At 67.9% G+C, this 81,292-nt stretch carries 63 protein-coding genes and 1 riboswitch; of the genes, 15 read left to right on the top strand and 48 right to left on the bottom strand.

Annotation, left to right across the window (positions count from 1 at the left end; all coding sequences use genetic code 11):
* Window positions 1–330: 330 nt before the first annotated feature.
* Window positions 331–747: a hypothetical protein gene (locus BN1263_RS08035; protein ID WP_058980439.1), complete on the top strand. Its 417-nt coding sequence runs from the start codon at window positions 331–333 to the stop codon at window positions 745–747.
* A gap of 163 nt (window positions 748–910) precedes the next feature.
* On the opposite strand, the gene thiL is transcribed toward BN1263_RS08035, so the two are convergent.
* From thiL to BN1263_RS08060, 5 genes are all read right to left on the bottom strand, one after another.
* Entirely contained in the window at window positions 911–1,873 is a 963-nt protein-coding gene (thiL, locus tag BN1263_RS08040; protein WP_058980440.1) for a thiamine-phosphate kinase, read from the bottom strand.
* A gap of 59 nt (window positions 1,874–1,932) precedes the next feature.
* A complete protein-coding gene (nusB, locus tag BN1263_RS08045) occupies window positions 1,933–2,412 on the bottom strand; it encodes a transcription antitermination factor NusB (RefSeq protein ID WP_005408062.1) in 480 nt (159 codons plus the stop codon).
* Entirely contained in the window at window positions 2,409–2,876 is a 468-nt protein-coding gene (gene ribH / locus BN1263_RS08050) for a 6,7-dimethyl-8-ribityllumazine synthase (RefSeq protein ID WP_058980441.1), read from the bottom strand. Before ribH ends, nusB begins: the two co-directional genes overlap by 4 nt.
* Before the next feature lie 196 nt (window positions 2,877–3,072).
* On the bottom strand, window positions 3,073–4,173 hold the full coding sequence (gene ribB, locus BN1263_RS08055) for a 3,4-dihydroxy-2-butanone-4-phosphate synthase (RefSeq protein ID WP_058980442.1): 1,101 nt from the start codon (window positions 4,171–4,173) through the stop codon (window positions 3,073–3,075).
* Window positions 4,170–4,796: a riboflavin synthase gene (locus BN1263_RS08060; RefSeq protein ID WP_021204341.1), complete on the bottom strand. Its 627-nt coding sequence runs from the start codon at window positions 4,794–4,796 to the stop codon at window positions 4,170–4,172. The genes ribB and BN1263_RS08060 overlap by 4 nt, the downstream gene beginning before the upstream one ends.
* 77 nt (window positions 4,797–4,873) lie before the next feature.
* A riboswitch (FMN riboswitch) is annotated at window positions 4,874–5,019 on the bottom strand.
* A gap of 187 nt (window positions 5,020–5,206) precedes the next feature.
* Here BN1263_RS08060 and BN1263_RS08065 point away from each other — a divergent pair.
* The 3 genes from BN1263_RS08065 (at window position 5,207) to BN1263_RS08075 (ending at window position 7,391) form a co-directional block, all read left to right on the top strand.
* Window positions 5,207–5,830 carry a hypothetical protein gene (locus tag BN1263_RS08065; protein WP_058980443.1) on the top strand — a complete coding sequence of 208 codons (624 nt, stop codon included), beginning with the start codon at window positions 5,207–5,209 and terminating at the stop codon, window positions 5,828–5,830.
* Window positions 5,831–5,981: 151 nt separating this feature from the next.
* The gene (locus tag BN1263_RS08070; RefSeq protein WP_058980444.1) at window positions 5,982–6,866 is read left to right on the top strand and encodes a hypothetical protein; all 885 of its coding nucleotides are present in this window, start codon (window positions 5,982–5,984) and stop codon (window positions 6,864–6,866) included.
* A gap of 147 nt (window positions 6,867–7,013) precedes the next feature.
* On the top strand, window positions 7,014–7,391 hold the full coding sequence (locus tag BN1263_RS08075; protein ID WP_080398788.1) for a hypothetical protein: 378 nt from the start codon (window positions 7,014–7,016) through the stop codon (window positions 7,389–7,391).
* A 68-nt stretch (window positions 7,392–7,459) separates the two neighbouring features.
* On the opposite strand, the gene ribD is transcribed toward BN1263_RS08075, so the two are convergent.
* From ribD to BN1263_RS08105, 6 genes are all read right to left on the bottom strand, one after another.
* Complete coding sequence (gene ribD, locus BN1263_RS08080; RefSeq protein ID WP_058980445.1) at window positions 7,460–8,545, bottom strand: bifunctional diaminohydroxyphosphoribosylaminopyrimidine deaminase/5-amino-6-(5-phosphoribosylamino)uracil reductase RibD; 1,086 nt, start codon at window positions 8,543–8,545, stop codon at window positions 7,460–7,462.
* A 136-nt stretch (window positions 8,546–8,681) separates the two neighbouring features.
* Window positions 8,682–9,203, bottom strand: a complete 522-nt coding sequence (gene nrdR, locus BN1263_RS08085) for a transcriptional regulator NrdR (protein WP_019661036.1) — start codon at window positions 9,201–9,203, stop codon at window positions 8,682–8,684.
* Window positions 9,204–9,385: 182 nt separating this feature from the next.
* Window positions 9,386–9,835: a hypothetical protein gene (locus BN1263_RS08090; RefSeq protein WP_021204335.1), complete on the bottom strand. Its 450-nt coding sequence runs from the start codon at window positions 9,833–9,835 to the stop codon at window positions 9,386–9,388.
* A 27-nt stretch (window positions 9,836–9,862) separates the two neighbouring features.
* On the bottom strand, window positions 9,863–10,282 hold the full coding sequence (locus tag BN1263_RS08095; RefSeq protein ID WP_058980446.1) for a hypothetical protein: 420 nt from the start codon (window positions 10,280–10,282) through the stop codon (window positions 9,863–9,865).
* Window positions 10,283–10,347: 65 nt separating this feature from the next.
* On the bottom strand, window positions 10,348–11,601 hold the full coding sequence (gene glyA / locus BN1263_RS08100; protein ID WP_019661033.1) for a serine hydroxymethyltransferase: 1,254 nt from the start codon (window positions 11,599–11,601) through the stop codon (window positions 10,348–10,350).
* 159 nt (window positions 11,602–11,760) lie between these two features.
* On the bottom strand, window positions 11,761–12,237 hold the full coding sequence (locus BN1263_RS08105) for an RcnB family protein (protein WP_019661032.1): 477 nt from the start codon (window positions 12,235–12,237) through the stop codon (window positions 11,761–11,763).
* 255 nt (window positions 12,238–12,492) lie between these two features.
* Between BN1263_RS08105 and ettA the strand changes: the two genes are divergently transcribed.
* The 3 genes from ettA (at window position 12,493) to BN1263_RS08120 (ending at window position 16,462) form a co-directional block, all read left to right on the top strand.
* Window positions 12,493–14,157 carry an energy-dependent translational throttle protein EttA gene (ettA, locus tag BN1263_RS08110; protein WP_005415249.1) on the top strand — a complete coding sequence of 555 codons (1,665 nt, stop codon included), beginning with the start codon at window positions 12,493–12,495 and terminating at the stop codon, window positions 14,155–14,157.
* Between the two features lie 234 nt (window positions 14,158–14,391).
* Window positions 14,392–15,081: an outer membrane protein gene (locus BN1263_RS08115; RefSeq protein WP_058980447.1), complete on the top strand. Its 690-nt coding sequence runs from the start codon at window positions 14,392–14,394 to the stop codon at window positions 15,079–15,081.
* A 64-nt stretch (window positions 15,082–15,145) separates the two neighbouring features.
* Window positions 15,146–16,462, top strand: coding sequence for an NCS2 family permease (locus BN1263_RS08120; protein ID WP_058980448.1), 1,317 nt, complete (start codon window positions 15,146–15,148; stop codon window positions 16,460–16,462).
* Between the two features lie 61 nt (window positions 16,463–16,523).
* Here BN1263_RS08120 and bcsZ read toward each other — a convergent pair whose 3' ends face one another.
* From bcsZ to BN1263_RS08185, 13 genes are all read right to left on the bottom strand, one after another.
* Window positions 16,524–17,657, bottom strand: coding sequence for a cellulose synthase complex periplasmic endoglucanase BcsZ (gene bcsZ, locus BN1263_RS08125; protein ID WP_058980449.1), 1,134 nt, complete (start codon window positions 17,655–17,657; stop codon window positions 16,524–16,526).
* On the bottom strand, window positions 17,641–21,222 hold the full coding sequence (bcsC, locus tag BN1263_RS08130) for a cellulose synthase complex outer membrane protein BcsC (protein ID WP_058980450.1): 3,582 nt from the start codon (window positions 21,220–21,222) through the stop codon (window positions 17,641–17,643). Before bcsC ends, bcsZ begins: the two co-directional genes overlap by 17 nt.
* Window positions 21,222–23,585: a cellulose biosynthesis cyclic di-GMP-binding regulatory protein BcsB gene (gene bcsB / locus BN1263_RS08135; protein WP_219634192.1), complete on the bottom strand. Its 2,364-nt coding sequence runs from the start codon at window positions 23,583–23,585 to the stop codon at window positions 21,222–21,224. Before bcsB ends, bcsC begins: the two co-directional genes overlap by 1 nt.
* On the bottom strand, window positions 23,582–26,206 hold the full coding sequence (gene bcsA / locus BN1263_RS08140; protein WP_058980452.1) for a UDP-forming cellulose synthase catalytic subunit: 2,625 nt from the start codon (window positions 26,204–26,206) through the stop codon (window positions 23,582–23,584). Before bcsA ends, bcsB begins: the two co-directional genes overlap by 4 nt.
* Window positions 26,206–26,961, bottom strand: a complete 756-nt coding sequence (bcsQ, locus tag BN1263_RS08145) for a cellulose biosynthesis protein BcsQ (protein WP_058980453.1) — start codon at window positions 26,959–26,961, stop codon at window positions 26,206–26,208. The genes bcsA and bcsQ overlap by 1 nt, the downstream gene beginning before the upstream one ends.
* Complete coding sequence (bcsR, locus tag BN1263_RS08150; RefSeq protein WP_021204328.1) at window positions 26,958–27,137, bottom strand: cellulose biosynthesis protein BcsR; 180 nt, start codon at window positions 27,135–27,137, stop codon at window positions 26,958–26,960. The genes bcsQ and bcsR overlap by 4 nt, the downstream gene beginning before the upstream one ends.
* Window positions 27,137–28,768, bottom strand: a complete 1,632-nt coding sequence (gene bcsG / locus BN1263_RS08155) for a cellulose biosynthesis protein BcsG (protein ID WP_058980454.1) — start codon at window positions 28,766–28,768, stop codon at window positions 27,137–27,139. The genes bcsR and bcsG overlap by 1 nt, the downstream gene beginning before the upstream one ends.
* Complete coding sequence (gene bcsF, locus BN1263_RS08160; RefSeq protein WP_058980455.1) at window positions 28,765–28,944, bottom strand: cellulose biosynthesis protein BcsF; 180 nt, start codon at window positions 28,942–28,944, stop codon at window positions 28,765–28,767. Before bcsF ends, bcsG begins: the two co-directional genes overlap by 4 nt.
* Complete coding sequence (locus tag BN1263_RS08165; protein ID WP_058980456.1) at window positions 28,941–30,479, bottom strand: BcsE family c-di-GMP-binding protein; 1,539 nt, start codon at window positions 30,477–30,479, stop codon at window positions 28,941–28,943. The genes bcsF and BN1263_RS08165 overlap by 4 nt, the downstream gene beginning before the upstream one ends.
* Before the next feature lie 212 nt (window positions 30,480–30,691).
* The gene (locus BN1263_RS08170) at window positions 30,692–31,726 is read right to left on the bottom strand and encodes a fimbrial protein (RefSeq protein WP_021203174.1); all 1,035 of its coding nucleotides are present in this window, start codon (window positions 31,724–31,726) and stop codon (window positions 30,692–30,694) included.
* A complete protein-coding gene (locus BN1263_RS08175) occupies window positions 31,717–34,281 on the bottom strand; it encodes a fimbria/pilus outer membrane usher protein (protein WP_058980457.1) in 2,565 nt (854 codons plus the stop codon). Before BN1263_RS08175 ends, BN1263_RS08170 begins: the two co-directional genes overlap by 10 nt.
* A 93-nt stretch (window positions 34,282–34,374) precedes the next feature.
* Window positions 34,375–35,103: a fimbrial biogenesis chaperone gene (locus BN1263_RS08180; protein WP_058980458.1), complete on the bottom strand. Its 729-nt coding sequence runs from the start codon at window positions 35,101–35,103 to the stop codon at window positions 34,375–34,377.
* A gap of 85 nt (window positions 35,104–35,188) precedes the next feature.
* Complete coding sequence (locus BN1263_RS08185; protein ID WP_019661017.1) at window positions 35,189–35,728, bottom strand: fimbrial protein; 540 nt, start codon at window positions 35,726–35,728, stop codon at window positions 35,189–35,191.
* A gap of 459 nt (window positions 35,729–36,187) precedes the next feature.
* Here BN1263_RS08185 and BN1263_RS08190 point away from each other — a divergent pair, with 459 nt between their 5' ends.
* Window positions 36,188–36,553 (top strand): fimbrial protein, encoded by a 366-nt coding sequence (locus BN1263_RS08190; RefSeq protein WP_058980459.1) that lies wholly within the window; start codon window positions 36,188–36,190, stop codon window positions 36,551–36,553.
* Between the two features lie 10 nt (window positions 36,554–36,563).
* Here BN1263_RS08190 and pncB read toward each other — a convergent pair whose 3' ends face one another.
* From pncB to purL, 17 genes are all read right to left on the bottom strand, one after another.
* Window positions 36,564–37,742, bottom strand: a complete 1,179-nt coding sequence (gene pncB / locus BN1263_RS08195) for a nicotinate phosphoribosyltransferase (RefSeq protein WP_021203170.1) — start codon at window positions 37,740–37,742, stop codon at window positions 36,564–36,566.
* A gap of 101 nt (window positions 37,743–37,843) precedes the next feature.
* A complete protein-coding gene (locus BN1263_RS08200; RefSeq protein WP_058980460.1) occupies window positions 37,844–38,683 on the bottom strand; it encodes a glycosyltransferase family 2 protein in 840 nt (279 codons plus the stop codon).
* Window positions 38,680–39,531: a glycosyltransferase family 2 protein gene (locus BN1263_RS08205; protein WP_058980461.1), complete on the bottom strand. Its 852-nt coding sequence runs from the start codon at window positions 39,529–39,531 to the stop codon at window positions 38,680–38,682. Before BN1263_RS08205 ends, BN1263_RS08200 begins: the two co-directional genes overlap by 4 nt.
* A 691-nt stretch (window positions 39,532–40,222) precedes the next feature.
* Complete coding sequence (gspD, locus tag BN1263_RS08210; protein ID WP_058980462.1) at window positions 40,223–42,430, bottom strand: type II secretion system secretin GspD; 2,208 nt, start codon at window positions 42,428–42,430, stop codon at window positions 40,223–40,225.
* 9 nt (window positions 42,431–42,439) lie between these two features.
* On the bottom strand, window positions 42,440–43,225 hold the full coding sequence (locus tag BN1263_RS08215; protein ID WP_058980463.1) for a type II secretion system protein, XpsN-like: 786 nt from the start codon (window positions 43,223–43,225) through the stop codon (window positions 42,440–42,442).
* The gene (gene gspM / locus BN1263_RS08220) at window positions 43,215–43,922 is read right to left on the bottom strand and encodes a type II secretion system protein GspM (protein ID WP_241745020.1); all 708 of its coding nucleotides are present in this window, start codon (window positions 43,920–43,922) and stop codon (window positions 43,215–43,217) included. The genes BN1263_RS08215 and gspM overlap by 11 nt, the downstream gene beginning before the upstream one ends.
* Window positions 43,903–45,048 (bottom strand): PilN domain-containing protein, encoded by a 1,146-nt coding sequence (locus tag BN1263_RS08225; protein WP_021203165.1) that lies wholly within the window; start codon window positions 45,046–45,048, stop codon window positions 43,903–43,905. Before BN1263_RS08225 ends, gspM begins: the two co-directional genes overlap by 20 nt.
* On the bottom strand, window positions 45,045–45,908 hold the full coding sequence (locus tag BN1263_RS08230; RefSeq protein ID WP_058980464.1) for a type II secretion system minor pseudopilin: 864 nt from the start codon (window positions 45,906–45,908) through the stop codon (window positions 45,045–45,047). The genes BN1263_RS08225 and BN1263_RS08230 overlap by 4 nt, the downstream gene beginning before the upstream one ends.
* Window positions 45,905–46,537: a type II secretion system protein J gene (locus BN1263_RS08235; RefSeq protein ID WP_058980465.1), complete on the bottom strand. Its 633-nt coding sequence runs from the start codon at window positions 46,535–46,537 to the stop codon at window positions 45,905–45,907. The genes BN1263_RS08230 and BN1263_RS08235 overlap by 4 nt, the downstream gene beginning before the upstream one ends.
* Window positions 46,534–46,953, bottom strand: coding sequence for a type II secretion system protein XpsI (gene xpsI, locus BN1263_RS08240; protein WP_058980466.1), 420 nt, complete (start codon window positions 46,951–46,953; stop codon window positions 46,534–46,536). The genes BN1263_RS08235 and xpsI overlap by 4 nt, the downstream gene beginning before the upstream one ends.
* Window positions 46,950–47,444, bottom strand: coding sequence for a type II secretion system protein XpsH (xpsH, locus tag BN1263_RS08245; protein WP_058980467.1), 495 nt, complete (start codon window positions 47,442–47,444; stop codon window positions 46,950–46,952). The genes xpsI and xpsH overlap by 4 nt, the downstream gene beginning before the upstream one ends.
* 6 nt (window positions 47,445–47,450) lie before the next feature.
* A complete protein-coding gene (gspG, locus tag BN1263_RS08250) occupies window positions 47,451–47,894 on the bottom strand; it encodes a type II secretion system major pseudopilin GspG (protein WP_021203164.1) in 444 nt (147 codons plus the stop codon).
* Window positions 47,895–47,943: 49 nt separating this feature from the next.
* Entirely contained in the window at window positions 47,944–49,164 is a 1,221-nt protein-coding gene (gene xpsF / locus BN1263_RS08255) for a type II secretion system protein XpsF (RefSeq protein ID WP_058980468.1), read from the bottom strand.
* A gap of 24 nt (window positions 49,165–49,188) precedes the next feature.
* Window positions 49,189–50,910, bottom strand: coding sequence for a type II secretion system ATPase GspE (gspE, locus tag BN1263_RS08260; protein ID WP_058980469.1), 1,722 nt, complete (start codon window positions 50,908–50,910; stop codon window positions 49,189–49,191).
* 136 nt (window positions 50,911–51,046) lie between these two features.
* Window positions 51,047–52,900, bottom strand: a complete 1,854-nt coding sequence (locus BN1263_RS08265; RefSeq protein ID WP_021203162.1) for a S8 family peptidase — start codon at window positions 52,898–52,900, stop codon at window positions 51,047–51,049.
* Window positions 52,901–53,057: 157 nt separating this feature from the next.
* Window positions 53,058–60,581: an ESPR-type extended signal peptide-containing protein gene (locus BN1263_RS08270; protein WP_058980470.1), complete on the bottom strand. Its 7,524-nt coding sequence runs from the start codon at window positions 60,579–60,581 to the stop codon at window positions 53,058–53,060.
* Window positions 60,582–61,018: 437 nt separating this feature from the next.
* The gene (gene purL / locus BN1263_RS08275) at window positions 61,019–64,903 is read right to left on the bottom strand and encodes a phosphoribosylformylglycinamidine synthase (RefSeq protein WP_144435331.1); all 3,885 of its coding nucleotides are present in this window, start codon (window positions 64,901–64,903) and stop codon (window positions 61,019–61,021) included.
* An 843-nt stretch (window positions 64,904–65,746) separates the two neighbouring features.
* On the opposite strand from purL, the gene BN1263_RS08280 reads away from it, so the two are divergent.
* Window positions 65,747–67,846, top strand: a complete 2,100-nt coding sequence (locus BN1263_RS08280; protein ID WP_021203462.1) for a glycosyl hydrolase family 18 protein — start codon at window positions 65,747–65,749, stop codon at window positions 67,844–67,846.
* Window positions 67,847–67,967: 121 nt separating this feature from the next.
* Here BN1263_RS08280 and BN1263_RS08285 read toward each other — a convergent pair whose 3' ends face one another.
* Together BN1263_RS08285 and xerD are read right to left on the bottom strand one after the other, a co-directional pair.
* Window positions 67,968–68,756, bottom strand: coding sequence for a DsbC family protein (locus BN1263_RS08285; protein WP_058980472.1), 789 nt, complete (start codon window positions 68,754–68,756; stop codon window positions 67,968–67,970).
* Between the two features lie 100 nt (window positions 68,757–68,856).
* Entirely contained in the window at window positions 68,857–69,834 is a 978-nt protein-coding gene (gene xerD, locus BN1263_RS08290) for a site-specific tyrosine recombinase XerD (RefSeq protein ID WP_021203464.1), read from the bottom strand.
* A gap of 56 nt (window positions 69,835–69,890) precedes the next feature.
* On the opposite strand from xerD, the gene BN1263_RS08295 reads away from it, so the two are divergent.
* On the top strand, window positions 69,891–70,382 hold the full coding sequence (locus BN1263_RS08295) for an RDD family protein (protein ID WP_021203465.1): 492 nt from the start codon (window positions 69,891–69,893) through the stop codon (window positions 70,380–70,382).
* A gap of 179 nt (window positions 70,383–70,561) precedes the next feature.
* Here the strand turns inward: BN1263_RS08295 and lptG are convergent, their stop codons facing one another.
* On the bottom strand, window positions 70,562–71,668 hold the full coding sequence (lptG, locus tag BN1263_RS08300) for an LPS export ABC transporter permease LptG (protein WP_019660994.1): 1,107 nt from the start codon (window positions 71,666–71,668) through the stop codon (window positions 70,562–70,564).
* A complete protein-coding gene (gene lptF, locus BN1263_RS08305; RefSeq protein ID WP_019660993.1) occupies window positions 71,665–72,747 on the bottom strand; it encodes an LPS export ABC transporter permease LptF in 1,083 nt (360 codons plus the stop codon). The genes lptG and lptF overlap by 4 nt, the downstream gene beginning before the upstream one ends.
* Window positions 72,748–72,851: 104 nt before the next feature.
* Between lptF and BN1263_RS08310 the strand changes: the two genes are divergently transcribed.
* From BN1263_RS08310 to BN1263_RS08325, 4 genes are all read left to right on the top strand, one after another.
* Window positions 72,852–74,330 (top strand): leucyl aminopeptidase, encoded by a 1,479-nt coding sequence (locus BN1263_RS08310; protein WP_058980473.1) that lies wholly within the window; start codon window positions 72,852–72,854, stop codon window positions 74,328–74,330.
* 82 nt (window positions 74,331–74,412) lie between these two features.
* A complete protein-coding gene (locus BN1263_RS08315; protein ID WP_019660991.1) occupies window positions 74,413–74,838 on the top strand; it encodes a DNA polymerase III subunit chi in 426 nt (141 codons plus the stop codon).
* Between the two features lie 71 nt (window positions 74,839–74,909).
* Window positions 74,910–77,738, top strand: coding sequence for a valine--tRNA ligase (locus BN1263_RS08320; protein WP_058980474.1), 2,829 nt, complete (start codon window positions 74,910–74,912; stop codon window positions 77,736–77,738).
* 79 nt (window positions 77,739–77,817) lie between these two features.
* Entirely contained in the window at window positions 77,818–78,639 is an 822-nt protein-coding gene (locus BN1263_RS08325; protein ID WP_058980475.1) for an EamA family transporter, read from the top strand.
* A 66-nt stretch (window positions 78,640–78,705) separates the two neighbouring features.
* Here BN1263_RS08325 and rimI read toward each other — a convergent pair whose 3' ends face one another.
* From rimI to pssA, 3 genes are read right to left on the bottom strand one after another with little or no spacing between them, the layout of a single operon-like run.
* Window positions 78,706–79,203 (bottom strand): ribosomal protein S18-alanine N-acetyltransferase, encoded by a 498-nt coding sequence (gene rimI, locus BN1263_RS08330; protein ID WP_058980476.1) that lies wholly within the window; start codon window positions 79,201–79,203, stop codon window positions 78,706–78,708.
* Window positions 79,200–79,709 (bottom strand): hypothetical protein, encoded by a 510-nt coding sequence (locus BN1263_RS08335; RefSeq protein WP_058980477.1) that lies wholly within the window; start codon window positions 79,707–79,709, stop codon window positions 79,200–79,202. Before BN1263_RS08335 ends, rimI begins: the two co-directional genes overlap by 4 nt.
* Window positions 79,706–80,482, bottom strand: a complete 777-nt coding sequence (pssA, locus tag BN1263_RS08340) for a CDP-diacylglycerol--serine O-phosphatidyltransferase (protein ID WP_019660986.1) — start codon at window positions 80,480–80,482, stop codon at window positions 79,706–79,708. The genes BN1263_RS08335 and pssA overlap by 4 nt, the downstream gene beginning before the upstream one ends.
* Before the next feature lie 80 nt (window positions 80,483–80,562).
* Here pssA and BN1263_RS08345 point away from each other — a divergent pair, with 80 nt between their 5' ends.
* Window positions 80,563–80,937 (top strand): DUF4124 domain-containing protein, encoded by a 375-nt coding sequence (locus BN1263_RS08345; protein ID WP_058980486.1) that lies wholly within the window; start codon window positions 80,563–80,565, stop codon window positions 80,935–80,937.
* Window positions 80,938–81,292 lie beyond the last annotated feature (355 nt).

Here is an 81,292-nt window from a genome sequence, read left to right on the forward strand (position 1 = left end):
CCATCTGCAACGCTTTCGAACTTTCCAACAATTCTCATTGGCAGCGCAGGCGCTTCATGCAAATCATGTGGCGCCACCGACAACGGGTGGCACGGGCTTGCAATCCCGTTTGATCGATGTTGTTTACGCTTGCCTGCCGGCGTCGCCTCCTTCCCCTGTGCCTGGGCGGCGTCGGCAGGCATTCCGTCTATGCCTACATGGCGGACGGTGCGCGGGGGCCTCGTGCCCGCCGGCGTTTCTACATCGGTCACCGGTATTGCAACCACGCACCGTCCGCCACCCTCGCTGTTAAGCAGGGTGGCCCCTTGCCGCTTGCACAAGGACGCCGCCATGACCGCTTCCCCCTACCCGCACTTGTTCGCCACCCTGGGCGAGGCCGCCACGCGCCTGCCCGATGACCTGGCCCGCACGCTGGAAGACACCTTCGTTGCGCTGCAGACCGGTAACAGCCCTGGCGCCATCACCCTGCAGGCCTGCCTGCAGTACATCCGCCAAGGCGATGCCGCCGATGGCCAGCCGTGGCCCGACAGCAACCGCACACCCGGGCAGCGCCTGGCCTTGGCGCGCATCGACCGCGCCAATGCGGGGCTGAGTTTCCTGCTGGAACTGCTGCACGCCACCGAACGCGTGCGCGTGGACGGGGATATCGACCAGCACATGGATGACGGCGCGCGCGAAGGGCTGTTGCTGGCCTGCCGTGGGCTGGCCGAGTATGTGGATGTGCAGTTGCACGCGACGAAGCACTGAGCGATGCCGATACACTCGACCTCGGTAGGTGTCGACCTTGGTCGACACGGCATTGGCATGGGCGCCCGACACATTCGTGCCAACCAAGGTTGGCACCTACCAGAGCAACATCAATCTGACCCCACCCCGAAGGTTGGCACCCAGCAGTGCAGTACCGCTGCGGCTACGCGAAGTGCTGGTAGCCGCCGTCAGCGGCTTCGCCATCCACGTGCACGCCCTGGCCTTCGGCAATGCGGCCGACGCGGGTGAGCGGCACGCCCAGCGATTCGGCCAGGTAGTGCAGCGCGTCGCGCTGGTCGGCGGCGGCGGTGAAGCACAGCTCGTAGTCGTCGCCACCGCGCAGTGCGCAGTCGCGCGCATCGTCGCGGCCGAGCAGTTCACGCAGCGCGTGCGAGATCGGCAGCGAATCGGCATCCACATGCGCGGCCACGTTGCTGCGCGTGGCGATATGGCCCAGATCGGCCAGCAGGCCATCGGACACATCCACCGCCGCATGCGCGAAGGCACGCAGGCGCAGGCCAAGCGTCACGCGTGGCGTCGGCCGCAGCAGGCGCAGGCGCAGGCTTTCGTAGTCGGCCAGCAAGGTGGCCGTGGCCACGTTCAGTGCACCCTGCTGCCACAGGCGCAGCGCGCCGGCGGCATCACCCAGCGTGCCGCTCACCCATATGTCATCGCCCACCTGTGCGCGGTCGCGGCGCAGCGCCTGGCCACGCCCGACCTGGCCCATCGCGGTCACCGACAGCGACAGCGGACCGCGCGTGGTGTCGCCACCGATCAGCGCGATGTCGTGCTGGTCGGCCAGGGTGAAGAAGCCATCGGCGAAGGCCTCGATCCAGTCTTCGGTGGCTTCCGGCAGCGACAACGCCAACGTGCACCACGCTGGGCGCGCGCCCATCGCGGCCAGGTCCGACAGGTTGACCGCCAGGGTCTTCCAGCCGATGTCGAAGGCGGGGGTTTCCACCGGGAAGTGCACGCCGCTGTTGAGCGTGTCGGCGGTAACCACCAGTTGTTCATTGGCACGCGGCTGCAGCAGCGCGGCGTCATCGCCGATGCCGAGCAGGATGTCGTCGCGCTCGAGGGTACGGGCGCGGATGCGGTCGATGAGGGCGAATTCGGCCAGGGACATGGGGCGTTCCCGCTGTTGTACGTGCCGCGCAGGGCGCGGTGGGCACTACCACAGGTGGGTCAGTGACCCGATTCGACCTTGCGCCATTCCACGGCGGCACGATCCAGCACGCCGTTGACGTAGGTGTGACCGTGTTCGGAACCGAAGCGCTTTGCCGATTCGATGGCTTCGTTGATCACCACGCGATACGGCACGTCCAGGCGGTAGCGCAGTTCGTAGGCGGCCAGGCGCAGCACGGCGCGTTCGATCGCGTCCACTTCTTCGATGCCACGGTCCAGGTACGGGCCGAGGGCTTCGTCGATGTCGCGGCGGTTGTCGAGCACACCGTGCAGCAGCGCCTCGAAATACGCCAGATCGGCGATTTCGCGGGCCTGCTCGTGGGCGAACTGGGCGATCAGCGACTGTGCATTGCCGCCGGAGATCTGCCAGGCGTAGATGGCCTGCACGGCACGACGGCGGGCGCGCGAGCGCAGCACCGGATCGACGCCATCGCGGCGGACGGGTTTACCGGAGGGCTTGCCCTGGGTGTTCTTGTTCATGGCAGCTGCTCCAGAAGATTGACCATTTCCAATGCGGCGAGTGCGACTTCCTCGCCCTTGTTGCCGTGACTGCCGCCTGCGCGGGCCTCGGCGTCTTCCACGCGTTCCACCGCCAGCACGCCGTTCAGCACCGGCACGCCGAAGTCCAGCTGCACGCGCATCAAGCCCTCGGCGCAGCGGTCGGCCACGTGTTCGTAATGACGGGTATCGCCACGGATCACGCAACCCAGGGTGAGGATGGCGGCGTGTTCATGGGCGGCGGCCAGGCGCGCGGCCACCAGCGGCAGTTCCCAGGCTCCCGGCACGCGGATCACGTCGATGTTGGCTTCGGTGATGCCGTTGCCGGCCAGGCTCTGGCGGGCGCCAGCGACCAGCGCGTCGGTGATGCGGGCATTCCAGCGGCTGGCCAGGATGGCGAAGCGCGCCGATTCGGGAGTGCGAAGATCGCCTTCGAAGTGGCTCATATGCGGCTTGGGGGACTCGATAAGGGGGTAATTCTAGCGTGGATGGGCCCCTGCCGGCTGGCGGGGGCCCAGGGCTGTGCCGACCAACGGTCGGCACCCACCCGAGGTAGGGCATGGTCGGCACCCGCCGGTAGTGCCGGCCGCTGGCCGGCAATCCCAGGGAATGCGGTTGCCGGCCAGCGACCGGCACTACCCATTACAGAGTGACCGTCTCCACCACTTCCAGGCCGTAACCGGCCAGGCCAACCTGGCGGCGCGGGGTGCCCAGCACCCGCAGCTTGCCCAGGCCCAGGTCGGACAGGATCTGCGCGCCGGCACCATTGCGGCGCCACTGGCCCACGTCCTTGTCCTTGCCCGGCACCACCGGTGCGGGCTGCTGGCGCAGGCGGGCCAGCAGGGCTTCACCATCGCGCGGGGCCGACAGCACCACCATCACGCCGGCGCCTTCGGCATCGATCGCGCGCAGGGCATCGGTGGCGGCCACGCCGAAGTCATCGCGGCGCCAGTGCAGCAGGTCGGCCAGTGGGTTTTCCACTTGCACGCGCACCAGGGTCGGGGTGTCCGCATCCGGGGTGCCGCGGACCAGGGCGAAATGCAGGTCGTGGGCGATGCGGTCACGGTAGGTCACCAGCTTGAACGGGCCGAACTCGGTCTCGATCTCGCGCTCATCCACGCGTTCCACGGTCTTTTCGGTGGCCAGGCGGTAGGCGATCAGATCGGCGATGGAGCCCATCTTCAGGCCGTGCTTGCGGGCGAACACTTCCAGTTCCGGGCGGCGCGCCATGCTGCCATCCGGGTTCAGGATCTCCACCAGCACGCCGGCCGGTTCCAGCCCGGCCAGCATGGCCAGGTCCACGCCGGCTTCGGTATGGCCGGCGCGGGTCAGCACGCCGCCCGGCTGGGCGATCAGCGGGAAGATGTGGCCCGGCTGGTGCAGGTCCGACGGCTTGGCATTGGGCTTCACTGCGGTGCGGATGGTATGCGCGCGGTCATGCGCCGAAATCCCGGTGGTGACGCCCTCGGCAGCCTCGATGCTGACCGTGAAGTTGGTCTGGAACTGGGCGGTATTGGCCTGCACCATCGGCGCCAGGCCGAGGTCGGCGGCGCGGGTGCGGGTCAGCGGCAGGCACACCAGGCCACGGCCGTGGGTGACCATGAAGTTGATGTCCGACGGCTTGACCAGCTCGGCGGCCATGATCAGGTCGCCTTCGTTCTCGCGGTCTTCGTCATCGACGATGACCACCATGCGGCCCTGGCGGATGTCTTCCAGGATTTCCGGGATCGGGGCGAAATTCATGCGACGTCTCCCTGGGGGTGCTGACCGTTGGTCGGCACGCTGATCAGCCGCTCCACGTAACGGGCGACCAGATCGATTTCCAGATTGACCGCGTTGCCCACGCCGGTGGCGGAGAAGGCGGTGTTGGCTACCGTGTGGGGGATCAGGGCGACTTCAAAACCCTCATCGTCCACTTCGTTGACGGTGAGGCTGACGCCGTCCACGCAGATCGAGCCCTTCCTGGCGATGTAGCGGCGCAGCGAGGCCGGCGCGGCGAATCGCCAACGCTGGGCACGCGCGTCTTCGTGGATGGACAGGACCTGGCCAAGGCCGTCGACGTGGCCGCTGACCAGATGGCCGCCGAGGCGGTCGGTCGGCCGCATGGCGCGCTCCAGGTTGATGACCGCCCCTTCGCCCAGCTGGCCCAGCGTGGTCAGGCCCAGGGTTTCGGTGGAGGCATCGGCCTGGAAGCTGCTGGCGTCGAATGCGATGACGGTGAGGCAGACGCCGTTGATGGCAATGCTCTCGCCCATCTGCACGTTGTCGAACGGCAGGTTTCCGACATTGAAGGTGAAGCGGACATCGCCGCCGATGGATTCGCGTGCGGCCAGACGGCCGACGCCTTCGATGATTCCAGTAAACAAGAAACGTTCTCCGCGAAAAGTGAGCGAAAAACGCCGCAAGGCAAACAGGCGGGCGCAGGGCCGCGAAGGCCCTGTGGCACCGTCTTCTTTCATCCGGACTATGACCGTCGGCTCCGGCATTGGACCGGATCTGCTGACCCCCGGCCGTGGGCCGGAGCGCTCGCGGGCTCGTGCTTGCGCACCTACCGCCGGTGGGGAGTTGCACCCCGCCCTGAAGACGTTTGTGTACCGGCGAACCGGCGTGGCCAGTGTACCAGCCCGGGCTGAACGGGGCTGGATGCCACAGCTGTGACGGCCGTCGCTCGCAATTTGTAAAACTTTCATTAAAATTCGCAGCGGACGACATGAGGTCGCCCACGGGTAGCCGAGAGGGCTGGCCCGCCAATGGACTGAAATTCACAGGAATTCCCATGCGCAAGATGCTGATCGTGGCCGCCCTGCTGGCCGCTGCCCCGTTCTCGGCCTCGGCCGACGCCCTCAGCTACACCTACGTCGAAGGCGGTTGGACGCAGGTCAAGGTTGACGACAACGCACTGGACGACCCGAAGGTCGACGGCGGCTACCTGCGTGGTTCCGTGGCGATCGCCGAACAGGTCCATGTGTTCGGTGGTTGGACCTACGCCAGCAAGTCGTACAACTACGACTACGGCTCCTACAAGCTGAAGCTGAACCAGCCGGAGCTGGGCATCGGCTACCACATGCCGTGGACCGACCGCGTCGACTTTACCGCTGACGCCGCCTGGGTCCGTCAGCAGGCCGAAATCACCGTCAACTCCGATTTCTACGGTCGCCTGCGCAACAAGGACCACACCAACCTGGGCCGCGTCACCATGGGCATCCGTGGCAAGCCGTCGCGCATGACCGAAGGTTGGGTCAAGGCCGGTTACATGGACGGCGGCAACAACTTCAAGGGCACCTGGGTCGGCACCGTCGGCGGCCAGATCAACTTCACCAAGACCTGGGGTCTGGTGGGCGAGATCTCCGGCTACCGCGACGTCACCCAGTACTCGGCCGGCGTCCGCGCCAGCTTCTGATCCAACGATCGCTCCTCGTCGTGCGATCGAACGGGCCCCGCAAGGGGCCCGTTTTTTGTCCGCTGCACACCGTCACCTGGCTGCATCGCGCCGTCGAAAGTGTGGGTAGATGCGCTAGGCTTGCGCGCCTCTGGAACAGTAAAACACCGTCATGAAGACCCCCACCCGTACCCTTCTGGCCAGCGTGCTGCTGTGCGCCCCGCTGATTGCCAGCGCTGCACCGGCCCAACTGGCACCCGAGCAGGCCTTCGACCTGTATGCGCGCGTGCTGCTGGAGGACGATGCCACCGCCACGCGCACGCTCAACGACGCACTGAAGCCGGCGTTCGAGGGCCAGGACGCGGTGACCCCCAACCCGGGTGCGCTGGCCAAGGCATTGGCCGAACCGTGGCAGGTCGTGCTTGCCAGCACCGGCGCCAAGGCCGACGCGGCCGCCACCGAAGCGCTGTATGCCAAGGCCCTGCGTGATTCGAAGTGCCGCGCGACCAAGAGCGTGATCGAAGACAACGAATACGTTGAAGACCAGAAGCTGGCGCGGATCACCTACAGCTGCCAGCTGCCCGACCTGGGCAAGGTCCGCCCGCTGTTCGCCGCCAGCCTGGCCGACGATGCCAGCCCGGCCTCGCGCAAGCAGTTCACCGATGCCTATGCCCAGGCACTGCAGAGTGGCGCACGCGTGCCGGTCAGCGGCACCTTCACCCTGTACCCGGCCAAGGACAACGGCTACTGGTACAGCGGCAACTTCGATGACCTGGTGGGCACCGTAGCCGGTGCGCTGGCACCGTTCGAGGACTGGATACAGGACGCGCAGGCGGCCAACGCGCCAAAAGTGACCGGCGTACCCGGCTGCGACCTGCTGCTGCAGCAGCACCGCGCCTGCGTGGCGAAGATCGCGCCCGACCAGATCAGCGGCGTGGACGCGATGGCCGAGGAACTGAAGGCCAAGGCGCAGGTGAAGTCAGCCGATGAGATGACGCAGGAGTGCAAGGCGCTGCGCCCGATCGCCGAGATGATGTGGACCGACGAATGCGCATAAGCGCGAGCTAGAGCCGGGTCCACGCCAGGCTGCTCGTTACCTGCGGCAACGGCGAGCGCACTTTCAGAACCGTTGCATGGCCCTGAGCGACCTGCATGGTCAATGCTGTTGCCCTCTTCCACCCGGGGCAACCGCATGAAACACCGCATGACGTCGACCGCGATCATGGTGCTGGCGCTGATGGCGTCCTGGCAGGCCGAGGCGTCCAGGTTCAAAGCCACGAAGATCATCGTCGTCCAACCCTCGGTCGCCTTCGAGTCAACGCAGCTGAGCGACAGGCACCTGGATGCGTGGATGAGCGAGGATGATCACTGCCGCGACTTCCTGATGTACCACGATCAATGTGCCGTGCTGGTACTACCGGATGAGTACGACGACGGTTTTACGCGTCGCCGGTTGCGGTTCAAGGCGAGGCAACTGCCGGGCGAGGCGCTCGGCGCGTACTGCCGCGACCTGCATGTGCTGTGGAAGCAGCAGTGGAAGGGCCAATGCCCCGTTGGCGAAGAAGACGACGAAGCGGCCTGACGCCATGGGCGTAGCCCCTGCTCTGCGTCATTCCTTCATGGGCGTAGCCCCTGCTCTGCGTCATTCCTTCATGGGCGCAGCAGCAGCCTGTTGTCCTCGCCGACCTGGCGCTGGTCAACCACGCGCAGGCGACGCTGCTGGTCCATGGCATCAATGCCGAGGCCAGCCAGCAGCGGGCGTCCGTTGTCGCCCAGCAGCGTGGGGGCCTGATAAAGCAGAAGCTCATCGACCCAGCCGCCGCGCAGCAGCGCACCGGCCAGCGTGGCGCCGGCTTCGGTGTGCACTTCGTTGATGCCGCGCTCGGCCAACAACGCCAGCACCGCGCCCAGATCCAACCGCCCCTCTGCGCTGGGCACGCTGGCGAATTCGGCGTCGGCCGCATCCGGCGCGCTCACCGCCGCATCGTGCAGGTACAGCGTCGGGGCCCCGCCTTCGCGCACGCGGCTGCATTCGAGCGAACGCAGGCGCGAATCGAGCACCACGCGCAGCGGTGGCATCACCTCGGTATCGGCCAGGCGCACGGTCAGCATCGGGTCGTCGGCAATCACGGTGTCGGCGCCGGTCAGGATTGCACCCGCACGTGCGCGCCAGCGCTGCACGTCTTCGCGCGCGGCCGGCCCGGTAATCCACTTGGAGCTGCCATCGGCCATCGCGGTGCGGCCATCGAGGCTGGCGGCCAGCTTCACCCGCAGCCATGGGCGGTTGCGCTCCACGCGCGACAGGTAACCCTTGTTGAGCTCGCGCGCCTGTGCCGCCATCAGCCCTTCGGCGACGTCGATGCCGGCATTGCGCAGCAGATCGAAGCCACCGCCATCGACCTTGGGGAACGGATCGCGCATCGCCGCGACCACGCGCGACACGCCCGCTTCGATCAGTGCCAGCGCACACGGCGGCGTGCGCCCGTAGTGGGCGCAGGGCTCCAGGGTGACGTAGGCGGTGGCACCGCGGGCCTCGCTGCCGGCCTCGCGCAGCGCGAACACTTCCGCATGCGGGCCACCGGCGCGCTGGTGCCAGCCCTGCCCGACCACGCGTTCGCCATGGGCGATGACGCAGCCGACCATCGGGTTGGGACGGGTGGTGTAGGCAGCGCGCACGGCCAGGCGCAGCGCGTTGGCCATGTGCAGGTGATCGAGGATGGAGAAAAGGGTGGTCATGCGGCCATGGTAACGCCGCCGGTGTGGATGCACGCCATCGGTAGATCCACGCCATGCGTGGATGGACACCTGCGTGCCAACCAAGATTGGCGCCTACCAGATCATGGGCGCCTCCGTGCCACCACAGCGGTGTCGGTCAGCCTTTCTTTTTCTTGGTCAGGGCAATCACATCGCCCAGCAGCTGCAGCTGTTCGGTACTGGCCGGCAGCTCGCGCTCGAGCTTCTCGATCTCCTCGCGGAAATCGGCCACGTCCTCGAAGCTGCGGTACACCGAAGCGAAGCGCACGTAGCCCACGTGGTCGAGCTTGCGCAGTTCGTTCATGACGAACTCGCCAACCTTGATCGAGGGCACTTCGCGCTCGCCGCTGATACGCAGCTGGTGCACCACCGCACGTACCGCTGCTTCGATCTTTTCTTCGGGCACCGCGCGCTTCTGCAGCGCGCGATCGAACCCCGCGCGGACCTTGCGCTGGTCGAACGCTTCACGGGTGCCATCGCTCTTGACGATGGCCGGCAGCTTCAGCTCGACCGTTTCCAGGGTGCTGAAGCGCTCGCCGCAGGCTTCGCATTCCCGCCGACGGCGAATCGTCGCGCCGTCTTCAGAGACGCGCGAGTCGATGACCCGGGTATCGGCATGTTGGCAGAAGGGGCAATGCATGGAACGCCTGGCTCAGGGAGCAATTGCCACGGTCATGGCAGCGTCGCAAAGGTACCTGAGAAAGGGCGCCGCAGCAAATGCTGCCTGCGCGGAAGCGCCTGCATTCTGGCTACCCAGCGTGTCAGGCGAGTTCGAGCGTGTCAGGCGAGTTCGAGCGTGTCAGGCGAGTTCGGATGCCCGGCTCAACCGGGTGCGGGTGGCGGCGATGCCATGCGTGCCCAGCGCAGCCACGCCAAGTGCCCGGACATCACCAGTAGCGGCGGGCCAAACCCGAGGAAGCCCAATGTCGAGATCTCGCCATTGCTGATCGTGGAGTACAGCGTGGCGACGACCACGCCCGACGCGGCCAAGCCACCCAACGCCAGGCCGACCCAGGCCATAACCGGTGATTGGCGAAGGCCGGCAACACCGCGCCACAGGAACAGCCCGCTCAGCCACAGCCACGACAGCAGGCCGATGATGCCGGCCGACGACCACAGCAGCAACAGCGTGTACTCGTCGCCCGTCAGGTACTTGCCGTCCCATACGGCCATCAGCCCCAGCACGGCACCCGTGCCGCCTGCCGCCACGGTGGGCAGGCCCACCAGCAGGCCGGCGATCGCCATCCAGCGCTTGTGCAGGCGCTCATCCATGCGTTCGATGTCCTTCCATGGGCCACGTCATGCCCGGCGCTTGATCCACACCAGCATCGCAGCCGGCACCAGCATCGACGGGCCCAACAGCAGCAGGGCGATGCCTTCGGCGTGGACGGTGCTGCTCCACCACAGCGCCAGCCCCAGCGGGGGCACGGCGGCAAGACCGCCGGCCAGCAGCATCCACCACCAGAGGCGATGCACGTGCAGCCCGGCACGCCCCTGCAGCAGATACCCGGCGCTGAGCCACAACCAAGCCAGGCAGCCGGCAATGCCGGCCAGGCCCCACAGCGGCATCACGGTCACCGCAGCCAGCGTGCCATGGCCGAACTGGCCCAGCCCCGTCAGCAGCAGCATCAGTGCGGCAACGCCGCCGGCCACCAGGCTGGGCAGGCCGAACAGCACGGCCAGGGTGGCGTACAGGTACTTGAGGCGGCGCTCATCCATGCGCGATCGCTGCAATGCCGGGGTCAGAGCCCTTCCCTGCGGGAAGGGGTCCGACCCCAACCCGATCAGCCGTAGACCGGGTACTTGCGGCACTGCGCGCTGACGGCGTCGCGCACGCGGGCGATGACGGCGTCGTCGTTCGGTGCATCGAGCACGTCGGCAATCCAGTTGGCCAGGTCCACGCAGTCCTGTTCGACGTAACCACGGGTGGTCACCGCCGGGGTACCCAGGCGCAGGCCCGAGGTCACGAACGGCGAACGCGGGTCGTTCGGCACCGAGTTCTTGTTGACGGTGATGTGGGCCTTGCCCAGCGCGGCTTCCGCGTCCTTGCCGGACACGTCCTTGCCGATCATGTCCACCAGCATGAGGTGGTTCTGGGTGCCGCCGGAGACGATCTTGTAGCCGCGCGCGATGAGCGTGTTGGCCATCGCCTGGGCGTTCTTCACCACCTGCTGCTGGTAGGTCCTGAAGGCCGGTTCCAGCGCTTCCTTGAAGGCCACAGCCTTGCCGGCGATGACGTGCATGAGCGGACCGCCCTGGATGCCCGGGAACACGATCGACTGCAGCTTCTTGACCAGGTCTTCGTCGGCGCCCTTGGCGATGATGATGCCGCCACGCGGGCCGCGCAGGGTCTTGTGGGTGGTGGAGGTCACCACGTGGGCGTGCTCGAGCGGGCTCGGGTAGACGCCAGCGGCGACCAGGCCGGCCACGTGGGCCATGTCCACGAACAGGTAGGCACCGACCTTGTCGGCGATGGCGCGGAAGCGCGCCCAATCGATCACCTGCGAATAGGCCGAGAAGCCGGCAACGACCATCTTCGGCTTGTGCTCCAGGGCCAGGCGCTCGACTTCGTCGTAATCGATCAGGCCTTGGTCGTTCACGCCGTACTGCACGGCGTTGAACAGCTTGCCCGAGGCATTCACCTTGGCACCGTGGGTGAGGTGGCCGCCGTGGGCCAGGCTCATGCCGAGGATGGTGTCACCCGGCTGCAGCAGGGCGAAGTACACGGCCTGGTTGGCCTGCGAGCCGCTGTGCGGCTGCACGTTGGCGTAGTCGGCACCAAACAGCTGCTTGAGGCGGTCGATCGCCAGCTGCTCGGCAATGTCCACGTATTCGCAGCCGCCGTAGTAGCGCTTGCCCGGGTAGCCTTCGGCGTACTTGTTGGTCAGCTGGCTGCCCTGGGCTTCCATCACCGCCGGGCTGGTGTAGTTCTCGCTGGCGATCAGCTCGACGTGGTCTTCCTGGCGCTGGGTTTCAGCGGCAATGGCCTTGGCCAGTTCGGGATCGTAGGATTCGATGCGGACGTCACGCGGGAACATCGGGTACTCCAGCAGGCAGGGAAAGGGGTACGGCTCAGCCCCTGATTGTAGCCCCGCACCGGCCCGCCGGGGCCGAAAAGGACGGGGCCGGCACTCCCGAAAGAATCCGGCCCCGTGCATGCCAGTGGATCCACGCCATGCGTGGACGTGGCCGCCGGCTCAGCGGCTGTTGATGATGTAGTCGGCGATGATGCCGGTTGCCACCGCCACCAGCAGCATGTTGCCGCGGTCGTCGCGGATCCAGTGGTGCCCATGCGGCGGGCGGCGCAGGTGGTAGCGCGGGTAGTCGTTCACCACGTAGATCGGGCCACGGTAGTAGTCGCGGTAGCGGTGGCCGACCTTCCAGCCGTAGCCCGGGCCATAGGCCGGTCGATAGACCACGCGCGGCGGCGGTGCCGGGCGGTAGTAGCGGTCATGGTCGCGGTGCCAGTCGCGGCGGTCGCGTTCCCAGTCGCGCCGGGCCTCGCGGCGGTCGCGTTCCCAGTCACGGCGGTCCTGTCGCCACTCGCGGCGGTCCTCGCGCCACTCGCGGCGGTCGTGGCCACGGCGGTGGTCGTTGTCGGCGAAGGCGGGAGCCACGGCACCGAGCGCCAGCACAGAGGCCACGGCGCTGGCCATTACTCGATTGATGCGCATGTCAGACCTCTGTTTGGGTGGTGGTGGTGAGCCCATATTGCGCAACCGATCTGAACCGTTTCCGGCTGGAAACGCTTCCCGCTGCAGGACTGTGACGGAGTATTCAGGCCACGGCCAGCCGGCGCCCCTGCGCCGGGCGCGGCCCGGAACCGGTTCCGGCTATAATTGGCGGTATTCCATTCCAGTCTGTGCCCGCTGCCGCAACGGGATGTTCCCGTGACGGGTCGGGTGCAGGGCCGCGCCTACGGAGACCTCATGTCGTCGCAATACATCTACACCATGAACCGCGTGTCCAAGGTGGTCCCGCCCAAGCGGCAGATCATCAAGGACATCTCGCTGTCCTTCTTCCCGGGTGCCAAGATCGGCCTGCTGGGCCTGAACGGCGCCGGCAAGTCCACCGTGCTGAAGATCATGGCCGGCGTGGACACCGATTTCGAGGGCGAGGCCCGCCCGCAGCCGGGCATCAAGGTCGGCTACCTGGCGCAGGAACCGGAACTGGACCCGAACAAGACCGTGCGCGAGTCGGTCGAGGAAGGCGTGGGCGAAGTGCTGCAGGCGCAGGCTGCGCTGGAAGCGGTGTATGCCGCCTACGCCGAGGAAGGTGCCGACTTCGACGCGCTGGCCAAGGAGCAGGAGCGCCTGGAGGCGATCCTGGCCGCCGGTGATGCGCATACCCTGGAAAACCAGCTGGACGTGGCCGCCGATGCGCTCCGCCTGCCGCCGTGGGATGCCAAGATCGCCAACCTGTCCGGTGGTGAAAAGCGCCGCGTGGCGCTGTGCCGCCTGCTGCTGCAGAAGCCGGACATGCTGCTGCTGGACGAACCGACCAACCACCTCGACGCCGAGTCGGTGGAATGGCTGGAACAGTTCCTGGCGCGCTACACCGGCACCGTGGTGGCCGTTACCCACGATCGCTACTTCCTGGACAACGCCGCCGAGTGGATCCTGGAACTGGACCGCGGCCGCGGCATTCCGTGGAAGGGCAACTACACCGAATGGCTGGTGCAGAAGGATGAGCGCCTGAAGCAGGAAGAAAACCAGGAAAAGGCCCGCCAGAAGGCGATCCAGAAGGAACTGGAGTGGTCGCGCCAGAACGCCAAGGGCGGCCGTTCCAAGGGCAAGGCCCGTCTGGCCCGCCTGGAAGAGCTGCAGTCGCAGGATTACCAGAAGCGCAACGAGACCAACGAAATCTTCATTCCGCCGGGCGAGCGCCTGGGCAACATGGTGATGGAGTTCAAGAACGTCTCCAAGAAGTTCGGCGACCGCCTGCTGATCGACAACCTCTCGATGCTGATTCCGCCGGGCGCGATCGTCGGCATCATCGGCCCGAACGGCGCCGGCAAGTCGACCCTGTTCAAGATGATCACCGGCCAGGAAAAGCCGGATTCGGGCGAGATCGTGATCGGCCCGACCGTGCAGCTGTCCTACGTGGACCAGAGCCGCGACAAGCTGGAAGGCAACCACAACGTCTTCCAGGAAATCGCCGGCGGCCTGGACATCCTCAACATCAACGGCATCGAGATCCAGTCGCGCGCCTACATCGGCCGCTTCAACTTCAAGGGCCAGGACCAGCAGAAGATGGTCGGTTCGCTGTCCGGTGGTGAGCGTGGCCGCCTGCACATGGCCAAGACCCTGCTGCAGGGTGGCAATGTGCTGCTGCTGGACGAACCGTCCAACGACCTGGACATCGAAACGCTGCGTGCGCTGGAAGATGCGCTGCTGGAGTTCCCGGGCAACACCTTCGTGATTTCGCACGACCGCTGGTTCCTGGACCGCATCGCCACGCACATCATCGCTTTCGAAGGCGACTCGCACGTGGAGTTCTTCCAGGGCAACTACCGCGAGTATGAGGAAGACAAGAAGCGCCGCATGGGCGACGACGCTGCGCCGAAGCGCCTGCGCTTCAAGGCGCTGAAGTAAGCCCTGCCGCAGAAAACGAAAGGCCGCGCTCGCGCGGCCTTTCGTCTTTCAGGCGTTCCTGACGCCCGCTTTCCGGGCGTTTTCGCTGGCCGCGATTCAACCGTTGATGAACGCGGGCGCCTCAAGCGGGCTTGAATCCCTGTCGTAATCGGACTTTGCAATTCGTTGTATGTTTCCGCGCGCCCACATCGGTTTTCCTACGCCCCGATTCATCCCCCAACGTAGGAAATTCCAATGAAAGCACTGATCATCACCACGGCAGCCGTGATGCTGTCGGGCACCGCCACGGCCGCGACCACCGACTGGGACGGCTTCTACCTGGGTGCCCAGGCCTCGCATGGCGAGGGGCACAGCAAGGACCGCAGCAACGCCAACGCCTCGGAAAAGAGCGTGCGCGGCTTCACCGGCGGCGTGCAGGGCGGCCGTCGCTGGCAGTTCGACAACAGCATCGTGGTCGGCGTTGAAGGCACGCTGTCGTTCGGCAACGTCACCCGTGACTGGAAGGATCGCGAACAGCACCAGTACAGCCCGTACTACGGCGAAGACGCGCTGACCCGTTCGGGCACCCTCGATGTAACGCTGGGCCGTGCGATGGGCCGCTGGCTGCCTTATGTGGGCGCGGGCGTGACCGTGGCCCAGCAGGAATTCACGCTGGGCTGCGACAAGTCGCTGGTGGAGGCCACCAACGGCTGCCGCGTGGCCGAGTTCGAGACCCGCGCCTCGCACCTTTCCACCGGCGCCCACGCCACCGCAGGCGTGCTGTACCGCTTCAACGAGCGCCTCTCGGCCGGTGCCGAATACCGCTACACCCACCTGGGTTCCAGCCCGGTGACCTTGGAAGACCCCAACTACCCCGCTGCGGCGCGTCGCAGCTTCCATACCGACTACAGCAGCGTTACGCTGAAGTTGAACTACCACTTCTAACCGCCTGGCGACGTACCCGCAGGTCCCCCGGGGCGGCAGGGCGCGCAGGCATGAGAGATCTGCGATGTCCCTGTTCGAGCGCCTGTTCCAGCTGCAGCAGCACGGCACCACCGTGCGCACCGAGCTGCTGGCCGGTGTCACCACCTTCCTGACGATGTCCTACATCGTCTTCGTGAACCCCGAGATCCTCGGCACCACCGGCATGGACGCCGGCGCGGTGTTCGTGGCCACCTGCCTGGCTGCTGCACTGGGTTCGGCGGTGATGGCGCTGGCCGCCAACTTCCCGGTCGGCATGGCACCAGGCATGGGCCTGAACGCGTTCTTCGCCTTCACCGTGGTTGGTGCTGCCGGCCTGCCGTGGCAGCAGGCGCTGGCGGCGGTGTTCATCTCCGGCCTGGTGTTCCTGGTGCTGTCACTGACCGGCGTTCGGGCATGGCTGGTATCGGGCATTCCTTCGTCGCTGCGCTCGGCCATCGTGGCCGGCATCGGCCTGTTCCTGGCGATCATCGCGCTGCAGAAATCCGGCGTGATTGTCGGCAATGAAGATACGCTGGTGGCACTGGGACCGTTGAACACGGCGCCGCCGCTGCTGGCACTGGCCGGCTTCCTGCTGATCGCGGTGCTGGAAGCGCGCCGCGTGCGTGGTGCGATCCTGATCGGCATCCTGGCCGTGACCGGCGCGGGCTGGGCGTTGGGCGACGTGCAGTACCAGGGCCTGGTTTCGCTGCCACCGAGTCTGGCACCGACCTTCCTGCAGCTGGACCTGCCGGGCCTGCTGCACCATGACGGCGGCGCACCGATCGCCGTGCTGCTGCAGGTGGTGCTGGTGTTCGTGCTGGTGGAAGTGTTCGATGCCACCGGCACGCTGTACGGCGTGGTCGGCCGCGCCGGCCTGCTGAAGCTGCCCGGCGCGCAGAAGCGTTTCGGCCGCGCGCTGCTGGCCGACAGCACCGCGATTGTTGCAGGCTCGATGCTCGGCACCAGCAGCACCACTGCCTTCGCTGAAAGCGCCTCGGGCGTACAGGTGGGCGGCCGCACCGGCCTGACCGCATTGGTGGTGTCGGCACTGTTCCTGGCCGCGCTGCTGTTCTCGCCGCTGGCGTCGATGGTGCCCAGCTATGCCACCGCACCGGCGCTGCTGTTCGTGGCCGGCCTGATGCTGCGCGAACTGGTGGAAGTGGACTGGAGCGACCTGACCGAATCGGTGCCGGCGGCCCTGTGTGCGCTGGCGATGCCGTTCACTTATTCGATTGCCAACGGTCTGGCGTTCGGCTTCATCGCCTATGCCGCGCTGAAGGCCGGCACCGGGCGCTGGCGCGAAGTGCATCCGGCAGTCTGGCTGGTGGCGGTGCTGTTCACCCTGCGCTACGCGCTGGAATGATGCCTGGCTGAGGGTCGGAGCCCATTGCCGTGCAATGGGATCCGACCCCGCAGGACTGCTGCTACCAGCGCGGCTGCAGGCGGCCGTCGGCGCCGAAACGCCAGCGTCCTTCGGCCCAACCCACGCCGAACAGGGCCAGCATCTGCGAGTAATAGGCCGGTGCATCGGCGCGTTGCTGCTCGGCGCTGGGCAAGCTGGCCCGCAGCGACTGCGCGCGCTCCGCTTCGCCCTGCGCGATCAGATAGGGCAGCAGGGCCGCGCGGAATCCGTAGTTGCCTTCGCCCTGCCCCTGGCCACTGCGGGTGTCGATCTTTTCCCACATCGGTGCACCACTGCGCAGGCGCTGCAGCGGTCCGGACAGCGCCGCCAGCTGCGCGCGGAACAACGGATCGCGCGATGCGGTCATGCCTGCCCAGGTGTAGCAGCGGATGGCGTCGTAGCCGCCGACCGCACCGCGCACCGGATCGACGACGAAGCGATCGCCTTTCCACGCCGCCCAGTCCGGTGCGAACCCGTGCGGGCTGCTCTGCTGCAGCAACTGCACGCTGTTGCGCGCCAGCGCCTGCCACGGCCCGCTGCGATCCTCCGCCGCAAAGCGGCGCAGCAGCGGCAGTGGCAGATAGCTGGGGTTGACCCGCGTGGCGTCCCCTTCAATGAACCCCTGTGGGCCTGGCAACAGCATTGGGCCGAGCCCGGGCAGATCCACGATCTCGCGCGCCCGCACCTGCACCAGCATGCCCTCCGCGATGGCCTTCAGCGCCGGACGGCGCCACAGCCGCGCGCCTTCCAGCAGCGCGTAGGCCAGCCAGAGATCGGAGTCCGAGGCCGGGTTGTCGTCCAGCACCCGCCAGGCGCCGGCGTCATCGCGTCCCCACCGCCAAGCCGGCAGGCGCTTGCCCATGTCGCCACCGGCAAGGTTGTCCTGGGTCCAGCCCAGGATGCGGTCGAACAGCGCCTGGTCGTTGTCGACCAGGGCGAAGAACAAGGCATAGGACTGGCCTTCGGAGGTGCTGCGCTGATCGTCCTGGCTGCGATCGATCATGCGCCCGTCGCGGCTCAGGCTGCTGTCGAGCAGTACCTGCCACGCCGGCCAGCGCGGGGCGGGCGCGGCCTGCACACGGCACACGCCGAGCAGCGGCAGCGTGGCGACCGCCTGCAGCAGGCGCCGTCGCCGCAGGTCAGCGGAATTCGCCATACGGCACCAGTGGTGATACGGGCAGCGGCAGGTTTCCCTGCCAGGGCTTGAAGGTGTAGCGCAGGTAGAGCTGGAACGAATTCGGCGAGAAATCGCGGCTGCGCTGGAGGGTGCCGGCAGCGCCCAGCACGAAGTGGTCGCCGAGGCGGCGTTCCACCGCGCCGTACAGGCGGTACCCGGTGCCCGTGCTGCTGCTGTCACCGGTGTACAGGCCGGCCTCGTCCAGCCGCAGCGGGCCGTACTGCGGCTCAAGCTGTGCAATCACGCGCTCGATCAAGGCCTGGTCGGGGAAACGGCTGATCGACGAGGTACGCGCACTGGACACACTGACCGAGCCATCCAGGCGCACCGACCACACGTCGTTGCGCCAGGCAAAGCTGACCGGCAGGCTCAGCGATGCATAGCGCTGCGGGCTGTAGTAGCCGCCCTGGCCCAGCGAGTAGCCGCCCAGGTCCTTCTGGTAGCGCCAGTACATCGCGGTGGTACCCACATCCAGCCGCATGTCGGGGCGCTGGATCAGCTTGTGGTACCAGCCCACCATCGCGCGTGCGCGGGTGTTGTCGACCACGTTGTGCCCGGTCAGCCGATGCCAGCTCCAGTTCGACCACACGCCATCGCGGCCGCCCTGGTCGTAGCCGAGGCTGAAGGTCACGCCGTTGGCGGTGACGCCGCCCCAGCTGATGCCGCTGCGCGGATCAACCGCACCGGCCTGCGACAGCAGCGAATTGGTCATCGGCCGCCGCGACAGCGTGGCGCCCCAGCCGAAGCGCCCGAGGTCGCCATTGAGGGTGACACCGCCAAGCCAGTTGCCGACCACGTAGTTGGACGGGGTGTGGCCGATATCGACGTTCCAGCGGTCATCCAGGGTGCGCCAGCCGACGGCGAAGCCGGCACCGGAGGTGCGCCGCTGGTGCACGAAGCGGGTGCAGCCCGGTGCGCGCAGGCGGCTGTCGTCGGCCTGCAGCAGATCCAGGTCACAGCTGCCGAAATCCTCGTCGTAGGCGCCGCTCTCATCGGTCTGGAAGCGGCCCGCATCGAAGCTGACCTGCTCGATGCGCGCCCAGCCCAGGCCACCGGCGAATGGCGCGTCCAGATGCGCGATGCGGGTATCGCGCGACAGCCGCGAAATGCCCGGCGTGCCATCGCTGCGGCGACCGGTGTCCTGCATCACCGTCAGGGTGGGATTCTCCTGCTGGTACAGGGTTTCCACATCGCTGCGCAGGCTGCGCCGCAACCAGTCATCGCCGGCTGTCTCGCGGCTGGCCAGGGTCAACGCGCGGTTGTCGCGCGGCGTGACCTGGCCGGGAGCCAACACGCCGTTGTCGGCCATCGCCTGCGCGTACATGTCCAGCGCCTGCTGCGGATCATCGCGGCGCACCAGCCGTGCCGCATCACGCCAGGACTGTGCGTCGGGCCCGGTCTTGCGCGCAAGCAACGCGCGCAGGATCGCCAGGGCCTTCGTGTCCTCGCGCAGGTTGGTCCAGATGGTGGCGAGCTGACGCTGCTGGCCGATCTCGTCATCGTCTACTGCCGGCGGTGCGTCGTGCATCTGGCGGCGTGCGCTGGCCAGATCGCCGGTGCCAATCCAGGCCTGGACCTGGCCCAGCTGCGCATCCACATTGTCCGGCTGTGCGGCAAGCACGCGCTGGTAGTAGTGCAGCGCCTGCGCGTGATCGCCGCGCAGGCGCGCCCACTCGGCCATCAGCAGATCATTGTCGGTGCTGGGCGGTTGCTGCTGCAGCAGCGCGATGGCTTCGGCCTCCCTGCCCTGCGCACGCAGATCCCACAGATGATCGACCAGCTGCTGCCGCTGCAGGCGCGCCGACAGCGCGCGGATGTCGTCGTTCCACTTCGCCTGCGGCAGCGCGTCGAGTACCGCCAGCGCCTGCGGCAGCCGATCGGATCCCGACAGGTAGAGCGCCTGCGCGTAGCGCGCTTCGGCGCTGTCGTTATGCGTGGCCATGTCGGCCACCGCCGCGTCGGCCTCGTCCTGCCGGCCAGCGGCGCGCAGCTCGTTGGCCAGCGCATAGGCCAGCCATGCATCGCCCGGCAGTTCGCCGCGCAGCTTCTGTCCCAGCATGATCGCGGTGGTCGCATCACCGGCAGCCAGCGCCTGCTCGCGACGCTCACGCAGGCGGCTGATCTGGAGCTGGCGCAGGTCTTCGGCATACAACCTGCGTTGCGCAGCGGGCAATGCGTTGATGAAGGCTTCCAGCCGCTGCGGGTCGGTGCGGCCGTACAGCTGCACCAGCTTGCGGATCACGTTGGCATCGTTGGGCGCCATCCGCCGCGCAACCTGCAGCTGGCGTTCGGCTGCGGCGTCGTCACCGCGGGCCACGGCCACGTCGACCAGGCCCAGTGCAGCATTGACGTCGCGGGGCTGCTGGCGATGCGCCTGCGCATAGAGGCGCTCGGCCTCGTCCAGCCGGCCGGCCGCCAGCGCCGCATCGGCCTGGTCCAGCTGCAGCCAGTAGCGGGTGCTGGCGATCAGGTCGCGCCACTTGTCGTTGCTGTCGCCGGCCGGGGTGGCCTGCACCGCACGCTGGAAATAGCTGATGGCCTGCTCGCGGCGGCCCTGGCGCATCAGCGCCATGCCCAGCCCCCCCAACAGGTCGGGCTCGCGCGGATAGCCGCGCAACGCCTGCAGCAAAGCGCGCTCGGCCTCTGCATTGCGGCCTGCGTCGAGCAGCTGCTGGCCGCGCAGGCCGGCGCGCCACGCCGGGTCGCTGACCCGCTTGTGCTGGTCGATGTAGCGCTCGCGCACCAACGCGATGTCGGCAAACGCTGGGTTGCGGGTGATGAAGTCCTGCAGCCGGCGCACGCTGCGGTCGTCGGCCGGCTGATCCTTCAGGTAGGCCCATTCGGCGTCCGCCGCCATGCCGCGGGCCTCCGGATTACGCCCCATGCGCTGCAGCGCGGCGAGCGCCTCTGCATCGCGGCCGGCAGCGAACAGCATCTGCGACAGCGCCTGCAGCAATGGCACATTGCCCGGATAACTGCGGTCCAGTTCGCCCAGCGCACGGATCGCCTGTGCACGCCCATCCGCCTGGCCGCCGCGCAGGCGCCAGTACTCCAGGCCCAGCTGCAGGCCGGGTGGATCATCGTTGAACAGGCGGCGGTAGATCGCCAGCGCTTCGGCGCTGCGGCCACCGGCAGCGAACAGGCGCGCCTGCTGCAGATCCTGCTGCAGATCACCGCGGTAGGCCCTCCAGAGGCGTTCGCCGGCGGCCAGTTCACGGGTACCTGTACCGATCTCGCGCAGGCGCTTCAGGGTCGCCTCGGCATCCTGCAGCTTCTGTTGCGAGAGCTGCACTTCCAGGATCGCCACCAAGGTGCCGCGATCATCCGGTGCCAGCATGCGCAGCCGCGCCAGGGCGTCTTCGATCAGGCTCTGGCGACCGGTGGCCTCACCGATGCGCACCTGCTGCAACAGCCACTGGCGCTGCTCGGCGACGGTTCCGCCCGGCGTATCGGGCAAGGCCTGCGCCGCGCAGGGCCCGGCACCGGCCAGTCCCAACAGGACGAGGCCGGACGCGGTGACCAGCGGATGCCGCGTACGTGCCATCAGTGCCCCGGGTCCAGGCGCTTGGCCGCGACCCAGCGCAGCGCGCGCCACAGCAGGAAGGCGACCATCAGCACCACCAGCGTGGCCAGCACCGCCAGCAGCGCCGGGTGGTCGGCCAGGTGGTACCACAGCAGCAGCCACCACGGCAGCGCGCCAACGTAGTAGTGATCACCGACGAACTGGCTGTGAATGCCCGAGGTACGCAGGATCGCCACCGATCCGGCGATGGCTTCGCGCTTGCCGGTATCGCTGAGTGCATCGTGGAGCAGGCCGTAGTCGGCGGCATTGCTGGCGGCCAGCGAAACGATGCTGCGCTGCGCATGCGTCGGTGACTGCATGCCGATGATCGCGGCAAACGGTGCCTGCGCGCTCACTGCCACTTCGGTCACCGCTGGATCGCCATCGCGGCTGCCACGGCGGGCCTGTTCCATCGCCTGCTGCGGCGATGGCGACTGGCCATTGAGCAGGCGCGTGCGCTGGTCGTCGATCAGCAGCGACAGCTGCTGGCTACCGCGCAGTTCGGCCGGCAGGGCGCCCAGCATCAGCAGGTCCGCATCCAGCGCGCTGGCCTGCTTCCAGTCATCGGACAGGCGCAGCCCATAGGCCGGATAGCCGCTCTGCACGCCCAGCCCACCGATCAGGTTCAGCAGCAGGCTGACCTGTGCCTCGTTGGCTTGGGGCGGCACCAGCACGACAGTCTCCGACAGATCGGCCATGCGGGTGAAGGGGAATCCACTGAGCGCGAACGCGGACAGGTCCGGCAGGCCCATGTAGTGATGGAATCCGGAGAAGTCGATGGTCGAGTCGTCTTCGATCGCTGCCTGCAGGTTGGGCGGCAGCACGGTCTGGCAATGATCGCGCTGCGCACTGCCCATCACGCTGGCAAAGTTGAAATCGAAACGCAGCTGGTTGCGGTCGCCCAGTTTGAGCGCCGGAATCAGCAGGCGACCGTCATCGGCACCGGCATCGCCGGCCAGCACCGGCAAGCGGATTTCCTCCAGGCCCTGCTTGCCGTTGCGGCGCACCAGCGGGAAGCTGGAGATGAACTGGTCGTTGATCGCCACGCCCAGCCGCGACTCATCGCTGCCAAACGGCGGCGTGTAGCGGTAGCGCAGGTTCAGCGGAATACCCTGGTTGCGCCAGATGAACAGATCCGGCGGCAGGTTGAGGTTGACCGTGATCGGCTGCGGCGACACGCCGTTGGCGTGCAGTTGTTGCGGATAGTCGAGCAGTTCAGCCAAGCGGACGGCGCGGTCGGTGCGCACCCAGTTCGGTGCGTCGTACGGCTTGCGCGGGGCCAGCGGCTTGACCTCATCGACACTGACCTGGCGGCCGCGGAACAGCACGTTGCCGGCCGCCATCGCAGCCACGGCCTTCTGCAGGTCGTCATCGTTGCGGCCCAGCACCAGCAGCAGCTTTCGCTGCGGATCCTCCGGCAGCGACATCAGTTCGATCATCGGGCCGTTCACCGGAGCATGGTTGGCGATCACGGGCGGGAACCTGCCGTTGACCGCCAGCACCACCGCGTGGCCCTTGTCCGGCAGCGTGCCGAAGCTGACCGGGAAACGTGCCTGGCGCCACCAGCCGGAAAGGCTGCCGAAGTACGAGGACATCACCGCCGCCGCCCGCTGCTGTGCCAGGCTCGGCGCAGCGGCGAACACCACTGGCAGTTCCAGCCGTGCTGTATCACGCGGATCGAAGAACGGCAGCGGGAAGTTGGCCAGGTCGTCCTGCATCGCCAGCGGCTGGCCGCCCAGGCGCAGCGTGCTGTTGCTCGAGAGATTGACCCACAGCGAGCTGTGCGTCGGCTCTTCGCAGATGTCGGTGTAGTGGCCGACGAACTCCAGGCGGACCTGGTTGAAATCAGCAATCAGGCGCGCGTCCAGCGGTAGCTTGGCCTGCACCGGGCGGCCCAGCTGCTCGTTGCTGATCGGCACCACGCCCATCATCGCGTCGTTGAGATAGACCCGCAGGTGCGACAGGGTCGGCAGCAGCGACGGTGAAGGCGTGAAGCTCAGATCCAGCTCGGCATCGCGGACCAGGCGGTCACGGCGGACCTGGAACTCGAAGGTGGTGGCATTGCGCACGCCCGACAGCAGCGTGTCCTGGCGGCGCCCCAGCTGCGCGAAGGTGTTCTGCCGCTGCCAGGGCCAGGCGCTGCCCGCCCAGGTCTGCGCCAGCGCGGGCTCGGTACCGGTGGCAGGCGTGGTGGCTGGCGCGGCCGGCACCCCCGGCGCCGGCGGCGCGGCAGGCGCGGTAGTGGGAGGGACAACCGGCGCCGGGGCAGGCGCGCTGTTGCCTGACGCCACGGGCAGGGCCAGCAGGGGCAGCAGCAGCCAACGCAGAGAGGACGGACGGGTCATGGACGAAGCCCTGGATCAGCGGCTGGGTCAGCCGGGTGGGAAGGAAGCGGACGTTGCGGAGCAAAACTGGCCAGCCATCGCAGCAGGCGACGGTTCCAATGTGCGGGGCGGTCGAGGTCGAACGGTGCGAAATCACCCATCCGCCGGTAGCCGCGCCAGCCCAGGACCAGCACGCTCCACAGGCTGCGCGGCAGGCTCTTGGGCTGGTAACCGGCGTGCCAGTCAAGCCAGGCATCGGCGCGGGCGAAGGTGCATTGGGCGAACTCGACGCGCTGGCGCTCGTCCTCGAACAGCAGCAGCAGGCCCAGTCGCTGGCCGACCGTGCGTTGCACGCGCGCCGGGAATGCGAACTCGCGGCGACCCCGCCCCAGCAGCACCTGCACGCGCTGGCCTTCAACCAGCTGTGCGTCTTCGCCGAGTTCGACGCCCACGCCATCGTTGGAGTAATCCTGCAGCACGCCGCGCAGGCGGCGGCCATCGGGCACCTGCAGCGCCATCGGCAGACGGGTGGTGACGCGATGCGTGCGTCGCACCTGCTGCACTTCGGCCGCCACCGCCAGCGCACCGCCGATGATCAGCAGGTTGTACAGCACCCACAGCGAACTCACGATCACCGTGCCACGTTCGTCAAGTGGGCCGTGCACGAAGCGCCACACGGCAAAGCACAGGCCCAGCACGTTCAGCAGCGCCAGCACCAGGTAGGGCTGCGCCACGCGCCAGTCGAAACGATCGCCGGCCTGGGTGCCGCCCTTGTCGGTGACGTTGAACTTGCCGCGGCCCGGACTGAACAGCGCCACGGTGGTGGGCCGTGCGATGTACCAGGCCAGCACCGTCTCGTACACCTCACCCCAGAACGGACGCCGGTACTTGCCCTGGATGCGTGCGTTGGTCAGGCTGGCGTGGGCCATGTGCGGTACCACGAACAACAGGATGGCCAGCGCCGGTGCGTAGATGATGTACACATGCAGCAGCAGGAACGCCAGCGGCGCAGTGAGGAACACCAGGCGCGGAATGCCAGCCAGGAAATGCAGCATCGCGTTGGCGTAGCAGAAGCGCTGGAACAGGCTCAGGCCCTTGCCCAGCAACGGGTTGTCGATGCGGAAGATCTGCACCATGCCACGCGCCCAGCGGATGCGCTGGTTGACGTGCGCGCCGAGGCTGTCGGTGGCCAGGCCGGCCGCCTGCGGAATGCGCAGGTAGGCCGAGTTCCAGCCCTTGCGGTGCAGCCGCAGCGCGGTGTGCGCATCCTCGGTGACGGTCTCGGTGGCAAACCCGCCGATGGCATCGATGGCTTCGCGCCGCAGCACCGCGCAGGAGCCGCAGAAGAACGCCGCGTTCCACAGGTCGTTGCCGTCCTGCACCAGGCCGTAGAACAGCTCGCCTTCGTTGGGATCGCTGCGGAACACCTGCAGGTTGCGTTCGAATGGATCGGCCGAGAAGAAGTGGTGCGGGGTCTGCACCAGCGCCAGTTTGGGATCACGCAGGAACCAGCCGCAGGTGATCTGCAGGAACGACCGCACCGGCAGGTGGTCGCTGTCGAAGATGGCCACCAGCTCGCCATCGATCAGGGTCAACGCATGGTTGAGGTTGCCGGCCTTGGCATGGCGGTTGTCGGCACGGGTGATGTAGTTGACCCCGGTGCGCTCGGCGAATGCGCGAAATTCTTCGCGCTTGCCATCATCAAGGATGTGGATGCGCAGCTTGTCGGCCGGCCAGTCCAGGCCCATCGCCGCGTACACGGTGTGCCGCACCAGCGCCAGGTCTTCGTTGTAGGTGGGGATCAGCACATCCACCGTCGGCCACTGGCGGATATCGGCCGGCAACGGCGCCGGGCGGCGCCGCAGCGGCCAGGCCACCTGCACGTAACCGAGCATCAGCACGAGCCACGAATAGGTTTCCGCCGCCAGCAGCACCACGCCACAGACCAGGTCGAAGGTGCTGTTCCAGTTCAACGTGGCCGTATAGCGCCACCACAGGTACCGGCAGGACACGGTGATCGACAGCACGACCAGCACCAGCGTCGCATAGCGCCCCTGCATGCGCCGCACCAGCAGCGCGATGGCCCACAGCAGCACCACGAACACGAACTGCGCCAGATAGGTGAACGGCTGGGTGATGCACAGCGCCGCCAGCCCCAGCGTGGCCAACCCGACCAGCAGGGTCAGCAGGTGCCGCGAACGCGGCGACAGGCTGCCCATCTTCCGGCCGAACCATGCCGCCACGCGGCTGTTCCAGAATTCACTGGGTGCATCGCGCATGGCGCGCAGGTAGCGCAGGCGGCCGCGACCGGCCGCACCGCGCAGTTCGGCAATGCGTTCGCGACGGGCCCGGGCCAACCGTTGCCGCCTCAGCGAGGGCTGCGGTACCAACCGCACCACCGACAGCCACATGGCCTGGATCAACAACCGCAGTGGATCGCCCGGGCGCCAGCGGCGGTCGCCCTGGATCTGCGGGAAGGCGTTGCGCAGGCGCGGGGCCTGTGCCTGCCATGCCGGCCCTTCCAGGCGCAGCAACGCCCAGCCCACGCACTGCAGCAGCCACAGCAGCGAGCGGGTTGGCCAAGGCGCATGCACGCGTTCGCGCAGGCGCCCCCAGTCCAGGTAGTAGACGCGGGCGCCCATCAGCGTGTCCCCGCAACGGGCTGGCGCCGTGCGGCCTCGGCCAGGCACCACAGCACCAGGCCATCGACATCGGCGGCGGCCAGCGAATCGGTCGCATAGCGCCCCAGTGGCTGCTTGCTGGCCAGCGCGGAGGGCACCCGCGCATCCTCGTGCAGCGGCTGCGGCACCAGCCGCGGGCCGTGCGCGTGAAGCCACAGCTGCATCAGATCGCGCTGCACCGGGACGACCGGGTCATAGCGGTTGGCCAGCAACAGGCGTGTGTCCTCCGGCTGCCGCTGCAGGAACACGTGGCTGACCGGATCGACACAGGCCAGGCGCAGCGGCAGCGTGCAGCGCACGTGCTGGTTGATGGCCGCTGCATGCGCCGGCAGGCGCTGCGGCAGGTCGAACAGGATCCAGTCGAACTGGGTCTCCAGCAGCGGAATGCGTTCGGCCCAGGTGCCCGGTGCCTGTTGCAGCTGCTGTTCGATGCGCATTGCGGCCTCGCTATCGACGCGACCATAGGGCAGCACCGCAAGTCCTGCTGCAACGGCGTAGGCGGCATCACGCCAGTCCGTGCCGTCCAGCTGCGCGCGCCCCCAACCGTTGTCCACGTCGGCAGGCAGCCCCAGGTGCAGGCCGAGCATCTGGTCCGGACTGCATTCGACCAGCAGGACGCGCTGGCCCTGCGCGTGCAAGCCCTGGCCGAGTGCGGCCAGCACCGTGGTGACACCGGTTCCGCCATGGATGCCCTGCAGCGACAGCACGGTGCTCATCGGCGCGGCTCCAGTTCGGCCAGCAACGGCCAGCGCGCCAGCGCCTGGGCACGCTCATGCTGGGCAGAGAAGTCCACGTAGGGCAGCCCCGGCATGCCCAGGCTGCGGCGCAGCAGGTCGATATCGTCCTCTTCCACGGACAGCGTCACCGGTACGGCAAGGATGTCGGCAGGCATCAGCGTGCCTCCTCGGGGTAGGGACTCCAGGCCTGGCTGCCCTGCAGCTGCAGCCAGGGCTTGCCGGCGTACTCGATGACCTTGGCGCCTTCGTTTTCCGACACCGACGGTGTCTGCGGCAGCCCCTTCAGCAGGCTGTCCCAGTTGCGCTCGCTCGGCGGCGACTGGGCATTGAGCGCGTACACGCGCGAAACCAACTCGGACACGGCAAGGTAGCTGCTCGGTTCGGGGACATGACGCGGGCCGCCGGCCGCCGGCGCGCCCATGCCGATCAGCTTCACGCCCACCGGCACGTGGGTGATCGACGGGCTGGGAATCTCGCGCATGCCCGGAATCTGCATGCGGTCGCCATGCAGGGCCGCGCCATGCTCGGGTACCACCACGATCATCGCGCGGCGGCCACTCTTCTCCACCGCATCGACGAAACCGGCCATGTCGCCCAACACCATTTCCGCACGTGCCTTGTAGTCGGCGGCATTCGAACGGCCATCGGCGCCGACGATGCGGTTGCCATCGTGCAGCGAAATCGTGTTGTAGAACAGCGCCACCTGCTGGCTGGACCCGGCCAGCCGCTGTTTCCACCACGCCATCAGCACATCGCCATCGCGGCGCAGCGGCGACTTGTCGAACGCCACCAGCGCTTTAGGAAACGCGCTGATATCCATCGGCTGTGCCTGCAGCCCGCCGTACTGGTGCAGTTCACCGATGAAGTCGTCGAAGTGACCGTCGTGGTTCATCGCCAGCTGGCTCTGGAAGCCCAGACGCTGCAGGTTCGAGAACAGCTGGCACTCGGCCGGCACCGGATCGAACAGCCCGGTATGCGAGGTCTGGCCACAGCTGGCGCGCAGCAGGCGGATCGCCGCCGGGCCGCTGTAGGCGGTTGCCGAGTTGAAGTCGTCGAACACCACGTCCATGTGGTCGAGCAGATTGTTCTGGCGCAGCCCCACTTCATCCAGATCGCTCCATGCCAGCGAGCAGATGTTGAGGATGATGACGTCGAACGGCGCGCCGCTGCCCGGTGCCGGGAAGCTGGTCTTGAGGCTGGCCTGCTGCTGGTAGAAGCCGGCCAGCCATGCGTTGAGCGTATCGTTGTTGGCCGGCGGCAGGCCGCCACCTGAAGTGCCTGCGACGCTGGTGGTGGCCGCGGTGGCGGTACCCTGCCCCCAGTTCCAACCCGCCGGCATCGGTATCGCCATCACAGCCAGGCCAAGCATGCCCAGCACGCTCAGAGTGGTGATGCGCAGCCACGGCTTGAGCAGTACGTAGGCCAGCACCAGCATCGCCAGTACCGCCACCATCTGCCAGTTGATGAAGCGCTGGGCCAGCTCGAGCCAGTAATCCGCCGAGAAGTCCAGCACGCCAGGTTGCACCAACAGGCGCCGGAACGGCGGCCACCAGGTGTCCTGGTAGTACAGCGCCACGCCCACCGGTACCGCAGCGACAGTACGCGCGATGCGTGCCCAGCGCCAGCGCAGTGGAACCAGCAGCGCGCCCAGGAACAGCAGGTTGGGCAGGATCTTCAGATCCAGCGCGCCCATCCAGGCCAGTACCACCTTGGACAGGAAATACAGGTTCCAGCCGCGCAGGTCGGCCCAGGCGAAGGGCGATGCGGGAGCCACCTGCGGACTCATGCAGCCCCCCGCGGCGCACGCAGGCGTACACCGGCGCGGCGCAGGTGGCGAGGGGGCAGCCAGCGCGCGGCACGGCGGCGCAGCGCACGCCACAGCGTACCGAGCATTGCACCGAAGGGAACCATCACGAGCGCACAGGCGACGATCAGGGTCCAGAGTTGCTGGTCGGTGGTCATGCGCGATCTCCCAGTCGCAGCGGCTTCGGGACAGTGAAAACAGGCGCCTCCAGCGCCGGGGCCACCGGTGGCAGGGCGGCGGGCGCTTCGGGCAGGACCTCGGCCTCCGGATCGCTGCTGCCGGCGTTCATCGCTGCAATGTCGTATTCGGCCAGACGCTGGTAGCCATCGAACAGCTCCCGCCAGGGTAGGCGGAACAGATTGCCCAGGGCCTGTTCGACCGCATCACGCCGGCACCCGAACAGGAACAGGCGCACCTGCCCGCGGTAGACACAGGCCAGATCGCCTTGGCGGCGGATGCGCAGCTGCTGCAACGTCTGCTCGGCGCGCAGGCCGGCCACCGGCTGCAACGCCAGCACGGCGCTTTCCACTGCGCTGCCGTCCTGGTCGATGCGTTCGCCGGCGATCTGGCGGAAGCGTGCGGCGTTGACCAGGCCGCTTACCGGTGGCGGCCGATGCGCACGGATCAGTGGCTCCGGATCGTCAGCCAGCTGGCCCTGCCAACGCTGACGCTGCACGGTTTCCAGCAGGGTCAGCAGGCGCGGCAACGGCGTGGCTGACGGCACTACCAGGCTGCAGCCGCACTGCATCAGCAGCCGCTCATCAGCGTAGCGCAGGCAGGGCTGCAGCTCGCGCACCACCAGTTTCAGTGCATTGCCACGTTCCCGGCGCAAGCGGTGCAGCAGTCGGGCCAGTGCATCCACCTTGGCGTTCTCGTCGATGGCCAGCACTACGGTGGCCTCGCGCGCCTGCAGCGCGGCCGGCAACAATCCAGCCCAGCCGTCATACAGGTGCCAGGCTGCCGACAGTGGCGGCGCACCGTCCAGTACTTCGGTCTGGGCCAGGAAGACATCGCGATCACTGCCACTGGTGGCATCGACCCCAGTCCCGGCGGCATCGGCCTCGGCCAGATGGCGCAGCCCGCGGCTTTCCTGCTCGACGCCGAACGATCGCTGGGCCACCACGCCATGGCTGTTGGACCAGTAGTGCAGCAGCAGCTGCAGGGCACCACGATGCGGATGCAACTGGGCCACACCGGCGCAGCTCCGGTTCAATGACAACAGGCGCGGGGCCAGGGTCGCCACTTCGCCATGGCACAGCAACAGCAGCACCTGCTGCGCCTGCCCGGCCCAGTCCTGCAGCTGCTGGCACCAGCGCGCCAGCCGGGCATCATCCCAGCCGTCCAGCGCCGCCACCGGGAACTGCACCACGCTGAGCCGGGTGCGCACCGAGGCGGTGCGCGGCAGATCGCCGGTCAGCCCGCGCAGCGCCTGCTGCATGCCGTGATGCGACCGCTGGAACAGCCGCAGGCGGGCCGGCCCCTGATCGGCCGGCAGCAGCGTCAGCATCGATTCGGCCCCCCGCCCCAGCGTGACCAGCACGGCCTCATCCAGTGCGTCGGCCGTGGCCAGCACACCGGCACCGAGCAGATCCGTCGGCGCGCTGCCCGCGGCAACGACCCAATACAGGCCCCCGCTGCGCATCTCCACCAGTTCGGTGGGCAGTCCGGCAATGGCAAGGTGTGGTGCTGGCACGCCGAATCCTTTCATTGCCCCTCACCCAGGCCGACGGCCCGGCAGCGGGGGCGCTGCAGTGGAGAAGGGATCATTTCCATGACGCACATCACATTCATGTGTCTGTACGGCAATGATAGCCCTGATCTTCACGTCTGCGGGATCAAGACGCAGTCAACGCCCCCCGCGGAGCGGGGGGGTGAGGCTCCAAACTCAGCAATGGGAGACCTGCGTTACTCGTACTGGATGGTGAACGTCGCCTGCCCGTTGGCGGTGCCGGCACCGACGGTACCTGCCTGGGTCTGCACATAGCGCGCGCGCAACGGCAGCGCCATGACGCTGGTACCCGGCGCCGTAGTGCCGACGTTGATGGTCTGGCCGAAGCGCACTTCTCGCTCGGTGCTGCCGTCGCGCTGGACCATCTGGATGCCGATGCGCGTGGCGCTGTTGCTGGCCGCGCTGAGCTTGAGCACGCCCGGCATGTTCGAGCTGTCCTGGTCGGCGTCGAGGCGGATGCCGATCTTGCTCTGGTAGGCGGCCACGTTGCTGCCCTGGCAGTTCAGGCGGATCTCGAAATCGCGATCAGCGGCCTTGGAGCCGACACCGGTGAAGGTGGTGTTGGGCACGCTGCCGAAATCGACGGCGATGTTGCGGCTGCCGGCCTGCACTTCGCAGGTGGGGCTGACCACGGTGGTACCCGAGCCCTTGAACGTCGAGGTCAGCTCCGGACGGCCAGGACCGTCGCCGTCGAGATAGTAGGTGGTGAAGCGGCCGTTGGGCGCGATGATGCCCGAGCCCGTCTGCGCGGCGGTCTTGATCAGCTCCACGCGGAAGCGGCCACCATTGAGGGTCAACGTCCGGTTGCCCCCCAATTGCAGCGTGTGCGGGTAGTAGGTCTGGATGGTGCCCGAATCACGATAGACACGGATACCCACCCCCGCTACATCGGTCGCATAGACGTTGCTGAAACCCGGGACTGCGTTTTGCTGTGCGGCGTTGACGAAACGCCCGTTGGCACTACCGCCCCAGCGATCGCAGTAACCGATGCTGTCGCGCTGGTTGATCGGCACGATCAACTCCTTGATCACACCACCGACGGGCAGGCTGGGCAGGATCACGATCTGCCCCATGTCCATCTGCACGTCCTGCGCGACAAAGCCCTGCTGGGTGATATAGCAGGTCGCCAACGCCGGGCTGGCCACGGCGATACCCCCCATCACGGCCATGGCGGCAAGCAGCGTGCGGCTGCGGGAAGAAATCATCGGCATGCTGCCTCCAGCGGGATGAAGCCGGTCTTGGACGCATCGGCGCCCGCCGGAACCTGGTAATCGATGGTGCAGCGCTGGTCTGCACCGGCGCCCCACTCCACCAGCAGGCGGCCCTGGCTCTTTTCACTGCGCACGTACAGGCGGCCGCCCTGGCTGACCATGCCCACCGGCTGGCCCTGCTCATCCTTGACCTGCGCACCGAACGGCATGCTGCGGCCATCGGCATTGCGTACCTGGATCAGCAGCGCATTGCCCTTGCGGGTATCGAAGCGCAGGTAGCTGATGGCACCGGCGAACGGCGCGATCGACTGGCTGGTGCTTTCCAGCTCGACGTCATGGGCCATGCCCTGCGGGTCGAGGGTGACGGTGTTGAGGCGGTACGGCGACACGTACGGGACCACCGCGTAGCCGCGGCCATCGACGCGGAGGCCCGGGGCGTTGCTGACGATCGCATCGCGCGCGCCCGGCGCTTCCACCAGCACCATGGTGTCGCCCCGCTGCGGAGTGAAGGTGAAGCCGCCCGGATGCACGACCACGCTGCCGTTGGCACCGACCGAAGCCTGGCGGAAATCGCGCGAGTGGCTGTAGGTCGCGTTCAACGCGGAGTAGCGGCTGCGGTACTCGGCGTTGCCGACCGCCGTGGTGCCCCCCTCGCGGGAATCGGACAGGGCCACGCCGTAGCTGAAGTTGTTGTCGACGCCGGCCGAACCGGTGATGCCGACGCGGCTGTTGTCGTAGCCACCACGATCGCGCATGCCCAGATCGGCGCTGAACGACACCGGGTGGGTACCCCGGCCCAGCGGCACGCTCATCGACAGCAGGTACTGGGTATCGGAACGGCCGAGCACGCCCTCTTCGGTGCGCAGCGCCGAGAAGCCGTAGTTCACCGAGCGCCAAGCGTTGTTGTAGCCCACCTGGTACTGCTTGGAGGTGCCCGAACGATCATAGAAGTCGCGCACCGAGCCGGTCACGTACAGCGCGCCGCCGCGACGTCCCAGCGGCTGGTTCAGCGTTATCTGGAACTGGCTGCGCTGACGGCCACGGGTGGTCGGATCGATGCCGCGCGTGTCCGAATCACGGCCATACAGCGCATCCTGCAGGCTGTAGAAGCCTTCGGTCGAATAGCGGTAGGCGGCCAGGGTCAGATTGGTGCCGGTCTCGCCGATCATGTTGCTGTAGCTCAAGCGCACGCTGGCACCGGTGTGGTTGCCGTAGTGATCGAACGAGGTACGCGCATGGGTGACGTCGGCAGCGAATGCGCCGACCGGCGTGGACAGGCCGACGCCGTACAGCAGCGACAGGTAGCCATCGCTCAGTGCACTGCCACCGTACAGGGTCAGCTGGTTGCCGATACCGCGCTGGTAGGTGCCCTGCACCAGCCACGGCTCATCGGCCAGCAGCTTGTTGCGCACCTGGCCGGCCGTCAGCGAGTAACGCGACACGCCTTCGCGCAGCATCTGCGGCACCGAACCGAACGGCACCTTGAATTCGCGGCGGCGGCCATCGGCCTCGATCACGCTCACTTCCAGGTCGCCGCCGTAACCGGTCGGGTACAGGTCGTCGATGACGAAGCTGCCCGGCGAGACGGTGGAGGAGTAGATCAGCTGCTCGTTCTGGCGCACTTCGATGCGCGCGTTGGTCTCGGCGATACCGCGCACGACCGGCGCGTAACCGCGCAGCGAATCGGGCAGCATGCGGTCGTCGCTGGCCAGGCTGGCACCGCGGTAGCCGATCGAATCGAACAGTTCACCGGTGGTGTAGGCCTCACCGATAGTGAGCATGCCGCGCACCTGCGGGATGCCGCGTTGTGCGTAGGTGGCGATGCTCTGCCAATGGCGGCCGTCACCCTCGGACCAGGTCAGGTTGGAATCATGGCGGAACTGCCAGCCGCCCAGGTTCAGGCCGGCGTTGAGGCCGAGGTAGGCGCTGCGGTTGCGCTGGCCACCTTCCACACGGCTGTTGCTGTCGATGGCGTTGAAGCTGTAGCCGACGAAGCCGGCATTGATGCCACGGTCCCACAGCGCCGGGTTGACGTAGCCGCGCGCCTCACGGCGCAGGAACACCTGCGGGATGCTGAGGTCGTAGCGCAGGTTGCCGCTGTCATAAACACCATAGGCATTGGCCATGCGCTGCTGGACCGGCACGCAGCTGGTCTTGTCGGTGGGCACGGACGGATCCTGCTGCAGCAGCACGGCCTCGCTGTCCACGCCCATTTCTTCCAGCATCGGCAGCGGCAGGCAGGCGTCGACACGGCCCTGCGCATCGGCCTTGAACTGCAGATCGCGACGGCCCTGCCAGGCACCGTTGACGTAGACGTCGACACGATAGTTGCCGGCCACCATCGGGTTGCCGTTGCTGAAGGCCGCCAGGTCCACCTGCTTGGCCTGGCCAGACAGGAAGCTGGAGTTGAACTGGGCCGATTCCGGTGCACGCGCATTGGCCGCACCACTCTGCGCCATCAGCGCCTGTTCGCCGAGATTGGCCGGGGCAGCCAGCGCCCATCCTGGGCAGGCCACACCAGCAACCAACAGGCAAAGCGCCTGATGGATCGACAATGTCAATCTGTTTCCGATCACACTGACATTCCTTCAATTCGCCGCACAGCGGCGGTGGCGGGATGCGCAAGGCCAGGGGCCGGCGCGGCGCGTTCAGCCCCCGGTGCTGCCGAGGCGGATGGTGTGTTCCACCCGGCCGCCGTAGTCGTTGATGGTGATGAAGCGGACCTGGCCGGTGCCCGCCGGTGCGGCGAACTCCAGGCTCTGCTTCGGCGCGACCATCGCGCCCTTGTCCTCGACGGCCTTTTCACTGCTGCCGGTCACGGCATGTACTTCGGCCAGAGTGACGTGGAAGGGGCTCGGGTTTTCCACCCGCAGGCGGTCGCCATTGCGGGTCCAGCGCAGCGCTGCCGGCGCGTCGTTGGCGACGCCCTTCAGGCCCTGCGGCCGGTAGAAAAGCTTCAGGCGCGAACGGAACGCCACCTGCAGGTAATTCTGTTCGCCGCTTTCGGCGTTGTCCGGGGACGGCGGCACATCCAGCACGTTGAGCCAGAACACCGACTCACGGTCGGTCGGCAGCTGCGCGCCGGAGAAGATCAGTCGCAGCGCCTGGCTGCGGCCCGGTTCGACGCGCGCGATCGGCGGCGTCAGCACGAACGGAGCGTCGCTGGTATCGGCGGTCTGGTTGGCATCGCCACTGTCGATCCAGGCCTGCACCAGCGCCGGCGAATCGCCCACGTTGTCGACCTGCACGGTGACTTCGCGCGCCTGCGCCGGATAGATCACTCGCGTGCCATTGACCACCACGCCGGCCAGTGCGTTCTGGCAGAAGGGCAGCGTGAACGCTGCCAGCAGCAGCGCCCGGGGAAAGATTGCTTTCATCGGAAGTACTACGCTCGAGGGGTGTGGCCAGCGGCCGCGGAACACCGGCCGGCGCGAACGCCGGCCAGTGGGGGCATGACTGCGATCAGTTGTAGATGATCGTGTACTTGACGCTGCTGGTGACGTCGCCCGGAGTGGCGGCGGCAGTGGCGTAGTACTCAGCGTAGTAGTTCAGGTCGGCCGAGCCGTCGGTGCCGACGGTGACCCACTGCGAGTTGGTCTGGGCCAGGCCAGCACCAGCCGCCTTGATCGGCAGGAACTGGTTGTTCGAGCCCAGCAGCTGCAGCTGCACGTTGGTGGCAGCGTTGGCCGAGGCCTGGTTGACCAGGCGGCCACTGTTGAAGTCGACGGTCGAACCCGGCTCGAAGTAGGTGGCGACGTTGCCGGCGCTGCACTTGGTCAGGTTGATGGCGAACGGGGTACGGCCCGCAACGGCGCCGGCGGTGGCCAGGGTGTTCTTGGACACGGTCGGCAGCGTCACGGCGAAGTCCTTGCCGCCCGGGGTCGAGATGGTGCAGGTCTTGTCGGTCACCTTGCCATTGAAGGTGATGGTGCCGTCGGCGGCGTTGGCGGCCAGCGGAGCGGCGGCCAGCATCAGAGCGGCGATGATATTGATCTTGTGCATTCGCTTTTACCTAACCCTACTGAAGAGATGAGAAGTAGAGGAGGAAGCAAGGAGCACTGCCGGGCTAACAAGACCCATCCTTGCGTCTCACCTGTGGCCGGACTCGGACGTAGCTTTCCCTGAATCCGTGACGCAAGTATAGGTGCAAGTGTGATGAAAGTCTCATTATTTTTCTGAACGTCAATTCATTGACGCTGGAAATGTGACGTGATAGCCGAAATCAGGACCCACGGGGGTTCGGGAACCCGACGGTCGCCGGATCAGGTCAGAAGCGACCCTGGATGACGCTTCGGGTGGCGCGTTCGGCATGCACGGAAACAAACCTTTTCCCGGCGGAAATCGTCTTCTTTGATGCGCATCACTCTTTCTTGGTGATGGCCCTAGCAGATTCGGAATCGTCCTATTAAAGGCTGATCGAAGCTGTCGCTAACTAGGACACACCGAACCAGAGAACGTGTCATGAGGAATTCCATTCTGCTGTGCGTGGCCCTGATTTCCGTCAGTGCGCTGGCCCAGGCCAGCAGCGGCAGCATCCGTTTCAGTGGCCGCATCGCCGAGCCGGGCTGCACGGCGAATCTGTCCCAGGGCGAGCTGAGCCTGGCCGCCTGCCCGCCGTCGGCCAAGGGCTCGACGGTGGAAGTGACGGCGCTGGCCAACGGCCAGGCCGCGACGCTGCGCGACGGCAAGCGCCACGGCCAGAAGCTGTCGGTGTCGGCCAGCGCGCTGCGCGCCGGCGATATCGCCTTCTCCGAGCGTTACAGCGTGCAGGCGTCGACGCAGCAGCCGCTGCAGGGCGCCTACCTGGTGGTGGTCGACTACCTGTAAGCCGGCACGCTTACGCCGGCGGCAGCTCGAACACCTGGCGCAGGTAGGCCAGGTAGCCCGGGTCGTCGCACATGCTCTTGCCTGGCGAATCGCTGAGCTTGGCCACCGGCTGGCCGTTGCAGCGGACCATCTTGATGACGATGTTGAGCGGCGTTGGCCCCAGATCATTGGTCAGGTGGGTGCCAACGCCGAAGGCGACCTGGCAGCGACCACGGAAGTAGTCGTACAGGCGCATCACCTTGGCGATGTCGAGCCCATCGCTGAACACCAGCACCTTGGTGCGCGGATCCACCCGGCGCTGCTGGAAATGCGCCAGCATGCGGTCGCCCCAGTCGAACGGATCGCCCGAGTCGTGGCGGACACCGTCGAACAGCTTGCAGAAATACATGTCGAAATCGCGCAGGAACGCATCCAGGCCGACCACGTCGGACAGCGCGATGCCGAGGTCGCCGCGGTACTCGCGTGCCCACGATTCCAGTGCCGCTACCTGCGAATCACGCAGGCGCGGGCCAAGTGCCTGGAATGCCTGCAGGTACTCATGGGCCATGGTGCCGTGCGGGGTCATGCCGTACAGGCGGGCGAAGTGCACGTTGCTGGTGCCGACCAGTTGCGGGCCGAGCGCATCGCGCAGCAGCGGCAGCAGGCGCGCATGCCAGTCACGCGAATAACGGCGGCGGCTGCCGTAGTCGGCAATGCGGCACTGTTCGAAACCGGGAGTATCACGCAGCAGCGCGGCCTTGGCCTGCAGCCGACGCTCGCCCTCGGCAAAGTCGGCGGTGGTGGTGTTGCGGAACCAGACTTCGTTGATGATCGCCAGCAGCGGGACTTCGAACAGGATGGTATGCAGCCACGGGCCAGTGATGTCCAGTTCGATTTCGCCGGGCACGGCCGTCGACGCGCGCAGCTGGATGTACTTGCGGTCCAGATGGAACAGGCCGAGGAAATCGGCGAAGTCGGGCTTCACGAAGCGCAGGCCGCGCATGTAGTCCAGTTCCGCGTCGCTGAAACGCAGGCTGCACAGGTGGTCGATCTCTTCGTCGATCTGGTCGATGTAATGGGCCAGGTCGATGCCGGGCGTGCGGCACTTGAACCGGTACTGCACCTGGGCACCGGGGTGCTGGTGGAGCACCGCCTGCATCATGGTGAACTTGTACAGGTCGGTGTCGAGCAGGGACTGGATGATAGGCATGAGGCGGATTATGCGCCCGGACGGGTGAACCGGGGTGGCTGCGGGCACGCTCGGCTCTCCGCGTGGATAGATCCGCGCCATGCGTGGATGCAGGTTCGGCCCTACAACGACCTGCGCAACAGGCGCGGTACCAGCATCAGGGCGTGCACCCAGATCGCGGCCCACACCGCCACGCGGACCGGCAGCGAACGCTGCCTGGCCTCGAACTTCTGAAAGTAGCGCCACAGGCCCCTGTGCTTGTGCCATTCAACGAAGAACGGCCGCGATCGGCTGGAGACGCCACGTACATGGGTGACCTGCAGGTCGTTTGCAATCGCCACCACGGCCCCGGCTTCGCGTGCACGCCGGCACAGGTCCAGGTCTTCGGCGTGCAGACGATACCCGGCGTCCCAGCCTCCGATCCGGTCGAACAATGCACGCGGCATCATCAGCAGTGCGCCAGACAGTGCCGGCACCCGCTGCAGCACCTGCTGCGGGTCACGCGGCAGCGCCAGCTTCGAGCCCTTTCCCGGCGAGCGCAGCATCATCAGGAAATCCGGGTCGCGGCGGCGCACGGCTTCGTCGGCATGGCCCTGCTCGTCCACCTGTTCGACACCGAGCAGGCAATCCCCCAGTGCTTCCGCCCGGCTGCGCAGTGCGGCCAACGTCTCCGGCTCGACCATCAGGTCCGGGTTGATGAAAGCCAACCAGGGGCTGCGCGAATCGGCCACGCCCTGGTTGTTGGCAGCGGCGAAGCCGGGATTGTCCGGGTTGCCGACGAAACGCACGCGCGGATCGTGGCTGGCATGGCGCTGCACGATGTCCAGCGTGCCATCCATCGAGCCATTGTCGATCACCCGGATCTCGGCCACGTCCTGCGCCTGGCGCAGGCGCGAGAGGCAGGCATCGATGGTGCTGGCACTCTGGTAGGTCACGACGATGGCGGCGATGGCAACATTCAAGCGAGTGACTCCGGCGCGGAAGGAACGAACAGGTCGCCCTGTTCCTTCGGCATTATCGCCTGCCGCATGCGCTGCTGCAGGTCGGCGCGCAGCCCGTGCAATGGATCGTGCATCAGGAAATCGGCCAGGCGCGGCACCCAGCCAGGCCAACGCGCAGCCAGCGCCTCAAGGTCGCCATCGCGGCTGGCCGCCTCGCCCGCCCGGCTCACAAAGGCGGTCTCGCACAGTACGTTGCGCCAGCCCAGGCCGGCCATGCGCAGGCTGAGGTCGACCAGGGCCGCGTTCCAGCCGGCGTAGCTGTCCACATCCAGGCCACCGGCGCGGCGGCGCGCATTGCCACGCACCAGAACCGCATGGGTGACCGCCGATGGCAGTTCCGGGTGCAGCGCCGGCAAGGCGGCGCAGGTCTGTGCCAGCAGCGCCGCATCCTCGGGCTCGGGATTGATCTCGCCCAACCGTGGCCACGCCGCGGTTTCGCCGGCATTGCACCACGGCGTTGCGGTCGCGATGGCGGCATCGCGGGCGAAGGCGTCCTCCAGTTGTTGCAGCCAACCCGGCGCAGGCACGCTGTCCGGTGCCAGCACGGCCACGTCCAGGCCATCGCAGGCGCGCAGCATCTCGTCCAGATGGGCGACCTCGCCCAGTGGCCGCGGGCGCCGGGTGTACTCGGCCTGTAGTGGCGTATGTGCCAGCCAGTGTTCCACCACCGCCTGCGCACGCGGCCCGGTCTGCGCATCGTCGGCCAGCCAGACTGCGGTGCCCGGCGCGGTGCCGGCATCCAGTGCGGCCAGGCAGCGGTCGAGCGCGGCATCGTCCACGCACAGCGGCAACAACACGATCGCCCCCATCCCGCCTCCGTGGTTGTCGGTAGCCACAGCCTAGCACCGGGAGGGTATCGGCCGGGTTGCCCCCGGCACCCGCTTCAGGCCAGGGCAACAGCAACAGCCGAAGCAAGAGCTGGGTTCCTGGGGGATGGCGGGGTGGGTCCGGTTTCGGGGGACGCTGCAAGTCCCCCTCCGGGGCCCGGCGCAGCCGCTGGCGGCTGTGCGTTCGGGCGCTTGCGAAGCAGTGCTTCGCAAGCAAAGCGCCCTCACCCATGTAAGCTCGGTCGCCGCATCCATGCGGCGCACGCCCCCACAATCGGACCCACCCCACCGTCGACAGTTTTCCACGATCTGTCGAGCATTGCCTTCTGTAGAGCCGAGCCATGCTCGGCTCAGATCTCACAGATATCGAAATATTCGATTTCGATGGAGAGTCATCCACGCATGGCGTGGATCGTGTCGACCAAGGTCGACACCTACCAACAGCAGCAGGAAACTGTCGAAGGCGGGGCACTGTGGGTTTGCGGGGTGTGAGCCGCATGGATGCGGCGACCAAGCCTACATGGACGTATTTACGGCGCCCCCGCAAACCCACAGTGCCCCGCCATCCCTCAGTAAACCCGCTGTTGCTGTTGCTGTTGCTGTTGCCGTTGCCGTTGCCGCTGCTCCAGCTTCAGCCTCGGCGGGTGCCGGGCGCGGCCCGGCCGCAAACCCCTTACTTCTTTGCGCGCGGCTGGTTCAGTGGCTCCATCGCGCGGAAACGCTGGCTGTACTCGTCGGTCAGATTCCGCGCTTCCAGGCTGTTGCGCACGATGCTCGGGGTCAGCAGCACGATCACTTCGGAACGGCGGCTGGAGCGGCTCTTCTGCCCGAACAGCGCGCCAACCACCGGAATCCGGCTCAGGCCGGGAATGCCGCTGCTGCCATCGGTGCCCGAATCGGTGATCAGGCCGGCCAGCATGATGGTGTCGCCGCTCTGCACTGCCGCTTCGGTCGACAGCTTCTTTGTGGAAATGCGCGGGTTGCAGTTGCGCTCGGTCGGATTGCAGTTGTCGGGCACGTTCGAGGCGCTGCTCACTTCCTGCACGATGTCGAGGAACACCGTGCCGTCGCGGGTCACGCGCGGGCGCACCTTCAGGATCACGCCGGTGTCGATGTACTGCACCGAACTGTAGGTGCCGGTGCCGATACCGGTGTTGACCGTGGTGGTGTTGATCGGCACTTTGTCGCCCACGTTGAGCGTGGCCTCGGCGTTGTTGCGCACGAACACCGAAGGCGTCTGCAGCAGGCGTACATCCGTGACCTTGTCCAGCGCACTCACCACCGCCGCGCCATTGTGGCCGGTGAATGCCCAGCCCAGGCCTTCGCCGCCCGTTGCGGCACCGGCGAAGCTGCTCCACGAGCCACCCGCTGCCGCCGGCAGGGTCACGCCGCCCAATGCGCCCGTCAGGGCACGCCCGGCCACGGCGTTGTCGAAGAACCAGTTCACGCCGTACTTCAGGTCGCCATCGAGCGAGACCTCGGCCACCTGGGCTTCGATGTGCACCTGCAGGGGCATCACATCCAGCTTCTCGATCACCTCGCGGATCGACCGCCAGGCCTGCGGGGTCGAACGCACCAGCAGGGTGTTGGTCTCCTCCACCGCCGACACGCCCACGCGGTCGCCTTCCACTTCCAGGCTGACACTGACGTTGCCGGACTGGCGCTGCGGCAGGTTCATGCTGCCGTTGCCCCCGCCACTGGAGCTGCTGCCCGGGACCGAGCCGAAGCTGCTGCTGTTGTTGTTGGTGCTGTCCATGCCACGATCGGAGTCGCTGCCCAGCTGCGACGGCATCGCCCCCGGGGCCAGCGAGGCCGGACTGGAACCGCCGCGGTTGCCACTGCTGGCAAATGCTTCACTGAGCCGTTCGGCCAGGTCACGCGCCTTGATGTAGCGCAGCTCGTAGGAAAACAGGCGGGCACTGCCACCGGCGGTATCGATGCGGTCCAGCCACTGCTGGATCTGGTCCAGGTAACGCACCTGCGGGGTGATCACCAGCACGGCGTTGGCGTTTTCCAGCGGCAGGAAGCGGAACATGCCGGCACTGGGCGTCTTGCTCTCCTCGCCGAATACTTTCTCCAGGTCGGCAGCCACCTGCTCGGCCTTGCCCGACTGGATCGGGAACACGCCCACCGACATGCCCGACAGCCAGTCGACGTCGAAGATCTCGACGGTGCGCATGTAGTTTTCCAGCTCGGCGCGGGTACCGCCCAGGGTGATCACGTTGCGGCCGCTGTCGACGTTGACGATGGCGTTGGGCCGCGCATACGGCTCCAGCACCTTCTTCATTTCAGTGGCGGAGATGAACTGCAGCGGGACCACGCGGACCTCGAAGCCACGCGCGCTGGCGGCTGGCGCCGTGCTCGGCGCGACCGTGCCGGCCAGCGCCTGGTCGGCGGCAACGATGTTGTAGCGCCCACCGCTGTAGACCATGCGTGCGTTGTTCCAGCCCAGCACCATCTCCAGCAGGTTCAGCGCCTGTGCCGGCGACACCGGCTTGGGGGTGGCCAGGGTGACCGTGCCCTGCACCCCCGGTGCGATCACGTAGTTCTGGCCCAGCATGTCGCCGAGGATGGCCTTGACCACCGCATGCAACGATTCGCCTTCGAAGTTGAAGGTAGCCTCGCCGGTGCTGGCGCCATGCAGCGCCGGTGCCGGTGCGCGGGCTGCTTCGCGGTTGATCATGGTGCCCGTGCCACGGCGGATCACTGCCTGCGGCGCGCCCTGGGCGTCACGGGCGGCGTCAGCGGTGACATCGGCCGCCCGGCCAGCCTCGGAGGTGGGCGACAGATTGCCCTTGCGCTGCACATGCGGCGCGGACACGGTGCTGCAGCCGACCAGCAGCGCGAGGGCAAAGGACCAGGGAAGGAAACGCAGGCTCATGCATTCACTCTATCGGTTGGTGCCATCGCCCGGGGGCGGCGACGGTTGTTGCTGCTGTTGTTGCTGCAGCTGGCGGCGACGGGCCTGGATGCGTTCGCGGATGGCCTGCATCTGCGCTTCGCTGGGGCCGTTGTTGGTGGCAGGGGCGGATGCCGCAGCCGAGGGCGCTGGCGCACTGCCAGCAGGCGACGGCGATGGGGTTGCCGCAACCGGCGGCGGTGCCGGCGGAGCGCCTGCCGGGGGCGGCACAACGATCGCACCTGCCGGCGGCACACCATTGGCGCCGCGCAGTACGGTCGGCGGTTCACCGCCCTGGCCGTTGAATACCGCCAGTTCCAGCACCTGGTTGCCACCGGGGCCGATCACGGTGGCCTGGCGCGGCTGCAGCGCCACCAGCTGCCAGCCGTCGACAGCTTCACCGTTGAGGCGCAGGCGCAGCGAGCGGTTCTGTTCGGTGGTGAAAGTGGCCATCCCGAAGCTGCCGGTCAGCAGCACGCCGGTCAGGCGCAGCGCGGCACTGGCGGCGGGCTCGCTGCCACCGAGCAGGTAGGGCTTGGGCCTGCGGTCCTCGGCGAACAGCGGCCGCTCGCTGATTGCGCTGTAGCTGTCGGCGCTGGGCATGCGTTCTGCAGCCAACGGCGGCAGCACCGGCAACGAGGGCACCGCGTCGGCATTGCCGCCGGCAGCTGGCAGCTGGCTGCCCAGCCCGAAGCCGGTGGCCAGCCAGACCGCTGCCGCCCAGCCGGCCAGTGCCAGCAGGAAACCGGTGCGCAGGCTGATCTGCTCAAGCTTCATCGGCCACCTCCTGCCCCTCTTCCGGCGCAGCCGGTGAGGGTGCCGGTGCAGCCGAAGGCGGTTGCGGCGCCGCGCCCGGCTCGGCTGCCGGTGCCGCCGCAGCGCCATCGGCAGCGGCACCGGGCAGCAGGTAACCGGCCAGTTCGAACGACACGTCCAGGCCGAGCCCGGATTCATTCGGCGACTGCTGGAAGCGCTGCGCGATCAGGTTGAGGTTGTCGACGAACAGGCGTGGGCTGCCGGTTTCCAGGCTGTGCAGTACCGTGGCCAGCTCGGCCACGCCACAGCGCAGGCGCACCTGCATGGCCACGCGTACGAATTCGGCGTCACGGCGGTTGTCGGCCAGTGGCGTGCGGTTGCTGATGGTGCAACTGCGGTTGCCCGGGCTGGCCATCGCCACCGCATCCTGCAGCCTGGCGCCAAGCGCAGCGGCTGCAGCTTCGGCGGTGGCCTCACGCAGGAAGCCCGGCCGCTGCTGCAGTGCCTCGCGGGTGGCGCGCAGGCGTTGTTCGATCTGCGGCTGCTGCTGCAGCTGCGCCTGCACGCGCTGTTCGCGCTCGCGCAGGGCGGCCACGTCGGCGTCGATTTCACGCAGTGGCCGGGTGAACCAGGGGTGCACCAGCAGCAGGTAGGCCAGGCCCAGCACTGCCAGCAGCAGCGCCAGTGCCAGCCAGCGGTCACGGCGTGCGCTTGGCATCGGCATCGGCCGCCTCCCGGGCCGGGGCTGCAGCCGGCAACGGCTGCAGTTCGGCAGTCATGGTGAAACGGTCACGGCCGCTGGCAGCACCATCGGCCTGCAGTACGCCGGTCAGATTGACCTTGCGCCACTGCGGTGCGTCCTGCAGCAGCTGCACCAGCTGCGACGCCTCGCGACTCAGGCCGATCAGCTGCAGGTTGTTGTTCTCGATGGCCAGCTTTTCCAGATAGGTGCCCTCCGGCAGGCGCCGGGTCAGTTCATTCCAGATTTCCACCGTTCCGGCACGCTGGCTGCGCTGCTTTTCCAGGAATGCGGCACCATCGATCAGCGCCTGCAGCTGCGCGCGTTCGCTGGCGACACCACGCGCACTGCGTGCACTGCGCTCGACCTGCGCACGCAGCGCATCGGCAGCGTCACGGCGGTTGTCGAGCAGCTGCACGGCGGCCAGCACCAGCATCACCAGCGCGGCCACGGCCAACAGCACGTTCCAGCGCCGCATGGGATCCGCGCGCAACTGGCGCTGCGCCGGTGGCAGCAGGTTCACCTGCAGAGGCTCACCCTCGCTGTCGATGGCATCGACACCGGCCAGTGCATCGGCCCACTCGCCCACGCTGGCCCGCCACGCTTCCAGCTGGCGCAGCGGCCAGGCGATCAGTTCGACCTGCAGCTGGCCCTCGGCTGCGCCCCCCAGCTCACGCACGTCAAAGCTGACCTGGCTCGATTCGAACGGCGTCTGGCGGTCGATCTCGAAACCGACCACGGCGCGCAGGCGGTCGGCCGCAGCCGCAGGCAAGCGCAGATGACGACGCAGTACCTCGCTGGCCGGCAGCAGCCACACCCGTGGCAGGCTGCGCAGCCGCGGTTCCAGCACGCGGTCCAGTTCCACCGGCGACAGCGGCCATGGCACGCTGGCAACCGCTTCGCGGCGTTCACCGGCCTCACGCCAGACCTGCAGCTGGTCACCCTGGCGCTGCAGCAGCAGGCGCGCCTGTGCCCAGCCCAGCGCCCACTGCCAACGGGCCGGCACCCACGCCAGCAGCGATTGCCGCCACCAGCGCAGGAAACGGCCGGCGCCCGGGCCGATCCGGCCCTGCACCTGCCGCACACTGTCCTGCCATGCCGTCATCTTGCTGTCATTCCCTGCTCCCAGCGAAGCACTGTGTAGGACCGCCCGGGAACCCCGCCCGAGCCATTGCGTACCACTGCCTGCAACACCGACCGGCGTCCACTGCTGTCGGTTGCACGGGACTCGATACTATAGGTGCCGCTGCTGCTGGCAAGCGTTGTCGCACCGCCAGCGGTATCTGCGTCACGCTCCTGCTGGGCGCGCTGCGCCAGCACGGTATCCGCATCCAGCCCCAGTGCGGTCAGCACCGGCGCGCTGGCGAACTGGGGATCCGGGCGCGCCTGGCGGCTGTACAGGGTCAGGTGGGGCAGCATGGCCTTGTACAGCGGGCCGCGCATGCCCAGCACCCGCTGCAGTTCGCCGAGTGTCTCAAAGCGCTTGTTGCGCGGGCCATACGGCAACCCGGCCGCCGCGTAGTCCGGCGCTTCGGCACCGCCACCAGGCTGCAGCAGGCTGTCTTCATCACGCCAGTCAACAATGGCGCCGGCTATCTGCCGGGCAGCGCCTTCGTCTTCACCGAGTGCCTTGAGGAACGCCGTCAGCAGGGTCACGTCGGCCAGGTTGAGGTTGATCTTGCCATTCTCGTCCAGCACCTTGATCTCGATGCTGGCGTCATCGAACTGCCAGCGGTAGGTGCGGCCATCGGCACGCCAGGGCGCCCGCAGCGGATCAGCGGACAGGCGCAGCAGCGCGTACTCCAGGCCGGCGCGCGCACGTTCCTGCCCGCGTGCATCGTCATCCAATACCCGCTGCTGCAGATGCTCGACCCGTGCGCTCAGCGCGAACGCACCGACCAGCGCGGTCATCAATGCGATCAGCCACAGCACCAGCACCAGCGCCGCACCGTGTTGCCGGTTCATCGCGCACCTCCACTGCCACCGGCGCGCGGTGCCACCACCAGCGTGGGCCAGGGCGCGCCCTTGGCGGGCACGATCCTGATCTCCACCAGCATCGGCAGCCGCCGGGTATCGTCCCAGCGCGGCATCCAGTCACTCATCTGACCGGTGCCCGCATCGATGCCGCGATAGCGCAGCTGCACCGACTTCAGGTTCTCAACCAACACCTCCGGCGGGCGTGGCGGATTCTCGGCGATGCGCTCGCCTTCCTGCAGCAACACCAGGTCCAGCAGCAGGCGCTGTTGCCCCTCGCGTCCGTCCACCTGTAGCGCGTGCAGGTAGGAGCCGCCACGGCCGAGGTAGCCGGGCAGGTCGGCGGCGAACAGCATGCGCTGTTCTTCGCCCTGGAAGAACACCGGTTCGCGGGTGGGGTCCTGGACCTCCAGCGGGGTGCGCAGTGCGCCGGCCAGCTGCCTGCGCAGCAGAGACTCGACCGCCCGCATGCGTTCACTTTCGGCGGCGATCTGTTCGCCGCGCTGGCTGACCGCCATCGCCGAGCGCACGCTGGCAAAGGCCAACGCCAGGCCGCCGGCCAGCAGCACGGTGGCCAGCATCACTTCGACCAGTGTGAACCCTGCGGCGCGGCGCTTCACCGCGCATTCTCCAGGTCGGGCGGCAACAGGCGCAGGCTGCGCCAGCGCAGCTGCTCGCGCTCGCTGTCACCCCAGCGCACCTGCAGCTGCAGTTCGGCCAGCCAGGGGGTTCCCGGTGACGTTGCCTGCGTGACATTGCCTGCGCGCGGCTCCGCCCACGGCTGGACCTGCAATTCCCAGTGGTAGCGCCCCTGCTCCCAGTCTCCCTGCTGCCTGCCTGCCTGCAGCGGCGAGGCGACGCCGGTTTCGGCCAGCAGCGACTGCGCATGCAGCACCGCGCGCGTGCGCAGCTCGGCATCGCGCACCTGTTTTGCGCCGCCGGACAGGCTGCCCAGCAGCAGCGTCAGCGCCAGGCCCAGCAGGGCGAAGGCGATGATCACTTCCAGCAGGGTGAAGCCGCGGGCGCGCCGCTTCATTGCGCCCGCCAAGGGCCAGAGCGGACCTCACCGGTCAGCCAGCCCACGTCGATGCGCCATTCGGCGTCGTCACGCTGCAGCCGGATGCGGCCACCGCTGGAGCCGCCATCGGGGTGGAACTCGATCACGCCCTGCCCCGGCGCGGTGGCCAGCTGCGCGGCGCCTTCGAACTGCACCTGCAGCTGTGCCGGCACGTCACCGTGGCGCTGGTTGGCGCCTTCCCAGCGCCGCTTGGCCGGCTCGATGACAAAGCGCTGCGGCTCGCCGCGGGTGATCGCCTGCGCGCGCACCATGCGCAGCTGGTTGGCGATGTCCTTGCCGGCGCTGCGCAGCTGCATGCCAGCGAAACCGCGTGACAGGCCGGCAGCGGTGATCAGGCCGATCGCGGCGATCAGCGCGATCACCAGCAGCATTTCCAGCAGCGACAGGCCCGCTGCGCGCCTGCCGGGCAGGCGCGGGCGTTGCAACCGGCGCGGCAGGAAACACGACATGCCCGGTTACGGCTGGTAGCGGATGTCGGCGTCGACACTGCTGCCACCGGCCTTGCCGTCCTTGCCCAGGCTGATCAGCTCATACGGCTGGCCCTCGCCCGGCGTGCGGTATTCCAGCGCATGGCCCCACGGATCGTTCAGATCGGCCGGCTTGGCATAGGGCCCCAGCCAGCCAGCCACGCCAGCCGGTGCAGTCACCAGATCATTGAGCGAGCCGGGCAGCTTGCCGGTATCGATCTGGTAGTTGTCGACCTTGGATGCGACGGTCTGCACCTGTGCCTTGGCAATGTTGGCCTTGCCGCGGTCGGCGCCACCCAGCACGCGGCTGGCGACCAGGGTCAGCACCGCGCCGATCAGCACGATGACGATGATGATCTCCAGCAGGCTCATGCCCGACTGGTTGCGCGCTGCGGTGAAGGAAAGGCGGATCGGTCGACGGGAAGCAATCATGGTCGGTCCTTTCAGTTGCGGAGTGTCGGGGTTGCGTAGGGATCCATCGTCAACCGATGGCATTGGTCAGGTCGTACAGCGGCACCAGCACGGCAACGATCACCGCACCCACCACCGAGGCCAGCACCAGGGTGATCGCCGGCACCATCGCCGCCAACAGGCGGTCGATGCGGCGGGCGCTGTCCTGTTCGAAGGTGTCAGCCGCTTTCAACAGCATGGTATCGAGCGCGCCGGACTCCTCGCCAACCTGGATCATCTGCAGGGCCAGGCGCGGGAAACGCCTGCCTCGCGAAAGCGCCAGCGACAGGCCGGCACCGTTCTTCACTTCATCGGCGGCGGTTTCCACATCGGCAGCCAGCGCGCGGTTGCCCAGCACGTTGCGGGCGATGCCCAGGGCACCCAGCAGCGGTACGCCATTGCGCAGCAGGGTACCCAGCGTTCGCGCCAGCCGGGCAGTCTCCAGTTCACCCAGCAGGCGGCCGATGCCGCGACGCTGCAGCAGCCAACCATCCAGCGCCAACCGGAAGGCCGGCTGCCGCGCCTTGCGTTCGAAGAACAGCGCCACCAGCGCCGGCACCACCAGCAGCAGCACCCACCAGTCACGCACGAACAGGCCCAGCTGCAGCACCGCGTTGGTGAACCACGGCAGCGCCACATCCAGGCTCTCGTACATCTGCGCGAACTGCGGCACCACGTAGCCAAGCAGGAACAGCAGCGCACCACCCACCACCACCAGCAGGATGGCCGGGTACACCAGCGCGTTGATCACCTTGCCCTGCAGGGCCCGGCTGCGTTCGAGGTAGTCGGCCAGGCGCTGCAGGGTTTCGTGCAGGCTGCCGCCGGCCTCACCGGCACGCACCATGTTCACGTACAGGCGCGAGAACAACCCGTGCTGGCGTTCCAGTGCGGTCGACAGCGGCGCGCCACCGCGCACCACATCGCGGATGTCGGTGATCGCGCGACGCGAACGATCGTCTTCGGGCAACCCAAGCAGGATCGACAGCGCGCGGTCCAGCGGCTGGCCCGCACCGAGCAGTGTCGCCAGCTGCTGGGTGAACTGCAGCAATGCCGCGCCCTGCAGCGGCCGTTGGCGGAACAGGTTGCGCCAGGTACCGCCACCGATCGCACCGCCATCGGCCAGCTGTGTCTCCATCGGCAGATGGCCCTGGTCCTGCAGGCGCGCGACCAGCTCGGCCTCGCTGGCCGCTTCCATCTGCCCGTCGAAGATCTCGCCGTGCGGGTTCAGTGCCTTGTAACGGTAGGTCGGCATGTCAGCCCCGTCGTCCTGCGCGCATCAGCTTTCCTCGGTGACACGCAGGACTTCCTCGATGGTCGTCTGCCCACTGAGGGCCTTGGACAGGCCGTCTTCGTACATCGTGCGCATGCCGGCTTCGCGGGCAATGCGTTCGATCTCGCCCATGCCGTCGCGGCGCATCACCGCACGCCGCAGCGCATCGTTCATCACCAGGAATTCCATGATGGTGGTACGACCGAGGTAACCGGTCGGCGCCAGCGCCGAGGGCCTGGGGCGGAACAGATGGATCGGCCCTTCCGGCTGCAGGCGGCGCAGCTCGAAGCGTTTGATTTCCTCCGGCGAAGCCTCGTAGCGCTCGGCGTGGGTCGGTTCCAGCCGGCGCACCAGGCGCTGGGCCAGAATCCCGTTGATGGTGGAGGTGAGCAGGTAGTCTTCCACGCCCATATCGAGCAGGCGGGTGATTCCACCGGCGGCATTGTTGGTGTGCAGGGTGGACAGCACCAGATGGCCGGTCAGTGCCGACTGGATCGCGATGCGCGCGGTTTCCAGATCGCGCATTTCGCCGATCATGATGATGTCCGGATCCTGGCGCACGATGCTGCGCAGCGCGTTGGCGAAGTCCAGGCCGATCTGCGGCTTGGCCTGGATCTGGTTGATGCCCTCGATCTGGTACTCGACCGGGTCCTCGACCGTGATGATCTTGACGTCGGCGGTATTGAGCTGGCTCAGCGCGGTGTACAGCGTGGTGGTCTTGCCCGAGCCGGTCGGGCCGGTCACCAGCAGGATGCCGTGCGGCTGTTCCAGCACCTTGCGGAACTGCGGCAGGAACGCATCGGTGAACCCCAGCCGGTGGAAATCAAACACCACTGTCTCGCGGTCGAGCAGGCGCATCACCACGCTTTCGCCGTGCGCGGTCGGCACGGTGCTCACGCGCAGGTCCAGCTCCTTGCCCTGCACGCGCAGCATGATGCGGCCGTCCTGCGGCAGGCGGCGCTCGGCAATGTTGAGCCGGGCCATGATCTTGATGCGGCTGATCACCGCTGCGGTGAGGTTGGCCGGCGGGCTTTCTCCCTCCACCAGCACGCCATCGACACGGTAGCGGACCTTCAGGCGGCTCTCGAACGGTTCGACATGGATGTCCGACGCGCGCAGTTCCACCGCACGCTGGATCACCAGGTTGACCAGGCGGATCACCGGCGCTTCCGAGGCCAGGTCGCGCAGGTGCTCGATATCGTCGACCGCGCCGCCCTCGCCGTCTGCGGTCTCCACGATCGCGCCCATCGCGCTGCGGCCCTGGCCGAACCAGCGCTCGACCAGGTCATCGATCTCCGCGCGCATGCCCAGCACCGGTGTCACCGGAACCCCCAGCGCCAACTGCACGGCCTGCTGCGGATAGGCATCGTGGGCATCGGCCAGCCACAGACGCACCCCGTGTTCATTCAACTCCAGCGGGCACACATGGAACTGCTTCAGGAAGCGCAGCGACAGTGGCATGCCCTCGGCCAGTGCCTGTGGCGGGGCCTCCGGCACCTGCCTGCCCTCCAGCAGCGGCAGGCCCAGCACCTCCGCGCTGGTCTGTGCCTGGTCGCGTTCAGACACCAGGCCCAGGCGCACCAGCAGGCCCAGCAGGCTGCCGCCGGCCTCGGCGTGCAACGGCCGCGCGCGCGCCAGGTCTCCTTCCTTGAGCCGGCCGCGTGCCAGCAGCGCATCCAGGATGCGGCCTTCGGCATCGTCGGTAACGGTTGCAGCGAGCGCGTTCACGTGACTCTCCTGTCAATCGGACCGACTTTAGCAGTTAAGCCATGATTTCCGCCGCCCTGCGGCCAGCTTTCGTAAAAAGACGAAGCCCGTCACACAGGATGACGGGCCTCGGCCGTTCAACTACGACACGTCAGGCTTACTGCGTGGCGAGGATGCTCACGCCGTTGTAGGCCGCTTCGCCCACTACCTTGATGTAGTAGGTGCCTGCCACCGGCTTGTTCACCCGTACCGTTTCGGACGTGCCGGGACGGGTCGACTTGCCATCGTTGTCGCTGGCGCTCGGCTCGCGACCCTGGGCGATGTAGACGGACACGTTGCCGGTGCCACCGTAGGTGATCACGCTGAGCTGCTTGCCAGCGGCTGCCTCGAAGCTGTACAGGCGGCTGCTGCCGGCCGTGCCGTTCAGCCCCCCCACGGCGGCCTTGTTGGTCAGCGGCGTCGCCACCGGTCCACAGTTCTCGGTGCACGGCTCTTCCAGCGCCTTGGCCAGCGCCGCCTTGGCATCGACGATGCCGGTGCCGATCGGAGTGGCGGTCGGGATGCTGACCGGGAACGGACGCGCGGTTTCCTTCAGCAGGGTGCGCATCGCGGCGGGGGCCAGCGGATCCTTGCCCTTGGCGATCAGCGCGCTCTGCACCAGTGCAGCGACGGCAGCCACGTGCGGCGAGGCCATCGACGTGCCGCCCATGCCCATGTAGCTGTAGCTGCCCGACTCCGGCGTGGTAGCCGCATCGGAACCGGACTGCCAGACGTAGCCGCCGGGATTGCCGTCGACGCTGCCACCACCCCCCGGACCGGACAGGTCCACGCGGGTGCCGTAGTTGGAGTAGTAGGTGATGCCGCCGGTAATGCGGGTGGCGCCGACGGTCACCACGCCGTCGCAACTGGCTGGACGGTATTTGGAGGCGTTGTCGGTCTCGTTGCCGGCCGCCACGACCACCGTGGTGCCACGCGAGATCGCGCCATTGATCGCTTCCTGGTAGGTCCCGTCGCAGCTGCCGCTGCCGCCGAGGCTCATGTTGATGACTTCGGCCGGGTTGGCATTGGCGGGTACGCCGGCCACCGTGCCGCCGGAGGCCCAGGTGATGGCGTCGGCTATATCGGAAAGGTAGCCACCGCACTTGCCGAGCACGCGGACCGGCAGCACCTTGGCCTTGTGCGCGACACCGGCCATGCCGACGCCGTTGTTGGTCTGCTCGGCCACGGTACCGGCCACATGGGTACCGTGCCAGGAGCTGTCCTCGGCGACGGAGCCGGTGTAGCACTCGTTGTCGTTCTCGACCCAGTCACCATAGTCCTGCGCGCCCGGCACGCGGTCGTTGGTGGCACGGCGCGACGTCTCGGCATCGCTGATGAAGTCGTAGCCTTCCAGCAGGTTGCCGACCAGGTCCGGGTGCTGCGGCAGGATGCCGGTGTCGAGTACCGCCACCACCACGCCTTCGCCCTGCGATACATCCCACGCCGACGGTGCGTTGATGCCGCCGGTGGCGTTGTGCAGGTGCCACTGGTACTGCTGGTAGTAGGGATCATTCGGCGCCAGCGCCGGCTGCACGTCACCGGCACGCAGCTCGGTACGGCGCAGCTTCACATCGGCCTCGGCGTACTGCACGGACGGATCGGCCTTCAGTTCCTTCAGCACGCGCTGCAGTTCGGCAGGCGCCAGGCGCCCCTGCAGGCGGATCAGGTCGGCACCGACGCCCAGCCTGCGCACGACCTGCGGGCCGAGCGCGCTGGCGCGGGTAGTGCCACCGGACAGGCTGGCGCGGGTCAGCGCGGACTGCACGGTGGACAGCTTGGCCGACCGGTCGCCCGCCGCAGCGGTGCCGGCACGGTACTTGACGATGATGCGCTGGGTGCCCGGCTCGGCGGTGCTGGCCTGGCGCACCGGTTCACGGGTCGGCAACCCGGCGGCGTGGACGGCACCGACGGCGGTCATCGACAGCACGGCGGCGGCAAGCACATTGATGCGAAGGTTCTGCTTCTTGATCACGTCGAATTCCTCTTCTGGGTCATGGATCGAACCAACACTGCGGCCATCATTCCTTGACGACTCCCGGCCGGCCCAGCCGGGATTGCCGTGACCTCCCCCCAGGCCCTGTTTGCAGGTTTGGCGCCGGCGTGGGTGGCCGCCGGCGCAGTGGTTTGGCTTACCAGCCGAAGCCGGCACCGACGCCAACCGAGCTGTCGTCACTGCTGAAGGCACCGCCGAAGGTAACCGTGGCGCGATCGCTGATCGCACGCTGGTAGCCCAGCGACAACGCCGACTCGCCGCCCTGGAAACCGATGCCGACGCCGACCCGGTTCTGGGTGCGGATACCGGCGGCACTGGTGGCCATGTTGAGCATCGCCGCACTCATCGCACCCTGGCGGTCGATGCGGCGGTCCATGTGGCGCAGGCGTCCATCGATTTCACCCTTGAACACATCGAAGCTGTCGGCGACGGCCTGGACGCGGCTGTCGGTGTAGCTGTTCGCCGTGGCCACGCCACGGTCCAGCTGGCCCTTGTTGACGGCGTCGGTGGCGGTGGTGCCGGCGGCGACGTTGGTGACCTGGCGTTCGTTGCCTTCGCTGCCGACCGACACGGTGTTGGCACGATCGGCGACCGAACCCTGGCCCAGTGCCACGGCGTTGGCAGCCGTGGCACTGGCACCCTGGCCGACGGCGGTGGACGACGCGCCGCTGGCGACGGCGCCCTCGCCCATGGCCACCGCATTGGCGCCGGTCGCCGGGGTCCCGACCGGAATGCCAGCACCCGCCGCGGCGGCCGTCGGCGTACCCTGCACCCGCGCGGTGCCGGCCGGTGCTGCATCGGCTGTTGCACGCGCATCCGCGGCGCTGGCCAGCGGGCTGTCATCCAGCGAGGCACTCATCGCGCGCAGGCTGGCGGTTCCGGCACGCGTGCCACCGGCGGTGCGACGGTCGATCTCGCTGACCTTGCGGTCCAGCGCGCCCAGCGCATCGCCGACGTTGCTGTAGGTGGCGCCCTGGATCACGTAGTTCGGCGCCACGAACACGCCCTGCATGCCAACGCTGGCGCCACCGCCGAGGAAGCTAGCGGCATCACTTAGCGACTGGAACAGCTGCCCGCCGTTGATCGCCTGGCGGCTACCGGCGGCGATGCTGCCGGCACCGACGTTGTCGATGGTGGTGCCCTGGAAACCGGACAGGGTCAGTCGGTCACGGCTGGCGTCGTCGTAGCCGACCGCACTGGCCGCCGTGGTCTCGACCGTCGCGATGCGCGAGTCGAAGTCACCCACGCGGGTTTCCACTGCTCCCACCCGCTGGTTGGTGACGTTGAGCTGGGAGCCGGTGATCGCATCGGTGCTGCCGGCAGCGATGCGGCCGTCGGCGACGTTGACGATGCGCCGCGTGGCCGGACCGGCGGTGCCGTTGCCACCGCCGACCGAGACCACGTTGGCCTCCAGCGCGCGCGAACCGGCACCCAATGCCACCGAGTTGTTGCCGCTGGCGCCGCTGTTGGCACCCAGTGCCAGCGTCGCATTGCCGATGGCCGCGGCACCGCTGCCCAACGCATTGCTGCGGCCGCCACTGGCGTTGGCGTTGCCGCCAATGGCCACGGCATCGGTGCCGGTGGCACTGGCGGTACCCGAACCGTTGGCCTTGAAGCGTTGGCCGACCGCATCGGCGGTGGCGGCCACTGCATCGAGCTGGCCCTTGTTCACCGCATCGGTGGCCTGCGTACCCGCCGCGACATTGGTGAGCTGGCGGTTGATCGCGCTGTGGGTGACGCCGGCGGCATCGACCCACTCCTGCGCAGCACCCACCGACACCGTGTTGGCGCGGTCGGCCAGCGAGCCCGCGCCCAACGCGACGCTGTTACCGGCGTCCTTGGTGGTCCAGGTGTTGCTGCCGAGCACCGTCGCGTTGCTGGCCTGCGCATAGCTGTTGTAACCGACCACGGTGGCGCCATCTTCGGTGGCCCACGCTTCACTGCCGATGGCGGTAGTGAACTGGCCGGCGCTGGCGCTGGCGGCATCCTGTCCGGCCAGTGCGTTGAAGCCGACCGCCACGCCGTTCAACCCGGTGGCGGCGTTGTTGCCCAGAGCGGTGCCGTACTCGCCAGCCTTTGCCTGCACGCCGAAGCCGGCGCCGGCGATCTGCGCGATGGTGCCCTGGCCCACCGCCGTGGAAACATCGGCGGCCTGCGCAGCACTGCCTACGGCGGTGCCGAAGAAGCCGGCGCTGGCACCTGCACCAAACGCCGTGGCGCGCCAGCCGCTGGCCTGCGCGAAGTTGCCGACTGCCGTGGTTTCGCGACCATCGGCGATCGCGCCGTAGCCCACTGCGGTAGCCGCAAGGCCGGCGGCCTCGGCCATGCCGCCGACAGCGGTCGCCCCGATGCCCTGCGACTGCGACTGCGCGCCGATCGCAATGCTGGCCGCGCCGCCGCTACTGCTTTGTGCACCCAGCGCGACGGCACCGCCTGCGGTGCTGCTGGCACCGCTGCCGATCGCCACACCCTGCTCGGCCGTGGCCAGTGCGTCGACGCCGACCGCCGTGGCATTGGCAGCGACCACCGTTGCGCCGCTGCCCAACGCGGTAGCGCCGTTGCCAATTGCATTGGCCGCATTGCCAGCGGCGAGCGCGTTGTCACCCTCCACCAGTGCGCCTGCCTCGCCATCGGCATTGCCGCTGGCCTGGAACTGGCGGCTGGTCTTGTCGGCAACGCTGGCCACCGCGTCCAGCTGGCCCTTGTTCACCGCATCGGTGGCTTCAGTGCCGGCTGCAACATGGGTCACCTGGCGCTCACCGCCCGCGGTTCCCACAGCCACGGTATTGTCGCGCTCGGCCTTGGAGCCGGCGCCCAGCGCCACGCTGTTCAACCCACTGGCGGTGGCACCGGCACCCAGCGCAGTGGCATCCGCCGCATCCGCCCACGAGTTCCAGCCGATCGCGGTCGCGTAGTCTTCTGTCGCCCACGCACCCGCACCGAATGCCGCTGCACCAGTGCCGCTGGCACGCGACGGGATCAAGCCGAAGAAGGTGCTGCCACCAATGGCCACACTCTCCTCGCCACTGGCCTCGCTGGACTGACCTACGGCCACGGCACCGGTACCGGCCGCGGCAGCGCCGAAGCCGACTGCCGTGGTGTTGGCACCACTGGCCGCCGAGCCATAGCCCAACGCGGTGCCGAGGCGTCCGCTTGCTTCGGCATAGCCACCGACGGCGGTGGTGCCATCGGCCGAGGCGGCGCTGCGGAAGCCGCTGGCCAGTGCCTGCGTGCCGCTGGCGTTGGATTCAGTGCCGGTCGCGGTGCTGTATGCACCACTGGCCTGTGCACGCGCACCCACGGCACTGGCACCCAGCTCGCTGGCGCTGGCGCCGGTGCCGAGCGCAAGGCTGTCTTCGCCGGTGGCCTGTGCGGCACTGCCCAACGCTGCGGCGTTGTCGCCGGTGGCCAGCGCATCGAGGCCCACCGCCGTGGCGTTGGCCGCCAGCGCATTGGCGCCGCTACCGAGTGCGGTGGCGCCGTTGCCGATGGCGTTGGCCGCATCACCGGCGGCCAACGCGTTGTCGCCCTCAACCAGGGCGCCGGTTTCACCATCGGCGTTGCCACTGGCCTGGAACTGCCTGCTGGTCTTTTCCGCTGCAGCGGCTACGGCGTCGAGCTGGTTCTTGTTGACCGCATCGGTGCCCTGCGTGCCAGCAGCCACGTTGGTGATCTGGCGGGTATTGCCACCACCGCCCACCGACACGGTGTTGTCGCGGTCGGCGATCGAATCGGCACCCAGCGCCACGCTGTTGGCCGCGCGCGATTCGGCGGCGTTGCCCAGTGCGGTGCTGTTGATGCCACCGGACCAGGCGCCACCACCGACGGCGGTGGAGTAGTTGCCCGATGCTTCGGTGGCCAGCACGCCGAACAGCGAACCGCCGACGGCAACACTGTTGGTGCCGGTGGCCAGGCTGCCCTGGCCGGTGGCCGTGCTGTAGGCACCGGAGGCTTCCGCATCGCCACCCACTGCCACACTGTTGGAACCGGAGGCATTGGCGAAGTTGCCGAAGGCGGTGGCGTTGAACGCCGAGGCCTGCGCATAGCCACCGATGGCGGTGCTGTAGCCACCGGTCGCTTCTGCACCGATGCCGAACGCTGCCGACGCGGTGCCGCTGGCCACGCTCTCGCTACCGACCGCGGTGGAGCCGCTGCCGCTGGCGTTGCTGAAGTAGCCCACCGCCACGGCTTCCTCGCCGGAGGCTTCGGACAACACACCGTTGGCGGTACTGCCGGCACCACTGGCGATGCTGGCGGCACCGAACGCCGCGCTCTGCTCGCCGCTGGCTTCGCTTTCCGCACCCTGCGCGGTGGCGTACTCACCGGTCGCCTGTGCGTTGGCACCGACGGCGCTGGCGTTGGCGGCGCTGGCCAGCGCGTTGAAACCGATCGCCTGCGCGTTGCTGGCCAGCGCATTGGCACCACTGCCGAGCGCGGTGGCGCCGTTGCCGATGGCGTTGGCCGCATCTCCGGCGGCCAGCGCGTTGTCACCGTCCACCAGCGCCCCGGCTACGTCGTCGCCGCTGCCACTGGCCTGGAAGAAGCGGCTGGTGGTGGTGGCGGTACTCGCCACTGCATCCAGCTGTGCCTTGTTCACCGCGTCCGTGGCTTGGGTACCGGCAGCGACGTTGGTGACCTGGCGTTCGTTGCCGCTGCTGCCCACCGACACCGTGCGTGCACGGCTGGCAACCGAACCGGCACCGAGCGCGACAGCATTGCTGGCGCTGGCGTTGCTGCCGGCGCCCAATGCGATCGCACTTTCGCCGCCGGCCACCGTATTGGTACCGATGGCGATGCTGTTGATGCTGTTGCCCAGCGCCTGGAAGCCCAGTGCCACGCTGTTGTCGCCATAGCCGAACGCACCGCGGCCGACCGCAGTGGAACTGGCCCCATTGGCCCAGCTGTTGTAGCCGATGGAGGTTGCGCCGCTGCCACTGGCCCAGGCCGCGTTGCCAAAGGCCGACGCGTTGGTGGCGGTGGCCCACGCACCCGAACCGAACGCTGCTGCGCCACTGGCCGTCGCCCAGCTGTAACCCCCTACCGCGGTGCTGTCATCGCTGCTGGCGAAGGCGCTGTCACCAACCGCAACCGCATAGCTGCCGGTTGCACGCGACGTGCCGCCAGCAGCGAAGCTGTTGTCCCCGCTGGCCTTGGCCGCATTGCCGAACGCGCTGCTGGCGGCGCCGGTGGCCTGTGCGCCGCTGCCCACTGCGGTGGCGTTGGCGACGGCGGTGGTGCCTACCTGCTGCGCCGTGCCGTCGGCACCGATGATCGGCTGGTTGTACTCGTCGTAGGCCTGGCCGAGGCCACCGATGGCAACACCGCCGTTGCCGGTGGCGTTGCTGTTGCGACCCACCGCCACGGCGTCGTCACCGATGGCCGAAGCGGCGGCGCCATGTGCAACCGCGCCGGCGCCGATCGCATTGCTCGACGAACCGGCCGCGACCGCGCCTTCGCCCTCGGCGAGCGCACCGGCATCACTGCCCGCTTCCGGCTGGGCCTGGAAGAAGCGCGCGGTGTTGTCCGCGGTACTGGCCACGGCGTCCAGCTGCGCCTTGTTCACTGCGTCGGTGGCTTCGCTGCCGGCAGCGACGCTGGTGATCTGCCGTTCGTTGCCGGCACTGCCGACGGCCACGCTGTTGGCGCGCACCGCTTCGGAATTCGCGCCAAGCGCGACACTGTTGGCGCCACGCGCGGTGGCGTAGTACCCGACGGCCGTGCTCTGTGCGCCGCTGGCCCACGTCTGCGCGCCAAGCGCGCTGGCATTCTCACCCGGGGCGTAAGCGAAGTAGCCAACGGCCGTGGCTTCAGCACCGGAGGCTTCGGTCAGGCTGCCGTTGGCCACCGCGCGGTCACCGCTTGCGATGGCACCGGCACCGACGGCTGTCGCCGCTTCGCCGCCGGCCTGAGTCTGCACGAAGAAACCCAGGCCGGGAATCAGGTCGGCCGGGCCACCGATGGCCACGCTGCTGGTGCCGGTGGCGTTGCTCTGCGTACCCAGCGCCGTGGAGTAATCACCGATGGCGTTGGCGACCGCACCGAACGCGGATGCCTGCGCGCCGGCGGCATAGGCACCTACCCCGTAGGACGACGCCGCAAAGCCGCTGGCTTCGGCACTGGCGCCCACCGCGGTGCCACCGACACCGGCACTGGTGGCGCCGGTTTCCACCGGTACGCCGCCACTGGTGATCAGCGGATTGCCATCGGCATCAACAGCGGCACCACCGACGGCGACGCTGCCCGGGCCGTTGGCCTGTGCGTTGTTGCCGAACGCGGCACTGTTCTGGCCCGAGGCCAGTGCGTTGTTGCCCACGGCGGTCGCGTTCTGCGCAACGGCGTTGGCGCCCGCGCCCACAGCGGTGGCGCCGTTGCCGATGGCGTTGGCCGCCTCGCCGGCCGCCAGTGCCTCGTCACCTTCGGCCAGCGCGCCGGCATCGCTGTTGCTGCTGCCAGTAGCCTGGAACCGCTTGGCGGTGGCATCGGCCACGGCAGCCACGTCCTTCAGCTGGCCGACATTGACCGCGTCGGTATCTTCAGTACCTGCCGCAACGCTGGTGATCTGCCGGGTCAGGCCGTACTCGGTCGCACCGACGGACACCGTATCGACACGGTCGGCCAGCGAGCCTGCGCCCAGTGCCACGCTGCCGGTGGCAACCGCCGCCGAATTGGAGCCCAGTGCGGTGCTGTATTCGCCCACGGCGGTACTGAATGCACCCACCGCAATCGAGGCTTCGTTTGCGGCAGTGGCGCCTCGACCCAGTGCGGAACTGCCTGGGCCCATCGCCACAGCGCCACCACCTACGGCAGTAGCGCCGTCGGCGCTTGCTTCGGACAACGCACCCAGCGCGGTGGCCGCGCCGTTCTCGCTGGCGGCATAGGCGCTGGCGCCAACGGCGGTGTCACCGAGACCGAACGCTGCGGCGCTCTGCCCGACCACCACGCTGGCATCGCCGATCGCCAATGCGCCTTGTCCGAACGCACTGGCGCCGAGACCGGCGGCAATGGCCTGGGTGCCGATGGCGGTGGTGGCATTGGCCAAGGACTGGGCGCCGGCACCGGCGGCTACCGCGCCTTGCCCGTCGATCTTGGCCGCGTCGCTGTCATCACCTGCGCCATCAGCCTTGAAGTAGCGGTCCCCAGCTGCGGCGACATCCGCCAGCGCGGCCTGCGTGGCGCGCGCCTGCGCATCCAGCTGCCCCTTGTTCACCGCATCGGTGGCCTGGGTACCGGCGGCCACGTTGGTGATCTGCCGTTCCTTGCCGGCATCGCCGACAGACACCGTGTTGGCGCGCGTAGCCTTGGAGCCTGCGCCCAGCGCAACGCTGTTGGCTGCACTGGCGCTGCTGTTGCCACCGATCGCCACCGCGTTGCTGCCCTTGGCACTGGCCGTGCCTTCAACCAGGCACTTTTCCAGCAGCTTGCCGCTGAGTGCCACACAGGTGGCGCTGCCACCGATCTGCACCGACTGTGCAGCGGCGGAACTGCTCATGCCCAATCCCAATACCAGGCCCAGTGCCACCGCCAACAGCGCGGGCGTGGCCTGTGTCGTATCGCGGCGCTGGTCGACAACACCACCGCTGCTGTCGGAGGAGGCCAGCTCCGAGGCCACCACCAACTGACCCAATGCTTTGTTCCAGACCTTGCGATAAATCCGATTCATCGGTACGGCTCCTGATTGGACTGGTTTTGGGCAAAGCGACGCCATCGCCGAGCCTTCTGGCCCAACGTCCCCTGGGGGCGTCTACTCGCGTGATTTACTGCGGGTAATGCCGAACGGCGCGCAGCGACAGAAACCCGAGCGCATGCGCCAAGCGGTTACTGCGAAATGAATGATTCTGAAACGGGCTTCAAGTGTTAACGGCAACTTTGCAGATCGTCAAGACTTTGACACGGCAAATCCTATTGCCGTGAAGCAGTTCACCATTTCGCGTGTTTATAAAAGAACTTCGTTATGCACACGTGACGAACTGCTGGCGCATGAAAATCGATGTAACTAGCGGGCGCGACAAGGGTTTCGCGCGCGCAAAGAAAAACCCGCCGGCAACGCGGCGGGTTTTCCATACGCGATGGCATTGCGCCGTGCGCGCAATGCTGCGATCAGCCGCACCACACCCGTGCGTTACGGAACATGCGCATCCACGGCGAATCACCCTGCCATTCGGCCGGCGCCCAGCTCATGTTGAGCGCGCGCGGGGTGCGCTCGGGGTGCGGCATCATGATGGTGACCCGGCCGTCGCTGCTGGTGAGGCTGGTGATGCCATCCGGCGAACCATTCGGATTCAGCGGATACTGGCTGGCAACGTTGCCATGGCCATCAATGTAGCGCAGCGAGACGCGGGCCGCGGCCTGGTCGACGGCCGTGTCGAACACTGCCTGGCCTTCACCATGCGCCACCGCCACCGGCAGGCGTGAGCCGGCCATGCCACGCAGCAGGATCGACGGCGACTCCACCACTTCCAGCAGTGCGGTACGGGCTTCGAACTGCTCGCTGGCATTGCGGCGGAACTGTGGCCAGTGCTCGGCACCCGGAATGATGTTCTTCAGCTGGCTCATCATCTGGCAGCCATTGCACACGCCCAGCGCGAAGCTGTCTTCGCGTGCGAAGAACGCGGCGAAGGCATCACGCAGTGCGCTGCGCTCCAGGATCGAGGTAGCCCAGCCACGGCCGGCACCGAGCACGTCGCCATAGCTGAAGCCACCACAGGCCACCAGGCCGGTGAAGTCCTGCAGCGCCACGCGGCCTTCGATCAGGTCGCTCATGTGCACGTCGAAGGCGCGGAAGCCGGCGCGTTCGAAGGCGTTGGCCATTTCGATCTGGCCATTGACGCCCTGCTCGCGCAGCACGGCCACGCGCGGGCGCGCACCGCTGCTGATGAACGGTGCGGCCACGTCTTCGTTGAGATCGAAGCTGAGCTTCGGCTTCAGGCCCGGTGCGTTGAAGGCACGTGCCACCTCGCGCTCTGCGTCGGCATTGGCCGGATTGTCGCGGCGCTTCTGCATCGCGTGGGTAACCGACCACCACGCGTCGAACAACGCTTCCCAGCGCCATTCGGCCAGGTTTTCGCCACCCAGCGACACGCGCACCATCGGTGCGGTGGTCGGCTTGGCGATGCGCTGCGCGCATTCGGTCAATGCATGGCGTTCGACAAGGTCGGCAAACGCGGCGCGGTCTTCGCGTGCGATCTGCACCACCGCACCTAGTTCTTCGTTGAACAAGCTGCGGAACGGATCGTCACCCCAGGCATCGAGGGTGATGTCCAGGCCCAGGCGCGAGGTGAAGGCCATCTCGCACAACGCGGCGAAGGCACCGCCGTCGCTGCGGTCGTGGTAGGCCAGCAGCAGGCCGGACTGGCGCGCATCGCGGATCAGCTCGAAGAAGCCACGCAGGCGCTGCGGATCGTCCAGGTCCGGAGTGGCACCGGCGAAGGCCGGCAGGTCGCCGTGGTCGGCGTGCACCTGGGCCAGGATCGAACCGCCCAGGCGCTGCTTGCCGGCACCCAGGCCGATCAGCCACAGCTCGCTGTCCACGTCGCGGTCGAGCAGCGGGGTCAGCTGCTGACGCACGTCGGCGACCGGCGCGAACGCCGAGATCACCAGCGACACCGGCGACACGCTCTTGTGCGCCTCGCCCTGGTCGTGCCACTGCGCCTGCATCGACAGCGAGTCCTTGCCCACCGGGATGCTGATGTCCAGCTGCGGGCACAGTTCCATGCCCACCGCCTTCACCGCGTCGTACAGCAGTGCGTCTTCGCCCGGATGGCCGGCCGCGGCCATCCAGTTCGCCGACAGCTTGATTTCATCCAGCGCATCGACCGGGGCCGCACACAGGTTGGTCAGCGCTTCGCCCACCGCCATGCGTGCCGACGCAGCGGCGTCGAGCAGGGCCAGCGGGGTGCGCTCGCCGATCGACATCGCTTCGCCGGCGACGCCGTCGAAGTCGGCCAGGGTGATCGCCACGTCAGCCACCGGCAGCTGCCACGGGCCGACCATCTGTTCGCGCGCGGTCAGGCCGCCGACGCTGCGATCACCGATGGTGACCAGGAAGTTCTTCGAGGCGACCGTCGGGTGCGCGAGCACGCGCAGGCCGGCTTCCTGCAGATCCAGGCCACCGGTCTTCAGCGCCGGCCAGCGCGGTGCCGGCGGGTGCGCAGTGTCGCGGTGCATCTTCGGCGGCTTGCCGAACAGCACGTCCATCGGCAGGTCGATCGGTGCGTCGGCCGGGGTGTGGCCCGGCACGGCGCCATAGGCCACCACCAGATGTTCCTCGGCGGTCGCCACGCCAACCGCAGCGAACGGGCAGCGCTCACGCGCACACAGCGCGGCGAACTCGGCCAGGCGCTCCTGGGCCACGCCCAGCACGTAGCGTTCCTGCGATTCGTTGCACCACAGCTGCATCGGCGACAGCGACGGATCATCGGTGGGCACCTTGCCCAGATCGATCACGCCGCCGACCCTGGAGTCGTGCAGCAGTTCGGGGATGGCATTGGAAAGGCCACCGGCGCCGACATCGTGGAAGAACTTGATCGGGTTGTCGGCGCCCATCGCCACGCAGCGGTCGATGACCTCCTGGCAGCGGCGTTCCATTTCCGGGTTGTCGCGCTGCACGCTGGCGAAGTCCAGGTCCTCGGCGCTTTCACCGGAGGCCACCGAACTGGCGGCACCGCCACCCAGGCCGATCAGCATCGCCGGGCCACCGAGCACGATGACCGCATCACCGGCCTGCAGCGGGATCTTGTCGACCTGCACGCGGTCGATCGCGCCGAGGCCACCGGCCAGCATGATCGGCTTGTCGTAGGCGCGCACCAGATCGGCGCCTTCGGGCAGTTCGAAACTGCGGAAGTAGCCGAGCAGGTTCGGGCGGCCGAACTCGTTGTTGAACGCCGCGCCACCGAGCGGGCCGTCGGTCATGATTTCCAGCGCCGGTGCCATGCGCGGGTTCAGCGCGCGCGGCGCCTCCCACGGCTGCGGCAGTTCCGGAATGCGCAGGTGCGAAACCGAGAAGCCGGTCAGGCCGGCCTTGGGCTTGCCGCCGCGGCCGGTCGCGCCTTCGTCGCGGATCTCGCCACCGGCACCGGTCGAGGCGCCCGGGAATGGCGCGATCGCGGTCGGGTGGTTGTGCGTTTCCACCTTGATCTGGAACGCGCTGGGCACCTGCGGCTCGCGGCGGTACTCGCCGCTGGCCGGATCCGGGCGGTAACGCGACGCCGGATGGCCTTCAATCACCGCGGCGTTGTCGCTGTACGCGCTGAGCGTGTGCTGCGGGGTCTGCTGGTGCGTGTTCTTGATCATCCGGAACAGCGAGCGGTCCTGCTCCTGGCCGTCGATGGTCCAGCTGGCGTTGAAGATCTTGTGGCGGCAATGCTCGGAATTGGCCTGCGCGAACATCATCAGTTCCACGTCCGACGGCGACCGGCCCAGCGCAGTGAAACGCTCGCGCAGGTAGTCGATCTCGTCCTGGGCCATGGCCAGGCCGAGGCGCTGGTTGGCGGCCTCCAGCTGGTCCACCGGCACGCGCTCCAGTTCACCCCGGGCCGGTGCCGAGAACAGCGCCTGGCCCTGTTCCACGGTCTCCAGCACGGACTGCGTCATCGGGTCGTGCAGCGCCTTGACCAGCGCCTGCTGGGCGGCGGCATCGGCCGGCCAACCCTGCACGTCGATGCGCAGGCCACGCTCGACCCGGCTGACCGGCTGGCCGGCACCTCGGACCAGTTCGGTGGCCTTGCTCGACCACGGCGACAGCGTGCCCAGGCGCGGCACCACGATGCGGCTGACTGCGCCTTCGGCCACGGCTTCGGCCTGCGGCGCCGCTTCGAGGATGCGGCACAGCGTGGTCAGGTCGGGGGCGGCGCTGCCTTCGGGCTGCACGAAGTAGACGTGCCAGGCACCGCTGATGCGCAGGGAGGGAGCGATGGACTGCAGGCGGGATTCAAGACGTTCGCGGCGGAACGGCGACAGGGCGGGCGCGCCCTCGAGGACCATCATGTCCGGGGAACCGTAGTTGGGAAACGGGCCCGACATTGTACCGGAAGCGGGGGAAGGGCTCTGGCCGGGCGGCCCCCGCCCCCCGCCGAGGCCAGGGCAACGGCAACAGCAACAGCAACAGCAACGGCAACGGCCAAAGCAAAAGCGGGGTTCCCGTGGGATGGCGGGGTGGGTCCGGTGGCGGGGGACGCCGTAAACCCGTCCCTGGGGGCTTGGCCGCGGCATCCATGCCGCGGACACCCCCGCCACCGGACCCACCCCGCCTCCGACAGATTTCCGCGATCTGCGGTAGATCCACGCCATGCGTGGATGCTCCCCGGTAGTGCCGGCCGCTGGCCGGCAACCAGGGAACATCAGAAATCAGGCATAGGAGAGCGCAGCGACCGGCTTCTGCTTTTGATTTTGATTTTTTGTTCTGTCTTTCGTGGCTGGCGGCGCAGGAAACTGTCCGTGGCCGGGTGGGTGGGCTGCGCAGGGGCGTAAGCCGCATGGATGCGGCGACCGAGCTTACATGGACGTACTTGCAGCGTCCCCTGCGCAGCCCACCCGCCCGGCCCCCCCCCAGAAATCCGCTGTTCGCGGAAAGCCCCAGCCACGAGGGGCTCCGCCGATGGCCGCCGACCGCGCAGCGCCGCTCTCCATCCGAATCCCGGAACCATGCGCTTGCTCACGGATTGACCACGCGATTGATGACAACGTTGTCCCCACCTGGCGCCGGACTCTCTCCCCGGCCTCCCAGGTACCTCCGTCCGGCCCCACCCGTCGCCTTCCCGGGCGACGCCCGGACCTGCGTCACGCGCGGCGCCATCGGGGCCCGCGCGCCCTTTGATCGGAGACTTACCCATGTACGACCCGATTGTGCGCAGTGCCGAACGTTCGACCCGAAGCTGTCGTCCCCGCCGCCTGGCCTGGCTGCTTGCCTTGGCCGCCGGTGCCGCCGTCCTGCCCGGCCTGGCGCAGGCCGCCAGCTGTGCCGGGGTGGCCGAATGGGACCAGGCCAAGATCTACCGGGCCGGCGATACCCTGCAGAAAGGAGGCGTCCTCTATCGGGCGAACCAGGACATCTGGAACGCGCCGCCGGACCATCCGGCCGGCGCGCCCTACTACACCAACCTCGGCGCCTGCGATGGCGGCGGCGCCAACCAGCCGCCGGTGGTCAGCCTGACCTCGCCGGCCAACGGTGCCACCTTCAGTGCCGGCAGCACGGTGAACGTGACCGCCACCGCCAGTGATCCAGACGGCAGCGTCGCCAAGGTCGAGTTCTTCCGCGATGGCAGCACGCTCGGCGTGGCCACCAGTGCGCCGTATGCGGCCAGCTGGGCCAACGCCAGCGCCGGCAGCCACACCCTGCGCGCGGTGGCCACCGACAACAACAACGCCACCACCAGCACGGCGACCATCACCATCACCGTCAACGCCGCCAGCGGCGACACCACCGCGCCGAGCGTGCCGGGCGGGCTGGCGGTCGGCACCCGTACCGCCAACAGCATCGCGCTCAGCTGGAGCCCGTCCACCGACAACACCGGTGGCAGCGGCGTGGCCGGCTATGACGTGTACCGCAACGGCAGCCTGGTCGGTTCACCGTCCAGTGCCAGCTACGTCGATGGCGGGTTGACTGCATCCACCACCTACCGCTATCGCGTACGCGCCCGCGACAATGCCGGCAATGCCTCAGCGCAGGGCACCGAGATCAGCGCCACCACGCTGGCCGGCGACGGCGGAACCACCGGCAAGCGGGTCATCGGTTACTTCACCCAGTGGGGCATCTACGGCCGCAACTACCGGGTCAAGAACATCGACAGCAGCGGTTCGGCCGCGCGCCTGACCCACATCAACTACGCGTTCGGCAACGTGCGCAACAACCGTTGCGAAGTGGGCGTCACCCAACCCTCGGATCCGAACAGCGGTGCCGGTGGCGATGCTTTCGCCGACTACACCAAGGCCTTCAGTGCCGCCGAGAGTGTCAGCGGCAGCGCCGACACCTGGGACCAGCCGCTGCGCGGCAACTGGAACCAGCTCAAGCAGCTCAAGGCCAAGTACCCGAACCTGAAGGTACTGATCTCGCTGGGTGGCTGGACCTGGTCGCGCGGCTTCTCCAGCGCAGCGCGCCCGGAAAACCGCCAGGCCTTCGTCGCCTCGTGCATCGACGCGTACATCAAGGGCAATCTGCCAGTGACCGACGGTGCCGGTGGTGCCGGTGCCGCGCTGGGTGTGTTCGACGGCATCGACATCGACTGGGAATACCCGGTGGCCTGCGGCATCGAATGCGGCAAGCCGGAAGACAACGCCAACTTCACCGCGCTGATGGCCGAGTTCCGCCGCCAGCTCGATGCGGTGCGTCCGGGCCTGTTGCTGACGGTGGCGGTGGGCGCCGGCATCGACAAGATCCGCGTCACCGATCCGGCCGCGTACCACCCGTACCTGGACTACATCAACGTGATGACCTACGACTTCCACGGCGCGTGGGATGCGAAGACCAATCACCAGTCGGCGCTGTTCGATTCGCCCAATGATCCGTCTACCGGCGACCAGAAGCTGTACAACAGCAACGACGCCATCGAGGCCTTCATCAGCCGCGGCGTGCCCGCGGCCAAGCTCAACCTGGGCATCGGCTACTACGGGCGTGGCTGGACCGGTGTGGCCAACGCCAACAACGGCCTGTACCAGACCGCGACCGGCGCTGCCCCGGGCACGTATGAAGCCGGCATCGAAGACTGGAAGGTGCTGAAGAACCTGGCGTGGCCGGGCTACACCGACAACACCGCAGGTGCCACCTGGATCTACAACGGCAGCACGCTGTGGAGCTTCGACACCCCGGCCAACATCACCCGCAAGATGGGCTACGTGAAGACCCAGGGCCTGGGCGGCGCGTTCGTCTGGGAGTTCAGCGGTGACGATGCGCAGGGCACGCTGACCAAGGCGGTCAGTGATGGCCTGAAATAAGGGAAAAGCCGGGGGCGCATTTTGCGCCCCCGGCCTCTGATCTGTAGCGCCGAGCCCATGCTCGGCTGATGGTTGCGCAGCCGAGCATGGGCTCGGCTCTACAGGAAAAGGTCAACGGCGATCAGCGCTTGGCCGACAGCTTTTCCAGCGCCGCACGCAGCTGTGCCGGCGACAGGTAGCCCCCCAGCTGGGTGCCGTCCGGCGCGAAGATCGCCGGCGTGCCGTTCACGCCCAGCTGCTGGCCCAGTGCGTACTGCATCGCCACCGGGTTGGTGCAGTTCTTTGCCGGCACGCTGCCACCGCGCTTGGCGTTGGTCAGTGCCTGGCGGCGATCAGCTGCACACCAGACCGAGATCATGTCGGTGTAGTCCTTGCTGCCGAGGCCCATGCGCGGGAATGCCAGGTACTCGACGGAGATGCCGTTGCGGTTGAGCTCGGCGATGTCCTGGTGCAGCTTGCGGCAGTAGCCGCATTCGATGTCGGTGAACACGCTGATGGTGTACTTGGCGTTCGGTGCGGCAAACACGATGCGGTCGCCATGGTTGGCCTTGGCCAGCAGATCGCGGCGGTAGCCGAGCAGGCCTTCGCTGTTGGCCGGGCCCTTGGCACGGGTGTCGTAAGGCTGCGACTGGAACAGGTAACGGCCATCATCGGACACGTACAGGAGCTGGCCGGAGACCACCACTTCACGGAAGCCCGGGAACGGTGCGGCACCGATGTAATCCACCTGGAAACCGGGATTGAGCGCGGTCAACGCGGCACGTACCGCCTGGTCGGCCGACGCGTTGGCGGCGGGGGCGGCCTTGGCCGCAGCGGCAGCAGCAGGCGCCTTGGCGGCCGGCGGGGCCGGCTGGGCGCAGGCGGTCAGGCTGAGCGCACCGAACACGGCGGCGATGGCAAATCGGAGCATGGAACGATCCGCGACAGAAGAAGACCCTGGATTCTGACACAGCCGGCGGTACCGGACAGCGGCACCGCCCATGGTTTGTGGCCGGGATTCAGGGGCCTGCTCAGCCGCGCGGATGGTGGCGGGCGTGCAGCTTCTGCAGGTGCTCGCGCGCTACCAGGGTGTAGATCTGGGTGGTGGACAGCGAGCTGTGGCCGAGCAGCATCTGCAACGCGCGCAGGTCGGCACCACGGTTGAGCAGATGGGTGGCGAAGCTGTGGCGCAGGCCGTGCGGGCTGATCCGCGCCGGGTCGATGCCGGCCACCTGCGCATGGCGCTTGACCAGGTGCCAGAACGCCTGCCGGGTCAGCGCATGCAGCGACGGCTCGATGAACAACGGCGTCTGCCCATCGGCCAGCGCCTGCACCTTGCCCTTCCCGACCAGCTGCGGCCGCGAGTGCTGCAGGTAGCGCTCCAGCCAGTGCTGGGATTCCTCGCCCAACGGCACCAGCCGTTCCTTGCTGCCCTTGCCGGTGACCCGCAGCACGCCCTGGCGCAGGTTGACCGCAGTCGCGGGCAGCAGCACCAGCTCGCTCACGCGCAGGCCGGCGGCGTACATCAGTTCCAGCATGGCGCGATCGCGCAGGCCCAATGCGCTGTCGGTATCGGGCGCTGCCAGCAGCGCGTCGATCTGGCTTTCGGCCAGCGCCTTGGGCAGCAGCCGTGGCAACTTCGGCGGGTCGAGCAGCGCGCTGGGATCCTCGCTGCGTTCGCCGCGGCGCACGCCATCGGCGAAGAACGCCCGCAACGCCGACAGCAGGCGCGCATTGCTGCGCGGCGACCAGCCATGCCGGGTGCGCCAGGCCAGATACTCGAACAGTCCGGGGCGCTCGATGCCGGCCAGGCCACCGTCGCGCCCATCCATCCAGCGCGCCAGCCCTTCCAGATCGCGCCGGTAGCTGTCGAGGGTGGCGCGGGCCAGGCCGTTCTCGGCCCAGATCGCATCAAGGAAGCGCTGGATGCGTGCGCTGTCGTCGGCGCGCAGTTCGGGCAGTTGCTGGACCAGCTGGCGGCGTTCGGCGGGGGTGGAAACATGGGCCATGCGTGCAGGATACGGGGGCCACTGCGGGCACGGCCAGCTTTGCGTATGCTCGACGCATGTCCCAGCCTGCCACCGACACGGCCTCTGCCGCTGCTACCGAAATGCCCCATCCGCGCGCATTGTTGCTGTGGCGCATGCTGGCAATGGTCTACGACGCACTGCCGGTGCTGGCACTGTGGATGCTCGCCGGCACGCTGTTCACCCTCGCCTACACCCTCAGCGGCCACGCGCAACGCGAGAACATCGCGCCATTCAGTGCCTGGCAGTGGCTGCTGTGGGCGGTGTGCTGGGCGATCACGGGGTGGTACGCCACGGCCAGCTGGCGCCGCGGCGGACAGACGCTTGGCATGCGTCCATGGCGGCTTAAAGTGCAATCGAGCGATGGCACGCCACTGCGGCGCAACCAGCTGTGGCTGCGCTTTGCGGTAGGTACGCTGTCACTGCTGCTGGGCGGGCTGGGATTCTGGTGGGCGTGGGTCGACCGTCAACGCCTGACCTGGCACGACCGCGCCAGCGGCACCCGTCTGGTGCGCATGCCGAAACGGTGATGCACGACCTGTAGAGCCGAGCCCATGCTCGGCTGGCAGGCGGTGCGCAAAAAGCAGCCGAGCATGGGCTCGGCTCTACAGAATCCAGCACGCTGGGCCGGGATGCTGGTGGTCCTGGCACGGATGCCGAAGCGGTGGATTGCCCCGGTAGCGCCGGGCATGGCCCCGCGCTAGCAGAATCAGCCCGACTTGCGCCGGAACAACAGTCCGGACACCGCCAGCATCACGATCGGCGGCAACGCATAGGCAATGCGGTAGTCAAACTTCAACGCGCCGGCCATGCGCCCGAAGAACAGCTGCAGCAGCCAGAAGCCCAGCGCGAACAGGATGCCCAGGAACAGGCGCTTGCCCATGCCGCCGCTGCGCAGCGAACCAAACGCGAACGGCACCGCCGCCAGGCACAGTGCCAGCACGTTCACCGGGTAGAACCAGCGGCTCCAGTAGACATCCTCGAAATCGCGCGCATCCAGCCCGTTGCGCTGGCGGTAGGCAATGCTGGTGCTCAGCTCGGCAACGCTCAGGTTGCGCGGCTTGGCGATGCCGGTAGCCAGTGCCGCCGCATCGAGATTCGAGTTCCACGGCTCGCGCGCCACTTCCTGGCGGGTCGCCGAACGCTCGCCGAAGGTGTCGCGACGCACCCCGGTCAGCACCCAGCCGTCCTTGTCGTGCTCGGCGGTGGCGGCATGGGTCAACGAGGCGATCCCTCCGTTCCCGGCAATGCGGTAGAGACGCACGTCGCGCAGGATCAGGCGGGTGCCCTTGTCACCGACCAGCTGCTCCTCGCCGCTCTGCGCGTTGAGGAAGGTATCTCCTTCGCGTGCCCACAGGCCGGAGTAGCGGCTGGTCGCGATATCCCGGCCCCACTTGGCGCTGGACTTCAGCGCATCGGCGCGGTCCTGGCCCCAGGGGCCCAGCGTCTCGGCGCTGAGCACCATCACCGCGGTCAGCAGCGACAGCGCGATCGCCACCGAAACGCTCAGGCGCTTGCGCGACAGGCCCAGTGCACGCAGCGCGGTCAGTTCAGAGGTCGCTGCCAGCTGGCCCAGGCCCATCAGTGCGCCGATCACCGCGGCCGTGGGGAACATGGTGTAGGCGCGGCGCGGCACCGTGTACAGCACCCAGGCGGCGGCATGGCCCAGCGTATAGCCGTTCTTGCCGATGTCCTTGAACTCGCCGGAGAAGGCCATCACCACGTCCAGGCCGACCAGCACCGCCCAGGTCAGCAGCACCGTGGTGAACACCGACCGGCCCAGGTACAGGTCGAAACGCATCGGGCGCAGCCTCATGCGCGGGCTCCCTTCGGGTGGCCCAGGCGGCCATCACGTGCATACATCCAGATCGCCAGCGCCAGCAGCGGCACCGTCAACCACCACAGGCCCAGCGCGGCCGGAATCTTGCCGTTGGCAATCCAGCCACTGCCGATGAACATCAGGTTGGTACCCACCATGTAGGCCATCAGGGCCAGCATCATGCGGCCATAGCGCTGCTGCCGCGGCGAACTGCGGCCCAGCGGCACGGTCAGCAGGGCGAACGCCAGCGCGATCAGCGGCGGTGCGATGCGACGGTGCAGCTGCGCCTGCGCCTGCGGGCGCGCATCGCCGATCAGCTTCAGGGTCGGCATCAGTTCCGGGTCGTCCTCGGTGCGGGTCTGTGCGCCGTCGGGCAGGGCCACGTCATTGCGGGCGAAGGTCGCCAGCCGGTAGTCGAGCCCACCGGCCACGGGCCCTTCCACCTGGTGGCCATCATCCAGTTCCAGGAAGCGCTGGCGGGTGCCCTCGAAGTACATGCGGCCACTGTTGGCCGAAACCACTTCCAGGCGATCATCCTTCTGCCGCTGCAGGAACACCTTGCCCAGCTGGGTGCCGTCGGGCGAGATCGAGGACAGGTAGACCACGCCGCCGTTGGGCAGCGGCGTGAAACGGCCCGGCTCCAGGCCGGCCATCAGCACGCTGCGGTTGGCCTCGATGACCATCTGCTCTGCCACCCGGCCGGCCCACGGGCCCAGCCACAGCGAGCAGGCGCCGACCAGCAGCACCACCGGCACCACCAGCATCAGCAGCGGCCGCAGCAGCCGCTTTGGGCCTACCCCGATCGCGGTGATGACCGCCATCTCCGAGTCGCGGTACAGGCGGGCGATGGCCAGCAGCAGGCCCAGCATCAGCGCCAGCGGCAGGATCAGCGGCAGGTAGGCGATGAACTGCAGGCCCAGCTGCGAGAACAGCAGCTTGGCCGGCAGGCGCCCGTCGGCGATGTTGCCGAGGATGTCCACCAGCACGCCGCCCACGCTGACCACCAGCAGGACGATCAGGGTAGCCAGGAAACTCTGGACGAAATCGCCCAGCAGGTATCGGTCGAGCTTCAGCATGGGGCGGTGGTTTAAACTCTGGGGTTCGTTCGCGGTGCCGCCCAGTCTACTGTCTGGGCGTAAACGGCCTGCGATTGTACGGACTCGCCAATGGAATCTGCTCAATGGCCCTCGAATTCACCCTGAACCACGTTGCTCCGGCCGCCGCCACCGTTGATTGCCTGGTGGTCGGCGCGTATGCCGACCATACCCTGACCCCGGCCGCGCAGGCGCTGGATGCCGCCAGCGGTGGCCGCCTGGCCGCCCTGGCCCAGCGTGGCGACCTGTCCGGCAAGACCGGCGCCACCACCCTGCTGCACGACCTGCCGGGCGTGAGCGCGCCGCGCGTGCTGGTGGTCGGCCTCGGCGACGCCGCCCGCTTCGGCGTGCCGCAGTACCTGAAGGCCGTGGGCGACGCCGTGCGTGCTTTGAAGGCCGGCGCTGCCCGCAGCGCACTGTTCACCCTGTCCGAAGTGGCGGTGAAGGACCGCGACGCGGCCTGGGCGATCCGCCAGGCGGTGATCGCCGCCGATCACGCCGCCTACCGCTACACCGCCACCCTGGGCAAGAAGAAGGCCGACGACGCCGGCCTGGCCCAGCTGGCCATCGCCGGTGACGACGCGCAGGCCCTGGCCCAGGGCCAGGCCATCGCCGCCGGTGTCGAGTTCGCCCGCGAGCTGGGCAACCTGCCGCCGAACTACTGCACCCCGGCCTACCTGGCCGAGGTGGGCGTGAAGTTCGCCGGCGAGCATGACGGTGCCGAAGCCGAGATCCTCGACGAGCACCAGATGGAAGCGCTGGGCATGGGCTCGCTGCTGGCCGTGGCCCGTGGCTCGGCCAACCGCCCGCGCCTGGTCGTGCTGAAGTGGAACAATGGCGGCGACGCCAAGCCCTACGTGCTGGTCGGCAAGGGCATCACCTTCGATACCGGTGGCGTCAACCTGAAGACCCAGGGCGGCATCGAGGAAATGAAGTACGACATGTGCGGTGGCGCCAACGTCATCGGCACCTTCGTCGCTGCGGTCAAGGCCAAGCTGCCGCTGAACCTCGTGGTGGTGGTGCCGGCCGTTGAAAACGCCATCGATGGCAACGCCTACCGCCCGTCCGACGTGATCACCTCGATGTCGGGCAAAACCATTGAAGTGGGCAACACCGACGCCGAAGGCCGCCTGATCCTGTGCGATGCGCTGACCTACGCGCAGCGCTTCGAGCCGGCGGCGCTGGTCGATGTCGCCACCCTGACCGGTGCCTGCATGGTCGCCCTGGGCCACCAGACCGCCGGCCTGATGAGCAAGCACGACGACTTGGCCAACGAGTTGCTGGCCGCCGGCGAGCAGGTATTCGACCGCGCCTGGCGCCTGCCGCTGTGGGACGAATCCCAGCCGATGCTGGATTCGACCTTCGCCGACGTCTACAACATCGGCGGCCGCTGGGCCGGTGCGATCACCGCCGGCTGCTTCCTGTCGCGCTTCGCCGAAGGCCAGCGCTGGGCCCACCTGGACATCGCCGGCGTGGCCAGCGATGAAGGCAAGCGCGGCATGGCCACCGGCCGCCCGGTGGGCCTGCTGAGCCAGTGGCTGCTGGACCAGGCCGCCCGCGCCTGATGCCGTACCCGACCCCGGCCGGCAGACGCCGGCCCGGGCCTCGCCCGGCACCGCCGGAACCCTGCCTGACCCGGACCCTGCCATGCCCCGCGCCGACTTCTACCTGATCGCCAAGCCCCGTTTCCTGACCGAGCCCCTGCGCCTGGTCTGCGAGCTGGCGCGCAAGGCCAACGACGCCGGGTTGTTCACCCTGGTGCTGGCCCGCGACCAGGCCCAGGCCGAGGAGCTGGACGAACTGCTGTGGGCGTTCGACAACGATGCCTACATCCCGCACCAGATTGCCGGCGAAGACATGGACGAGGAAGAAGCCCTGGTGCTGATCGCCGTGCCCGGCACCGAGGCACCGGTGCGTCCGCTGGTGATCAACCTGCGCGACGAGCCCTGGCTGGGCCAGTGCGAGCGCGTGCTGGAAGTGGTTCCGGCCGACCCGGAAGCGCGCGAACCGCTGCGCGAACGCTGGCGCCAGTACAAGGCCGCCGGTTACGACCTGAACAAGCACGACATGTAAGCGCGCCCCGGGCCCTTGATGGGCCGCCGCTGCGCCCTGATCCTTCAACGATTACCTCCTGGTTCCCCCGCATGACCCAACTCGCCTCCAGCTACGACCCGACGGCCTTCGAGACCGACCTCTACGAGGCCTGGGAGAAGGCCGGCCACTTCAAGCCGTCCGGCACGGGCGAGCCGTACACCATCCTGCTGCCGCCGCCGAACGTGACCGGCACCCTGCACATGGGCCACGCGTTCCAGCAGACCCTGATGGACGCGCTGGTGCGCTACCACCGCATGCGCGGCTACGACACGCTGTGGCAGGTCGGTACCGACCACGCCGGCATCGCCACCGAAATGGTGGTCAGCCGCAACCTGGCGCTGGAGGGCAAGGGCGAGACGCGCGATTCGCTGGGCCGCGAAGGCTTCATCGGCAAGGTCTGGGAGTGGAAGCAGCAGTCCGGCGACACCATCGAGCGCCAGATGCGCCGACTTGGCACTTCCGCCGACTGGTCGCGCAGCACCTTCACCATGGACCCGCAGCCGTCGGCGGCGGTCAACGAAGCCTTCGTGCGCTGGTACGAGCAGGGCCTGATCTACCGTGGCCAGCGCCTGGTGAACTGGGACCCGGTGCTGAAGACCGCCATTTCCGACCTGGAAGTGGAGAGCGCCGAGGAAGACGGCTTCCTGTGGTCGATCGCCTACACGTTGGATGAAGGCCTGAGCTACGAGCACGTCGAGCGCGATGCCGATGGCGTGGAAACCCTGCGCGAAATCCGCGACTACCTGGTCGTCGCCACCACCCGTCCGGAAACCCTGTTGGGCGATACCGCAGTGATGGTGCACCCGGAAGACGAACGCTACGCGCACCTGATCGGCAGGAACGTGGTGCTGCCGTTGACCGGCCGCCGCGTGCCGGTGATCGCCGATGATTACGTGGACCGCGCGTTCGGCACCGGCGTGGTCAAGGTCACCCCGGCGCATGATTTCAACGACTACGAAGTGGGCGTGCGCCACAGCCTGCCGATGATCAACCTTTTCACGCCGGTGGCAGCGCTGAACGAAAACGCGCCGGAGCGCTTCCAGGGCCTGGACCGCTATGAAGCGCGCAAGGCCGTGCTGGCCGAACTGGAAGACCTGGGCATCCTGATCGAGACCAAGGCGCACAAGCTGCAGGTGCCGCGCGGCGACCGTACCGGCCAGGTGATCGAGCCGTACCTGACCGACCAGTGGTTCGTGAAGATGGACGGCCTGGCCAAGCGTGGCCTGGAACTGGTCGAGGACGGTTCGATCTCCTTCGTGCCGCCGAACTGGATCAACACCTACCGCCACTGGATGAACAACATCCAGGACTGGTGCATCAGCCGCCAGCTGTGGTGGGGCCACCGCATCCCGGCGTGGTTCGATGCCGCCACCGGCAGCTGCTATGTCGGTCGCAGCGAAGAGGAAGTGCGCGCCAAGAACAACCTCGGCAGCGACGTGGTGCTGAACCAGGAAAGCGACGTGCTGGAGACCTGGTTCTCCTCGCAGCTGTGGCCGTTCTCCACCCTGGGCTGGCCGAATGAGCAGGCCATGGCCGAGCGTGGCTTCGACCGCTACCTGCCGTCGTCGGTGCTGATCACCGGCTTCGATATCATCTTCTTCTGGGTGGCGCGCATGATCATGGCCACCGACAACCTGGTTGGGAAGATCCCGTTCAAGGACGTCTACTTCACCGGCCTGATCCGCGACGGCCAGGGCCAGAAGATGTCCAAGAGCAAGGGCAACGTGCTCGACCCGCTGGACATCATCGACGGCATCACCATCGACGACCTGGTCGCCAAGCGTACCGGCGGCCTGATGCAGCCGAAGATGGTGGAGAAGATCGAAAAGGCCACCCGCAAGGAATTCCCGGACGGCATTGCTGCCCACGGTGCCGATGCGCTGCGCTTCACCATCGCCGCGCTGGCCACCCACGGCCGCGACATCAAGTTCGACATGAACCGCGCCGAGGGCTACAAGAACTTCTGCAACAAGCTGTGGAACGCCAGCCGCTTCGCCCTGATGAACACCGAAGGCGCTGCGTTCACCGGCGTGCCGAAGCCGCGTACCGATGCCGAGCGCTGGATCCTCGCGCGCCTGGCCGCCACCACCGCCGAAGCGCAGGGCCATTTCGCCGCCTACCGCTTCGACCTGCTGGCGCAGTGCCTGTACGAGTTCGCCTGGAACGCGTTCTGCGACTGGTTCCTGGAACTGAGCAAGCCGGCGCTGAACGGCGCCGACGCCGCCGATGCCGAGAGCACCCGCCACACCCTGCTGTACGTGCTGGAAGCGCTGCTGCGCCTGCTGCACCCGCTCACGCCGTTCATCACCGAACAGCTGTGGCAGCAGCTGGCCCCGCGCCTGGGCCTGACCGAAACCACGCTGTCGCTGCGCCCGTACCCGACCGCCGCCGAGTTCGAAGGCGATTTCGCCCAGGCCGAGGCCGACGTGGAATGGCTGAAGGCGGTGATCAGTGCCGTGCGCCGCGTGCGCAGTGAGCTGAACGTCGCGCCGTCCAAGCTGGTGCCGCTCCGCCTGCAGGCCGGCCTGGCGCAGGACCGCGTGCGTATTGAACGCTTCGGCGCCTCGCTGTCGTTCCTGCTGAAGCTGGACAGCGTCCAGTGGCTGGCCGAAGGCGAAAGCGCACCGCCGGCGGCCGCCGCGATCGTGGGCGAGCTGAAGCTGCTGGTGCCGCTGGAAGGCCTGGTCGATCTGGACGCCGAGCGCGCACGCCTGGACAAGGAGATCAAGCGCGTGGAAGGCGAGCAGGAAAAGAGCGAAACCAAGCTGGCCAGGTTCACCGACAAGGTTCCACCGGCGGTGGTCGAGCAGGAGCGCGTGCGATTGGCCGACTGGAACACCCAGCTGGCCGGCCTGCGCGAACAGCGCGCGAAGCTGTAACACCTCGCCCTGGTGGGTGCCAACCAAGGTTGGCACCCACCAAACCCGGAACATTTTCCCGGCATGGCATCATCACCGGATGCCGCTTTCCATCTTCCTGCTGGTTCTCGCCGCTGCGGCACTGCATGCCAGCTGGAATGCAATCGTCAAACGCGGGCCGGACAAGTTCCTCGGCACCGTGCTGGTAACCGGCAGCGCTGCGCTGCTGTCGGCGGCGGCCCTGCCCTTCCTGCCGTTCCCGGCCGCGCAAAGCTGGCCCTGGCTGGCTGCATCCGTGCTGCTGCAGGTGACCTACTACGGGCTGGTCGCCCGCTGCTACCAGCGGGTCGACATGAGCCTGGCCTATCCGCTGATGCGTGGCAGCGCGCCGATCCTGGTTGCACTGGCGGGCTCCCTGCTGGGCGAGCAACTGCCCCCGGCGGCGTGGCTGGGCGTGGTGCTGGTGAGCACCGGCATCCTGTGCATGGCACTGGGTGCACGTGGCGGCCAGCTGCGCCTGCCGCTGCTGACTGCGGCGATGATCGCCACCTACACCCTGGTCGATGCGCACGGCGCGCGCCAGTCCGGCAGCGCGCTCAGCTACACGCTGTGGTTGTTCCTGCTGTCGGGCATTCCGCTGCCGCTGTGGGCGTTGTACACCCGCGGCGGCGCGGTATTGGACTATGCGCGGCAGCATTGGCCACTGGGCCTGGCCGGTGGCGTCGGCACCACCGCCTCCTACGCGATGGCGTTGTGGGCCATGACCCAGGCACCGGTGGCGATGGTCTCGGCGCTGCGCGAATCCTCGATCCTGTTCGCGTTGCTGATCTCGGTATTCGTGCTGCGCGAGCGGATTCCGCGTGCGCGCTGGCTGGCAGCGGCGTTGATTGTGGGTGGCGTGCTCGCACTGCGGATGGCGTGAGAGAAGCGTGCCAACCAAGGTTGGCGGCTAGCGGTAGTGCCGGCCGCTGGCCGGCACCCTTCTCCGTCACAACGGCGGCATCGCCTGCAGGTCACCATCGACCAGCTCGATCGCCATCACCACCGCGTCCTCGCGGCCCTGTGCGGCCGGGTAGTAGCGCGGGCGGCGGCCGATCTCGTTGAAGCCTTCGCTGTGGTACAGCGCCAGCGCCGGCGTATTGGACGGACGCACTTCGAGGAACACACGCTGTGCCCCCCGGTCGCCAGCCAGCTGTACCAGCGCGCGCAGCAGTCGACGACCCAGCCCACGCGACTGCGCCAGCGGATCGATGCAGATGTTCAATACATGTGCCTCATCGGCCGCGATGCTGAGCACCCCATAGCCGATCAACTGGCCATCGCGCTCCATGGCCAGGCCGGGATAGCCCGCACGCAGGCAATCGACGAAGATGCCGCGGGTCCACGGAAACGGATACCCGCGTACTTCAATCGCCATCACCGCGTTGAGGTCACTCTCGCGCAGCGCGCGCAGGCTGACCGGACCAGGCTGGCTGACCGCACTCATGGTGCGCCCCGCTTGCGCAGGGCACGCAGCTGCGGCCACAGCGCGCGCTTGGCGGCGGGATCCTGGCGCAGCTGGTCCAACGGCCAGCTGTCCATCAGCGCCTGCGTGGCCGGATCATTGGGATTGCAGCCGGACGCGCGCAGCAAGGCGATCTGCAGGCGATCCGGCAGCCGCACCACCGGCTGCCGGGCATTGCCGCCCGGCAGCGGGCGGGCCGCCGCCGGCGCGGTATCCGGTGCGTTGACCGGGGTCTGGCGACGTGGTGGCGCCTGGCGTTCCTGCCGGGAAACAGGTGTTGGCGCAGCCAGAGGTTCGCGCGCGGGCGCGGTGGGTGCCCGCGCCTGCTCCACCGCTGGCGCGGCGGCCGCCTCGGCTTCGGCCACGCTCAGCTGCAGCGCGGCGTCCAGCTCGGCGGCCAGCTGGCCGTCGTGATAGACGGTGTAGCCCATGGCCTGCAGCCAGGCCTGCTGGGCCGGTGACCACAGCACGGGCAGGTCCTGGCTCACGCGGCCTCGGGCTTCTTGCGCAGGCGCTGCACGGCCCACATCACCGGGCCGGACAGGGCGTACAGGATGCCCACCGCGAACAGCACGCGCGGCAGATCGATGACCGCGATGGCGATGGCCACCGGCACCAGGGCCAGCACCAGGAACGGCACGCGGTCGGAACGGGTACCCTTGGCGCCGCCGCCCTTGAAGCTCCAGAAGCGGATGCGGCTGACCATCAGCAGCGCCGCGATGATCGTCACCGCCAGCGCCACGTAGCGCAGCTGGTTGCCGTCCCAGCCCAGGTTGCCATCTGCGAACGCCCAGACGAAGGACATCATCAGGCCGGCCGCGGCCGGGCTGGCCAGGCCGACGAACCAGCGTTTGTCGACCACCGCTACCTGGGTATTGAAGCGGGCCAGGCGCAGTGCCGCGCAGGCCGCGTACAGGAACGCTACGGCCCAGCCAACGCGGCCGAGCAGCGGATCGTCGAACTTCAGCCACGACAGCGACCAGTGATACATCACCAGCGCCGGAGCCATGCCGAAGCTGACCAGGTCGGCCAGCGAGTCGTACTGCACGCCGAATTCGCTGCTGGTGCCGGTCAGGCGCGCCACGCGCCCATCCAGCCCATCCATCACCGCCGCCACGAACACGGCGATGCTGGCGTTGACGAAATCCCCATTGGCCGCGGCGATGATCGCGTAGAAGCCGGCGAACAGTCCGGCAGTGGTGAACAGGTTGGGCAGCAGGTAAATCGTGCGCGAACGCGGCGGCGGTGTGATCGGGTCCATGGAATCCAGTTTAATCGACTTGCCAGTGCTCGGCGCCAATGCTGCAATCGGCGTTCTACGCCCATTCCGCGGAGTTTGCCATGCGTGCCCTGTCCTGCCTTGGATGCCTGCTGCTGGCCAGTGCCAGCGCCGTGGCTGGCCCGGTCTATAAATGGACGGACGCCCATGGCGTGACCCAGTACTCGGAGACCCCGCCGGCCGGCAAAAAGTACGAGACCCGGGAGCAGGCGCGCAGCCCGCAGACTGCAACCAGCAGCCAGACTCCGGCTGCACCGGTGCCCGAGCAGTGCAGCACCGCCCGTGCCAACCTGGCCTTGCTGGATGGTGGCGGCCAGGTGATGCAGGACACCGATGGTGATGGCAAGGCCGATACCCCGTTGAGCCCGGAGCAGCGCACCGCGCAGAAGGGGCTGGCGGAGGCCGCGATCAAGGCGTACTGCCCACCGGCAAGTTAAGGGGGTCGGCAGGGCTGCGCCCTGCACCTGCAGAGGCTGCATGCAACGGCAACGGCAACGTCAAAAGCGCGCATTCCGTGGAATGGCGGGGCGGTGTCGGATTGCGGGGACGCCGCAAGTACGTCCATGTAGGCTTGGCAGCCGCATCCATGCGGCTGACACCCCGCAATCCGACACCGCCCCACCCCCGACAGATTCCCGGTGGCCAATAGATCCACGCCATGCGTGGATGAAATCTGTCGGATCTCGAATTGAATCCGGGGTCAGATCCGTTTTCCTGCGGAAAACGGATCTGACCCCAGGAGCCATTCCGACAGCTCGCAGGAAACTGTCGAAGGCGGGGTGGGTCCGGTTG

Source organism: Stenotrophomonas thermophila (assembly GCF_001499715.1).
GTDB classification, from domain to species: domain Bacteria; phylum Pseudomonadota; class Gammaproteobacteria; order Xanthomonadales; family Xanthomonadaceae; genus Stenotrophomonas; species Stenotrophomonas hibiscicola.

Bases quoted from the DNA above. Each gene is read 5' to 3' on its own strand.
- BN1263_RS08185 (WP_019661017.1), bottom strand. From the start codon at position 35,728: ATGCACAAGATCAATATCATCGCCGCTCTGATGCTGGCCGCCGCTCCG.
- BN1263_RS08315 (WP_019660991.1), top strand. From the start codon at position 74,413: ATGCCCCGCGCCGACTTCTACCTGATCGCCAAGCCCCGTTTCCTGACC.
- bcsQ (WP_058980453.1), bottom strand. From the start codon at position 26,961: ATGAGCACCGTGCTGTCGCTGCAGGGCATCCATGGCGGAACCGGTGTC.
- BN1263_RS08230 (WP_058980464.1), bottom strand. From the start codon at position 45,908: ATGAACCGGCAACACGGTGCGGCGCTGGTGCTGGTGCTGTGGCTGATC.
- bcsA (WP_058980452.1), bottom strand. From the start codon at position 26,206: ATGGGCGCCCGCGTCTACTACCTGGACTGGGGGCGCCTGCGCGAACGC.
- bcsZ (WP_058980449.1), bottom strand. From the start codon at position 17,657: ATGGCGAATTCCGCTGACCTGCGGCGACGGCGCCTGCTGCAGGCGGTC.
- BN1263_RS08325 (WP_058980475.1), top strand. From the start codon at position 77,818: ATGCCGCTTTCCATCTTCCTGCTGGTTCTCGCCGCTGCGGCACTGCAT.
- BN1263_RS08090 (WP_021204335.1), bottom strand. From the start codon at position 9,835: ATGGATGAGCGCCTGCACAAGCGCTGGATGGCGATCGCCGGCCTGCTG.
- BN1263_RS08065 (WP_058980443.1), top strand. From the start codon at position 5,207: ATGCGCAAGATGCTGATCGTGGCCGCCCTGCTGGCCGCTGCCCCGTTC.
- BN1263_RS08105 (WP_019661032.1), bottom strand. From the start codon at position 12,237: ATGCGCATCAATCGAGTAATGGCCAGCGCCGTGGCCTCTGTGCTGGCG.
- BN1263_RS08295 (WP_021203465.1), top strand. From the start codon at position 69,891: ATGTCCCAGCCTGCCACCGACACGGCCTCTGCCGCTGCTACCGAAATG.
- pncB (WP_021203170.1), bottom strand. From the start codon at position 37,742: ATGCCTATCATCCAGTCCCTGCTCGACACCGACCTGTACAAGTTCACC.
- xerD (WP_021203464.1), bottom strand. From the start codon at position 69,834: ATGGCCCATGTTTCCACCCCCGCCGAACGCCGCCAGCTGGTCCAGCAA.
- ribD (WP_058980445.1), bottom strand. From the start codon at position 8,545: ATGACCACCCTTTTCTCCATCCTCGATCACCTGCACATGGCCAACGCG.
- lptF (WP_019660993.1), bottom strand. From the start codon at position 72,747: ATGCTGAAGCTCGACCGATACCTGCTGGGCGATTTCGTCCAGAGTTTC.
- BN1263_RS08320 (WP_058980474.1), top strand. From the start codon at position 74,910: ATGACCCAACTCGCCTCCAGCTACGACCCGACGGCCTTCGAGACCGAC.
- BN1263_RS08180 (WP_058980458.1), bottom strand. From the start codon at position 35,103: ATGAAAGCAATCTTTCCCCGGGCGCTGCTGCTGGCAGCGTTCACGCTG.
- BN1263_RS08075 (WP_080398788.1), top strand. From the start codon at position 7,014: ATGACGTCGACCGCGATCATGGTGCTGGCGCTGATGGCGTCCTGGCAG.
- BN1263_RS08035 (WP_058980439.1), top strand. From the start codon at position 331: ATGACCGCTTCCCCCTACCCGCACTTGTTCGCCACCCTGGGCGAGGCC.
- BN1263_RS08190 (WP_058980459.1), top strand. From the start codon at position 36,188: ATGAGGAATTCCATTCTGCTGTGCGTGGCCCTGATTTCCGTCAGTGCG.
- ribB (WP_058980442.1), bottom strand. From the start codon at position 4,173: ATGAATTTCGCCCCGATCCCGGAAATCCTGGAAGACATCCGCCAGGGC.
- BN1263_RS08170 (WP_021203174.1), bottom strand. From the start codon at position 31,726: ATGCCGATGATTTCTTCCCGCAGCCGCACGCTGCTTGCCGCCATGGCC.
- xpsH (WP_058980467.1), bottom strand. From the start codon at position 47,444: ATGTCGTGTTTCCTGCCGCGCCGGTTGCAACGCCCGCGCCTGCCCGGC.
- gspG (WP_021203164.1), bottom strand. From the start codon at position 47,894: ATGATTGCTTCCCGTCGACCGATCCGCCTTTCCTTCACCGCAGCGCGC.
- BN1263_RS08095 (WP_058980446.1), bottom strand. From the start codon at position 10,282: ATGGATGAGCGCCGCCTCAAGTACCTGTACGCCACCCTGGCCGTGCTG.
- purL (WP_144435331.1), bottom strand. From the start codon at position 64,903: ATGATGGTCCTCGAGGGCGCGCCCGCCCTGTCGCCGTTCCGCCGCGAA.
- gspM (WP_241745020.1), bottom strand. From the start codon at position 43,922: ATGCCAAGCGCACGCCGTGACCGCTGGCTGGCACTGGCGCTGCTGCTG.
- ettA (WP_005415249.1), top strand. From the start codon at position 12,493: ATGTCGTCGCAATACATCTACACCATGAACCGCGTGTCCAAGGTGGTC.
- BN1263_RS08310 (WP_058980473.1), top strand. From the start codon at position 72,852: ATGGCCCTCGAATTCACCCTGAACCACGTTGCTCCGGCCGCCGCCACC.
- BN1263_RS08120 (WP_058980448.1), top strand. From the start codon at position 15,146: ATGTCCCTGTTCGAGCGCCTGTTCCAGCTGCAGCAGCACGGCACCACC.
- bcsC (WP_058980450.1), bottom strand. From the start codon at position 21,222: ATGGCACGTACGCGGCATCCGCTGGTCACCGCGTCCGGCCTCGTCCTG.
- nusB (WP_005408062.1), bottom strand. From the start codon at position 2,412: ATGAACAAGAACACCCAGGGCAAGCCCTCCGGTAAACCCGTCCGCCGC.
- bcsF (WP_058980455.1), bottom strand. From the start codon at position 28,944: ATGACCACCGACCAGCAACTCTGGACCCTGATCGTCGCCTGTGCGCTC.
- xpsI (WP_058980466.1), bottom strand. From the start codon at position 46,953: ATGAAGCGGCGCGCCCGCGGCTTCACCCTGCTGGAAGTGATCATCGCC.
- rimI (WP_058980476.1), bottom strand. From the start codon at position 79,203: ATGAGTGCGGTCAGCCAGCCTGGTCCGGTCAGCCTGCGCGCGCTGCGC.
- glyA (WP_019661033.1), bottom strand. From the start codon at position 11,601: ATGTTCCCGCGTGACGTCCGCATCGAATCCTACGATCCCGAACTGGCC.
- lptG (WP_019660994.1), bottom strand. From the start codon at position 71,668: ATGAGGCTGCGCCCGATGCGTTTCGACCTGTACCTGGGCCGGTCGGTG.
- BN1263_RS08205 (WP_058980461.1), bottom strand. From the start codon at position 39,531: ATGGGGGCGATCGTGTTGTTGCCGCTGTGCGTGGACGATGCCGCGCTC.
- BN1263_RS08345 (WP_058980486.1), top strand. From the start codon at position 80,563: ATGCGTGCCCTGTCCTGCCTTGGATGCCTGCTGCTGGCCAGTGCCAGC.
- thiL (WP_058980440.1), bottom strand. From the start codon at position 1,873: ATGTCCCTGGCCGAATTCGCCCTCATCGACCGCATCCGCGCCCGTACC.
- BN1263_RS08280 (WP_021203462.1), top strand. From the start codon at position 65,747: ATGTACGACCCGATTGTGCGCAGTGCCGAACGTTCGACCCGAAGCTGT.
- BN1263_RS08115 (WP_058980447.1), top strand. From the start codon at position 14,392: ATGAAAGCACTGATCATCACCACGGCAGCCGTGATGCTGTCGGGCACC.
- BN1263_RS08070 (WP_058980444.1), top strand. From the start codon at position 5,982: ATGAAGACCCCCACCCGTACCCTTCTGGCCAGCGTGCTGCTGTGCGCC.
- BN1263_RS08215 (WP_058980463.1), bottom strand. From the start codon at position 43,225: ATGAAGCTTGAGCAGATCAGCCTGCGCACCGGTTTCCTGCTGGCACTG.
- nrdR (WP_019661036.1), bottom strand. From the start codon at position 9,203: ATGCATTGCCCCTTCTGCCAACATGCCGATACCCGGGTCATCGACTCG.
- bcsG (WP_058980454.1), bottom strand. From the start codon at position 28,768: ATGAGTCCGCAGGTGGCTCCCGCATCGCCCTTCGCCTGGGCCGACCTG.
- bcsB (WP_219634192.1), bottom strand. From the start codon at position 23,585: ATGACCCGTCCGTCCTCTCTGCGTTGGCTGCTGCTGCCCCTGCTGGCC.
- BN1263_RS08285 (WP_058980472.1), bottom strand. From the start codon at position 68,756: ATGCTCCGATTTGCCATCGCCGCCGTGTTCGGTGCGCTCAGCCTGACC.
- xpsF (WP_058980468.1), bottom strand. From the start codon at position 49,164: ATGCCGACCTACCGTTACAAGGCACTGAACCCGCACGGCGAGATCTTC.
- BN1263_RS08225 (WP_021203165.1), bottom strand. From the start codon at position 45,048: ATGACGGCATGGCAGGACAGTGTGCGGCAGGTGCAGGGCCGGATCGGC.
- bcsR (WP_021204328.1), bottom strand. From the start codon at position 27,137: ATGCCTGCCGACATCCTTGCCGTACCGGTGACGCTGTCCGTGGAAGAG.
- pssA (WP_019660986.1), bottom strand. From the start codon at position 80,482: ATGGACCCGATCACACCGCCGCCGCGTTCGCGCACGATTTACCTGCTG.
- BN1263_RS08270 (WP_058980470.1), bottom strand. From the start codon at position 60,581: ATGAATCGGATTTATCGCAAGGTCTGGAACAAAGCATTGGGTCAGTTG.
- ribH (WP_058980441.1), bottom strand. From the start codon at position 2,876: ATGAGCCACTTCGAAGGCGATCTTCGCACTCCCGAATCGGCGCGCTTC.
- gspD (WP_058980462.1), bottom strand. From the start codon at position 42,430: ATGAGCCTGCGTTTCCTTCCCTGGTCCTTTGCCCTCGCGCTGCTGGTC.